108 protein-coding genes and 7 pseudogenes (1 of these 115 cut by a window edge) are annotated in these 112,531 nt (G+C 52.0%); 52 read left to right on the forward strand and 63 right to left on the reverse strand.

The window, feature by feature from the left end:
- The 3 genes from ACFQW4_RS03380 to ACFQW4_RS03390 form a co-directional block, all read left to right on the forward strand.
- Positions 1 to 447: the final stretch of a sensor histidine kinase gene (locus tag ACFQW4_RS03380; protein ID WP_377723786.1), read on the forward strand. 861 nt of this gene lie to the left of the window's left edge; 447 of the gene's 1,308 nt are visible here — the last part of the coding sequence; the start codon falls outside the window, past its left edge; it ends in the stop codon at positions 445 to 447.
- A 4-nt stretch (positions 448 to 451) separates the two neighbouring features.
- Positions 452 to 1,063 (forward strand): response regulator, encoded by a 612-nt coding sequence (locus tag ACFQW4_RS03385; protein ID WP_350262235.1) that lies wholly within the window; start codon positions 452 to 454, stop codon positions 1,061 to 1,063.
- A gap of 86 nt (positions 1,064 to 1,149) precedes the next feature.
- A complete protein-coding gene (locus ACFQW4_RS03390; RefSeq protein WP_192414724.1) occupies positions 1,150 to 1,623 on the forward strand; it encodes a heme-binding protein in 474 nt (157 codons plus the stop codon).
- Positions 1,624 to 1,854: 231 nt separating this feature from the next.
- Here ACFQW4_RS03390 and ACFQW4_RS03395 read toward each other — a convergent pair whose 3' ends face one another.
- The gene (locus tag ACFQW4_RS03395) at positions 1,855 to 2,415 is read right to left on the reverse strand and encodes a thioredoxin (protein WP_217547695.1); all 561 of its coding nucleotides are present in this window, start codon (positions 2,413 to 2,415) and stop codon (positions 1,855 to 1,857) included.
- 280 nt (positions 2,416 to 2,695) lie between these two features.
- Between ACFQW4_RS03395 and ACFQW4_RS03400 the strand changes: the two genes are divergently transcribed.
- Complete coding sequence (locus ACFQW4_RS03400; RefSeq protein ID WP_101761136.1) at positions 2,696 to 2,965, forward strand: hypothetical protein; 270 nt, start codon at positions 2,696 to 2,698, stop codon at positions 2,963 to 2,965.
- Positions 2,966 to 3,087: 122 nt separating this feature from the next.
- Positions 3,088 to 4,104 (forward strand): NAD(P)-dependent alcohol dehydrogenase, encoded by a 1,017-nt coding sequence (locus ACFQW4_RS03405; protein WP_008108001.1) that lies wholly within the window; start codon positions 3,088 to 3,090, stop codon positions 4,102 to 4,104.
- 79 nt (positions 4,105 to 4,183) lie between these two features.
- Here the strand turns inward: ACFQW4_RS03405 and ACFQW4_RS03410 are convergent, their stop codons facing one another.
- Together ACFQW4_RS03410 and ACFQW4_RS03415 are read right to left on the reverse strand one after the other, a co-directional pair.
- Complete coding sequence (locus tag ACFQW4_RS03410; protein ID WP_377723789.1) at positions 4,184 to 5,920, reverse strand: DUF2534 family protein; 1,737 nt, start codon at positions 5,918 to 5,920, stop codon at positions 4,184 to 4,186.
- A gap of 72 nt (positions 5,921 to 5,992) precedes the next feature.
- The gene (locus ACFQW4_RS03415) at positions 5,993 to 6,409 is read right to left on the reverse strand and encodes a DUF2946 domain-containing protein (RefSeq protein ID WP_137387179.1); all 417 of its coding nucleotides are present in this window, start codon (positions 6,407 to 6,409) and stop codon (positions 5,993 to 5,995) included.
- A gap of 246 nt (positions 6,410 to 6,655) precedes the next feature.
- Between ACFQW4_RS03415 and ACFQW4_RS03420 the strand changes: the two genes are divergently transcribed.
- Together ACFQW4_RS03420 and ACFQW4_RS03425 are read left to right on the forward strand one after the other, a co-directional pair.
- Positions 6,656 to 6,877, forward strand: coding sequence for a type II toxin-antitoxin system Phd/YefM family antitoxin (locus tag ACFQW4_RS03420; protein WP_110867236.1), 222 nt, complete (start codon positions 6,656 to 6,658; stop codon positions 6,875 to 6,877).
- Positions 6,874 to 7,251: pseudogene (locus ACFQW4_RS03425) on the forward strand (type II toxin-antitoxin system death-on-curing family toxin). The gene ACFQW4_RS03420 and the pseudogene ACFQW4_RS03425 overlap by 4 nt, the downstream one beginning before the upstream one ends.
- A gap of 9 nt (positions 7,252 to 7,260) precedes the next feature.
- Here ACFQW4_RS03425 and glsB read toward each other — a convergent pair.
- Positions 7,261 to 8,184, reverse strand: coding sequence for a glutaminase B (gene glsB, locus ACFQW4_RS03430; RefSeq protein ID WP_210080081.1), 924 nt, complete (start codon positions 8,182 to 8,184; stop codon positions 7,261 to 7,263).
- Between the two features lie 145 nt (positions 8,185 to 8,329).
- Here glsB and ACFQW4_RS03435 point away from each other — a divergent pair, with 145 nt between their 5' ends.
- Positions 8,330 to 8,680 (forward strand): cupin domain-containing protein, encoded by a 351-nt coding sequence (locus tag ACFQW4_RS03435; protein ID WP_377723792.1) that lies wholly within the window; start codon positions 8,330 to 8,332, stop codon positions 8,678 to 8,680.
- An 82-nt stretch (positions 8,681 to 8,762) separates the two neighbouring features.
- On the forward strand, positions 8,763 to 9,227 hold the full coding sequence (locus tag ACFQW4_RS03440; protein WP_210080080.1) for a heme-degrading domain-containing protein: 465 nt from the start codon (positions 8,763 to 8,765) through the stop codon (positions 9,225 to 9,227).
- Positions 9,228 to 9,336: 109 nt separating this feature from the next.
- Here the strand turns inward: ACFQW4_RS03440 and ACFQW4_RS03445 are convergent, their stop codons facing one another.
- The 5 genes from ACFQW4_RS03445 to ACFQW4_RS03465 all read right to left on the reverse strand — a co-directional run bounded on the left by ACFQW4_RS03445 (position 9,337) and on the right by ACFQW4_RS03465 (position 15,232).
- Positions 9,337 to 10,650: a c-type cytochrome gene (locus ACFQW4_RS03445; protein ID WP_377723794.1), complete on the reverse strand. Its 1,314-nt coding sequence runs from the start codon at positions 10,648 to 10,650 to the stop codon at positions 9,337 to 9,339.
- A gap of 2 nt (positions 10,651 to 10,652) precedes the next feature.
- Positions 10,653 to 12,422: a GMC family oxidoreductase gene (locus tag ACFQW4_RS03450; RefSeq protein WP_377723796.1), complete on the reverse strand. Its 1,770-nt coding sequence runs from the start codon at positions 12,420 to 12,422 to the stop codon at positions 10,653 to 10,655.
- An 18-nt stretch (positions 12,423 to 12,440) separates the two neighbouring features.
- Positions 12,441 to 13,169 (reverse strand): gluconate 2-dehydrogenase subunit 3 family protein, encoded by a 729-nt coding sequence (locus ACFQW4_RS03455; protein WP_101761126.1) that lies wholly within the window; start codon positions 13,167 to 13,169, stop codon positions 12,441 to 12,443.
- A 207-nt stretch (positions 13,170 to 13,376) separates the two neighbouring features.
- Positions 13,377 to 14,201 carry a sugar phosphate isomerase/epimerase family protein gene (locus ACFQW4_RS03460; protein WP_377723798.1) on the reverse strand — a complete coding sequence of 275 codons (825 nt, stop codon included), beginning with the start codon at positions 14,199 to 14,201 and terminating at the stop codon, positions 13,377 to 13,379.
- 17 nt (positions 14,202 to 14,218) lie between these two features.
- Entirely contained in the window at positions 14,219 to 15,232 is a 1,014-nt protein-coding gene (locus ACFQW4_RS03465) for a LacI family DNA-binding transcriptional regulator (protein ID WP_110867234.1), read from the reverse strand.
- Positions 15,233 to 15,637: 405 nt separating this feature from the next.
- Between ACFQW4_RS03465 and ACFQW4_RS03470 the strand changes: the two genes are divergently transcribed.
- From ACFQW4_RS03470 to ACFQW4_RS03480, 3 genes are all read left to right on the forward strand, one after another.
- Entirely contained in the window at positions 15,638 to 16,816 is a 1,179-nt protein-coding gene (locus ACFQW4_RS03470; protein ID WP_354466727.1) for a Gfo/Idh/MocA family oxidoreductase, read from the forward strand.
- Positions 16,817 to 16,824: 8 nt separating this feature from the next.
- Complete coding sequence (locus tag ACFQW4_RS03475; protein ID WP_377723801.1) at positions 16,825 to 17,766, forward strand: sugar phosphate isomerase/epimerase family protein; 942 nt, start codon at positions 16,825 to 16,827, stop codon at positions 17,764 to 17,766.
- A 96-nt stretch (positions 17,767 to 17,862) separates the two neighbouring features.
- Positions 17,863 to 18,207: a helix-turn-helix transcriptional regulator gene (locus ACFQW4_RS03480; protein ID WP_101761121.1), complete on the forward strand. Its 345-nt coding sequence runs from the start codon at positions 17,863 to 17,865 to the stop codon at positions 18,205 to 18,207.
- Here ACFQW4_RS03480 and ACFQW4_RS03485 read toward each other — a convergent pair.
- From ACFQW4_RS03485 to ACFQW4_RS03495, 3 genes are all read right to left on the reverse strand, one after another.
- The gene (locus ACFQW4_RS03485; protein WP_377723803.1) at positions 18,200 to 19,390 is read right to left on the reverse strand and encodes an MFS transporter; all 1,191 of its coding nucleotides are present in this window, start codon (positions 19,388 to 19,390) and stop codon (positions 18,200 to 18,202) included. The two genes, ACFQW4_RS03480 and ACFQW4_RS03485, sit on opposite strands and share 8 nt — an antisense overlap.
- A 131-nt stretch (positions 19,391 to 19,521) precedes the next feature.
- A complete protein-coding gene (locus tag ACFQW4_RS03490; RefSeq protein ID WP_137387189.1) occupies positions 19,522 to 19,830 on the reverse strand; it encodes a CcdB family protein in 309 nt (102 codons plus the stop codon).
- Between the two features lie 2 nt (positions 19,831 to 19,832).
- A complete protein-coding gene (locus ACFQW4_RS03495; protein ID WP_137387190.1) occupies positions 19,833 to 20,072 on the reverse strand; it encodes a type II toxin-antitoxin system CcdA family antitoxin in 240 nt (79 codons plus the stop codon).
- A gap of 184 nt (positions 20,073 to 20,256) precedes the next feature.
- On the opposite strand from ACFQW4_RS03495, the gene ACFQW4_RS03500 reads away from it, so the two are divergent.
- The gene (locus ACFQW4_RS03500) at positions 20,257 to 20,790 is read left to right on the forward strand and encodes a sterol desaturase family protein (RefSeq protein ID WP_377723806.1); all 534 of its coding nucleotides are present in this window, start codon (positions 20,257 to 20,259) and stop codon (positions 20,788 to 20,790) included.
- On the opposite strand, the gene crtB is transcribed toward ACFQW4_RS03500, so the two are convergent.
- From crtB to ACFQW4_RS03525, 5 genes are read right to left on the reverse strand one after another with little or no spacing between them, the layout of a single operon-like run.
- Positions 20,729 to 21,658, reverse strand: coding sequence for a 15-cis-phytoene synthase CrtB (crtB, locus tag ACFQW4_RS03505; protein WP_377723808.1), 930 nt, complete (start codon positions 21,656 to 21,658; stop codon positions 20,729 to 20,731). The genes ACFQW4_RS03500 and crtB overlap by 62 nt on opposite strands.
- On the reverse strand, positions 21,655 to 23,136 hold the full coding sequence (locus tag ACFQW4_RS03510; RefSeq protein ID WP_192413424.1) for a phytoene desaturase: 1,482 nt from the start codon (positions 23,134 to 23,136) through the stop codon (positions 21,655 to 21,657). Before ACFQW4_RS03510 ends, crtB begins: the two co-directional genes overlap by 4 nt.
- Positions 23,133 to 24,299, reverse strand: coding sequence for a lycopene beta-cyclase CrtY (crtY, locus tag ACFQW4_RS03515; RefSeq protein ID WP_377723811.1), 1,167 nt, complete (start codon positions 24,297 to 24,299; stop codon positions 23,133 to 23,135). Before crtY ends, ACFQW4_RS03510 begins: the two co-directional genes overlap by 4 nt.
- Positions 24,299 to 25,576, reverse strand: a complete 1,278-nt coding sequence (locus ACFQW4_RS03520; RefSeq protein ID WP_377723813.1) for a glycosyltransferase — start codon at positions 25,574 to 25,576, stop codon at positions 24,299 to 24,301. Before ACFQW4_RS03520 ends, crtY begins: the two co-directional genes overlap by 1 nt.
- A gap of 14 nt (positions 25,577 to 25,590) precedes the next feature.
- Complete coding sequence (locus ACFQW4_RS03525) at positions 25,591 to 26,496, reverse strand: polyprenyl synthetase family protein (RefSeq protein WP_110867012.1); 906 nt, start codon at positions 26,494 to 26,496, stop codon at positions 25,591 to 25,593.
- Between the two features lie 256 nt (positions 26,497 to 26,752).
- On the opposite strand from ACFQW4_RS03525, the gene ACFQW4_RS03530 reads away from it, so the two are divergent.
- The 4 genes and pseudogenes from ACFQW4_RS03530 to ACFQW4_RS03545 all read left to right on the forward strand — a co-directional run bounded on the left by ACFQW4_RS03530 (position 26,753) and on the right by ACFQW4_RS03545 (position 30,172).
- On the forward strand, positions 26,753 to 27,214 hold the full coding sequence (locus ACFQW4_RS03530; protein WP_192235480.1) for a helix-turn-helix domain-containing protein: 462 nt from the start codon (positions 26,753 to 26,755) through the stop codon (positions 27,212 to 27,214).
- Between the two features lie 200 nt (positions 27,215 to 27,414).
- Positions 27,415 to 27,789 carry a hypothetical protein gene (locus ACFQW4_RS03535; protein WP_377723816.1) on the forward strand — a complete coding sequence of 125 codons (375 nt, stop codon included), beginning with the start codon at positions 27,415 to 27,417 and terminating at the stop codon, positions 27,787 to 27,789.
- A 141-nt stretch (positions 27,790 to 27,930) separates the two neighbouring features.
- Positions 27,931 to 28,872 (forward strand): 2-hydroxyacid dehydrogenase, encoded by a 942-nt coding sequence (locus ACFQW4_RS03540; protein ID WP_137387196.1) that lies wholly within the window; start codon positions 27,931 to 27,933, stop codon positions 28,870 to 28,872.
- Positions 28,873 to 28,990: 118 nt separating this feature from the next.
- Positions 28,991 to 30,172, forward strand: a pseudogene (locus ACFQW4_RS03545) (NAD(P)/FAD-dependent oxidoreductase).
- Positions 30,173 to 30,190: 18 nt separating this feature from the next.
- Here the strand turns inward: ACFQW4_RS03545 and ACFQW4_RS03550 are convergent.
- Complete coding sequence (locus ACFQW4_RS03550; protein WP_377723818.1) at positions 30,191 to 31,525, reverse strand: PLP-dependent aminotransferase family protein; 1,335 nt, start codon at positions 31,523 to 31,525, stop codon at positions 30,191 to 30,193.
- Positions 31,526 to 31,668: 143 nt separating this feature from the next.
- Here ACFQW4_RS03550 and ACFQW4_RS03555 point away from each other — a divergent pair, with 143 nt between their 5' ends.
- Positions 31,669 to 32,520 carry a DMT family transporter gene (locus ACFQW4_RS03555; protein ID WP_350262221.1) on the forward strand — a complete coding sequence of 284 codons (852 nt, stop codon included), beginning with the start codon at positions 31,669 to 31,671 and terminating at the stop codon, positions 32,518 to 32,520.
- Positions 32,521 to 32,537: 17 nt separating this feature from the next.
- Here ACFQW4_RS03555 and ACFQW4_RS03560 read toward each other — a convergent pair whose 3' ends face one another.
- Positions 32,538 to 33,965, reverse strand: a complete 1,428-nt coding sequence (locus ACFQW4_RS03560; RefSeq protein WP_377723820.1) for a trehalose-6-phosphate synthase — start codon at positions 33,963 to 33,965, stop codon at positions 32,538 to 32,540.
- Positions 33,966 to 34,407: 442 nt separating this feature from the next.
- On the opposite strand from ACFQW4_RS03560, the gene ACFQW4_RS03565 reads away from it, so the two are divergent.
- Complete coding sequence (locus ACFQW4_RS03565) at positions 34,408 to 34,899, forward strand: GNAT family N-acetyltransferase (RefSeq protein WP_377723822.1); 492 nt, start codon at positions 34,408 to 34,410, stop codon at positions 34,897 to 34,899.
- Between the two features lie 102 nt (positions 34,900 to 35,001).
- Here the strand turns inward: ACFQW4_RS03565 and ACFQW4_RS03570 are convergent, their stop codons facing one another.
- Complete coding sequence (locus tag ACFQW4_RS03570; protein WP_192235489.1) at positions 35,002 to 35,709, reverse strand: phage antirepressor KilAC domain-containing protein; 708 nt, start codon at positions 35,707 to 35,709, stop codon at positions 35,002 to 35,004.
- Positions 35,710 to 36,046: 337 nt separating this feature from the next.
- Between ACFQW4_RS03570 and ACFQW4_RS03575 the strand changes: the two genes are divergently transcribed.
- Positions 36,047 to 37,039, forward strand: coding sequence for a glycosyltransferase family 32 protein (locus tag ACFQW4_RS03575; RefSeq protein WP_377723824.1), 993 nt, complete (start codon positions 36,047 to 36,049; stop codon positions 37,037 to 37,039).
- A gap of 4 nt (positions 37,040 to 37,043) precedes the next feature.
- Here the strand turns inward: ACFQW4_RS03575 and ACFQW4_RS03580 are convergent, their stop codons facing one another.
- A complete protein-coding gene (locus ACFQW4_RS03580; RefSeq protein WP_137387201.1) occupies positions 37,044 to 37,898 on the reverse strand; it encodes a helix-turn-helix transcriptional regulator in 855 nt (284 codons plus the stop codon).
- 115 nt (positions 37,899 to 38,013) lie between these two features.
- On the opposite strand from ACFQW4_RS03580, the gene ACFQW4_RS03585 reads away from it, so the two are divergent.
- Together ACFQW4_RS03585 and bamA are read left to right on the forward strand one after the other, a co-directional pair.
- Positions 38,014 to 39,423: an MFS transporter gene (locus ACFQW4_RS03585; protein ID WP_101761105.1), complete on the forward strand. Its 1,410-nt coding sequence runs from the start codon at positions 38,014 to 38,016 to the stop codon at positions 39,421 to 39,423.
- Between the two features lie 214 nt (positions 39,424 to 39,637).
- Positions 39,638 to 42,070 (forward strand): outer membrane protein assembly factor BamA, encoded by a 2,433-nt coding sequence (gene bamA / locus ACFQW4_RS03590; RefSeq protein WP_377723827.1) that lies wholly within the window; start codon positions 39,638 to 39,640, stop codon positions 42,068 to 42,070.
- Positions 42,071 to 42,476: 406 nt separating this feature from the next.
- On the opposite strand, the gene ACFQW4_RS03595 is transcribed toward bamA, so the two are convergent.
- Genes ACFQW4_RS03595 through ACFQW4_RS03615 form a run of 5 tightly spaced genes read right to left on the reverse strand, consistent with a single transcriptional unit; the run spans position 42,477 to position 47,504 of the window.
- The gene (locus ACFQW4_RS03595) at positions 42,477 to 43,562 is read right to left on the reverse strand and encodes an ABC transporter ATP-binding protein (protein WP_377723829.1); all 1,086 of its coding nucleotides are present in this window, start codon (positions 43,560 to 43,562) and stop codon (positions 42,477 to 42,479) included.
- A 3-nt stretch (positions 43,563 to 43,565) separates the two neighbouring features.
- Positions 43,566 to 44,510 carry a carbohydrate kinase family protein gene (locus ACFQW4_RS03600; RefSeq protein ID WP_210080442.1) on the reverse strand — a complete coding sequence of 315 codons (945 nt, stop codon included), beginning with the start codon at positions 44,508 to 44,510 and terminating at the stop codon, positions 43,566 to 43,568.
- Entirely contained in the window at positions 44,510 to 45,349 is an 840-nt protein-coding gene (locus tag ACFQW4_RS03605) for a carbohydrate ABC transporter permease (RefSeq protein ID WP_377723831.1), read from the reverse strand. The genes ACFQW4_RS03600 and ACFQW4_RS03605 overlap by 1 nt, the downstream gene beginning before the upstream one ends.
- Entirely contained in the window at positions 45,339 to 46,247 is a 909-nt protein-coding gene (locus ACFQW4_RS03610) for a carbohydrate ABC transporter permease (protein ID WP_377723833.1), read from the reverse strand. The genes ACFQW4_RS03605 and ACFQW4_RS03610 overlap by 11 nt, the downstream gene beginning before the upstream one ends.
- Positions 46,248 to 46,256: 9 nt before the next feature.
- Positions 46,257 to 47,504 (reverse strand): extracellular solute-binding protein, encoded by a 1,248-nt coding sequence (locus tag ACFQW4_RS03615; protein WP_377723835.1) that lies wholly within the window; start codon positions 47,502 to 47,504, stop codon positions 46,257 to 46,259.
- A 799-nt stretch (positions 47,505 to 48,303) separates the two neighbouring features.
- Here ACFQW4_RS03615 and ACFQW4_RS03620 point away from each other — a divergent pair.
- Entirely contained in the window at positions 48,304 to 48,741 is a 438-nt protein-coding gene (locus tag ACFQW4_RS03620; protein ID WP_101761763.1) for a VOC family protein, read from the forward strand.
- Between the two features lie 181 nt (positions 48,742 to 48,922).
- Here the strand turns inward: ACFQW4_RS03620 and ACFQW4_RS03625 are convergent, their stop codons facing one another.
- Positions 48,923 to 49,291, reverse strand: a complete 369-nt coding sequence (locus ACFQW4_RS03625) for a hypothetical protein (protein WP_377723837.1) — start codon at positions 49,289 to 49,291, stop codon at positions 48,923 to 48,925.
- 5 nt (positions 49,292 to 49,296) lie between these two features.
- The gene (locus ACFQW4_RS03630; protein ID WP_377724011.1) at positions 49,297 to 49,956 is read right to left on the reverse strand and encodes an SLC13 family permease; all 660 of its coding nucleotides are present in this window, start codon (positions 49,954 to 49,956) and stop codon (positions 49,297 to 49,299) included.
- A gap of 586 nt (positions 49,957 to 50,542) precedes the next feature.
- On the opposite strand from ACFQW4_RS03630, the gene ACFQW4_RS03635 reads away from it, so the two are divergent.
- The 5 genes from ACFQW4_RS03635 to ACFQW4_RS03655 are packed head-to-tail and all read left to right on the forward strand — an operon-like array spanning position 50,543 to position 55,334.
- Positions 50,543 to 51,784 carry an MFS transporter gene (locus ACFQW4_RS03635; RefSeq protein WP_199559708.1) on the forward strand — a complete coding sequence of 414 codons (1,242 nt, stop codon included), beginning with the start codon at positions 50,543 to 50,545 and terminating at the stop codon, positions 51,782 to 51,784.
- 17 nt (positions 51,785 to 51,801) lie between these two features.
- The gene (locus ACFQW4_RS03640) at positions 51,802 to 52,965 is read left to right on the forward strand and encodes a mandelate racemase/muconate lactonizing enzyme family protein (protein ID WP_217547648.1); all 1,164 of its coding nucleotides are present in this window, start codon (positions 51,802 to 51,804) and stop codon (positions 52,963 to 52,965) included.
- The gene (locus ACFQW4_RS03645) at positions 52,959 to 53,855 is read left to right on the forward strand and encodes a dihydrodipicolinate synthase family protein (RefSeq protein ID WP_350262212.1); all 897 of its coding nucleotides are present in this window, start codon (positions 52,959 to 52,961) and stop codon (positions 53,853 to 53,855) included. The genes ACFQW4_RS03640 and ACFQW4_RS03645 overlap by 7 nt, the downstream gene beginning before the upstream one ends.
- Positions 53,852 to 54,748 carry a 2-dehydro-3-deoxygalactonokinase gene (locus tag ACFQW4_RS03650; protein ID WP_377723840.1) on the forward strand — a complete coding sequence of 299 codons (897 nt, stop codon included), beginning with the start codon at positions 53,852 to 53,854 and terminating at the stop codon, positions 54,746 to 54,748. The genes ACFQW4_RS03645 and ACFQW4_RS03650 overlap by 4 nt, the downstream gene beginning before the upstream one ends.
- Entirely contained in the window at positions 54,738 to 55,334 is a 597-nt protein-coding gene (locus ACFQW4_RS03655; RefSeq protein WP_192235507.1) for a bifunctional 4-hydroxy-2-oxoglutarate aldolase/2-dehydro-3-deoxy-phosphogluconate aldolase, read from the forward strand. The genes ACFQW4_RS03650 and ACFQW4_RS03655 overlap by 11 nt, the downstream gene beginning before the upstream one ends.
- Here the strand turns inward: ACFQW4_RS03655 and ACFQW4_RS03660 are convergent.
- Positions 55,311 to 56,006, reverse strand: a complete 696-nt coding sequence (locus ACFQW4_RS03660; protein ID WP_101761095.1) for a helix-turn-helix domain-containing protein — start codon at positions 56,004 to 56,006, stop codon at positions 55,311 to 55,313. The genes ACFQW4_RS03655 and ACFQW4_RS03660 overlap by 24 nt on opposite strands.
- 522 nt (positions 56,007 to 56,528) lie before the next feature.
- Positions 56,529 to 57,185, reverse strand: a complete 657-nt coding sequence (locus ACFQW4_RS03665) for a hypothetical protein (protein WP_192235509.1) — start codon at positions 57,183 to 57,185, stop codon at positions 56,529 to 56,531.
- A gap of 298 nt (positions 57,186 to 57,483) precedes the next feature.
- Here ACFQW4_RS03665 and ACFQW4_RS03670 point away from each other — a divergent pair, with 298 nt between their 5' ends.
- Positions 57,484 to 57,924 (forward strand): GNAT family N-acetyltransferase, encoded by a 441-nt coding sequence (locus ACFQW4_RS03670; RefSeq protein ID WP_101761092.1) that lies wholly within the window; start codon positions 57,484 to 57,486, stop codon positions 57,922 to 57,924.
- Between the two features lie 263 nt (positions 57,925 to 58,187).
- Here the strand turns inward: ACFQW4_RS03670 and ACFQW4_RS03675 are convergent, their stop codons facing one another.
- The 7 genes from ACFQW4_RS03675 to ACFQW4_RS03705 all read right to left on the reverse strand — a co-directional run bounded on the left by ACFQW4_RS03675 (position 58,188) and on the right by ACFQW4_RS03705 (position 63,905).
- Positions 58,188 to 58,607: a GNAT family N-acetyltransferase gene (locus ACFQW4_RS03675; protein WP_377723843.1), complete on the reverse strand. Its 420-nt coding sequence runs from the start codon at positions 58,605 to 58,607 to the stop codon at positions 58,188 to 58,190.
- Between the two features lie 169 nt (positions 58,608 to 58,776).
- On the reverse strand, positions 58,777 to 59,178 hold the full coding sequence (locus ACFQW4_RS03680; protein WP_271460565.1) for a VOC family protein: 402 nt from the start codon (positions 59,176 to 59,178) through the stop codon (positions 58,777 to 58,779).
- A 415-nt stretch (positions 59,179 to 59,593) separates the two neighbouring features.
- Positions 59,594 to 60,442, reverse strand: coding sequence for a helix-turn-helix domain-containing protein (locus ACFQW4_RS03685; protein ID WP_377723845.1), 849 nt, complete (start codon positions 60,440 to 60,442; stop codon positions 59,594 to 59,596).
- Between the two features lie 275 nt (positions 60,443 to 60,717).
- A complete protein-coding gene (locus ACFQW4_RS03690; protein WP_192235522.1) occupies positions 60,718 to 61,626 on the reverse strand; it encodes an NmrA family NAD(P)-binding protein in 909 nt (302 codons plus the stop codon).
- 112 nt (positions 61,627 to 61,738) lie between these two features.
- Positions 61,739 to 62,485 (reverse strand): NADPH-dependent F420 reductase, encoded by a 747-nt coding sequence (locus ACFQW4_RS03695; protein ID WP_377723848.1) that lies wholly within the window; start codon positions 62,483 to 62,485, stop codon positions 61,739 to 61,741.
- Between the two features lie 84 nt (positions 62,486 to 62,569).
- The gene (locus tag ACFQW4_RS03700) at positions 62,570 to 63,286 is read right to left on the reverse strand and encodes a nitroreductase (RefSeq protein WP_377723850.1); all 717 of its coding nucleotides are present in this window, start codon (positions 63,284 to 63,286) and stop codon (positions 62,570 to 62,572) included.
- Between the two features lie 196 nt (positions 63,287 to 63,482).
- Entirely contained in the window at positions 63,483 to 63,905 is a 423-nt protein-coding gene (locus ACFQW4_RS03705; RefSeq protein WP_225608267.1) for a MarR family winged helix-turn-helix transcriptional regulator, read from the reverse strand.
- Between the two features lie 391 nt (positions 63,906 to 64,296).
- Here ACFQW4_RS03705 and ACFQW4_RS03710 point away from each other — a divergent pair, with 391 nt between their 5' ends.
- From ACFQW4_RS03710 to ACFQW4_RS03720, 3 genes and pseudogenes are all read left to right on the forward strand, one after another.
- Positions 64,297 to 65,907 carry a methyl-accepting chemotaxis protein gene (locus ACFQW4_RS03710; RefSeq protein WP_377723852.1) on the forward strand — a complete coding sequence of 537 codons (1,611 nt, stop codon included), beginning with the start codon at positions 64,297 to 64,299 and terminating at the stop codon, positions 65,905 to 65,907.
- Positions 65,908 to 66,215: 308 nt separating this feature from the next.
- Positions 66,216 to 67,372: pseudogene (locus ACFQW4_RS03715) on the forward strand (IS30 family transposase).
- A 163-nt stretch (positions 67,373 to 67,535) separates the two neighbouring features.
- Positions 67,536 to 68,891 (forward strand): amidohydrolase family protein, encoded by a 1,356-nt coding sequence (locus tag ACFQW4_RS03720; protein WP_377723854.1) that lies wholly within the window; start codon positions 67,536 to 67,538, stop codon positions 68,889 to 68,891.
- A 156-nt stretch (positions 68,892 to 69,047) separates the two neighbouring features.
- Here ACFQW4_RS03720 and ACFQW4_RS03725 read toward each other — a convergent pair whose 3' ends face one another.
- Positions 69,048 to 69,764 (reverse strand): YafY family protein, encoded by a 717-nt coding sequence (locus ACFQW4_RS03725; protein WP_271460558.1) that lies wholly within the window; start codon positions 69,762 to 69,764, stop codon positions 69,048 to 69,050.
- Positions 69,765 to 69,821: 57 nt separating this feature from the next.
- Here ACFQW4_RS03725 and ACFQW4_RS03730 point away from each other — a divergent pair, with 57 nt between their 5' ends.
- Complete coding sequence (locus ACFQW4_RS03730) at positions 69,822 to 70,187, forward strand: VOC family protein (protein ID WP_271460557.1); 366 nt, start codon at positions 69,822 to 69,824, stop codon at positions 70,185 to 70,187.
- Positions 70,188 to 70,265: 78 nt separating this feature from the next.
- On the opposite strand, the pseudogene ACFQW4_RS03735 reads toward ACFQW4_RS03730, so the two are convergent.
- From ACFQW4_RS03735 to ACFQW4_RS03745, 3 genes and pseudogenes are all read right to left on the reverse strand, one after another.
- Positions 70,266 to 70,868, reverse strand: a pseudogene (locus ACFQW4_RS03735) (site-specific integrase).
- An 84-nt stretch (positions 70,869 to 70,952) separates the two neighbouring features.
- On the reverse strand, positions 70,953 to 71,204 hold the full coding sequence (locus tag ACFQW4_RS03740) for a hypothetical protein (protein ID WP_350262206.1): 252 nt from the start codon (positions 71,202 to 71,204) through the stop codon (positions 70,953 to 70,955).
- 235 nt (positions 71,205 to 71,439) lie between these two features.
- Positions 71,440 to 71,841 carry a helix-turn-helix domain-containing protein gene (locus ACFQW4_RS03745; protein WP_101761091.1) on the reverse strand — a complete coding sequence of 134 codons (402 nt, stop codon included), beginning with the start codon at positions 71,839 to 71,841 and terminating at the stop codon, positions 71,440 to 71,442.
- An 85-nt stretch (positions 71,842 to 71,926) separates the two neighbouring features.
- Between ACFQW4_RS03745 and ACFQW4_RS03750 the strand changes: the two genes are divergently transcribed.
- Positions 71,927 to 72,862 (forward strand): aromatic alcohol reductase, encoded by a 936-nt coding sequence (locus ACFQW4_RS03750; protein ID WP_271460687.1) that lies wholly within the window; start codon positions 71,927 to 71,929, stop codon positions 72,860 to 72,862.
- A gap of 456 nt (positions 72,863 to 73,318) precedes the next feature.
- Here ACFQW4_RS03750 and ACFQW4_RS03755 read toward each other — a convergent pair whose 3' ends face one another.
- From ACFQW4_RS03755 to budA, 3 genes are read right to left on the reverse strand one after another with little or no spacing between them, the layout of a single operon-like run.
- Positions 73,319 to 74,092 (reverse strand): (S)-acetoin forming diacetyl reductase, encoded by a 774-nt coding sequence (locus tag ACFQW4_RS03755; protein ID WP_377723858.1) that lies wholly within the window; start codon positions 74,090 to 74,092, stop codon positions 73,319 to 73,321.
- A 16-nt stretch (positions 74,093 to 74,108) separates the two neighbouring features.
- On the reverse strand, positions 74,109 to 75,788 hold the full coding sequence (gene alsS / locus ACFQW4_RS03760; protein ID WP_377723860.1) for an acetolactate synthase AlsS: 1,680 nt from the start codon (positions 75,786 to 75,788) through the stop codon (positions 74,109 to 74,111).
- A 14-nt stretch (positions 75,789 to 75,802) separates the two neighbouring features.
- On the reverse strand, positions 75,803 to 76,585 hold the full coding sequence (gene budA / locus ACFQW4_RS03765; RefSeq protein WP_137387213.1) for an acetolactate decarboxylase: 783 nt from the start codon (positions 76,583 to 76,585) through the stop codon (positions 75,803 to 75,805).
- A gap of 104 nt (positions 76,586 to 76,689) precedes the next feature.
- On the opposite strand from budA, the gene ACFQW4_RS03770 reads away from it, so the two are divergent.
- The gene (locus ACFQW4_RS03770; RefSeq protein WP_192235537.1) at positions 76,690 to 77,568 is read left to right on the forward strand and encodes a LysR family transcriptional regulator; all 879 of its coding nucleotides are present in this window, start codon (positions 76,690 to 76,692) and stop codon (positions 77,566 to 77,568) included.
- A gap of 88 nt (positions 77,569 to 77,656) precedes the next feature.
- Here ACFQW4_RS03770 and ACFQW4_RS03775 read toward each other — a convergent pair whose 3' ends face one another.
- A complete protein-coding gene (locus tag ACFQW4_RS03775; protein WP_110868383.1) occupies positions 77,657 to 77,896 on the reverse strand; it encodes a transcriptional regulator in 240 nt (79 codons plus the stop codon).
- 347 nt (positions 77,897 to 78,243) lie between these two features.
- Between ACFQW4_RS03775 and ACFQW4_RS03780 the strand changes: the two genes are divergently transcribed.
- The 6 genes from ACFQW4_RS03780 (at position 78,244) to ACFQW4_RS03805 (ending at position 85,805) form a co-directional block, all read left to right on the forward strand.
- Positions 78,244 to 78,450, forward strand: a complete 207-nt coding sequence (locus ACFQW4_RS03780; RefSeq protein ID WP_101761078.1) for a DUF3606 domain-containing protein — start codon at positions 78,244 to 78,246, stop codon at positions 78,448 to 78,450.
- 644 nt (positions 78,451 to 79,094) lie between these two features.
- On the forward strand, positions 79,095 to 81,404 hold the full coding sequence (locus tag ACFQW4_RS03785; protein WP_377723863.1) for an FdhF/YdeP family oxidoreductase: 2,310 nt from the start codon (positions 79,095 to 79,097) through the stop codon (positions 81,402 to 81,404).
- Between the two features lie 352 nt (positions 81,405 to 81,756).
- Positions 81,757 to 82,800: a catalase family peroxidase gene (locus tag ACFQW4_RS03790; RefSeq protein WP_350262464.1), complete on the forward strand. Its 1,044-nt coding sequence runs from the start codon at positions 81,757 to 81,759 to the stop codon at positions 82,798 to 82,800.
- A complete protein-coding gene (locus ACFQW4_RS03795) occupies positions 82,800 to 83,381 on the forward strand; it encodes a cytochrome b (RefSeq protein WP_350262199.1) in 582 nt (193 codons plus the stop codon). The genes ACFQW4_RS03790 and ACFQW4_RS03795 overlap by 1 nt, the downstream gene beginning before the upstream one ends.
- A 54-nt stretch (positions 83,382 to 83,435) precedes the next feature.
- Complete coding sequence (locus ACFQW4_RS03800; RefSeq protein ID WP_350262198.1) at positions 83,436 to 84,026, forward strand: TetR/AcrR family transcriptional regulator; 591 nt, start codon at positions 83,436 to 83,438, stop codon at positions 84,024 to 84,026.
- 1,200 nt (positions 84,027 to 85,226) lie between these two features.
- The gene (locus ACFQW4_RS03805) at positions 85,227 to 85,805 is read left to right on the forward strand and encodes a DUF308 domain-containing protein (RefSeq protein ID WP_377723866.1); all 579 of its coding nucleotides are present in this window, start codon (positions 85,227 to 85,229) and stop codon (positions 85,803 to 85,805) included.
- Positions 85,806 to 86,028: 223 nt separating this feature from the next.
- Here the strand turns inward: ACFQW4_RS03805 and ACFQW4_RS03810 are convergent, their stop codons facing one another.
- Positions 86,029 to 86,889, reverse strand: a complete 861-nt coding sequence (locus tag ACFQW4_RS03810) for a LysR family transcriptional regulator (protein ID WP_271460547.1) — start codon at positions 86,887 to 86,889, stop codon at positions 86,029 to 86,031.
- Between the two features lie 129 nt (positions 86,890 to 87,018).
- Between ACFQW4_RS03810 and ACFQW4_RS03815 the strand changes: the two genes are divergently transcribed.
- The 3 genes from ACFQW4_RS03815 (at position 87,019) to ACFQW4_RS03825 (ending at position 90,093) form a co-directional block, all read left to right on the forward strand.
- On the forward strand, positions 87,019 to 87,765 hold the full coding sequence (locus tag ACFQW4_RS03815) for an SDR family NAD(P)-dependent oxidoreductase (protein WP_377723868.1): 747 nt from the start codon (positions 87,019 to 87,021) through the stop codon (positions 87,763 to 87,765).
- 117 nt (positions 87,766 to 87,882) lie between these two features.
- Entirely contained in the window at positions 87,883 to 89,340 is a 1,458-nt protein-coding gene (locus ACFQW4_RS03820) for an MFS transporter (RefSeq protein ID WP_377723870.1), read from the forward strand.
- 369 nt (positions 89,341 to 89,709) lie between these two features.
- A complete protein-coding gene (locus tag ACFQW4_RS03825) occupies positions 89,710 to 90,093 on the forward strand; it encodes a Rid family hydrolase (RefSeq protein WP_101761070.1) in 384 nt (127 codons plus the stop codon).
- Positions 90,094 to 90,295: 202 nt separating this feature from the next.
- On the opposite strand, the gene ACFQW4_RS03830 is transcribed toward ACFQW4_RS03825, so the two are convergent.
- From ACFQW4_RS03830 to ACFQW4_RS03845, 4 genes and pseudogenes are all read right to left on the reverse strand, one after another.
- Positions 90,296 to 91,180: a GGDEF domain-containing protein gene (locus ACFQW4_RS03830; RefSeq protein WP_350262194.1), complete on the reverse strand. Its 885-nt coding sequence runs from the start codon at positions 91,178 to 91,180 to the stop codon at positions 90,296 to 90,298.
- Between the two features lie 308 nt (positions 91,181 to 91,488).
- A pseudogene (locus tag ACFQW4_RS03835) lies at positions 91,489 to 91,623 on the reverse strand (hypothetical protein); the annotation flags it as partial.
- A gap of 177 nt (positions 91,624 to 91,800) precedes the next feature.
- Complete coding sequence (locus ACFQW4_RS03840; protein ID WP_350262192.1) at positions 91,801 to 92,205, reverse strand: VOC family protein; 405 nt, start codon at positions 92,203 to 92,205, stop codon at positions 91,801 to 91,803.
- Between the two features lie 17 nt (positions 92,206 to 92,222).
- Positions 92,223 to 92,964, reverse strand: a pseudogene (locus tag ACFQW4_RS03845) (SDR family NAD(P)-dependent oxidoreductase).
- 96 nt (positions 92,965 to 93,060) lie between these two features.
- On the opposite strand from ACFQW4_RS03845, the gene ACFQW4_RS03850 reads away from it, so the two are divergent.
- A complete protein-coding gene (locus ACFQW4_RS03850; protein ID WP_377723873.1) occupies positions 93,061 to 94,011 on the forward strand; it encodes an AraC family transcriptional regulator N-terminal domain-containing protein in 951 nt (316 codons plus the stop codon).
- A 140-nt stretch (positions 94,012 to 94,151) separates the two neighbouring features.
- On the opposite strand, the gene ACFQW4_RS03855 is transcribed toward ACFQW4_RS03850, so the two are convergent.
- The gene (locus tag ACFQW4_RS03855) at positions 94,152 to 94,454 is read right to left on the reverse strand and encodes a VOC family protein (RefSeq protein ID WP_377724015.1); all 303 of its coding nucleotides are present in this window, start codon (positions 94,452 to 94,454) and stop codon (positions 94,152 to 94,154) included.
- A 78-nt stretch (positions 94,455 to 94,532) separates the two neighbouring features.
- A complete protein-coding gene (locus ACFQW4_RS03860; RefSeq protein ID WP_377723875.1) occupies positions 94,533 to 95,495 on the reverse strand; it encodes a LysR substrate-binding domain-containing protein in 963 nt (320 codons plus the stop codon).
- A 202-nt stretch (positions 95,496 to 95,697) separates the two neighbouring features.
- Here ACFQW4_RS03860 and ACFQW4_RS03865 point away from each other — a divergent pair, with 202 nt between their 5' ends.
- From ACFQW4_RS03865 to ACFQW4_RS03875, 3 genes are all read left to right on the forward strand, one after another.
- Complete coding sequence (locus tag ACFQW4_RS03865; RefSeq protein ID WP_110868397.1) at positions 95,698 to 96,534, forward strand: transketolase; 837 nt, start codon at positions 95,698 to 95,700, stop codon at positions 96,532 to 96,534.
- Positions 96,535 to 96,561: 27 nt separating this feature from the next.
- Positions 96,562 to 97,554: a transketolase family protein gene (locus tag ACFQW4_RS03870; RefSeq protein WP_377723877.1), complete on the forward strand. Its 993-nt coding sequence runs from the start codon at positions 96,562 to 96,564 to the stop codon at positions 97,552 to 97,554.
- 96 nt (positions 97,555 to 97,650) lie between these two features.
- Entirely contained in the window at positions 97,651 to 98,985 is a 1,335-nt protein-coding gene (locus ACFQW4_RS03875; protein WP_377723879.1) for an MFS transporter, read from the forward strand.
- Between the two features lie 42 nt (positions 98,986 to 99,027).
- Here ACFQW4_RS03875 and ACFQW4_RS03880 read toward each other — a convergent pair whose 3' ends face one another.
- From ACFQW4_RS03880 to ACFQW4_RS03895, 4 genes and pseudogenes are all read right to left on the reverse strand, one after another.
- Positions 99,028 to 99,726 carry a FadR/GntR family transcriptional regulator gene (locus tag ACFQW4_RS03880; protein ID WP_377723881.1) on the reverse strand — a complete coding sequence of 233 codons (699 nt, stop codon included), beginning with the start codon at positions 99,724 to 99,726 and terminating at the stop codon, positions 99,028 to 99,030.
- A gap of 178 nt (positions 99,727 to 99,904) precedes the next feature.
- The gene (locus ACFQW4_RS03885) at positions 99,905 to 100,204 is read right to left on the reverse strand and encodes a putative quinol monooxygenase (protein ID WP_192413349.1); all 300 of its coding nucleotides are present in this window, start codon (positions 100,202 to 100,204) and stop codon (positions 99,905 to 99,907) included.
- A gap of 27 nt (positions 100,205 to 100,231) precedes the next feature.
- A complete protein-coding gene (locus ACFQW4_RS03890; RefSeq protein ID WP_377724017.1) occupies positions 100,232 to 100,396 on the reverse strand; it encodes a hypothetical protein in 165 nt (54 codons plus the stop codon).
- Positions 100,397 to 100,422: 26 nt separating this feature from the next.
- Positions 100,423 to 100,671, reverse strand: a pseudogene (locus ACFQW4_RS03895) (glutathione S-transferase N-terminal domain-containing protein); the annotation flags it as partial.
- A gap of 169 nt (positions 100,672 to 100,840) precedes the next feature.
- On the opposite strand from ACFQW4_RS03895, the gene ACFQW4_RS03900 reads away from it, so the two are divergent.
- The gene (locus ACFQW4_RS03900; RefSeq protein WP_192413345.1) at positions 100,841 to 101,440 is read left to right on the forward strand and encodes a TetR/AcrR family transcriptional regulator; all 600 of its coding nucleotides are present in this window, start codon (positions 100,841 to 100,843) and stop codon (positions 101,438 to 101,440) included.
- A 519-nt stretch (positions 101,441 to 101,959) separates the two neighbouring features.
- Here ACFQW4_RS03900 and ACFQW4_RS03905 read toward each other — a convergent pair.
- Entirely contained in the window at positions 101,960 to 104,422 is a 2,463-nt protein-coding gene (locus ACFQW4_RS03905) for a membrane-bound PQQ-dependent dehydrogenase, glucose/quinate/shikimate family (protein ID WP_377723885.1), read from the reverse strand.
- Between the two features lie 304 nt (positions 104,423 to 104,726).
- Between ACFQW4_RS03905 and ACFQW4_RS03910 the strand changes: the two genes are divergently transcribed.
- The gene (locus tag ACFQW4_RS03910) at positions 104,727 to 105,155 is read left to right on the forward strand and encodes a cupin domain-containing protein (RefSeq protein ID WP_110868404.1); all 429 of its coding nucleotides are present in this window, start codon (positions 104,727 to 104,729) and stop codon (positions 105,153 to 105,155) included.
- Positions 105,156 to 105,612: 457 nt separating this feature from the next.
- Here ACFQW4_RS03910 and ACFQW4_RS03915 read toward each other — a convergent pair whose 3' ends face one another.
- From ACFQW4_RS03915 to ACFQW4_RS03930, 4 genes are all read right to left on the reverse strand, one after another.
- Positions 105,613 to 106,635 carry an NADP-dependent oxidoreductase gene (locus ACFQW4_RS03915; protein WP_377723887.1) on the reverse strand — a complete coding sequence of 341 codons (1,023 nt, stop codon included), beginning with the start codon at positions 106,633 to 106,635 and terminating at the stop codon, positions 105,613 to 105,615.
- The gene (locus ACFQW4_RS03920; protein ID WP_192235629.1) at positions 106,636 to 107,454 is read right to left on the reverse strand and encodes an oxidoreductase; all 819 of its coding nucleotides are present in this window, start codon (positions 107,452 to 107,454) and stop codon (positions 106,636 to 106,638) included.
- A gap of 132 nt (positions 107,455 to 107,586) precedes the next feature.
- Positions 107,587 to 108,369 carry an SDR family NAD(P)-dependent oxidoreductase gene (locus ACFQW4_RS03925; RefSeq protein WP_377723889.1) on the reverse strand — a complete coding sequence of 261 codons (783 nt, stop codon included), beginning with the start codon at positions 108,367 to 108,369 and terminating at the stop codon, positions 107,587 to 107,589.
- Between the two features lie 74 nt (positions 108,370 to 108,443).
- Complete coding sequence (locus tag ACFQW4_RS03930; protein ID WP_377723890.1) at positions 108,444 to 109,535, reverse strand: alkene reductase; 1,092 nt, start codon at positions 109,533 to 109,535, stop codon at positions 108,444 to 108,446.
- 133 nt (positions 109,536 to 109,668) lie between these two features.
- On the opposite strand from ACFQW4_RS03930, the gene ACFQW4_RS03935 reads away from it, so the two are divergent.
- Complete coding sequence (locus ACFQW4_RS03935) at positions 109,669 to 110,217, forward strand: TetR/AcrR family transcriptional regulator (RefSeq protein WP_377723892.1); 549 nt, start codon at positions 109,669 to 109,671, stop codon at positions 110,215 to 110,217.
- Between the two features lie 98 nt (positions 110,218 to 110,315).
- Here the strand turns inward: ACFQW4_RS03935 and ACFQW4_RS03940 are convergent, their stop codons facing one another.
- Complete coding sequence (locus ACFQW4_RS03940) at positions 110,316 to 110,801, reverse strand: cupin domain-containing protein (RefSeq protein ID WP_377723894.1); 486 nt, start codon at positions 110,799 to 110,801, stop codon at positions 110,316 to 110,318.
- Positions 110,802 to 110,932: 131 nt separating this feature from the next.
- Here ACFQW4_RS03940 and ACFQW4_RS03945 point away from each other — a divergent pair, with 131 nt between their 5' ends.
- The gene (locus ACFQW4_RS03945; RefSeq protein ID WP_377723896.1) at positions 110,933 to 111,829 is read left to right on the forward strand and encodes a LysR family transcriptional regulator; all 897 of its coding nucleotides are present in this window, start codon (positions 110,933 to 110,935) and stop codon (positions 111,827 to 111,829) included.
- 257 nt (positions 111,830 to 112,086) lie between these two features.
- Here ACFQW4_RS03945 and ACFQW4_RS03950 read toward each other — a convergent pair whose 3' ends face one another.
- A complete protein-coding gene (locus tag ACFQW4_RS03950; RefSeq protein WP_377723898.1) occupies positions 112,087 to 112,323 on the reverse strand; it encodes a hypothetical protein in 237 nt (78 codons plus the stop codon).
- Positions 112,324 to 112,531: the final 208 nt, after the last annotated feature.

Consider the following 112,531-nt stretch of genomic DNA (forward strand, 5'->3'; position numbering starts at 1 on the left):
ACCGCCGTGAATCCGGAAGCCATCTGGCGGCGCGTGACGGTGCTGCTGCAACAGGAACTGGATGAGGGCGATGTCACGCTGCGTCAGCAGTGGCAGCACGGTCAGGCAAAAGTATTGAGCGATCCCCAATGGCTGGAACAGGTGTTCCATAACCTGTTGCAGAACGCCATTCACATGCAGCAAGGACGTCCCGATGCATGGGTGAACATGGCATCTGAACCTATTCCTCACGGCATCAAAATCATCATTAGCGATAACGGTCCCGGCTTCTCGGCGGAAGGATTAGCGCAGGCTTGCATGCCGTTTTACAGCTCGCGCGCCAATAGCATGGGATTAGGCATGACGCTGGTCGAGAGCTTGATGTTACGCATGAACGGCCAGCTGCGGCTGGCAAATCGCGCTGCAGGCGGCGCGGAGATTACCTTAATTTTCCAACTGGCGGAGTAACGGAATGGTCGCAAAGGTTTGGTTAGTGGATGATGATTTATCCGTGCGTGAATCGCTCGGTTTTCTGCTTAAAACGCTGGATTACGACGTGGCCGATTTTGCCGATTTGGCCACATTTGAAGCGGCTACGCAGGCGCAACAACCGCTGCGCGGCTGTTTGCTGTTGGATGTGCGCATGCCGGGCATCAGTGGCCTGAGCTGGCTGGCGGAGCAGGGCGATCGCCATCCGCTGCTTCCGGTGATCATCATGACCGGTCACGGCACCATTGATGCCTGTCGCCGCGCATTTCGTCAGGGCGCTTTTGAGTTTTACACCAAGCCGCTGGAGATAGAACCGCTATTGGAGACCATTCATCTGGCATTCAGCGAAAGTGAGCAGCGTGCCGATCGCTGGCAGTCGCAGCAGGGTTTGCAGGCGCGGTTTGCGCTGTTATCGGCGCGTGAAAGTGAAGTGATGCAGTTGATGATTGCCGGGCAAACCAGCAAAGCGATCGCGCGTGATTTATCGCTTTCGCCGCGCACCGTGGAAGCGCATCGCGCGGCGGTGTTTGCCAAGCTGGAACTCAATAATCTCGCACAGTTGATTCACGCCTGGCAGCAGTTGAACCAGGTATAACTACCTGGCCGAACGGGTAATCGCCCGAATATTTCTTTTGCCCGCCGCGCTTTACAGTGTCACTCACTATCAAACAGGAGTGACACATGAACATCCGCCTTTCTCTGATTGCCGCTGCGGCGGCCCTGGTATCCTTCGGCAGCCACGCTGCATTAACCGAATCCAACCTGTCCCTTGCTGACGCACAGAAGCTGGCGAGCGCCGCGATTCAATCGTGTGCGGCGAAAAACTACAACGTCACGGTGACCGTGGTGGATCGTGCTGGTTTGGTGAAAGCGGTGCAGCGCATGGATAACGCCGGTCCGCACACCGTTGAAGCCAGCCAGATGAAAGCCTATACCGCGCTGAGCACCAAAAACCCAAGCGGTAAAGTGATGGAAGCCGCACAGAATAATGCTGGTGCGCAGAACATGCGTGATATTCCAGGCTTCCTGCTGCTGGCGGGCGGTGTGCCGGTGAAAAGCGGCGACCAGGTGATTGGCGCAATCGGCATCGGCGGCGCACCGGGCGGCCATTTGGATGAAGCCTGCGCGGTGGATGCGTTGAAAGTCATTCAGTAATACGCACCAGGTCGTCATTGATGGCGACCTGGTTAGTTACGGCGCGACAGTGCAAAACAGATTAGCGGCATCGGCAAGTTAACAGCAGCAGTTCGACAAGCAACCGTGCCCGACCGCGTGCCTGTGACAGCATAATTAGACAGATAGCGATTGTCGGCGTTGAGGCAAGTAGTGCTAGCGAAAATCTATTGCGAAATCATACTAAAGGCCCGCCGCAACGGGCCAAAGGCGTTAAGCGAGGATGCGTTCAGCCCAGGATTCAATCTCGTCGCCGCTGCCGATATCCAGCTGCACCAAACCGTTGGTGATGAAGGTTGGTGAAACGTGGATACCGTTTTGCCGCGAGTATTTGCTGTGCCATTTGATCTCATTCTGCAGCTCGGCACGCAGAAAAGGTTCGCGCGCGTTAACGCCGCTGTATTGCTCCAGACGATCGAGAATCTGATTCGGCGTGGCATCCATATTCGGGCCGTGGCTATGATCGGTAAACTCGAACTCTTCACGATGATCCGCCACCGCCTGCAGCACCTTTTTGGCGGCTGCTTTGCCCTCCGGCAAGGTTGAGGCGGCAAGGATGTAGCGCACAATCACGCCGGAATACATATGCCACGGCTGTGATTGCAAACGAATTTTTAATGTCATCTTCTCTTCGCCTACCCGTTGCAGCAACGCGTCCAGCTTGTTGAATGCGCGCACGGAAAACGGGCAGGTGGGTTCCAGAAATACTTCGAACACTTTCGGGCCGTGGCCCCAAACCAGCGGATCGGCGTGTAATGCGGTGGATTGGCTCATGGTCATTCCCTGTTGCAGCGATAAAAGTTGTCTTACTTTGGCAAAGCGCGGCACGAACAGCCAGCGTGGGCTTGTGCTTTTTTGTTACAAAGCCATTCGATTGCTGCAAATGTGGCGAAAGAAAAATCGTTTTATAGATCCGCGAGCTATAAGAAACTCAGCCTGCAACCGCCTTGCACAGAAAATAAGCGGCTATAGTTAATCCTGTTTCAATCTTCTGACTTGTAGCATTTTTGATTCATTTGCCTGGAGCCAAACGTCAAGAGCATCGAGGTTCAATGTGTTTGCCAATCTCTCCTGGAAAATCATTCATCAGGTTCTCAATGAAACCATTGCCGAGTTAATGGATGAACACCAAACGCTGGACGTTCCCACTTTGCGCGAGCGGCTGCTGGAGATGGCGGAAAGCGAATCCGATGAACTTATGGTGTTGTGTTACTGGCAAGCGAGCAAAGTGCTGACGCGCTTGCCGCCCACGGTGACCGCCAGCCAACTGATTGAAGAGGCGCGCGTAGCGTACCGCACGCCGCTTAATCACGATCCGCTTTAACCCTTGATGCTTTTCAGCGTTTTAATCGCGTTAAAGCGGCTAAGTGACGGATTAATGGTCAAGAGCGGGAAACACGCTCTGCTAGACTTGCCCTGTCAAAAACGTGGATACAGAGGACAGTAATGAAAATCAAAAGTTATGCCGCCTTGAACGCGGGTGAAGCGCTGGTGCCTCATGAGTATGAAGCCGGTGAACTGGCTGCTGAAGAGGTGCAGGTTGAGGTCGATTACTGCGGTGTTTGTCACTCAGATTTGTCGATGATTGATAACGAGTGGGGCATCTCCTCGTTCCCGGTGATTGCCGGCCACGAAGTGATTGGTCGCATCAGCGCGTTAGGGGATGCGGCGCAGAATAAAGGCTTGAAAGTGGGCCAGCGCGTGGGCATCGGCTGGACGGCGAAAAGCTGCCAGCACTGTAATGCCTGTATCAATGGCGAGCACGTTAACTGTGAGAACGGTTCAGTGCCAACCATCATGAACAAAGGCGGTTTTGCCAGCCATCTGCGCGCCGACTGGCAATGGGTGATCCCGCTGCCAGAAGCGATGGATTACACCTCGGCGGGTCCGCTGCTATGTGGCGGCATCACCGTGTTTAAACCGCTGTTGATGCATCATGTCACCGCCACCAGCCGCGTCGGCGTGATCGGCATCGGCGGCCTGGGCCACATGGCGATTAAATTGCTGCGTGCGATGGGTGCAGAAGTGACGGCATTCAGCTCCAATGCCAGCAAAACCGAATCAATCAAAGCGATGGGTGCGGACCGCGTGGTAAATAGCCGCGACCCGCAGGCGCTGAATGCGCTGGCCGGTCAGTTTGATTTGATCATCAGCACGGTAGCGGTGGATCTCGACTGGGCGCCGTACTTCCAGGCGCTGGCCCCGCACGGTAAATTCCACACCGTCGGCGCAGTGATGAAGCCGTTCGAAGTGCCAGCGTTCAGCCTTATTATGGGCGATCGCGCGGTGACCGGTTCCTCTACCGGTTCGCCAGGCCAGCTGCGTTCACTGATGAAACTGGCGTCGCGTGCGGATATCGCACCGCAGGTGGAAGAGTTCCCGATGTCTAAAATCAATGAAGCGCTGGATCACGTACGCGCGGGTAAAGCCAATTACCGCGTAGTGTTGAAAGCCGATTTTTAAATCTCAATGACAGGTCGCCATGAATGGCGATCTCAGGCCGTACGGTGCGCATTCCTGCGCACCATTAAACTCCACGCACTTATCCCCGATCATCCTTTTCGCCGAGGAAGAAATACCACAGTGGAATCGACGTCAGCGCGGTAAATACCGTGGTGTACAACGCAATCATAAAGCCCTGCGTGATGTACATGGTCAGCGACCAATGGCTGAACGGAATGCCATATTGATCGATAACGCCGCCGATAATCGCATTGCTCATCACCGTGCCGACAATCAGCGCCAGGATAAACAAACCGCGCAGGAAGTAGCGCATCTCTTTACGCTTCACGGCAAATCGCGCGCGAATAATGCCCAGCGGAGATTGCTGTGAAGCCAAGAGCGCGGCTTCATCGAGCGGTGCGCGTTGCTGTTTGCGCCAGCGCAGAATGTCCAGCAGCAGGAACGCCAGCAAACTCGCGCCCATCACCGGCAGCGCATAACCCAGCGCCAGCGCCACCATTAACCAGGCGACTTTGGCGTAGTGCTGTAACGCCATCCAGGTTTCGGTTAGGGTCTGTGCCGGATTCGCTTCGACATCTTTTGGCCGACGAATCCACCACATACGATAGCCGAACACGATCATGCTGCATAAACCGAGGCCAAAGAACGCCAGCAGCAGCTGATTGGGTAAACCAAACAGCACGCCCATATGCGCATCAACGCCCCAGCGCGTCAGCTTCGCCACCAGCGGGAAACGGGCAAAGTAGACGTGATCCACCACGCTAAAATCCTGCGGATTCACCGACACCGCATCAACTCGCGTAGGCCAGCTGCGATCGATCTCCGTCACCGCCCACGCGTTATCTGCGCTTTTCGGCTGACGCAGTTCGAGCTTCGCCGCGCTCAGTCCATCCTGACGCGCCGCATTCAGCACGCGATCCCAGTCGGCATCAGCGGCGTTATTGCGCGCCGGTTTGGCGGGCGCTGCCGTTGGTTTGGTCATCGACGACATCGGCATACTCATGCCCGGCATATCCCTATCCGGCATGTGATCGGCGTGCGCATCGGCCGGTGCAGCAGGCGCATCGCTGTTGAGCGAAGTATTCACCTGTGGCGTCAGCCAGTTCAGTTCGGTACGCATGCGATCGATATTACCGCCCGCCCACTGCGACCACGTCAGGCCGGTCACCGAGAAGAACACCAAACCGATCGCCAGCGTCAGACCGAGCGTAATGTGCCAGTGGCGGCTGAAGGCGAAACCGCTGCGCGGTTGCTTCAGCTTACGTTTCGGACGCGTTCCCAGCCACAGCACCACGCCGCCGAGAGCGGCCACCCACAGCCAGGACGCCGCCAGTTCGCTGTAGTTACGACCGAAATCGCCTAGCAGCAGGCTGCTGTGCAGTAAGTCGATGGTGGTGCGCAGCGGCAACACACCGCTGGTGCCGTAAACCGGCATATCGCCTTTCACTTTCAGGCTGTAGGGATCGATAAACACCGCGCGAGACAGTGATGCACCGAGCGTGGCGTCGCTGAACTGCACGCGCGTGGTATCCGTTGTGCCCGGCGCAGGACGCACCGCGTAGATGTGCTGGTTTCCGCCCGCATAGGCACGGGCCGCGCTGATTTGTGCAGACAGCGGCTGCGCGTTGCCTTGAGGTTCAGCGGTTAGCGCATCGGCATAAATCAGGTTTTCCAGCTGGGGCGTCAACACATAAAGCGTGCCGCTGAGCGCCGCAACAAAGATGAACGGGGCGACAAACAGACCAATATAAAAATGTAAGCGACGTAGCAAATTAAGCACCGCGCCGCGCGGTGCTGCAGAGTGAGCAGCAGACAAAGCCGTCTTCCTTCCAAAAAGAAATTGTCTTAGCACATCGCTCAGGCTGAGCGTGCGCTGCAATAAATGAGGTCAGCAGGAAAGCGGTGCAGGCGGGGCGCGCGGACGATGAATGCTGCTAACGCGACGCACAATCGGCGCAACCACGTGGGGCAGCGGCGGGGCGCGCGAGATCACCATGATCAGCCAGATAAACGGAATAAACACCCACATCAGGAGCGGGACATGCACCAGCAGATCACAATAGCCGCAGGCAAACTCGCCGTCGTCCATCATGTGATGGCTCATGCCGGGCATCGGCATATCCGCCATCATCATTTCATGATGGCTCATTGAGCTATCCATCATGCTGTGCTGCGGCATCGCCAGCAGCTGGCTTTGACGCTCCATCAACGTTTTCGACACAATCGGCGCGACGAACAGCAGCAGCACCGCCACAATGGCGACGCAGGCAGTCAAACGCTGGCGGAAGTGATGTGTAAACGTCATGGTTGCTAGTGGATGATTCCGTAAATGAGGCGGAAGTGTAACGCGATTGACGCTGATGGGTTAAAAAAATAGAGGCTATTTAAGAAAAAATTCGCACCTTTTGAAAATAGTCACTTAAAGAGATGCGGCTGTTAACGTTAATGCAACCTGATAAAAACAGAGCGGAAACATAACATCGCGTCAGGAAATACCATTGATGACAAAGGTCAAGAGATGTACCATTCACCTGTACATGTTGGAGGTATTATGAACAAGTTTACTTATACCAGCGCCAGAGAGAATTTATCTCAGGTTTTGGACCAGGCGATTGCAGGCGAGGCCGTTGAAATTACTCGACGCAGCGGTGACTCAGCGGTTGTCATCAGCAAAGCCAGTTTCGAGGCGTATCGAAAAGCCGTACTGGATGCTGAATTCGCAGAGTTAATGGGTGAGTTTGATGCATCTAATAAAGCGTTAACAGATAGATGATTCACGTTTCTGCCGAGGAGGTTATCGCACTTCACGATTACCTTTTAAAGCGTTATGCCGGTGTTGCAGGAATGTCCGATCCCGGAAGAGCAGAAGCTATTGTTGCCCGCGTTATTAATCGTGAATATTACGAAGGGATTTAGGATATTTTTGAGCTTGCAGCAACCTATTGGGTGGCAATCTCACGCGGGCATATTTTTGCCGATGCAAATAAGAGAACCTCGCTTAACGTAACCATGTTGTTTTTAAAGCGTAATGGAATACGCGTACATGACCGGCCTGAATTAGTCGAATTGACGGTCATGGCAGCAACTGGCGAAGCCGGAGTGCCTTATCTGGCAAACCAATTGCGCGCATTCTTCGGATCGCACTAACCACATTGTCTAAAAAATCGATCTTCCCAATCGCTCGGTAAGTTTCTCCAGCAGCGCGGTGCCCGCTAAAGAGTTGCCCGAATGATCCAGCGCCGGCGACCAGACGGCGATACTCATGTCACCGGGTATCACCGCGACAATGCCGCCGCCGACGCCCGACTTCGCCGGCATGCCCACGCGCCAGGCGAATTCCCCGGCACCATCGTACATGCCGCTGGTCATCATCAGCGCGTTCACCTGACGTGCCTGGCGCGGTGAGATCACCGCCGATTCATCATCCTGCGTGCGGCCATGATTGGCGAGATAGAGAAAGGTGCGCGCCAGTTCTTCGCAACTCATCGCCAGCGAGCAGTAGTGAAAATAGGTTTCCATCACTTTGCTGACATCGTTATGGAAGTTGCCGAAGGATTTCATCAGCCAGGCGATGGCAGCGTTGCGCGCCGAATGTTCGTATTCGGAGCGCGCGACGACGCGGTCGTAATGGATGTCATTTTGCTGCGCCAGACGGCGCACAATTTCCAACATGCGCTGGCGTGGTGCTGTCAGGCGGCTTTCCAGCAGATCGCACATCACCAACGCACCGGCATTGATAAACGGATTACGCGGTTTGCCCTGTTCCAGCTCCAGCTGCACCAGCGAGTTAAATGCCTGTCCCGACGGCTCTTTGCCGACGCGTTGCCAGATTTCACCCTCTTCATACAAGGTAAGCGCCACGCTGAGCGACAGCACTTTGGAGATCGACTGAATGGAGAAGCGCGTCGCGGCATCGCCCGCCTGAAAACAGCGTCCGTCGGGCGTGCAAATGGCGATGCCGAGCTGATCGGCATCCACGTCGGCCAGCGCCGGAATGTAATCCGCCACCTTTCCCTGCTGGGTGAGCGGACGAACTTCGCTGACAATCTCTTCTAGCAATGCATTACTGAGTTCCGACACCTTCACACTCCGTGTAACCACTATTGGCCAGGATGATGGTGATTTGCGCGCAGCGCGTCAATCGGCGGCGCAAAATTCTGTGAGCCTTCTGGGTGAAGCCTGCGTTACAGTGCGGGCTGATTTCATTAAATGTCGAGCCCGCGCGATGATAACTAACTTGTTTCGCGATTTCCCCGCCGCCGCACAGAACGGCAACGCAGAGACGTTTGAAGCGCTGCTGACGCAGCCCAATCTGCATATTGAACGCATCGTTTCTACCGGAAAAGCCAGTCCGCCCGATTTCTGGTACTGCCAGACGCAAGGGGAATGGGTGCTGGTGTTACAAGGATCGGCAGGATTGCAGCTGGAAGGGGAAACGCAGGAGCGTCACTTGCAGGTCGGTGATTTTGTCGAGATCCCAGCTGGCTGCCGCCATCGCGTCAACTGGACCGACAGCAAGGGCCCAACGGTGTGGCTCGCGGTGCATTACGGTGCGATTCCGGTTAGCACAATCTGAAGTGAGAACCTCATCACATGCGAAAAATTCATTCCATGATATAAAATATGGAAAATTTATTTCAAATTGAGAGGATTCTATCATGTCATCGCTGCCGTCCTTAGAAACCTTGCAGCAGCAGGAAGCCGAGCATCGTTTACCGCAGTTTGATTTCGATTTAGCGTGGCAAATCGGCCAAAGCATCCAGCAGCGCGCGCGTGAAGACAATGCGCCTGTGGCTATCGAAGTCTATGCGTTTGGTCAGGTGCTGTTTCTGGCGGCGTTGCCAGGATCCGCCCCAGAAAATCTGGAATGGATGCGTCGTAAGCGTAATACCGTGCTGTTGACCGGCCACTCTTCGATGTATGTGGGGCTTATGAATGAACAGAAGGGCGAGCGTATGGCGCAGCAGCGCAATATCCGCCAGGAAGATTACACCGATCACGGTGGTTCTTTCCCGCTGCTCACTGCTCAGGGCGCGATTATTGGTGCAGTCACCATCAGCGGTTTACCGTCTGCAGACGATCATGCGTTAGCGCTGTGGGGGATTACTCAGCTGCTGCGCTGATGCATCGATAAAAGGTCGCCATAACTGGCAACCCTTGTATCCTGAAAGTGTTGCTGGTTAGCGACCAGCAACGACTCTGAACGGTAACCAGAAGCTCGGTGGAGAAACGCTATTTCATTACCGGTACTTTCAGCTTAGCGCTTGCGCCGGTGGCTTTGCGCAGATCGGCGACCTGGCTGGCTTTCACCTCGGCAGCCTGATTACCCCACGAATTCCTCACGTAGTTCAGCACATCGGCCATTTCCTGATCGTTAAGCTTCCAGGAGAATGCCGGCATGCCTGCGGACGTTGGTCGGCCTGCGGTGTGCGGCGCGCGGGCACCGTCCAGCAATGCGTGGATCATGTTGGTGGGATCGTTCTGCATCGCGCCATTGCCGGCAAAAGCGGGCACCATGCCGGTGATACCTTCACCCGACAACCCGTGACACGCCGAGCAATCCACTTCATAGCGCAGTGCGGCCCGATCGTGACGCGTTTTATCCATCACGAATCCGGCGGCTTGCGGCGTGGAAGAAGCCGGTAAGCTGCGCAGATAAGTGGCGATAGCGTGCAAATCACGATCGTTAAAATACTGCGTCGAGTGCTCGACCGCTTCGGCCATTGGACCCGCCGCCACGCTTGCACCGTTCGAACCGGTTTTCAGGTAGTCAGCGATCTGCGCGTCGCTCCATTTGCCAATGCCAGCATGAGGATTCGGCGTGATATCCGGCGCGTACCAGCTTCCCAGATTGCCACCTTGCAGATATTGGCTACTGATTTCGCCGCCCAGCGCGTTGCGCGCGGTGTGACAGACGCTGCAGTGCGCCGGACCATCAACAATATACTTGCCGCGATTCCACTCATCATTCTGCGCGGTTTGCGGCTTGAACGCGCTGTTATCGAAGAACAACAGGTTCCAGCCAGCCATCGCCAGGCGAATGTTGTAGGGGAAATTCATGCCCGCATTTTCATCGATGGCGTTGTGCACCGGTTTTTGTGCCGAAAAGTAGGCCCAAAGATCGTGCATATCATCATCGCTCATCTGTGTATAAGCGGTGTACGGCATCGCCGGATAGAGGAAGCCGTGTTCGCCGCGTCCCTGACGCACCGCGTTAAAGAAATCGCGCTCGGTCATGTTGCCGATGCCGGTTTCACGATCCGGCGAAATGTTCGAGGTCTGCAGCGCGCCAAAAGGCGTATCGATTGTGTAGCCGCCGGAGAAGTCCGCATTGTGACAGGCGGCGCAGTCGGCGAGGCGCATCACGTATTCACCGCGTTTAATAGCGGCATCGTCATTGCTGTGGAAATCGGCCAACTGCACGTTGTCGTCGGCAACGTTTGAGCGCGCGCTGTCTAACACCACCCACAAACGGCCCGACGCCGCGATGCCCGCAATCACCGCCAATGCGGCGAGCGTGTAGGTAATTTTCTTTGCTTTCGCCATGATTACGCCCCCACCAGCGGTGCCGGATTATGGATGTACTTCTGGTGGATCGCCTGCGCAGCACGCACCGCCAGCGCACCAATGGTGATGGTCGGGTTATAACCACCGTTGTTCGGGAAGGCGGATGCGCCGACCACAAACAGGTTGTGCGCATCCCAGCTTTGCAGATAGGGATTGAGTGCGGAGGTGCTGGGATCGCTGCCCATCACCGCGCCACCAATGGTGTGCGAGCTGTGCTGCTGGTACGGATTCCAGCTCTTCTCCGCCTGGTTATCCACCACGATATGCTGGCCGCCGGTCTCTTTCATGATGTCGATGGCGCGATCGGTAACGAATTTCGCCATGCGCACATCGTTCTGGTTCCAGTCGAATGTGGTGCGGATCAGCGGCTGGCCGTGACGATCTTTGTAGTTGGGATCGAGATCGAGATAGGCTTCGCGCATCGGCATCGAGGTGCCCTGACAGAAGATGGTACCGGCGGTTTGGTAATCGCGCTTGTAGCCCGCTTTCCACTCGCTGCCCCAGCGTTTGGTGCCGGGACGCAGGCCGTTCATGTTCTGAATTGGACGACCGTTGGTGGAGAAGCCCATGATGCCCGCGCCGCCGATGAAATCGAGATCGCTGTGGTCGAAGTTATCGCCGTTGAAGTCATCAATCTGCACCGCCAATGCGCCGCCGCCGATGAACGGGTTCATAAATTCGTTATCGAAGAAGCCGTTGACGCTGGAGCAGGTTTGATAGTTGTAGTTACGGCCAATGGTGCCGCGACCGGTCAGCGGATCGTATTGTTCGCCCACGCCGGAGAGCAGCATCAGACGCACGTTATCCATCTGATAAGCGGTGATGCAGACGATATCCGCCGGCTGGAAGCCCTCCACGCCATCCTGGGTGATAAATTTCACACCTTTCACCGTTTTACCGTCGTCATGCTTTACGGCGTGCAACACTTCCGTTTCGGTCAGCAGCGTGAAATTTGGACGTCGCATCAGTACCGGCAGAATGCACGCTTGCGGCGATGACTTGGAGAAGTTGCCGCAGCCGTGGAAGTCGCAGAAGCCGCAATAGGTGCACGGACCCATGCTGACGCCGAGCGGATTGACATAAGCTTGCGACAGATTACCGGCCGGCACCGTGAACGGGTGATACCCCATGCTTTCGGTGGTTTTGCGATACTTGCTCATCCAGTGCGTATCTTTCAGCGGCGGGGTTGGATAGTCGCGTGAACGCGGGCCTTCGAAGATATTGCCGCCTTTTTGTGGCTGGCCGTTGAGATTGCCCGCGATACCGGAAGTGCCCGCAATACGCTCGAAGCGATCGTAGAACGGCGCCATTTCGTCGTAGGTCACGCCCCAATCCTGCAGCTGCAAACCCTGCATCTTTTTCGCGCCGTAACGTTCGCGGGTTTGCTTCGCCACTTCAAAATCCCACGGCGTAAAGCGCCATGACATGCCGGCCCAGTGCGTGCCTGCACCGCCAACGTTCCAGCCAAACTGAAACGCTGACCAGTTACGTACCGGCGCTGCCAGCTGATCGCTGCGGTTGCGGAAGGTGGTGGTTTCCACGCTCATCGGCTGCAGGATTTTGCGGCGCGTGTGGAAACGCAGTTCATCGGCATCAATGGCGACCGGGAAATCGGTCGAGGTATCGCGCCAGGCACCGCGTTCAATGGCGACCACGTTAAGTCCCGCGCGGGTGAGCTCTTCCGCCATCACCGAACCGGCCCAACCTAAGCCGACGATGACCACGTCAGCTTTATTTCTTACTAATGACATTGACTCAGCTCCGGCTATTTAATCGTTAGGAATGAGGCTGACGGGAATAAGCGCCAGATTTTCGTTGCGGCGTTCGATATAAGGGCGATAGTCATAGCGTGCGCCGGGAAAACCGATCATCTTCCAACCCACCATATTTTTATTTCCGCCATAAATCGGATCCGCTAAATAGCTTTCACGCGCGTTTTGCAGCATTAATTCAAACAGCGCCTGGCTATTCACGTCTTTTCCTAAATCGATCTTGCCGTCTTCCATTGCTGTCAGGAATGTATCGATCTGTTCAGCTGATAAGGTATGTAATGAAGCCTGATGCTGTTGCTGCGCCCACTTTTCCAGCGCGGCTAAACCGGTTAAGTAGCGCGCTTTTGGCGGGGTAAGAAATTGCGGGCTGCCCATCAATGCCGCTTCATTTTCCGGATGCAGCGGCGCCTGCAAATAGAGCGCCGCGCCAGAGCCATAATCACCGGCTAACTGGTTATCGAGGAATTCAATCGCGCCCGCTTCACTGGCGGAAGGGCCAAGGTCATCGGCGGGGATTAGGCGGTCAAAAATGGCTGCCAGATTCAGGCGATCCAGCGGATTGGTGAGCACCTGATAACCGTCTTGCCATGCCGGTTGCGGCAGGTGATCGGTGCTGAGTTGGGTTTCCAGCGGGACATTGTGCAGCTCTTTCGCCCGCAGCTGCGGCGCGACGGCGAGGGATGCCACAATTCCACTGAGCGAAAAGAGCGCTTCTCTTCGGTTCATACTTTTTATCCCTTAAACTTCAATAGATGAATATTGACAGAGCACGACGTTCAGATATTTCAGACGCAATGACCGTGCGCAAATAGCGCGCAGGCGCTAGCGACGAATCTGCGTTCGTTATTGTTTTTTCAGAGGTAGGGTAAATATACGGTCGCCATTTATGGTGACCGTATTTACGGGAAACCCGTTTATCGGGCTCCCTTTATGTTAATGAATATATTTATTCATATCTTCATAGCAGTGACGGGAAATATCCCATAAATCGTCTTCCCAGTTTTGCGGGCTTAATAATTCCGGTGACCAAACGCCGTCGTAGCCGGTAGCTTTTACCGCCGCCACCCAGGCGGCAATATCCACATCGCCCTGGTCTGGTGCGTAGTCGCGCTGTACCCACTCATCCCAGGCTTCACCCGGCTTGGCCGCGCGGCCATCGCAGAAATGCACGCCGTAAATCAGATCTTTATCCATGCGCGCCACTTCAGCAGGCGTGGTGCCGCCGCCGGCATGCAGGTGCCAGAAATCCACCACCACGCCAAGATTGTCTTTGCCGCTCTGTTTAATCAGATCCAGCGCGTGTTGCAGCGAATTGAACGCGGTGAAGGCGACGACTTCAATCTGGAATTTAATGCCGTGTGGTGCGCCGATATCGGCGATGGCGGAGATATTCTCCAGCAGGATGGCATCACGCTCGGCGGCGGAAAGATGATCGAGTTCGGTCAGCGCCATGATTTGCACCACCGGACAACGCAGTTCCACCGCGGCCTGGCAGATTTTTTCCGCTTCGCGCAGCAGCTCAGCTCGCGCTTCCGGCTCATGGCGGCCAATACGTTTCAGCGCATTGATGCAGGTAATATCGACGCTGTATTTCGCCATCAGATCGCGGTAGGCAGCATAGCTGCCACCGTTATCCAGATAGCGATACAGATGTTCTGGCAGGATCTCCAGCCCGCTAAAGCCAGTCTCATGGGCGATGCGTAACTGAGTGACGGCATTGCTGTACCAAACAGACACGCCATGCAACGACAACTTCATCTCTCCTCCTTGTTACCTTACGGCTTCAGGTGAGAGCGTCGAATACGCAATTCTCCCTGAGACCAAACGCCACCCGGAGTGGCACGTTCATCAATCAGCCGGTTCAGGGCTTCAGTGATGATCAAATCAATACGCTGGCTGAAGGTGGTGAGCTGCCAGCTGGGCAAGCTGGCTTCATCGATGTCATCGAAACCCACCACCGCCATGAATTTGTTGCCTGCACCTTCGCGTAAGGCCGCCAGCGCGCCGAGCGCCAGCACATCGTTTTCGCAAAACAGCGCTTCAACCCGCTGATCGGGCGCGTGCGCGTTGAGATATTCAGTCAACGCTGCGTAGCTGCGTTCGCGGGCGTATTCACCGGCGGTGAGCAGCACTTCCAGCGCCAGGCCAGCTTGGTTCAGCGCAAGTTGCAGACCTTCCAAACGCAGCGTGTGATGGCTGCTGGTGGCCGGGCCCATCATGTACCCGATGCGCGTATAACCTTGCGCCAGCAGCAGTTCGCCCAGCTGTTTGCCCGCCTGCAAGCCGTCGATATTGACCACTTCAATATCCGGCTCGTCATTGTTACGGCACACCTGCACCAGCGGAATGTGGTGCATTTCACGCGCCACGGCGACCAGCTCATCACTCAGCACCGTGCCGAGAAACAGCATGCCATCGACCTGCAGCTGATCGGCCAGCGACAGCACCGCGCGGTAGTTTTCACCGCTACCAATATTCAGCAGCAGCGCCATGTAGCCGCGCTGCTGTAGCTGGCGGGTGACGGTGTCGAGCATCAGCATCGAGTGCGGATTTTTCAGCTCGTCGATCACCACGCCAATAATCTGTGTCTTCTTCTGCGACAGGCTGCGGGCCAGCAGGTTAGGGCGATAACCCAGCTCGGTGGCAATCGCGATTACGCGTTCGCGCGCTTTCTCGGAAATTGACGCGCCGGGCGTAAAGGCACGCGATACCGTCCATTTCGAGACGCCAGCCAGTCTTGCCACATCGCTGGCGGTGGCTTTGTGGGATTTTGCGGTTGGTTTACTCATAGCACCTGCATAGGGGAAAAAGCGGAGACCCACAGCATTGAACGTGAAACCCAACGGAAAATAAACACCTAAGCGCACGCAATTGGCGTAAAGCGCGACAAATAACCCTGTTTTTAGGATGTTGCGATTATGTTTGATCTTTGCACCCGATTGCAACGTTTTTTGCAATCGGGTGCATTTCATTAACTTTTTGTGATCGATTTCGCTGATTTGCACTTTGCCAGATTGACTAAAAAGTCGTCTTAGCTGACATTTTGCTCACCACTACCAAGCAAATCTCGTTTTTACCTGTCGTGTGCAGCTTATTTTGCACCCGGTAGCAAAACAGTAAAACGCTAAAAATTAATCTCTGATCTCTTACCTCAAACCATTTTGCACCCGAGTGCAAAATAAACAGGAGTTGTTATGCTCATCGGTGAAAAGAGTATTCCACGCCCACTGCGCTGGGCCATGATCGGTGGCGGCCGTCTCAGCCAGGTGGGTTATAAACACCGTTGCGGTGCGCTGCGTGATAACACGGCGTATCAGATGGTGGCCAGCGCCTTTGATATCGATGCCGAGCGTGGCCGCGATTTCGGTGTCAACTTAGGGCTCGATGCGGATCGCTGCTACGCCACTTATCAGCAGCTGCTGGCCGAAGAGGCGAAGCGTGCGGATGGCGTTGAAGTGGTGTCTATCGCCACGCCAAACGGCACTCATTTTGAGATCACCAAAGCGGCATTGAATGCCGGTATTCACGTCATTTGTGAAAAGCCGCTGTTCTTCACTACCGCCGAAGCGCTGGAAATTAAAGCATTAGCGGCGGAAAAAGGGCTGATCGTTGGCGTGACCTACGGTTTCTCCGGCCATCCGCTGCTGATGCAGATGCGGGCGATGATCGCCAACGGCGAAATTGGTGATGTGCGCATGGTGGAGCTGCAATACACCCACGGCTTCAGCGCCAATGACAGCGCCGACAAATTTAGCGAAGCGCAAAAATGGCGCGTCGATCCAAAGATTGCCGGTCCGTCTTTTGTGCTCGGCGATATCTCGACGCACACTTTCTACATCTCCCAGCTGGTGTTGCCAGAACTGAAAGTGAAATCGCTGCTGTGCGATCGCCAAAGCTTCATTCCCTCGCGCGCGCCGTTGGAAGATAACGCCATGGTGCTGATGCATTACGACAACGGCGCGGTAGGGCGCATGTGGGCCTCATCGATTAATGCCGGTTCGATGGACAGCCAAAGTATTCGTGTGATTGGTTCGCGCGCCAGCCTGGAGTGGAGCGACTACAACCCAGGCGAGCTGAAATATGAAGTGCAGGGCCAGCCGAATCAGATTATGCATCACGGCATGCCGTACCTGCATGAAAGCGCCCTGGCCGATGAACGCCTGGGCGCGCTGCACACTGAAGGCCTGGCGGAATCCTGGGCCAATATCTATCTGAAATTTGCTATCGCCATCCACGCCACCCAACAGGGCGACCAAACCACGCTTGATAACCTGATCTATCCCGATATTAACGCCGGAATTGAAGGTGTGCGCTGGATTGAAAACTGCGTGCGTTCTGCGGACAACGGCGCGAGCTGGGTTAATTACGAATAAGGATTGCCATGAAACTTTCGTTTTGTACCGATAGCCTGGGTCATCTGCCGTTTGAACAGATGCTGGATAAGTTGCTGGAGCTAGGTGTTTACGGCGTTGAGATGACGACCGGCGGCTGGTCACCAGCGCCGCATCTGCGTACCGAAGCGTTGCTTGGCAGCGCCACGCAGCGTCAACAGTTGTTGCAGGCGCTGGAGAGCCGCGGCATGTCGATTGCGGCGCTGAATGTGTCGGGTAATCCGCTCGATCCAGGCGAATTAGGCAACAAACATAAGCGCGATACGGAAAACGCGCTGGCGCTGGCCGGAGAACTGGGGGTGAAGAAAATCGTCATGATGAGCGGCTTGCCGCCCGCCAGCCCGCACGACACCATTCCAAACTGGATCACGTACACCGTAAGCTGGCCGCCAACGCTGAAAAACTGCCTCGATTATCAGTGGAATGAAGTGGCGATCCCCTACTGGCAAGGGCTGGTGCAGCGCGCTAAAGAGAGCGGCGTGGAGAAATTCGCGCTGGAGAACTTCAGTTCGATGTTGGTGTGGAATCCGGAAACCTTGTTCCGTCTGCGCGGCGCGGTGGGTGAGATGGTGGGACTTAACCTCGATCCCAGCCATCTGCTGTGGATGGGCGCGGACCCGATTGCGGCAGCGCGCGCACTCGGCCCGGCAATTCATCACTGTCACGGCAAAGATGTGCGTCTGGAGCGTGGGCTGGTGGATATCAATGGTCTGTTGGAAACCAAACCGGTAGAAGATGTCGCCAATCGCGCCTGGAACTATGTTGCCGTTGGTTGCGGCCAGGATCTGCAGTGGTGGAAAGAGTTCTTCTCGGTGGTACGCATGATGGGCTACAACGACTGGGTATCGCTGGAAATGGAAGATCTCACCATGTCGGTGGAAGCGGGCGTAACCTCCTCAATTGCGGCACTCAAGCAAACCCTTAGCCAGTAATGTCAAATTCACGGCGGGCAACCGCTCGCCGTGTTCTGTACATCGAGCCTTGCCTGCCTGATAATTCGTGGTTCACCCACTATTAAGAGGCACGCCATGCTGGAAAACCATCCACAGCGCGACGAAATCAGGCTGGAGAATGTGCTGGCGGCGTTGGGCAACCCGATGCGCATGACGGTAATCAGCATTCTGGCGGACGGCGGCGAACATACTTGCGGATCGCTGCTGAAAGGCGTCTCCAAATCCACGTTGACCCATCACTGGCGCGTGCTGCGCGAGGGCGGCATTATCTGGCAGAAACCCTCTGGACGTGAAAACCTGCTGTCGTTGCGACGCGACGATCTCGATGCCCGTTTTCCGGGTCTGCTCGATTCGCTGTTAAGCGCCACCCAGCAAGATCCCCTGACCCGCACCACGCTGGATGATTTCCAGATTAAATAACCCGCGCACGCCCAGCCAGCGTAGCCACAATCATCTGCAACCCCGCAATCACCAACAGCAGCATCAGCGGCCACTGCCAGTTGCCGCTGACATCATGCAGCAGGCCAAAACAGAGCGGGCCCAGCGCCGCTAATCCGTAACCGACGCACTGTGCCATGCCCGACAATTTCGAAGCCTGCAAATGATCATGGGTGCGCAGATTAAACAGCGACAGGCAAATCACCATTGATGCACCGGCGCCCAGTCCCGCCAGAATCAGCCACAGCAGCGCGTATTGCGGTGCCATTAACAGTCCCGCGACGGCGATAAAAATCGATAGCGATGCGAGAAAACCAATCATCCGCTGGTCGTGCATTTTTTTCAGTGCGCTCATGCAGGCCAGGTTCGAAACGATGGCCACAATCTGATAGACAAACAGCATGCCACCCGCTTCCAGCTGGCTAATGCCGCTGTCTTGCGCAAAAGGCGTAAACCAGCCGATCAAGGTGTAGAACACCAGCGACTGGCAGGCCATAAACAGCGAAACCTGCCAGCCTAAGGCCGCGCGCCACGGTGAGCGTGTTGATGTGCTATTGGCGCTGTTATTTTTCTGAGATGCAGGCTTTTTCAGATAAGGCAGCCAGGCTAACAGTGCGATAATCGCCGGAATCAGCCACACCGCCAATGAAAGTCGCCAACCCGCGCGACTCAGCTCTGCCAGCGGCACCGCCACGCCCGATGCAATGCTGGCGGTGATCGCCATGGTCATCGCGTACAAGCCAACATATCGCGCGGTGTGTTCGGTGAAATCACGCTTAATCAGCGGCGGCAGCAGCACGTTGGCCGCCGCAATCCCCGAGCTCAGGATGATCGTTCCCACCCACAACGCATTTTCACTGCCGCTGATACGCAGAATCGATCCCAGCGTGATGAGCAGCAATGCGCCCCATAAACTGCGCTCAAGACCAAAACGGTTGCCGAACCATGCTGCGGGTGGCGCTAAGGTAGCGAACATCAATAGCGGCAAGAAGTTGATCACGCCCGCCGCACTGGCGCTCAAGCCAAACGTCAGACGGATGTTTTCCAGCACCGGGCCAACCGCGGTAATAGGCGTGCGCAAGTTGGCCGCTGTCAGCAGCAGTAAGAACAGGAAAAAACCAGAACGACGCAGAGCAGGATTCGCAGATAAAACGGTATGGGTCATATTTTCGCACCATAGCAATGAGGCAGAGCGAGTCTGCTTATGGTGCGTTGGTTGACGTTAACGCTTACGCAGCGGCGATTAACTGCTGAAAGGAGGGCAATACTAACGAGGGGCTTTTAGGATGTAAAGTATCAAAACCCATCAAAGACAAAATCAACCGAGTCTTTAATCCGCTGGCGATACACACGTGCATCCATCACCTGATCGCCTAGAAGCGACACGCGCACACTGGCCATTTCGTGAGTCATGACCAGAAATTCCTCGCCTTCAACCTTGATTACCGGATTAAGTCGTTCAACTTGCTTTTTTTTAAACTGGTTTAGAGGGTAGAGCGGGATAACGATTCGTGACGCCAGTTCGCCGATAATCTCACTTTGAACGTCTACCAGATAAGGGTACTCGCTGTTCCTATTGGTATTGCGATAAATAAAATATTGCATGTCTAAAACGTCCTGTATTCATCCGACAATAAACCGTGTTCTTCGGTTATGCGATTGAGTTCCTGCAAACCTTCACTGTTTTCACGCTTCCATCTTTCCGCTTCGGTTGTGCGAATTTCATAATGTAAAGCTTTAGATAGGATGGCGGATAAATTGAGCCCTGCTTCTCTAGCCTGCTCGAGTAATGCAGGTTCAAGTGTCACGCTGACAGTTTTTTTTTGTCTTACGGCTGTAGAAGGCATAAATCCCCCGTGTAGTTAACACGTGTATAAATCAGTGTGGTGAGTATGGGTGAAATCTGCGCTTTCTGCAATGCAGCTTTCTAACGTGTTGTGGACTTTTAAAATTTCTAAACATGGTAAACCTTGCGCCATCGCTCATCCGCGTCCACCTTTAGTATTTCCCTTTTCCACAAATGGACGAACAATGATCTGGTTATGGAACGTGCTTATCTTGCTGGCAACCGTGGTGGTGATGGAAATCGTCGCGGCGCTGTCGCATAAATACATCATGCACGGTTGGGGTTGGGGCTGGCATTTGTCGCACCACGAACCGCACAGCGGCAAGTTTGAACTTAACGATCTGTATGCGGTGGTGTTTGCGGTGCTGGCGATCGTGCTGGTCTATGTCGGCGTGCAAGGCATGTGGCCGCTGCAGTGGATTGGTGCCGGGATGACGACCTACGGCGCGCTTTACTTCATGGTGCACGATGGCCTGGTGCATCAACGCTGGCCGTTTCGCTATATCCCGCGCAAAGGCTATCTCAAGCGCTTATACATGGCGCACCGCATGCATCATGCAGTGCGCGGGCGTGAAGGCTGCGTGTCGTTTGGTTTCCTCTACGCGCCACCGCTCAATAAGCTGCAAGCCACGCTGCGTCAGCGCCACGGGAGAAAAATCAACGAGGACGCTGCCACAGACCAGCCGGACGTGGCGTCGGACGAGCCACACGCGAAGTGATCGCCAGGCCGGCCCCTTTCACCAGCAGCGCCAGTTTTTCGCCGCGGCTGGTGCGCTGTCGTGAATCCCAGGCGTGAACACCGGCGTGCTGAACTTTCACCCCGATTTCGCGATAAACACCGCGTGCCGTCGCGATGGCCCACGCCGAGCGCAGCGGCAAACCCGGCAAGCCGAACCGCGCCGAGTGATAATAGGGTTCCGCTTCCGACACTAAACGCGCAGCCAGCGTGGCCAGCGCCGCACGATGTTGCGGTGCTGTCAGCGTATCGGCGCGTAATCCCGCCTGATCGAGCCAGGCTTGCGGCAGATAGCAGCGACCATTTTCGGCATCTTCGACGATATCGCGCGCAATGTTAGTAAGCTGGAACGCCAGCCCTAAATCGCAGGCGTGATCGAGCACCGCTTCGTCGCGCACGCCCATTACGCGCGCCATCATCAAACCGACTACGCCCGCGACGTGATAGCAGTAACGCAGCGTGTCGTCGAAACTCGTATAGTGTTCGTCGCGCGCATCCATGGCGAAGCCTTCCAGATGGTCAAACGCCAGCTGTTGCGGCAGTTGATGAATAAGCGCCACTTCCTGAAACGCCTTAAACGCCGGTTCATCCATGTGCGCGCCGCTGTAGGCGCGGCGGGTTTCAATCTGCAGATGCTGCATGCGTGCCTGCGCATCTTCGACGGCATGCTGCGTGCCGCTTTCGCCCAGCGTTTGCCCATCAATCACATCGTCACAATGACGACACCATGCATACAGCATCAGCGTGCTGCGGCGTGTCGGTGCATCAAACAGCTTGGCGGCGGTGGCGAAACTCTTAGAGCCCACCGCCATGGTTTGTGTCACTTGCTCGAGTAAAGGCTGTCGATTCATTCAGCGCGATCCTCCAGCATCAGCTGAGCGGTGGCCTTGGCGGAACCAATTACGCCGGGCACGCCCGCGCCTGGATGCGTACCCGCACCCACCAGATAGAGATTGCTGATATCGGCATCGCGGTTATGCGGTCGGAACCAGGCGCTTTGCGTCAAAATTGGCTCCAGCGAAAACGCCGAGCCGTGATGGGCATGCAGCGTGTCGCGAAAATCAAACGGCGTAAACATTCTGTGTGTCACTAATTGCTGACGTAATCCCGGCATGTAGTGCTGCTCCAGATAAGCAAAAATTCGATCGCGCAAGCGCGGTCCTTCCTGTTGCCAGTCGATGTCAGCGGTGCCGAGATGCGGCACCGGCGCTAACACATAAAAGCTGCCGCAGCCGGGTGGTGCCAGCGACGGATCGCTGCTGCAGGGCGCGTGCAGGTAGAGTGAAAAATCCTCTGCCAGTTGGCTGCTATTAAAAATCTCATCAATCAATTCGCGATAGCGCGGACCAAAACAGACGGTGTGATGCGCGAGCTGTTCATGCGGCTGATTGAGGCCAAAATAGAGCACAAACAGAGAGTTGCTCATGCGCTTACGCTTCAGCGATGTCGCACGTTTCATTGCTAGCGGATGATGGCGTAGCAGCTTGTCGTAGGTATGCACCACGTCGGCATTGGAGGCTACGGCTGCGGCATCGAAGCGTCGTCCATCCTTTAACTGGACGCCGCTAATACGATTTTCATTGGTTTCCAGCTGGCTCACTTCGGCATTCAGTAACAGCTCGCCACCCAGATCCTCAAACAGTCGCGCCATGCCCTTCACCAGCGCGCCGGTGCCACCGCGCGGAAACCACACGCCCCATTCACGTTCCAGTGCATGAATTAAGGTATAGATTGATGACGTTGCAAAAGGATTACCGCCCACCAGCAATGAGTGGAAGGAAAACGCCTGCCGCAGGTGATCGTCCTGAATAAATTTCGCCACCATGCTGTAGACGCTGCGCCACGCCTGCAAACGTCCCAGCTGCGGTGCAACACGCAGCATGTCACGCACCTGCAGAAACGGCACCGTGCCGAGTTTCAGATAACCCTCTTTGAATACCTCGCGCGAATAGGCGAGGAACTGACGATAACCGGCGACATCCTGTGGATTGAAGGTAGCGATCTGCTGCTCCAGCAACGGCTGATTGTTGTCATAGTCGAGCTGTTTGCCATCTTCCCAACACAGGCGATAGAAGGGCGTGACCGGCATCAGCTCGACGTAATCGCTTAGCGATTTTCCCGCCAGCGTGAACAACTCTTCGATAGCGCTGGGATCGGTGATCACCGTGGGCCCGGCATCAAAGGTAAAGCCGCTATCTTCAAACACATAGGCGCGTCCGCCCGGTTTGTCGCGCTGCTCAAGTAAGGTGGTTGGTATGCCCGCCGCTTGCAGGCGAATCGCCAGCGCCAGGCCGCCAAAGCCTGCGCCAATCACATAAGTGCGTTTCATTTTTTCTTCCCTGGTTCGACAGAATTCAACAGCGCGTGCAGCGCTTCACCGATGGGCACCGGCGGCTTGCCGCACAGAATCCGCGCTTTATCATGTAGACGAAGTTGTCCGGCGTAAAAACGGCTAATTAACCCGGCATTGAGCCGGTAAAAACGTTGCATTACACGCCAGCGCTGCTGCGGCTTACCGGCCAAAAACAGCATGCGGTTCAGCAGGCGGAAAAATCGCTGCTCGCGCCACTGCTGACGGGCAAAGCGTTCGATATGTTGACTGAGCGTGCTGGCATCGGTGGGCAACAGCGTGGCTACCAACTCCGCCAGCGCCACGGCGGACGGCAAAGAATAACCGGTTGTCGCGTGAAACAGTCCGGCGCGCAGGCCGCTGCATGGCTGGCCGCGCTGCTGTTGCCAGAATCGATCAATATTGCCGCTCAGGGTAATCGGTAATATGCCGTGCTCTTCACGCAGCAGTGTGCCAGGCCGCCAACCTTGCTGTTTGGCGTAGTCAGCGATGTGCTGACGAGCGGAGTTCTCCGCCAGCGTAGGTTGATTAACGTAATGCGTATCTTCAATCAGTAACCGATCGGCGCTGAGCGGCAGCGTGTAAACAAAACGATAGCCCGCTTGCTGATCGACGGTGGCATCCATCAGGATCGGCTGCTGCAGGCCGTGCGGCCGCGCCAGCTGCCACTCTTGTCCAAGAAACACCTGATAACCCAGCTGCAGATGCGGCGTTGGCTGCAGGCCGCGGCCATCAATCACCACCTGCGCATCAAGTTCACGGCCATCCGCCAGCGTCACCTGTGTGGGTTTTACCTGTTTAACGGCAGCATTTGTCCACAGATCGTCACCCATCGCCGCGAGTAGATGCCGGGCAAAATCGCCTGACGCGATGGAACAATAATCCCCGTCCAGGTTGCGGCGCAACGCGGGAAAACGCACCTGATAGCCAGGCCAACGCGCCGTGATCAGCGGCTGCAGCCAGCGCAGCTGATCGGCGCTAAGATCGCTCTGATGAAATGACCAGGTATGATTGCCTGCCGGATGTGCGTCGCTCTCCAGCAACAGGCATTTGAGCTGCGGCTGCAGTTGGCGCAGACGCAGCGCAATCAAACCGTTTGCCAGTCCGGCACCGACCAGAATCACATCGTAGTGCGCACGCATCAGGTGGCCTCCGCCAGCACAACTTGCTGCTGGCACAGCGCTTGTTCGACGATGTCGGCCGCACGCTGGCAACCGCCTGCGCGCTGCAACTGTGCCTGTATCGCTGACATCCGTAACGCGTAGCGATTGTCGGTAAGTAATTGTTGCAGATGCTGCTCCAGTTGATGAACGCGGTTAAAGCGCGATGCGCGCCGTCCAACGCCATGCCACTCAATGCGCGCGGCCACGCCGGGTTGATCAAAGGCAATGGGCAGCGCCAGCATCGGCGTACCGCATTCCAGCGCTTCCAGCGCGCTGTTTAATCCGGCATGAGTAATAAAAAGCTGCGCGTGTTGCAGGGCGGCACGTTGATCGACAAAATCCGTCACCCACGCTGCACCAGCCAGTTGCAACTTGTGCACCTGATCGGCGTTCAATCCCCCACAATGAGCGATCACCAGCGAAAGTTGCTGGCGGCGGCACGCCTGTGCCAGATGCAAAAACAGGCGGAAGCGATGGCCTTGCAGCGTACCCAGCGAGGCGTAAACCACCGGCTGGCGCAGCGCCGGCCAGGGCGCATTGAGCGGCGCTGCCGCAACCGGCGCGCGCAGTTGTCCGACGGCGTGATAGCAGGCCGGCAGTTGCTGACGCGGAAAATCAAAGGCTGGCACCATCTGGCTGATTTGTGCCAGCGGCGAAAGGCACTGATGCAATCCGCGCCGCGCCGTCAAATTGAACGCCCGCGCGTGTTTGAGGATGACGTCGCCGTGACGACGCATGATGCGATCATAGATATCGCTGCTGGCCTGAAAACGTTTCAGCGCTTTTTCATCCTGAGCATAACGGAAGGGCATCACCGCCAGCGGAATGCCGGCTTCACGGTTGACCGGTAGGGCGCAGGCCACCGAAACAAACGGCAGATGCAGCGCTTCTGCGACCAATCCGCCTGCTGCTTCCATTTCATCAGCGATCACACCATCAATGTTCAACGATTTCAGTACCGCTGGCAGTTCGCGGCACAGCATATCGGTGCAGGAGGCGAGATCGTTGATTACGCGAAACAGCGACAGGCCGCCCGGCGAAGCCAGCCGATGCAGCACGGGCGCCAGCGAACCGGCCGGATGCGTTTGCTGGCCTACTGCAACGAAATTAATGCGTTCGTCGCTGAGTAAAGTGCGGGCGTCGGCTTGCTGGATGAAGGTGATGCGATGGCCACGCGCCAGCAGCGTTTGTGCTAACGCCTGCAACGCGTGAAAGTGGCTATAAAGCGGCGGCGCGATCACCGCAAAGTGGCCCAACGGCTTAGCCGCGCTCAGTTGAACATCGCTAGCTGTTGATTAAACAGCGCGTGCATGTATTGGCGAGTGGCGATGCCGCGATGGCAGGCGCAGGCAAGGTGTGCATCGGCACTGCGCAGATGATCGCGCAGACGACGTTCTGCGCCGTCAGCCCCGAGCATCTGTACCAGCGTGGATTTACCCTGATCCTGATGCACATCTTTGCCGGTGTGTTTGCAGCCGTCGGCGAGGTCGTCGAGCAGCTGAAACGCCTGGCCCAGATCCTGAGCAAAGAAGCTAAGACGTTGCCGCACCTGCGGTGAAGCGTCAGCGGCAATCGCCGCCATTTGCAGCGTGGCGCGAAACAGCACGCTGGTTTTCAGTTCATTGGTCAAGGCGATCGCTTCCGGACTGCGGCTCTGCGTGCCGTCGTGCAGATCCTGAAACTGCCCTTGCACTAATCCCTGCAGGCCCACGGCGGCGGAGAGTTCGGCAATCGCTTCAGATTTGTGCACCGCAGGCAAATCGGGTGCGATGGCAATCACTTCAAATGCGCGGCTCAGCAGCGCGACGGCTGCGAGAATCGCCACGGTTTCACCAAACTCGCGATGCACGGTTGGGCGACCACGGCGCATCTGCGCGTTATCCATTGACGGGATGTCATCCAAAATCAGCGATGCCGCGTGCACCATTTCCACGGCACAGGCGAGATCGAGAATGCCATTTTGCGTCAGCTCGCAACCCATATCGCGCGCTGCCAGCATCAGTAATAAAGGACGGATGCGCTTGCCCTGCGCCAGCGTACCGGCACGCATCGCGGCACGCACGCGATCGCTTTGCTGTCCTGCAGGCAGTAAATGTTCGAGATGCGCCTGTAAAATTTGCTGCAGCTGAAGCAGTTCGCTTGTCTGATGCGCTGTGCTATCGACATGGGTGGTCATAATGGCTATCCATGGTTGATGAAATTATTATGCTTTTTGATTAACCGTAGACTGCGTAAGGTAAGTTTGCCAGCGAGGGCAGCGTGGTTAAACCATTCCAAACCCGATAATGGATGAGAATTACGTAGAGAAGTAATGCTCAAGCGTCGGCTAAAGAGAGATCATTTCGTTTATTTCGAATATTGATTGTTTCGTTTATTGCGATTATCATTCGGTGACTGCAATTTGAAACCACAAACTATCAATTGGAAAACGCATGAAACACTCAATTCTGGATAGCTTGAGCCTTCCGGCTCCGAAGGAGATTGAGGCCGCTTCGCGCGGGCAGAGGGAGCTCGCAACTTATCTATCCACCAAGCAGGAAACGCAAAAAATATCGATTCAGGATGCGCACAACGAAACGCATCAGATTGAGCTGCCAACGTCTGCCCTGACACTACTCATGGCTGTTTTGGGCGAGTTGGCGGTGGGAAATGCGGTTCAGGTTGTGCCTGTACACGCTGAATTAACTACGCAGGAAGCGGCAAATATTTTAAACGTTTCACGCCCACATTTGGTGAAACTGTTAGAGCAAGGTCAGCTTCCGTACCATAAAACAGGTCGCCATCGTCGCGTGCTTTTTGCGGATCTTATGCAGTTTAAAGACAAGCGTGCGCAAGAGAGCAATGATGCAATGCAGGAATTGGCAGACCAGGGACAGGATCTCAATTTCTACTGATGAACCATTCACCCTATGCCGTGGTACTGGTTGCATGTGTGTTGTATCCATCCATACTGCGCGATGTACTGCTCCGCCTCGGTCTGACGGGGCTCTACCAGCCAAAATAGACGGCCACCATTCAGGATGAATGGAAGCGTAATTTACGCACTAACAGACCAGATATTGCTGAAGATCAGTTGGCGCGCACGCAGACATTGATGAATAAAGCGCTTCCAGATGCAATGGTATCGGGATTTGAACCGCTTATTTCTGGCATTACATTACCTGATTCCAATGACTGCCATGTTGTCGCTGCCGCTATACGGTGTAAAGCTGAAGTGATTGTCACAATGAATCTGAAGGATTTCCCGAGAAACCTCATGGCTGAATTCGAAATTGAAGCTCTTCATCCTGACGAATTCATTATGGATCTGTTCGACTTAAATCAGGCGCTGGTTTTGAAGGCAGTGAATGCGCAACGCGCGAGTTTTAGACAACCAGCAATGGGCGTTACGGTTTATCTGGATTCGTTATTACGCCAGGGTTTACCGATGACAGTAAGCGCATTAGATAAGTTTCGTTTTCTCATTTAGCAACGATTAAATCATTACGCTGCTGCACGGCATGCCATCTATTTCCGCGTGATCTTATCAGCGAAAAAAGTAACAGCAACGCCGTAACATAAATTACTCCGTTAGGCTGGTGGTCAATAAATACCGCTAATGGAACATAAAATGACGAATACCAAACCTGCCGTGCTGATTATTCAGCCGCTAATGCCGCAGTTAGATGAAAAGCTCACGCAACATTTCCATTGCCATCGTTTATATGAGCAGCATGACGCAATGCTATTTATCCAGCAGCATGGCAAAGCGATCAATGCCATCGTTACGCGCGGCGATGTCGGGGTGGAAACGGCACTGCTGGAGCAACTGCCGGAGTGTAAAGTCATTACTGTATTCGGTGTCGGCACCGATCGTATTGACCTGAAATACACTGCCGAAAACGATATTCAGGTCAGCATTACCCGCGACATTCTGACTGACGATGTTGCCGATTTGGCAATGACAATGACGCTGGCGTTCTCGCGTAATTTGGTGGCTTACCATCAGTTTGCGAAATCCGGGGCATGGGAAAATAACGGCGTCGAACTCTCCAGCCGCGCCAGCGGAAAAAGAATTGGCATCGCCGGGTTGGGCGCGATTGGCTTAGCCATCGCGCGCCGTGCCGAAGCCTTTGGTATGGAAGTGGCATATACCGCGCGTTCGGCGAAAGACGTCAGCTATAAGCGCTGCGATACGATCGAACAACTCGCCACCTTTAGCGATTTTCTGGTGCTGGCACTGCCGGGCAGCAAAGAGAATGTGCAACTGGTCAACGCGAAGGTGCTGGCGGCGCTCGGCCAAGAGGGCGTAGTGATCAATATTGCGCGTGGCACAGTAATCAATGAACCCGACTTGATCGCTGCACTGCAGCAGGGAATCATTAAAGGGGCTGCGCTGGATGTGTATCCGGATGAGCCAAAAATTAATCCCGCGCTGCGTGAACTAAATAATGTGCTGTTAACGCCGCATATTGCCAGCGCAACTCACGAAACGCGTGCGCAAATGACCAATAATGTGCTGGAGAATTTACGGGCCTATTTTGCCGATGGGAAGATTCTGACATCGGTATAATTTAAGCATCCGGATTAAGACGAAATTCTTATATCCTGCGTAATAATCCCTATTTAGCGATAGCAATTTTCGTTCAGCCAGGCTGTTATGATATCGGCACTTAATTCAGGAGCCCATTATGACAGCACAGAAAATTGCAATTATTGGCGGCGGCGTTATCGGATTGGCGGTGGCGCGCGCCTTAGCGTTGCAGGGCGTTGAAGTCACCGTTTTCGAACAACAGCACATTGGCGCGGGCACCAGCAGCACGACGTTTGCCTAGGTAAACTCCAATGGCAAACAGCCGCGCAGTTATCACCTGCTTAATGCGCTCTCGATGGAAGAGCACCTCAAACTGCAGCAAGCGCAGCCGAACGGATTGCGCTGGCTGGAAGCTGGCGGTACATGGGAGTGGGCCGCCGTGGGCGATGCGCAGCAACGTTTGCTGCAGCGTGCCACGTCGCTGCAATCAGCAGGTTATGCGGCGCGTGAAGTGTCGCCAGCAGATGTGCTGCGCGATATTCCGGAGCTGCGGGTGCAGGCCATCAGCGGCAGTGTGTGGCATTTCCCGACAGAATCGGTGCTGCATCCGGCGCTCTATCTGGCGCGCTTATGGTCAGAAGCCAAAGCGCGCGGTGCGGTGCTGTACCAGCATCAGCGCATCAATAGCATCAGTGAAAGTGCCGATCGGGTTACGCTGCAGCTGGAAAATGGCGAGCAGTGGCAGGGCGATCGTATTGTGTTAGCCACCGGACGCTGGGCCAATCAGCTGCTAAATTCACTGGGACTTAATCTGGCGTTGCTGGATACCAGCAAACCGAACGCGGTGGCTTGTAGTTTCCTGGTGCGCACCGCGCCGCAGCCGTTATCGCTCAATGCCAATCTCATCTCTCCGCAACTTAACGTACGCCCGGACGGCGGCGGACGTTTGCTGCTGCAAGCCTTAGAGTTGGATCACCTGGCCGATTCTGCTGCGCCACCCTCAATCACCAGCGATATCGCCGCGCAGTTCCGCGAGCGTTATCACGCGCTGTTTGCGGATGCGGGCGAGTTGCAGATTGAACAGATTGTGGTGGGGCAACGCGCACGACCTGCCGATGGTTTACCGGCGCTGGGCTATGTCACCGCGCATCATCGCGTCTATGTGGCGGTGACACACAGCGGTATCACCCTTTCGCCATTGATTGGCAAGCTGGTGGCTGAAGAGCTGATCGGTGATGTGGCAAGTGAGCTGCTGAGCGATTTCCATCCGCAGCGTCTGCTGGGCAAAAGCGTGGAAGCGTTTGCGCCCATCAAGCGTAATTTCCCGGCGGCGCAATAACGCGATGAGACTGTGTTTTTATAGGTCTCTTTCATAATCGATGGTCTCTTTCACCGCCGCCATGGCAAGCCGCAGTTTATCCTTACTGACCGATCCCAACGCAAGACGAATGGCATGCGGCACATTGATTGAGGTACTGAACGGTTCAGCCGAAGATACCGAGATCTGCTGGTGGATTAAACGCTGTACCACCCGTTCAGCCCTGACTTCGAATGGCAACGGTAGCCAGAGAAAATAAGAGTTGGGATGGCTGATAAAATCCTCGGGCGCAAGAATCTGGCGGGCGATCGACTGGCGTTCACGAGCATCCCGTCTTTTCAGTGTTTCCAGACGTCTGATCGTCCCATCCTTAATCCAGCCACACACTAACGAGACCATCAGAGAAGGGGTATTCCACGTAGTGGCACGAATAGCGCGCTCAAGCGCTGCACGCATGCCAGCAGGGCAGACGACGGCGCCGACGCGCAACCCGGTAGCGATATTTTTCGCAAAGCCGGTTACATAAAGGGTCCTTTCAGGGGCATAAAAAGCCATTGGCGGCGGCGGACGAGGCACCAGATAAGCATAGGCGGCATCCTCAATTACCAGAAGATCAAATGTTCGGGCAATCAGGGCAATCTCTCTGCGCTGAGCAGCACTCAGAACCCAGCCAAGCGGGTTGTGCAACGTAGGCATGGTATAAATCGCACGGACGCGTCTGCGCTGACAAATCTGTTTTAATGCATTGAAATCAGGACCGTCTGGCCCAGCAGGTATGGCGGCAAGTTCAAGATGATAAAGCGCCGCCAGCGCCTTAAAGCCGGGATAAATCAACGCGTCTACTGCCACAACATCCCCTGGTTTCAGCAATCCCATCACCGCTATGGTAAGGCCGTGCTGTGCGCCATTGACAATCAAAATGTCATCAGCCGAAGGCGTGATCCCGGTTGAGCTAAGCCATGATGCAATGGTATGACGGTCGCTCTCTTTCCCGGCATGCGGCTGATAGCGTAGCAGCGATTCAATATCGCCAGCATTGGAGAGATTGCGCAGGGCATTGCGCAGGCGATCGGCCTGATCGGGTAATGCGGGATAATTGAAATTGAGGTCCACCACATCGGTTGCGACCACATGTTGATCGACACCAAGGCCATGAGGCAAAGAAATTTCCCTGACAAAAGTCCCGCGTCCGGTTTCACCGCTGACCAGACCGATTGCTTCAAGTTCAGCGTAGACGCGTGTAGCGGTTGCTAATGAGATCCGTCTTTCCGTAGCCAACGCGCGATGCGTAGGCAGGCGCGTGCCTGCAGACAATCCTCCACTGCGTATAGCCGCAGCATATTCGTCAACCACATCCTTATAACGTGCTTTCATCTATTGTATCCATGACAATATTTTGATTGTTCTGGATCATGGCGTTTATCCTCCGCAGCGTCAATTCATGAAGGAAATAGTCACCTTCACTCAGCTACTGAAAGAGGTTTAACGTGGTGATACAAAAGACGCGTCCTGAGTCGATGTCAGGCTGGCTGAACGGCCTGGCGGGCGTGATTATTTTCAGCGGATCGCTGCCGGCAACGCGCATTGCCGTTCAGGACATCGACCCGTTTTTCCTGACTTTCATCCGTGCATCGATAGCGGGTGTGCTGGCGCTCATGTTGATCTGCTTGTTTAAGGTCAAAAGACCTGATCCCACCCAACTATACTCGCTCTTCATCGTCGCTATGGGCGTAGTGATAGGTTTTCCATTGCTGACCGCCATGGCTTTGCAGCACGTAACTTCGTCACATTCAATCGTTTTCCTCGGGTTGCTTCCGCTAGCAACCGCCATCTTTGGCGTCATTCGTGGTGGTGAACGTCCGCGGCGCGCTTTCTGGCTCTTTTCCCTCTGCGGCAGCTTGCTGGTTATGGGCTTTGCGCTTTCTCATCTCGCTGTTATATCACTCAAAGGTGATCTGCTTATGCTCGCGTCAGTGATCGTCTGCGGCCTAGGCTATGCCGAGGGGGCAAAACTTTCGCGTGAGCTGGGAGGCTGGCAAGTGATTTGTTGGGCGCTGATTATTTCACTGCCTTTCATGTTGATCGCGTCATATTTGACCTTGCCTGAATCCCTAAACCACATCAGCACTTCAGCCTGGCTTGCGCTGGGCTATGTCTCGCTTTTTAGCATGCTGATAGGTTTTATCTTTTGGTACAAAGGGCTCGCTATCGGTGGAATTGCAGCTGTCGGGCAACTGCAGTTGCTTCAGCCATTTTTTGGGCTGGGCCTGTCGGCTTCGTTGCTGCACGAGAGCGTCAACCCGCTGATGATAGCTGTCACGCTTGGCGTCATTCTCTGCGTCATTGGTTCGCGAAAATTTGCGTGTTAATGTTCATGCATATTGGATTAATAACGCAGTCGCCCACTGAAACCATTCGAAATTATCGCACCTGATTTCAGGGTTAAATCGCATTCCTGTTCTCGCGGCTGCAGCGCGTTAATGAAGCTATCGGCCCATTTGTGGCAATCATGCAGATGCAGGTTTTTTAGCAGGCTGGCGTGACGTTCGCGACGCACCGAAAGCGGCATGATAAGCGCGGTATGAATGGCATCGGCGATGGCATCGGGATCGTAGGGGTTGACCAACAGTGCGCCCTGCATCTGTTCGGCGGCGCCGGCAAACTGCGACAGAATCAGCACGCCGGGATTAGCGTGATCCTGCACCGCCACATAGGTTTTCGCCATCAAACTCATCCCGGCTATCAGCGGTGTGACCAACGCCACACGCGCTGCACGGTAAAATCCGCACAGTTCTTCATGTGAATAATGGTTGCTCAAATAACGCACCGGATACCAGTTCAGCTCGCCATGCACGCCGTTCATTTCGCCGCAGCGGCTTTCCAAATCGCGCGATAACTCTTTAATGCGATGGCTGTAACCTGACGCCGCTGAAGCCAGTTGCACCATGGAAAACTTGTGGTGATACTCCTCGTGTTGACGCAGTAAAACTTCTATGGCGCTGATGCGGTAGGGCGTGCCGGTGCTGTCGTCAAAATGGCCACCGCTGAGGATCAGATTCTCCGGTAAGGTTGCGCGACATTGCTGCTCCATATACTGGCAGCTGTTGCTTTCAGCTAGCGCGCTGGTTTCCACGGTATCAATGCCTACCGGGAATACGCCTACGCGAATCTGACGGCCGTGGATACGCAGCGTGTAAGGCGTTAGACGCTCGCAACGGAAGCGGGATTCAATCCAGGCGGTGAAATTGTTCATGTCTTGGGTGGTCTGAAAGCCAATTAAGTCGGCGCACAATAATGCATCGGCCAGATAGCGCCAGTTCGGCACCGATTCAAAAGATTGTCCTGCTGGGAAAGGCTGATGGAAAAAGAAGCCGATACGATTTATCAGGCCGGCATCGCGCAGCATTTTAATGCTGGGAATCAGGTGATAATCCTGCAACCAAATATCATCATCGGGCATGGCATATTCACTGATGGCGCGCGTATAGGTTTCATTCAGTTTCATATAACCGATTTGGCTGCTGGTGGAAAAACGCGCCATGTCGGGGCGCTGATGAAATACCGGCCACAATCCCTGATGAATATATTGATGATAACCTTCTTCATATTCTGCTTTGGTTAAGCGAAATATCAGCGTGTCGAATGCTTTGCCGCTAGTAAAATTCAGCTCACGATGAGGTTCAGTGGTAAATGATTCAAACTCGCCACTCCATTTCACCCACATGCCACCGCGACGCGTCAATATGCTTTCATAAATGTTAGAAAGCGTTGAGTGATTATTTTGATTGTGTGATACCAAAATCAAGCCTGACATAGTTTTGACCCGTTGCTTAATCTGCCCATGAATCATTGGCAGAGAATTTAAAAAAGGTTGGCGCAGTAAAAATTGCAGCATGCCGCTCATGATTTACGCTCACAGGCGTTAATGGACCGGTGCGTGTTGACCGCTGACGTTATGCGGATGAACCGCTATTAGTGAGTTCGATACTTTTCATCTCGCGCTACCTCTCCGAATCCTTCAGGGCTGTCGATGAAATTAATCTAACCGACCAACCCGTAAAAATGTCGTAAAAAAGACGCTGAGAGTTATAAAAATTTAATAGATTTTATTTAGAACCCAGATAAATGTTTTCGTTAATTTTTTTTGATCACTTTACATGGCGACTTTAATCGTTTGAGGGGGGCACTTATGCGCAAAGACACATTCGGCCTGTTAGAATGACCGCCGTTCATAGAGGAATCTAAGAGGTTTAATCGTGTCAACGTTAGTATTTAGAGAAGCCAGGCTGGCAGATGTGGATCGCTGTTACGCGATTGAAATTGAGGCTTACGAAGGTGATGAAGCCGCCACGCGTGAAAAAATTGCTACCCGCATTGCGCAGTATCCACAGGGATTTTTATGTCTGGAAACCGATGGCAAGGTGATTGGTTTTATCAACGCCGGTTGTGCGTGGGAGGTGGTGATGTCGGATGAAGCGTTCAAAGAGTTAATCGGCCACGATCCGGCAGCACCCAACGCCGTGATTATGTCGGTGGTGCTTGATCCCGCTTATCAGGGCAAAGGTTATGCATCGCTGCTGATGCGCCAGTTTATTGCGCTGATGAAGAAAATGGATAAGCGCACCATTCATCTGATGTGCAAAACCCAGCACCTTGAGCTGTATAAAAAATGGGGCTATCAGTACGTCAAACCGTCTGAGTCAGACCACGGTGGCATGGCGTGGCATGAGATGCTGATGAAACTGTAATTCAACAGGTAAATATAACGCTAAGCATTCAATGATCGCACATTCCCTGGCGGCGCGATTTATCGCGCAATAAATTACGCCGCTACGACACCTGCGCACACTTTATGCAGCCACACCTTTCGGCTGAGCCGACAGATGTCCCGCCCATAAACTGGCCACCCATTTCACGCCTTTGGCGGTGAAACGCGCTTGGGAGAAAGCATGCTGATTCTCGCCACGTCCGGAGCGCAGGGTGAAATATCCCGCCTGTATATGGTGCTGCTGCGGTGCCAGCGTGCCTTTTTCGCGATACATGATGTTGCGTTCTAATAGAAACTCACGAAACTCAGTTTCCTTTACCTTCAACATCTTGCACAGCTGACGAAAGCCGAGCGAATCTTCGATCTCGACAAAGCGATCAAAAAATTCAGCCTTAGGGGCCGACAACGCAAGTTGCTGCTCAGCCGCACGGCGCTGCTCAAATTGCTCCGCCCAGGCGCGGGCCGCTTCCGCCGGATTGGTGAAATCCGGCAGATGGGTAAACTGTTCTCGCTGCTGCCAGAGATCGAGTAATTCCGCAGTGAAGCCAGGCGAAAGCCGGGCAACGGCAAGTAATGAATCGCGCTTGTTAAGATGAAACTCCTGACGCACTTCACCCTGATGCTCATAGAGATTCACCGTCAAAGGCTGGGAAAGACGCTGTGCGGTTTCCAGGCTTTTCACCAGGCGCTTCACTTCGCCGTGCGTAATGCCCGTGACATGGGCAATTTCGCGGCTGCTCATCATCATTGATGCATTCAAAGCAGACAGACTTTCCGTTGAGATCATCATCATTATCACCTCTTGCAGACTTACTCAGCCTCGTGGCTGTTGAATAAGTATACGCAACACTGTTTATATATCCAGTATTATTTTTAACCGTTCACCTAAGATGTTCGGCTTTGCGTAACGTTTCACAAAGCCAGATCCCGCACACCCGGCGTTCTACGTATTCTCTTAAAGTGAGGTTTTAGCGGTTTATTAAATTGTCGCGCTGAGTGCTGTTTGATAATTTTGAGCCAATTTTCCGGGCTTTTGTCGGCTTTCTGCAGCATTAGGTGCAGGGCTGATGTGTGCCTTTTTTAACAGCAATAAGTAGTTAACTGGCGGCTGTGCTGCTGGAGAAACAATGAAAAAGAATAAATTTAAAACCCATTTGGTTTCATTAGGTTTACTGGCGGAAAAAAAGCTGACCAAACGCAGAACGCTGCCCGATTACGATCCTGCCGCAGAGCAGGATATCAATTTAGTTGCACTCCAGACCGCGCCCGCGGCCATTCCGCGTCAGATTTGGATGTACTGGGAAAGTGAAACGCTACCGGAAGAGGTGCAGATTTTTGTCGATAAAATCGTGCGCGAAAACCCCGGCTATCAGGTAACCGTCATCAATAACCTGAATATTCAGCACTATCTGCCCGATCTGCACTTCGTGCATCAGGATATGCGCCCTTCACATAAAAGTGACGTAATTCGGCTGGAACTGCTGTATCGCTATGGCGGAATCTGGATGGATGCCACCATCATTCTCAACCGCACGATGGACGAATTGTTAGCGGTGAATGTTAACGATGGTTATGACTTGATCGCCTTTTATCGCGACAGTTCGACGCTGGATAAAGACTATCCGGTGATTGAATCCTGGTTCCTGGCCGCGCCGAGAAATAACGCCTTTATTGCGCGCTGGCTGCACTTTTTCCGCCCGATTGTTGAAGTGGGCGCCGACGAGTTTTTCCGTCGTTTGCTCGCGCTGCCCAATTACGAAACCATTGTTCAGGGCATCACGCCACCGGATTATTTGGTGGTGTATATCGCGCAGCAGCAGGCGCTGCGTGAGAACAATCAGTACAACTTCTATCTACGTAAATGCGAAGCCAGCGCGTTGCTGTATCAAAGCCTGGTGGAGTGGCGTCCGGTGAAGCTGAGCCGCATGCTGATGGTCGATCGTCTGCCGGCCGTCTTGCCGCCGCTGACCAAACTGACGGGATTTGATCGTAAATATCTCGACACCAACCTGAAATATGGCGTGGTGAACAAAGACAGCTTGTTGGGTCAGATTCTGTTAAACAGCCAGAAGGGCGCCCGCCCGCAGACACCGGTTCCGGCACTGACGGGCAAGGCATAACGCATCACGGATTGATCAACTGCTGGAGTGCCGCGGCGCTGATTTCATCGTCCGGCACATACACCAGCAGGCGATCGCCGTTGCGTGACGCGGACCACCAGTTATTTTGCCGCAGCGTCATTTCACCCACTTCGTCGCGGTAAAAACGTTTTACGCGATTTTCCACCTGGCCCAATTCATAACGCTGCCAGGTGTGCGCAAACTCATCTGAACTGTTTAGCAAGCGGGCAAGAAAGCTTTCCCAGTGTGGATCGCCAAGGTGCTCGCCCATCTGCCCGCGAAACATCGCCACCATCTGCGGCATCACTTCATCCCAGTCATTCAGCGCTTTGCGCCAGGTTGGGTGGTTGAAGGCCAGCCAGATGCAGTTGCGATCTTCAGGCGCGATCTCGGCTAGATCCACGCCCATCAAGGCACACCACGCAGCGTTGTAACCGAGAATATCAAAGCGCGGCGTCTCAATAATCGCCGGTAACTGGATCGCATCGAGCATCTGCTGATTGTGCGCGGCAATTTTGCAGCAGGCGGCTACCACGCGCACCGAGGGCAATGCGTGCCCGGCGAGCGAAAACAGGTGCTGCGTTTCCACATCGTTGCACTGCAACGCGCTAGCGATCGCCGTCAGGGTTTTCGGCGAGGCTTTGATATCGCGTCCCTGTTCCAGCCACGTATACCATGTCACGCCAACATCCGCTAACTGCGCGACTTCTTCACGGCGTAAACCCGGCGTGCGACGATGGCGCATGCGGGGTAAACCGAGTCGATTGGGATCGAGATTTTCCCGGCGCGTGCGCAGAAAGGTGCCGAGTAATTTACGGTTGTTTTGTTCGGTGGTAACAGGCGCGGATGCCAGGCTCATAAGCAGATCCTTCGACAAGACGGGTAGTGTTTATACCATGATAATCAAGAACTGGTACCCGTTTAACGGTTAGGTGATGCTATGCCGTACTGACAGCAAAAACAAGGTAAAACCGATGCAGACATCGCAACTTCAACGCACAGGATTGATGGTCCTGCTTGCCGGGCAACTGCTGCCCATGATTGATTTTTCTATCGTTAACGTAGCGTTAGACGCGATGGCCCACACGCTGCAGGCCACGGCGATTGAGCTGGCGCTGATCGTCGCGGTCTACGGCATCGCCTTTGCCATCTGCCTGGCGATGGGCGGACGGCTCGGCGATAACTACGGTCGCCGTCGCGTGTTCCTTGCCGGAGTAGGGATCTTCGGTATTGCATCTTTATTATGCGGCATCGCCAACAGCGTTGGCCTGTTGATGTTTGCCCGCGCGCTGCAAGGCGTGGGCGCGGCCTTTATCGTGCCGCAAATCCTCGCCACGCTGCACATCACGCTGAAGGGCAGAGCGCATGCGCGCGCCATCGGTTTGTACGGCGGCATTGGCGGGCTGGCCTTTATCATCGGTCAGGTGTTGGGCGGATTTCTCATCAAAGCGGATATCGGCGGCTACGGCTGGCGCAGCGTGTTCCTGATCAACCTGCCAATTTGCCTGTTTGTGCTGATCACCGCGCGCCGCTTTGTGCCGGAGACGCAGAACACGCAGCGCGTACCGGTGGATGTTAGCGGAACCTTGCTGTTGGCGGGCGCGATTGGTTGCCTGATGCTGGCACTGGCACTCGGTCCGCTGCTGCATTGGTCGTGGCCGTGCATCTTGCTGCTGGTGCTGTTCCCGCTGTTTCTGCATCGTCTGCGCCAGAGTTCGCTGCGTCTGGAAGCGGCCAACGGCGCGCCGCTGCTGCCGCCTTCACTACTGCGTCTGCCGAGCGTGCGTTTTGGCCTGACGCTGGCGGTGCTGTTCTTCTCCTGCTGGAGCGGCTTTATGTTCTCTGTGGCACTGACGCTGCAGGCCGGTTTAGGGCTGACGGCGTTTCAATCCGGGAATGCGTTTATCGCGCTGGGCGTGGCCTATTTTATCGGGGCGATGCAATCCACGCGCATCGTCGAGCGTTTAGGTAAGCGCGGCGCCTTATTAATGGGCTGCGGTATTCAGATGGTTGGATTAGTGGCCCTTATCGCCACGCTGCAACTCGCCTGGCCGCAGGTCGGTATTTTCACCCTAATTCCTGCAACGGTGCTGATTGGCTTTGGTCAATCGTTTATCGTCAGCACCTTCTACCGCATTGGCATGAGCGGCGTGCCGCATCATCAGGCGGGCGCGGGCAGCGCGGTGCTGTCGACGGTGCAGCAATCAGCGTTAGGTTTAGGCCCGATGCTGCTGGGCGGTGTATTCACGCAGATCTATACGCACGGCAATCATCTGGCGGCGATCACCGGTACGCTCGGCGTTGAGCTGGTAATGATGGCATTACTAGTGATCTTCACCAGCCTCAATCGCCGTACGTTTCAGCCGGTAACGGCAGAAGGGTAATTCTTATGCGGAGATTTTGGCAGGAGCGATGCAGCTTATTGTAAAACAACCGAAAATCCGCGAGTCGCGCTGAATTTACCTTTGGCTCAGCGGTCTTTTTTCCGGAACATATCGCCGCAGTTAACGGGCTGAACCGCGTGTTCAGCCCGTTTTTATGTGGTGCGGAAGCAAGGCGCTTGAATCAGGCACAGGAAAAACGGCAGGCTCACAACAGATGAAGAAGATGTTAACCGGGTTACTTTTAATGGTAACCACCACTGCCTTTGGTGCAGATGATTTCACCCTAAAGGATATTCACTTTGCTGGGCTTCAGCGCGTCGCACCCGGCGCGGCGTTGCTGCATATGCCGCTGCGTGTTGGCGATCGCGTCAATGATGATGATATTCGCCACAGCATCCGCGCGCTGTTCGCCACCGGCAATTTTGACGATGTGCAGGTGCTGCGTGACGGGGATGCGCTGCTGATCAAAGTCAAAGAGCGCCCGGCGATTGCCAGCATCTCATTCTCTGGTAACAAAGTGATTAAAGAGGATCAGCTCAAGCAAAACCTTGATGCCTCGGGCGTGCGCGTGGGTGAAGCGCTGGACCGCACCACGCTATCGGATATGGAAAAAGGGCTGGAAGATTTCTATTACAGCGCCGGGAAATATACTGCCAGCGTCAAAGCGGTCGTCACGCCGTTGCCGCGCAACCGTGTCGATCTGAAGTTCATTTTCACCGAAGGCGTGTCGGCGAAAATTCAGCAGATCAACATTGTCGGCAACCACGCTTTTTCCGCTGATGAACTGATCTCGCATTTCCAGCTGCGCGACGATGTGCCGTGGTGGAATTTGATCGCCGATCAGAAATACCAGAAACAGAAACTCTCGGGCGATTTAGAGACGCTACGCAGTTATTATCTCGATCGCGGTTACGCACGCTTTAACCTCGATTCCACACAAGTCAGTTTAACGCCGGATAAAAAGCATATTTACGTCACGATAAATATTCATGAAGGCGATGTTTATCATGTTAGCGGCGTAACGCTGAGCGGAAATATGGCCGGCTATTCCGCCGAAATTGAAAAACTGGCGCACATGCCGGCGGGCAGCTTATACAGCGGGGCAAAAATCAGCCAAAACGAAGAGGCAATTAAAAGCCTGCTCGGTCGTTACGGCTATGCGTTCCCGCAGGTGAATACGCAATCGGAAATAGACGACAGCGACAAAACCGTGCAGCTACACGTGAATGTCGATGCCGGGCGGCGCTTCTCGGTGCGACAGGTGCGTTTCTCGGGCAATGACACCTCGAAAGATGCGGTGCTGCGTCGTGAAATGCGTCAGATGGAAGGCGCATGGCTGGCGAGCAATCAGGTGGAGCAGGGCAAGGCGCGCCTTAATCGTACCGGTTATTTCGAAAGCGTAGATGTTGATACGCAGCGCGTGCCGGGCAGCCCGGATCAGGTGGACGTGGTGTACAAAGTGAAGGAGCGCAATACCGGCACCTTCAACGTTGGACTGGGTTACGGCACCGACAGCGGCATCAGTTATCAGCTTGGTGTTAGCCAGGATAACTGGATGGGCACCGGCAATACTTTGAGTTTCAGCGGCACGAAAAACAGCTATCAAACCTATGTCGAAATCGCCGCTACCGATCCCTATTTCACCGTGGATGGCGTGAGTCTTGGCGGCAAACTGTTCTACAACGATTACAGCGCGGAAGATAACGATCTTTCCGAATACACACTGAAGAGCTTCGGCGCGAGTAGCACGTTAAGCTTCCCAATCGGCGAAAACAGCAGCGTGAACAGCGGGCTGGATTACGTCTATAACCGCGTAAGCAATATGGCGCCGCAGGTAGCAATGTGGCGCTATCTGGGTTCGCAGGGCATTCATCCAAAAGTCATCACCAGCGATGACGACGATGACGATGCCACCGTGGCGGACAAATTTACCGCCAACGATTTCTTCTGGAACATTGGCTGGAGCTACAATTCGCTGGATCGCGGCTTCTTTCCCACCTCGGGCGTGAGCGCCGGTTTCAACACCAAAGTGACTATTCCAGGTTCCACCAACAGTTATTACAAAAGCACGCTGACCGCCAACGGCTATTTGCCGCTGAGCAGCGATCATCGCTGGGTGCTAATGGGCCGCAGTAAAGCCGGTTACGCCGACGGTTTAGGCGGCAAAGAAGTGCCGTTCTACGATAACTTCTATGCCGGCGGCTCCAGTTCGGTGCGCGGATTCTCCTCCAACACCATCGGGCCAAAAGCCGCCTATTACCGCTGCAGCGGCAGCGAAAGCAGTTACGGTGCTTGCCCGGTGGAGAAATCGGATGATGCGGTGGGCGGTAATGCGATGGCGGTGGTGAGCGCGGAGCTGATTGTCCCTACGCCGTTTATCAGCGAGCGCTATGCCGATGCGCTGCGCACTTCATTGTTTGTTGATGCCGGCACCGTGTGGGATACCGGCTGGCAGAATACCGCAGCCACCAAAGCGGCGGGAATTCCTGATTACGGCGATCCCAGCCAGATTCGCGTGTCGAGCGGCGTGGCCTTGCAATGGCAGTCGCCGCTGGGTCCGCTGGTGTTTTCGTATGCGTTGCCGATTAAAAAATATGAGGGCGATAAGTCGGAGCAGTTCCAGTTTAATATTGGTAAAACCTGGTAGATGTATTTAATTCGTTAAAGGTTGAGAGGGGTTTTACATTATCTTTAAACGGTGAAGACGGAATAAAATAGCCAGCAGAGTACAATAGCCGTTGTGAAATGCTTAAGGAATGAGTGTTCGCCAATATCGTTGTTATGCATGTGATAAATTGTATTTCGCCACCCAGGTTTGGGTGGCTTTTTTTTTGTTAGGTAAAAACGTGCGTTTCAGTCGGAAAAGGCGGGCGTTGCGTAAAGACGGCGTGAATACATCCCTGTAGCCTCGGCCGCCGCATCCTTGCGGCGGACGCTTTACTCCACTGTCCACCTTTTCCTCCTTGATGGCGATTCATTGCGGTTTTCCAAATCGCACCATCAACAGCGATGTTCATCTCAACGGGTTGGCCTTTTCTGGCCTGAGCACCAACCTAGAGCGACTCAGCCAACCTCAGCCCCGTCTCGGCATCAAACAGATGAATTTTCTCGGGGTTGAAGCCCAGCATAATGCTCTCGCCGCTGACAGCCGCATGACGGCCTGCGATCTGCATATGCAACGGCTGACCGTGCCATTCCAGATGCAACAAGGTGGATTCGCCGGTGATCTCCACTACTTTCACCAAGGCTGCGGCGTTGCTGTTGGCTTCCAGCAGATCGTGCGGGCGCACCCCGAGCGTCACGACTGCGCCAGCACGTTCGCGCGCCGCCGCTTGCCAACGCGCGGGCAACGGCTGCCACAGATCCTGGCACTGCACGCCGGGCACGCCATCGCGGGCAATCAGCTGTGCCGGTAACAGGTTCATCGGCGGTGAGCCGATAAAGCGTGCGACAAAGGTATCCGCCGGACGGTCGTAAATCGCCAGCGGCGCGCCTTGCTGCACGATGCGGCCATCCTTCATCACCACAATTTGATCGGCCAGCGTCATCGCCTCAATCTGATCGTGCGTCACATAAACCATGGTGGTTTTGAAACGCTGATGCAGCGATTTGATCTCGGCGCGTAGCTCCATACGCAGCTGCGCATCGAGGTTCGACAGCGGCTCATCGAACAGGAAAACTTTGGGATTTCGCACCATCGCGCGGCCCATCGCCACGCGTTGACGCTGTCCGCCTGACAGTGCACGCGGATAGCGTTGCAGCAGCTTATCGATGCCAAGAATTCCGGCGATGCGCGCAATTTTAGTGTGCTGCTCCTCGCGCTTCACCTTCTTCACCTGCATGTGGAACGCCAGATTCTCCGCCACGGTTAAGTGCGGATAGAGCGCATAGCTCTGAAACACCATGGCGATATCGCGATCGGCTGGATCGCGGTCGTTGATTTGCACTTTATCCATCAGGATCGCGCCATCCGACAAGCTCTCCAACCCGGCCAGCAAGCGCAACAGCGTCGATTTTCCGCAGCCGGATGGGCCAACCAGCACGGTAAAACTGCCGTCAGGAATGGTGAGATCGAGCGGATGCAGCACCGACTGTTTTGCGTAGCGTTTGGCCACTTTTACGAGTTCAACACTGGCCATAATTTAAAACTCCTGGGAAAGTTGCAGTTGATGCCAGTCGGGGTAACGACGCGGCAAGGTGCTGATAGCCAGTGACGCCACCGAAATCCCCCATTGCAAAGCCGTGGTGAGATCTTGCTGATGCAGCAGGGCGGTGAGAAATCCGGCGTTGAAACTGTCGCCCGCGCCGATGGTATCCACCACCGTGACCGGACGTGCAGGCTGACTTACTGAGTTATCTGCCTGCCAGCAGCGCGCGCCCTGCGGGCCGCATTTCACCACGCAGCCGCCGCGTCCGCTTAGCTGTTGCGCCAGCATTTGCGCGCTGGCGGGCAAGTCGTCTGACGCCGCCAATCCCAGCGTTTCCACTTCATTGAGCAACAGCCAGTCGCACAGCGGCAGCCAATGCGTGACCTGCTGACGCACTTCGTTTGTCCAGCCCTGCGGCGGCCAGCCGGTATCGACGGCGGTGACAAAGCCGCGCTGCTGTAACTCGGCGAGCAGCGCCGGATAATCGTCATACAGATGCAGACACAAAAAGGTGCCGCACAGCAGCACGATATCGCCGTCAGACGCGGTAGCCGGCAGTTGATCCAGCACATCCTGCGCGGTGAGTTGCACGATATGGCCGAGATTACTCAGGAAAGAGCGTTCGTGATCCGAATGCGTCACGCCAACGGTAAGCGAGGTTTCGCAGCTGTAGCGCGTCCAGTGCGCAGCGCTGTGCGGAAAATGACTCGCCAGCCAGGCGCTCAGGCCATCATTGCCCTGATTGGCGACCGCGCGATGGCGCACCTGCATCGCTTCCAGCGCCAGCGCGCAGTTGCCCGCCGAGCCGCCAGGACGCAATTCGCTGTGATTCAGCATCACTTCAGTACCGCGCTGCGGCCAGTTATCCAGAGTTCCCATGATCAAATCGACATTAATGTTGCCTACCACATACAGCGTGGCGGTGAGTTTCTGCTCCATCATCCTTTGCTCCCGCCACTGGCAAGGCCGCTAACCAGCGTCTTCTGCAGCCAGATGGCAATAAACAGCGGTGGCACCGACGCCAGAATGCCAACGGCAGCAATCAAGCCATCATCGGTGGCGCGTCCGGCGGTAAATCCGGCAATGGTGACCGGTAAGGTTTGTGCGGCGATATTGCTGGTAAACAGCAGCGCATAGAAAAATTCGTCCCACGCCAGCAGCCAGCCAAACAGCGCGGCGGCCCCCAACACCGGCTTCGCCAGCGGCAGCGTAATGCGTAACAGCACTTGCCAGACGCGCAGGCCGTCGAGCCGCGCCGCCTGCTCAATATCCTGCGGCAGCGTATCGAACTGGTTTTTCAGCATCCAGGTAAGGAACGGCAGAATCAGCGAGCAGTAAACGATGATCAATCCGGGCCGCGTGTTGAGCAGATCGAACTGCTGCAACAGGAAGTAGAGCGGCAACACGAATGCCACCGGCGGCACCATATAGATGGCAAGTGAGGCGAATAGCCAGCCGTCGCGCCCGCGGTAGCGCGAGAAGCTGAACGCTGCCGGAATGGCCAGCAGTAAGCAGATGATTGTCGCGCCGGTGGCGACTAAAAGGCTGTTGCCGAGTGCATGCAGAAACAGTACGCCCGGCTGGCCCGGCTCCAGCGACAGCAGCTTGCCATAGCGGGTGAAATCCCACTGGCGCGGCAGCCACTCCAGCGGTACGCGGGTGAGATCGCTGGCGGCGCTGACGCTCATCAAAAACAGCCAGCCCATCGGCGCTAACACTGATAACGCCACCAGCAGCGCGGCGGCGTATTTACCGACATGGCGCAATTTAACCTTCATAAGCGCTTCCTTTGCGGCGCTGCCGCCACAGTAACAACATGTAAAGCGTGATCAGCACCGCGCACAGTAAGGTCATCAACATCGCGTAGGCCGCGCCACTGCCGGCACGCAGGTAGCTAAACGACTCCTGATACACGTAAAAACTCAGGGTTTTGGTGCTATCGACCGGACCGCCGCGCGTCATTACGTAGATGATGTCGAAAATTTTGAAGGCGTCGATGGTGCGCAGTACCAGCGCCACGCTGAGCGGGCCAACAATCGCCGGGATGGTGATAGCACGAAAACGCCGCCACGCCGATGCGCCATCCAATCGTGCGGCTTCAAACAGATCGTCGGGGATCGATTGCAGCGCCGCCAGCACCAGTAAGGTCACCAGCGGATAGTTTTTCCAGATATCGGCGAACATCACCGCGTTGAGCGCCGAATCCGGCGAACCCAGCCAGCTGCGATAGCCATCAATGATCCCTAACTGCGTCAGCAGGGCGTTGATGCTGCCGTAATCCGGGTTGAAATTCAGACGCCACATCATGGCGTTAACGATGGTCGGCAGCGCCCACGGCAAAATCACCAGCACGCGCAGCACGTTGCGACCGGCGAATTTCTGGTTCAGCAACAGCGCCACCAGCACGCCGATCACGCCTTCAATCGCCACCGACACCACGGTGAAATAGAGCGTGCGCCACAGCGAACTGCGGAAATCCGCATCGGTGATGGCGAACAGATAATTTTCAAAGCCAATCCAGCCCGGCGCTTCACCGCTGCCGATCAGGGCGGCATCGGTGAAACTCAGCCAGATGGTGCGTAACAGCGGCCATGCGGTGAGCAACAGCATCACCAACAACATGGGTGCCAGCAGCACCCATGCCTGCCGTTGTTCGCGTTGACGCAAACTCAGCATTGTTGCCCCTTAGCGCAGACGCGCCGCACCCTTATCCACCGCTTGCAGCGCGGCATCTGGCGTTGCGCTGCCCACCAGCACCTGCTGCAACTGCTGCTGCAGCGTGTTGGAGAGACGCGAATAGTCAGCCGTTTCCGGACGCGACAGCATCACGTTAAGCGATTTATCCGCCGCCGCGATGAGGCTTTCCTGGTTTTTCAGCACCGCCGGATCCTGATACGAGCTTTTCCAGATCGGCAGACTCAGCGTGGCGTATTGGTTCTGTACCGGCTGTGAAGTCATGTAGCGGATGTATTGCCATGCCTGATCCGCATGCGTGCTGCCTTTAGTGATGCCAAGGCCCATCGAACCGTTTACCGCACCGAATTTGCCCGGCGCATCGCCTGGCGCGGGAACGATGCCCACCTGGCCGGCGACCTTACTTTGTTTAGGATCGTTGGCCATGTTGTACATGTAGGTCCAGTTGAGCGCGAAAGCCGCATCGCCATTGGAGAAGGCTTTACGCACATCCTCTTCCAGATATTCGCGTGACGCCGGATTGCTCAAGCCTTCATCCAGCGAGCTTTTCATCAGCTTCACCGCTTGCAACGAGGCCGGGGAGGAGAAATCGAGTTTGTCGTTGTTATAGAACTTGCCACCGAAACCTGATACCAGCGTGGTGTAATCGCACACCAGCGCTTCCGCCTGCGACCAGCTCCACACCAGCGGATATTTCACGATGTTTTTCTGCTTGATGATGCGCGCGTCATCCATCACCTGCTGCCAGGTTTGCGGCGGCGTGGTGATACCGGCTTTTTCCAGCATCGCTTTGTTGTAATAGAGATATTTGGTATCGAGGATCCACGGCATGCCGAGGGTTTTGCCTTTGAACTCAACGGTGTTCATTGCGCCGGGGAAAATCTGTCCTTTTTCATCAGCGCTGATGCGGCTGCTGACGTCCTGCAACAGATCGAACTTAGTGAATTCTGCCGGCCAGATGGCATCGAACAGCACCACATCGTAGCCGTTACCGCCCGCGCCACGCGCCGCAACAATTTTGTCATGCAGCGCTTCGTACGGCACAAACTCAAGATTAACCTGCACCTCTGGGTGCGTTTTCTGAAACGCCTGCGTCATGGCGCGGATATCATTTTCGCTATACGCCGCCTGCGTCATAAACAATGCATTCAACGTGGTTGCCGCTGCCGCGCTGCCTACGCTGGCTAAAAGAACCGCTGCAAAACATCCTTTTATGACTGGGTTGAATCGGATTTTCATGGTGTTTTCCGCCTTGATGCAAAAAGAGGGTGTTTTATTAAATCAATTTGATGGATTTAATAACGCGCACAGGTTGTCAGGTTGCTGCGGCTGACATTGGTTAGCTAAAGCAATTGACGTGCCAGGGCATAAATCTCGTTTGCCGCTGGACACTACTTTGCACAGATTTTCGCCGCTGTCAGGTAAACAGATTGTAAAATGTGTGGCCGATCATAGATATTCATGTGGTTTTAAAAAGGAGGACATTTGTGAAAAGTGCCGATTAGCTTTTTGCCGAATGCATTGTTTAGGTGCAGTTGCGTTGGGGCTTGCTGCATGAAAGCGCATCTCTTAACGGCGAAATGCCGTTATCAGTAGCTGGTTAGGATGAGATTTTCGGCTGATAATACAGCCAAAAGCGGACGTCAAAATGATGACGGCTTAGGTAGTTCTGTCACATCAAACATAACACCGCATCTTGAACCTAAGCACCATGTGCTGCTGGCGTTCCCTGGTGAAAAATCAGAGTTCACTGTCCTTCCTCCAAACTTAAAGCAACCTGAGCTTTTCCAGAAGCATTCTGCTTATCCTCAAGTGATCCTACCGTATGCTCTCTTCTAACATAAAAGTGCTTCACTGAATCGCTGCAGCCCCTTTGCGCGATTGGAAATTAGAGACCGCTTTGAGCGAAAAGAGGATATTCGCAATTTATCGATAAAGGATGCAGGCTTGTAAAACGTTCGCGCATTTATGGTGTAGAAATAAAGCATTCTTTTTATATAGTTGGCTGATGGACTTTCAAAACTCAGTAGGTAATCACATGATCTTAAGTGTCAATCACGTTGGTTTTTCAGTTAAAAATATTGAAGACTCATTATTATTCTGGACTCAGATTCTTGGCGGTAAATTATTACGTGAAGGAAAAATGTCTGGGCCTATAATCGATGAGGTTACAGGTGCAAGGGGAGCTGATGTACGGATGGCTTTGCTTGAACTGGCTGATATCCAAATTGAATTACTCCAATACAATAACATTGAGCAGCCAGAAGAACCTTCAGCGCCCTATATCCCAGGCTACGCTCACCTTGCTTTTATGGTTGAGGATCTTGATACGCTCTTAGGCAAAGTATCGGACTACGGTTGGAAGACGCCGGGTAAACCTCAAACAGTGTCGTCAGGACCCATGCAGGGTACCAGAGTAATATATTTACAAAGTCCTGATGGTCAGACGCTTGAATTGATGGAACGCAGCCAATGAGACCCACATATTATTAGCTGTTATCCTTTAATTAAACCGTGATGTTTGCAAAGCCCGCTTAGGGAAAAGAGTGGACGACGCCAGGCCAATTTCTGTTTTTAGCGAAAAGCGTACATTAACGCTGCCCTTATAAATAATAAGGGCAGCGTTAAATCACAGCGAATTAATTAACGTGTATAGATCAGTTGTGTAGCGGTAATGTGCCAAGCACGATGGCGCCTGACAGCATGCACAATACTGTTCCCACCGCCCATTTAAGGCTTGCGCGCTGATTCAGCCCGTAATCCAGATTAAGAATGCCGACAAGAAGGTAAGTTGACGCAACAAGCGGGCTGAGCAGATGAACAGGTTGTCCAATCAGTGAAGCAACGGCCATCTGCATAGGCGAGATTCCGTAGCTTGTCGCTGTCTGCGCAAGAATGGGTAAAACGCCAAAATAGAACGCATCGTTTGTCATGAAGAAGGTGAACGGCATGCTGATCAGCGCCGTGAGGATGCCAAGCCAGGGGCCGGCTGAGGCTGGCAGTGAATTTACAAGACTGTTAGACATGGCATCTACCATACCTGTTCCGGACAGGATGCCGGTAAAATACCTGCTGCAAAAATGAGAGAAACAATGGCAAGCACGTTCTCTGCATGTTTGGCAAGGAGCTCCTTCTGATGCTTCAGGTTAGGGAAATTCACTAGCATCGCCACTGCAAAGGCGATCATAAACAGTGTTGCCATAGGAAGTATGCCCAGAATTAACATAACCAGTAGGGCAATGGTCAGCGCTGAATTAAAGAGATAACGATAATTAGTTACAGATGTAAGCTGCCCGGTCTCTTCACTCAGATCGATTTTAATCACCCCAAGCCGGCGATGTTCGCGCAGTCCAAAAATAACGGCAACCAGCACTACCCAGGCAAGGCCACAGATCATAATGGGCAGAAGCAGCATAAAGAGCTCTCCAACGTCTACCTTCATGGCGCTGGCAGCGCGCGCTGTTGGTCCTCCCCACGGGAGCATGTTCATTACGCCGATCGAAAGCAGCAGTACGGTGGCCATGTACTGAAGCTTTATTCCCAGCCGACGATACAGTGGAAGAAGTGCTGCCGTACAGATGAGATAGGTGGTGGCACCATCGCCGTCGAGCGCCACGCTGATACCAAGGATAGCAGTGCCGATCATCACTTTAAGCGGATCGCCTTTTACAATACGAACAATGAGACGGATAAAAGGATCAAAAAGCCCGGCCTCCCGATAGGTTCAGGATCATGGATGTAGTCACCATCAGCTACACTAAGGGCATCAAAATAGGTATCTCTGTTCTGGAACTGTGTGAATCTTCCGCACATAGGTTGTTCCTCCTTATGGAAGGATAGCTCGTTTAGCGCTGTTTCAATGACGAGGAGATATGTGCTGACACCATATGTTTCGATTCGGTTTTTTGGTGGACTGACATGAAATATACGCATTGAATAAAACCACCGGCAGCATAGGCAAAGCTTTGGGATTATACGTAATGGCTTGGTCTGATAACTATAAACCCGGCTTACATTAGGCGCTTTGTAAGGGATCTCTTCTCTGCTTCACTATGTGAAGCAATTGCCGGATTTGTTCTTTGATTGGCTTCACGCTATCTCTCATCGCCGGCGCAATATCTCATCAAAATTCATACGCTAACTTCCAAGACATGACGCGCCTTCCTATGGCGCGACATTTACCCTCTGGAGGTCGTATGGAGAATTCAACCCGTCAGTATGGCGGTGAGTACGTGGCGACAAAAACCAATAATCCGCCAAAGCGTACTGCCAAAATCATGATGGCAGCCGGGATTGGTCATTTTATCGAGTGGTTCGATTTTGGCTTATATGGGACCCTGGCGGCGATTATTGCCAGTAACTTCTTTGTCAGTTCTGACCCTGCTACCGCACTTCTGAAATCTTTTGCTGTATTTGGATCCGGCTTTTTAATGCGCCCGCTGGGTGGCTTCTTTTTCGGTTCCATGGGCGATCGTCTGGGACGACGCAAAGTGTTGGTGACGGTAATTGTCATCACCTCAATATCTACATTTGTGATGGGCATTCTGCCGACCTGGCATCAGGTGGGAATTGTCGCACCGGTGCTGTTGGTGATGACTCGATTAGTACAAGGATTCGCCGCAGGTGGTGAGAGTTCCGGCGTAATCACCTATCTGGCAGAAAGCGCTGAGCCGCATCGTCGCGCCACGCTTACCTGCTGGAGTGAGAACTTCAGTTTCATGGCGTTTGTTTGCGGCTCTGGACTGGTGCTGCTGTTGACCTATTGGTTGGGTGAGACGGCAATGAATGACTGGGGATGGCGCATTCCTTTCCTGCTCGCAGCACCGCTCGGATTGGGTGGGTTATATATGCGCCGCAACATGGAAGATTCGGCTGAATTTCACAAGTTAAAAGCCACCGGCAAAATCGAAAAATCGCCACTGCGCACAGCCTTGAAAACCTCATTGTCGGCGTTGCTGTTTTGTACCGGTTTCGTCGTGATCAAAGCGGTCAGCAGCTGGGTGCTGCAATCCTTTATGCCCGGCTATTTGTCTACGCATCTGCACTACAGCCGTACTGATTCTTATCTCATCACCACGCTGGGCTTACTGAGCGTCGCTATTTGCATGCCAATCACGGGCTACTTGTCTGATAGATGGGGACGACGGCCGCTGATGCTGGTGGCATGCGCTGGTTTCATCCTGTTGACCTATCCCGCCATGCTGCTAATGACACAGGGATCGGTGGGCAGCTCTATCGCGGCAATGAGTGTATTGGGTGTGTGTGTTGCGTTGTTTAACGGTGGCTGTGGCGCAGCAATGGTCGAACTGTTCCCGACGGCGATTCGCTATGGCGGCATCGCGATGTCCTACAACCTGACTGTGGCGGTGTTTGGCGGTGTAACACCCCTGGCATCGGCCAGCCTGATCTCCTTAACGGGAGATCCGCTGTCACCCGCCTGGTACGTGATGATCACCGCGCTAATTTCATTCATTGCAGTGTGGTTTGCAAAAGAAACTGCCGGAAAAGTGTTGAATTAACGGAAACTGGAGCCTTTATGCACATAACGAAAGTGGAGTGTTTCCCACTCAAAATCACCCCGGAGCATGCCTACCTCGGCGGTAAGCCGGACGGAACCGGTCCGGATTATTACTATCGTTCAGAATACCGCTGCGTCTACTCACGCAAGATGGAAACCTGCCTGGTGAAAATTACCAGTAGCGAAGGGCATATAGGGTGGGGAGAAGCCCTGGCGCCGGTGGTGCCTCAGGTGATCGCAGAACTGATTAAGCAGCTATTCGCGCCATTGTTGATAGGGGAATCACCATTCTCAAGCAGCGTGCTCAACTCAAAAATGTATGACTCCATGCGCGATCGTGGACATACCGGTGGTTATCATATCGACGCTATTGCAGGTGTGGATATCGCATTGTGGGATCTCAAGGGCAAAATTCTTGGTCTCCCGGTCCATCAACTACTCGGCGGTGCCTTTCGCGATGTGATCCCTTGCTATGTCTCGGGTTTACCTGAGCCTGATATTGAAAGCCGCAGCCGCCTCGCCAGGCAATGGAAGGAGAAAGGCTTTAATGCCGTTAAGTTAGCTCTGGGCTACGGCGTGCGAGAAGACATTAAAAATATTCGAGCCATTCGTGAAACGCTCGGCGATGAGGCGCAAGTCTTCATTGATGCGCACTGGAATTACGGTGTGGCAGACGCTACTGATTTAGCAGCGCAACTGCACGCGCTGGGCGTCGGGTTTCTCGAAGCACCACTGCTGCCAGAAGATATCGCTGGCCATCGCGAATTACGTGCCAAAAGTGCGGTCAGCATTGCGTTAGGTGAAACCGAGCGTACGCGTTATCAATTCAAAGCAGTGATTGAACAGCGCGCTGCAGATATCCTTCAGCCCGATGTCGGCAGAACCGGCATTAGCGAGCTAATGCATATCGCGTCGCTGGCCGAAACATGGAATTTACGTGTGGCACCGCATTTAAGCGTGGGTCTAGGTCCTTGCATCGCCGCGTCGATCCATGTTGCTGCCGCCATACCCAACCTGTTTATGCTCGAATATCAGCCGCCAGTTTTTGCCATCGCTAATCAACTGCTCAAGCAGCCACTGATTTGCGAACGCGGTGAGTATCACCTGCCGCAGGGCGCAGGGTTAGGCATTGAAATTGATGAAGATCGCGTGCGCGACGTGATGATGGAGGCTGCATGTTAAAAGGTAACATACCCATTCTCGCCACGGCATTTGATGAGCAGGGCCAGCTGGATTTGGCATCCATTGAACGTCTGGTGAAATTTCTGCTGCAACAAGGCATTGATGGTCTTGCATTGTTTGGCAATGCTTCCGAAGGCTACGCCTTAACGCAGGATGAAAAGCAGATCCTGTTCTTTTGCGTCAAAAAGCTGGTGGGGGATTTACCGCTGGTGGCTGCTGCTGGCGGTGCTTCATCCGCTGTTGCCATTGAAGACATCAACCGGGTGCATCGCTGGGGAGCTCAGGTGGCGATGGTCAATCCGCCTTCGGTGGTTAAGCCCGGTCCGGAGGAGATCTATCACTTCTGGCGAGACATATGTCAGGCCAGCGAAATCGATATCATGATCCAGGACGCGCCTCTGATGACGGGCGTTAACATTCCCGTTTCGACGCTGGTGCGTTTGTGTCAGGACTTTCCCGCCATCAGGTATATCAAAGTGGAACAACCGCCGACGACGTTGAAAATCACTGCGTTAAAACAGGCGCTTGGAGATAGCGTAGGCCTGTTTGGCGGCTTGAACGCAGGTTTCCTCTTTGAGGAGTTATGCCGTGGTGTAACGGGCACCATGCCTGCTTGCGAATTCCCGGACGTGATTAACGCCATCCTGGCGGCATGGCAGCAAGATCGTCAGGAAGCGCAAGCGCTGTTTTATCGCTATCTACCTTTCCTGCGCTATGGAGTGCAACCGGGGATCGGGGTAGCCATACATAAAACAGTGCTGCATCAGGCAGGGATTTTTGCCAGCGATTATGTACGTGAGCCGGCGAAAAGTCTGGATGACGCCACGCGTCGGGAATTGAAAGAGATCACGGATTTCCTGCCTCTCGCCGTGTTAGGAGGACGTCCATGAACTATATCGCGGTGGATTGGGGTACCAGCAACTTTCGCGCCCTCAGCGTGCGCGATGGCGTAGTGATTAAATCTGTGCAAGACAGCTGCGGCGTCGGCAAGTGCCAGCGCTCAGCGTTGCCTGAGATTTTAAAGCAGCAGCTGCATCGGCTAGAGGATGCTTACGATGAACAAATACCCGTGCTGCTCTGCGGCATGATTGGCAGCAATATCGGTATTGCTGACGCCGGTTACCTCAATATGCCACTTAGTTTTTCGCAACTGCTGGGTAAAGGCCTGGAACTGCCGGGTATCCTGCCAAATCCGCTGACCATACGGCCCGGTATTTGCGATAAACGAGTGAATGAGATCTGCCGTGGTGAAGAGATGCAACTGGCGGGTGCGCTCACGCTTTCTGATGCCTCCACATTCGCCGCCGTCGGCACCCACAGCAAATGGCTGTGGGTTGAACGCTCGCAGCAGCAGGTCACTGAGATGCAGACCTTGATGACTGGCGAACTTTATCATTTGTTACTCAATCAATCCGTGGTGGGTAAAGGGCTGCCGGAGCAAGTTCAATCACCGGCCGCTTTTCAGGCGGGAGTCGAAACCGCGCTATCAGTGGTGCATGAAAAAGTTGAACTGGTGACGGAACTGTTTCGCTGCCGAGGCCGTTATATTCTTGGTGCTTTGGCACAGGAACAGGCCGCTTCCTGGCTTTCCGGATTGCTCATTGGATACGAAGTTGCATGCGGACATCCCAGCGGCGATAAAACGGTATGCTTTATTGGTAGTGAAATGCTTTTGCCACGTTATCGATTGGCATGTGAGGTTTTGCATCGTCGTTATGAACTCTTAGCCGCCGAAGACGCAATCATAGCCGGATTAAATGGGGTATTTAGTTATGGTGGATAATAAGCAAATCATCGCTATCCTCCGCGGGATAACGCCAGAAGACGCAGTGCCGCATATTGCCTGCCTGGTTGAGCAGGGCATTCATCGTATAGAAATCACTACCAATTCACCTAACTGGGAAATCAGCCTGCGACAAGTCCGCCATCGCTTTGGGAATGATATCCAGCTTGGCGTGGGAACTGTCACCACGGAAGATCAGGTGCAGCGCAGTTTTGCAGCCGCTGCGGATTTTATTCTGACTCCTAATTTAAACCCGGCTGTGATTGCGCAGGCTAAACTATACGGACTTGTAGTGTACGCGGGGGTGTTTTCGCCGAGTGAAATATTCACTGCTATCGATCTGGGAGTGGATGTGATGAAAGTTTTTCCGGCCTATTCGCTACCGAAAAATTATCCTCAACTGGTGAAAGGTCCACTCTCTCAGCCCGTAAGCTTTTCAGCCGTGGGCGGGGTAGGGGTGGAAAATGCAACTGAGTTCCTGCGTTATTACGACAGTGTGGGACTGGGTTCTACGCTATATAAAACCGGGCAGCTCGTGTCTGAGACAGCTGCTCGTTGCGAGTTACTGCTGCAGCATCGGCAGTGATTCTCCGCTAATTTTCTTCGCTGCCGACGTAAGGTACAAACGTAAGCTCTCAATATCCATTTTTTCACTGCTGATATTCGATAGTGCGATCGCTGCCTGCATGCCGGGAATATTACATGCCAGACGGTAATCTCCCGCACCAAAATTTTTGGCAAACACCTGATGCCGACGCGACTCGTCAATATCATTTCTCAGCAGTTGATAATCGTGGATACCAATCTGGCTGATAATCTCTTCGTCGCTCATCGCTGATAGAAGCTTAATGCCGATCACCGAATCATGGACCGGATAGGACTCATAATTGCCTATGGCACGCGCAATACTCTTTCCGCCGCGGGTATGAATCAAATAGACCACCTTATTTCCACTTAGAACACCGATCACGATGGAGATGGCGTGATTCCCGCTCTCTTCAAGTAAGTCCATTACCGCATTGTAAAATGCTGAATTGTGAATCGCGTGAGCCGACAAGCGGTGGATACCGATACCTAAACTGTATTTGCGGTTGGCATCGCGCTGTACCATATCCAATGTCAGCAAGGTCTGTATCAATCGCGTAACCTTAGCTGAATCCAGTCCAAGCTCCCGTCCCATTTCACGAATTCCATGCGGACGAGTCGCTGTCGCAAGTAAGTTCAGGCAGCGGAAAGCATCGTATACTGTGCTGTTCATAGATGGCCTCATTGATAACTATGGTTTGAAAATGATAAATCCTATTGTTTCAGCGTGATATGAATTCAGAAAGAGATTGTGATGCACGTAAGAAGAAAGCATTAAGAGGGATAACCAGGTTAACAACCCCGGCTCATCAATATTAGTTAGAACCGCATAGCAAATGGTGAATAATGCTCCATTCGAAAGCCCGCTACATGCCATAAAATGACACTGATCAAAAATAATAATTTAACTGGCATGTGACGTATTAATCCTCTTGTTATTTTTTGAGCTATGCCATAAAACCGGATAGGAGGGCAGCCCCTCTTAAATTAGAAGGATAAATATCATGGGTCTTAAACCTGGTCCAAAACCAATAGCTAAATCGACAGGAAAGCCTGATCAGCGTCGGCGTGACAACAAAGATACTCTCGGAAATACTCCAGGATTAAAACCTAGTAAATCCACTGGGAAATAATAATATGGGAGGGTGATAAAGGTTAACTCCCTCCTATTCCCTAATTAATGGACACTCGCATCTTAAATCCTCCCACTTATAAATCGCTGTCCCCTAGGCACGTCACTCACTCTTTTCAAAAAATCTCCAATCGAAGCCTCAATAACTGGCACACTCAGCGCCTCAGCATCAACAACCATCCGTAGCCCATGCCCATAAGCGAACCCCGGCAGAAATTGATAACTACAACATACATCCTGCTGTTCATCTTGTCCTATTTCCTGCTCACGCTTCTCAACAAACTGCCAAAATGTCAGCCCACCAAAAATCGCATAAGCCTGTTTTTCTCGGTGTAGAAAGGTACGGCTAACGATTTTGCCTTTGCTATTCACATTGGGAGTTGTTTCATATCGCGCCTCTTCTTCTTGTTCCTGCTGACTGAGCATCGCCCAGGTTTCATTGAATGCGCGATCATGTACCGCATCTTGAAAGGCCAACTTAGCCGTGATGATTTCAGCATTCCAGAGATCGGCGGGATCGCGGCCGACAAAATAGATATCACTCCATGCCCAAATATGGTCAGGGTTATCTTTGTAGTATTGGATATCGCAATCATCATAGAACAACCCGCCACAACGCTGACGTCCACGATAGATACGGTTTTTAAGTTCGATGACTTTTTTACGACGCTGACGACGAGAAAGGGAAATGAAGGGGCGGTGTTTATTGAAAGGCGACATGGAAACTCCTTAACCGGCAACGCTAATGCGGCTGGAAGCAGTCCAGCCGCATAGGCTAGCAAAAGGCGAGGTTGAGGAACAGTCGTCACGGAAAGAAAATTTAACTGTACACCACCACTGTAATCCCTTCATCCGCATGCAATTAGACAACGTAACGGCTGCGCATAGGTCGCTGCAACCTCGGGAAATCCGCTATGAGCGAACAGCGGACATAATTAGCTACCTTAAACTTTATATTCCGTTGATTTTATTTTGACATTATTATGAAAATTATTTTGTCATACATGGAGTTAGACTAATGAGTATCTACGTAAGAACAGCTCAACTCTCTGATATCGAGGGTATGTTCGACGTCAGAACATCGGTAATGGAGAATCACCTGAGTCGTGAAGAGATGCGGCAGATGGGTATTACCGAAGGCGTCGTAGGCGATATGATTGAAAAAAGTCTTTGCGCATGGGTTGCGACTGAAAATAACAAAATTATTGGCTTCTCCATGATTTTGCCGGATGAAGGCTGTCTGTTTGCAGCCTTTGTTCTGCCTGAATATGAAGGCAAAGGAATAGGTCGCAGGCTTGTTAGGCTAGCTGAGCAGGAGTTATTCCAACATCATGAGATTGCCTGGTTGGAAACCGATAAAAATAGTCGAGCGGCGAAATTTTATATGCAGCTCGGTTGGGGTAATGAAACAGATCTCAATGGCACTGACATCAAATTAGAGAAATCTCGTGGCGTTTAATTCACAGCAATTTTAATCGATGTCCGCTTCTGGCACTAAGCGGACCTAAGACCGGGAACGGTCCGCTATGAGCGAGGTGCGGATGTTCGCAATGGTTGTTACCGCGAAGGATGTATTACTAACGTTGCGATGTGTTATCGAACAGGGAGCGCGCCAATCCCTGCTGCGCATCATGGTCTGGTGATGCCGTTTTCCCAGCAGACATCCTGCCTGACCACATCCGATATCGTCTAGGCCAAGCGCTTGAGCATGTGGATAGCGACTCAGCCGTTGCGTTCTTCACTGCGCTCAAATTCATAGCCTAATGATGCGTACAGGTGAAGATTCACTTCAAATAGCGAGTTCGTATAAAGCCGGACGATATCTAAACCGGCCTGAATTGCCAAATGCTCTGCATGAGCCACCATTTTTCTTCCATAACCACGTTTCTGAAAACGCGGGCTAACTGCTACGTTTTCAATGAGGATATCTTCCTTGCGCTGAATTGTTTCAACGAGCGCGGCCAGATCTTTGCCACAGAACAAAAGGTCAACTCTGTGTTCTTTGATGAATGCAGCATGATCTGACGTCATCGGAAGAGGTTCTCGACCAATCACAGGCACCCACTTGGCGTAAGCCATTCTGGTAAGTGCCGTAACAGCCTCTGCATCACTAATCGCTGCGATTCGAATCGTCTCGGTCATGGTGTTATTTCTCTCTTTATGACTTGGAGTGGCGCTGAAAATTTAACGCCTGAGTTCTTCACAGAACCGCCGCCGCTCCTCAGCGCGGTTGGAAATTAGAGGCAATTTTAAACGAACAGCGGACCGGGCATTGAAACCAGTTATGCGTGGTAACCTGATCCCTAAAGCTTTAATTTTGCTTATTCTGGTAGAGATCCCAGCGATTGCCGTAGACGTCCTCAAACACAACAACCATCCCGTACTCTTCCTCACGTGGCTCCTGACAGAAGTGAACGCCCTTAGCCTTCATAGCGTTATAGTCGCGCCAGAAGTTGTCTGTCTGTAAGAACATGAATACACGCCCGCCGCACTGGTTACCGATAAAGCTTTCCTGCTGTTCATTTGAAGCACGGGCCAGGAGAAGATTACAGTCGCTTTCGGGATTTGGCGTCACAACGACCCAGCGCTTACCCGGTTGCGGCGTGTCTTCTACCAGCGTAAATCCCAGCTTGTCGGTGTAGTACTCAATTGCTCGGTCATAGTCATCGACCACGATGGCCACATATCCCATGCATCGTTTTTGCGTTCTCATTTTTGCTCCATCAAGTTTAGAAACAGCGCCCTTGAAATTTGAAACAACTTTCTAACACAAATTAAGGCTATTACCCGCATTGATCAGTGCAAATACTAACGTTCGCTTTTGGCACTGAGCGGACATGCTCGCGTGGCAAGGTCTGCTTTGAGCGAACAGCGGACGTTTACCAACTTTAACTTGCATATATTCAATTTTTACACTGTATATAGGCAGCTACCGGCACGTTTATAAGAAACAATCGACATGCAATCTGCGTATCTACTGGAACAAAATGCGTGCCCCGTGCAATATTCCCACCAGGTATTTTGCCGGAAATAAATTTTTCAAGGCTTATTAGTATTTCATCTGAAAGATTAATTCATAGCTGCGTTAAATATCCTTTAGGAAGTCAGGAAACCGGCCCACAACGCGTTTAGATTGCTGTCACCGGTATGTAATAATCCCCCTGAAAGTGAGATGACATAAGGTTTGCCTCATGGCCCGGCCCCATAATGAATAAGTCGTGCTCGTCCCGCCGGGCTTCAGCACGGCGCGGCAGAATGTGCCGGTAAACATTCATCTGCATTTCAGTCAGTTCTGCCGCACTACCTTCAAACGGGAAGCGCAGGAACATGCATGGACTGGACGTCTTCTTCCCGCCACGCTCATCTTTATCCTCGCGACAGCCAAAGGTCAGTGTCAATCGAATATTGCCGGAGGAGCTGTCAGGCTCAAAACGTTCTGCGAACCAGGTGGGGGATTGTCCGCGAAGGAGGCGCGCCGCCTTTTTAAGGCCCTGCTCACGCTGCTCCGTGTGGAAATCAATACTGTAAAGGTCGGCGCTTTCACACTGGTAGCTGAAGGTCACATCAGAAAGCGCGGGCGCGCTAAGCCATGTGGTTTCCGGTTCCGTCATGGTGCCAGCGTTTGATAAAAGACTGGGCTGCAGGCCGCGAAAATGCCACTCCCTGGTCTGCCTGTAACGCGCCGGGGGAAGACAAAAATATTTTGTAAAGGTCCGGGTGAAAGCCTGCTGATTGGTAAAGCCAAACTTTTCAGCGGCATGGATAACAGGTGCGCTGGTCATTTTCAACAGGATGGCCGATTCGGACAGTCTGCGTTCGCGAATGTAGGTGGCCAGCTTCATGCCCGTTTCCTGGCGAAACAATCGCTGGAGATGCCACTTACTGTAACCGGACTTCTCTGCCACTTCGTCGAGGATGATTTTTTTATCAAGATTCTCTTCAATCCAGATAATGAGATCGCGGGTAAAACTTTTCATTTGGATTGGTCCCGGTGCATCATTAAATTACGCATCGCTTGTTACCCATGTTCATGAGCAAAAACAGATGCGTTGTTGAATGCCTGAGAAAATAAAGCCGCTGGTTATTGTCCAGTGAGACGCTTTCAATGAGGCCTGAGAGGCCTTTACATGCGCTAAGTCACTCGTGTCTGCGTCCGGGCAGGGAACCTGCCGCAAAAAATCATAACTCAACAAGGCTGGCAAAAACGTGCTCGTGAATAAAATGCCAGCATCTCACGAGCACCGGTTCTTTCTTATTGGAGGTTCTTTGCTGAAGCAATTAGCGCACTTTTATTTTCAGTCAAATATTCCCGCACCGTTTTCGCTGGCCTGCCGAGAATATAAGGAAGATCGTTTTGCACCATCGACATATAGGACATCCTGCCATCAAGCATCTGGGTAACGAAATCAATGTTTGCGTTTGCGTACCAGCTGTCAGCCCCTTGAGAGATAAGTGAATCAATCAACTGACGGAATCCTTCCAGTCCTTTGTCTTCGCACCTGATTTCAAGCCCGGTCACCTCACTCATAAGCGCGGCAATTTCTTCACCGTTCAAACTTTCCACGCTCAGCCAGTAATGCTGACCGGCATGACGCGCAGGCCCATCGAAGAGCACTTTTGCGGCTACGGCGGCAATGTCCTCGGGCGCGATATAGCCGACTCTCCGATCGCCCCAGTAAGTCGTGTAGGTGAAATTTTTGGGGATATAAAGACCGGTGAATACATTCATAAACATATTTGGATGGAGATGCGTCCAGGCAATACCACTCGCCTCGATATATTTTTCAATCATCTGATGCCATACAAAGTGGGCATCCGTGGTATCCCATTCAGCGAACACACCCACATGCACGATATGGCTCACACCTGCCTTTTTGGCTGCATCCACCAGGGTTTTACTCTGCGTGAGCATGGCAACGCTGTAGCCGGTTAAGAGGAAAACGCGATCTACGCCCGCGAGCGCGAGCGCGAAGGTCTCCGGTTTATCAAGATCGAGATAAACGCCATCTTTTCCATCCCTGCGCAGCTGGTCTACCGTGTCTTGCTTGCGCGAAGCGATACGAAGATGAACCTCTTTGTCGTCGAGTTCTTTGACGATATGGCTACCGATAGTTCCGGTAGCGCCCAGAATCAGTACGACGGGCTTCTGATGCATTGCCATGAGTTCAATACCTTATTCAGTTTGTTGATAGAGCGTCAGAGCGTCGACACGTTTCAGGAAAGGGCATGTCTGAACCGGCCACAACGGCTGCATACCCGGGTCGCTGCGTGAGCTACATAAAGAGCGCGCGCGTCAGACGCACGGCATAGTCCGAGTCGGGATTAGTGGTGCTGTCGCCAACCCGTTCCATAATCGCCTCGATGGCGAGGTCACGACGTTTCGGCAGGCGGGCCCGCTCGGTCGCGGTCAGAGCATCCGGCACCTCATCGCGCGTCAGATCCGTGCAGTAAACTGGCGCTCCGGGCTGCTGGCGCCATGATTCGCTGAGCGGTCCCGCATAAACAGCGTCGAGCCCGGTCTCGTCGACCAGCCTTATCGCCACATCCCGTTCACGCTCGCCGCTGGCAGCAACGGGAATGGCGATCCGCCCGGCTGTCCCTGCAGGGAGGCCTTTCTGTGCAAAGGAAGCGGAAGTAATGGCGTTCCACGCTTTGGCGATGGGGCGGCCAAGCTGCTCTGCAACCCACTCGCTTTCGGTTTGGCCGGCTTCGATGTCAGCGATTTCACCGTCACGTTTTGGATAGTAGTTGGAGGTGTCGATTATAACGGTGCTGGCAGGCACGCTGGCGAACAGCGGGGCGATCTTCGGAATGGCGCTGAGTGGTGTCGACAGGATCACTACGTCGACGCCCGTCAGGGCTTCAGTGGCCGTGACGGCACGGGCGCCATGAGTCAGGATTTCGCCTTCGATCGTGTTAGGACCGCGTGAATTGGCGACCTTGACGTCATGACCAGCAGCGCTGAGTTTCATAACCAGCGTTTTACCGATATTGCCGGTGCCCAGTATGCCAATATTCATGATCTCATCCTCGTTACGATTAATCGCTGTGTAATTGATGCGGTGGAGGGCGGGGCGGATAAAACAATGACGCCCCATCTTCTGTCAGTCGTGTAAGGTGACACTGGTGTCGACCGGTACACGATCCATGCGGAACCGGTTACCGGGCGCCGCCTCATCCGGGTAGCCGAAAGATATGCCAAAGAGCAGTTTCAATTCGTCAGGCACGCCGAGGAATTCACGGATTGTCTGGGCAAAAAAACCAAGCGAAGTTTGGGGAATACCACCGAGACCACGCGCCGCGAGCGACAACAGGAAGGTCTGTCCATACATACCGATGTCTCCTGCAACGCGCACATTGTCACCAAATGAGGGCATGAACAGGAACGCGACCTGTGGAGCATTAAAGAACGAGTAGTTCATCGCGCCCACGCGATGCCGCCCCTCCTTGTCCTCGCGCATCACGTTCATGGCTTCATAATAGGCCTTGCCTAGCGCGTCGTTACGCTTACGATATTCGCCGTAATAGTCGTTCTGGTCGAAAGTAAAGTCCGGTGTGAATTCTCCAGCATCGTTTTTGACGTGCAGAATTCTGGAGAGCTGCCTGAGCTTCTCGCCGCGGACGATGTGCGTATTCCAGGGCTGCGTATTGCAGTTAGAAGGTGCGTACTGAGCATCTTCCAGCACCTCCCGGATAATGCTTGAAGGCACGGGATTATCGAGAAAGCCACGGACAGAGCGACGCGTGCGGATAGTTTCTCTGAACGACAGCGTTTCATCTGGTGAGGTTTCGGCGCTGGAATGAATGAGATTCATAGTCATAACTGCTTCCTTTGTTAGGGTGAGTGTCTGTCAGGTAGCCATAACCATAACGTCATGGACACGACGGCCCTGGGCGACAATTTCTTTCGATCATCAGATGACCTTAATGGCGGGTCATATTCCGCCCAAACATCTCTAGTCAGCAAGACTCTAGCGTACTAGATAAATTAGCGAAAACAGACCTTAGTCGGCCTCTTTAATCGTTTCGAGGTCTACAGAGGTCCTGCAAAGTCTCGCGAAGCAAAATAAGTCCAGCTTCGTCCAGCTTACAGGCACTCTTGATCTTCTTAGTAACGCCCAAGATTTCTTCCCGGATATTCTCGGCACGTGGGGTCAGATTGACCAGCACACGTCGTTCATCGTTCGGGTCTCGGGTACGAGTAACAAAGCCGGCTGTCTCAAGACGCTTGACAAGCGGCGTGATAGTGCCCGTGTCCATATCGAGAGAGGTGCCAAGCGTGCCAACTGATAATGGCGATCCGTTCAGGAGTTCGAGTATTACCAGGTACTGCGGAAACGTCAGCCCTAACGGCTCCAGGAACGGCTTGTGCATCCGGGCCATACGGTTAGCTGCCCCATAGAGAGCAAAAGAGAGCTGCATACCAACGCTGCGGGACATAGTCATCATTATCTCGAACGATATCTTCTAGTGCACTAGAGTAAGCCATTACACAACTTTTTCAAGAACCATGACCACCTTCCTGGCCAAAAAATCGTCGGCTGTGCTGCGCTCCTTAAGCCTGAAAAGGCTATCTGGATTAAGTAGTGAAAGGCGGTTGGCCTGTTCTTCAACGTAAGCTTACAGGCATTGGCCCGATTATTTCCCGGTGATAAATTAACATAATGGTTGCTAAATCCGCTTCTGGCACATTGCTGATGGCCTCTTCTGAAAGCAACAATCAGCTAACACATCTGCATACACTTGTAACTAAAGCCCGCATTATTTCGCCCGAAACTGTTGATGAAAGTAAGCAATAACTTACCAAACACAGCAAACATCGGAGCACGTAATGACCATTTCACAGCGGCTTTTCCTGACCTTCTCGCTACTGGCGATATCACTGATCGCACTCGTTACCACATCCGTTAATGTGGTGACCGGATTTCAGGCACGTTTTAAGTACGTGCAAGAAAACACTATCCCTTCCATTACAGATATTGACGACCTGATTGACACGAGCAACAAAATTATCATTAGTCTTTACCGGCATCAGAGTTCAAAAATCCTCAGCCAGCAGGCAAAGTTTGAAAAAGAGATTAATGAAAATATCGACCAGCTGACGGAAGGTACCCGGCACTATCTTGAGGTGAACGTTTCTAACGACGAAGATCGACAGATGACTGAGCGTGAACTTGCCATTATTCAGCAAATGCGTGTCAGGTTACCGGCTTTTTTTGCTGGTTCCAGAGCGCACAATGATGATGTGGCGATGCCCGACCTGCAGGGAAATGACGGTGTAGGCGCTACCACCCGTAGCCTGATTTATGACTATCTGAAGCAGCGTCAGCTTAACGTCGGCATCGGCAACGCATTCGACGCGCATAACACCCGTACTTATCATAAGACTTTATGGACACTCATCGCGGGTTCTGCCGCGGGTATCGCGATACTGGGTTATTTCACGGTAAGAACCATTCTGTCTATTCGCCGCCATATGAATGGCATGCGTACCGTAATGGAGAGCGCAAGTGAAAATCTTGATTTAACCCTTAGGGCAGATGAGTCTCGTCGCGATGAGATAGGGCTTACCGCGAAAGCGTTTAATCAACTTGTAAGCAAGGTTGACACTTCACTTAAGACCGTCGGGCAGGCGGCATACTCCGTCAGCGTTTCTTCAGGCGAAATAGCCGCGGGCAATGATGATTTATCCTCGCGGACCGAAGAGCAGGCTGCCTCCCTGGAGGAAACCGCAGCCAGCATGTATCAGCTCAGCGAGACGGTCCGGCAGACGGCCGAAAACACCCGGCTGGCCAGTAAGCTGGCGAAAAATGCCCGTGAGATTTCTGATGACAGTTCCGTCAAAGTCAGCACCATGATTGGTACTATGTCAGACATCCGGAGCAGCTCGGCCAAAATCACAGACATCATAGCCCTGATTGAGGGCGTGGCATTCCAGACCAATATCCTCGCACTTAACGCAGCGGTCGAGGCCGCCCGCGCCGGTGAGCAGGGTCGTGGTTTTGCGGTTGTGGCTGGCGAAGTCAGAAACCTGGCACAGCGCTCTTCCGCCTCTGCCCGTGAAATCAAGGCGCTGATTGAATCCTCGATTGCTTTTGTTGAGGCGGGTACGTTACAGGCCAGCGAAGTTGGTGAGAACATGACGCGGATGGATGACGCTGTTCGTCAGGTCAATGAGCTGATAGACGGAATTTCGGTTGCCGCGCAGGAACAGTCTCTGGGAATAAGCCAGGTGCATCAGGCGATCAATCAGATGGATGACGTGACGCAACAGAATGCCTCGCTGGTCGAAGAAGCATCTGCAGCTGCCCATTCACTGACCGAACAGGCTGAAGCCCTGAATGGCATGGTCTCAGCGTTTACTATTAGTGAAGGCGTTTCTATCCTTAAACCAGAAGTTAAGCTACACAGCAGCAAACTTGTTATGCAGCCGGTAACGTAAAAGCCGTTGTCTGAAACATTCCACAGTAGCGACGACAACTGGGCTAAGTGCTGACAAAATCAGACAGCCGGCGATATATGCGGCTGCCTGAGCTCACCCGGCTCACACAAGGAAATCCGAATGCACAGTAAGATAAAGAGTGGCGCTGCCGAAACTAATTGGTCAACTTATTGGTATGGGTACTCGAGCCCCCTATCCCCACAGGCAGGGAACACTTATCCATTATCAGGCTGTAGTACAATGAAGCCAGGCAATGTTCGCTTCGGGTTGTGAGTTCAACGCTATCCTTAACCATGGGGGACGTTGCCATGAAACAAAGAGCGCTCACTTTTTACACGACAGAACAGAAAGCGATTGTCTGGGACAGATAATCGCGAGGTGATTTCCTGCATGATATCGCCAGAATGTTCGACAGATATCATTTTTCTATTATGCACACTATTCAGCAGGCTGGTGGGTATCGCCCCTGGTGAGAAAACGGTATCGGTAATCTTTTTCACTTGCTGAAAGAGAGGAAATATCCAGAGGGCTGGTAGCAAAAATCACCATCAGGGCGATCGCAAACAACTTATCAAGAGCCCCCTCAGCGATCAGCCGCTTGATCAGGAGGTACAGAGGTGCAAAACAATACCGGGCAGCAAAAGCCAATGCTGCCTCGTGGGAAAGTGCTCTGAGACCAAAACTCTGCAAGCTAATGAAAGCACCACATTGTGTAAAATTATTGCTGAGAAGATGCATCAGGACTGGTCGCCGGAATAAATCGCCGGTTGGCTGAAACCCTGTTATCCAGATAATCAGGAAATGCATGTGTCACACAAAATGGTTTAAAAAACGCATTTTATACAAATCCGTGGAGCATTAAAAAACAACTGCATCAATGACTCAGAAGCGGAAGAACGGTACGTTGATCCCCAAAGTCTTCACTTAAAGGGAAAGGATTGGGATCAATCCCGAATGCTATATCTGTCACCCAAAAGGCCAGCTGAAGCCGCAGACAGAACCATACCTGGCCACTGGGGAGGTGATCTGATCCAGGGCTCTAAAAACTCCTCTTTCGTCACTCTCGTTGAACGCCATTCCCGCTTTGTTATGCTCACCATAATCACGGACAACAAAAACAAAATTGTTATATCTGCACTTATCAAAAAAGCGCGGAGATTACCTGATGAGCTTTATATAGCACTAACATGGGATCGAGGCGCTGAAATGACCAGCCCCGCTCGATTTACTGTAGCGACAGACATTCAGATTTACTTATGTGATCCTCAATCTCCCTGGCAGCGTGACTCAAATGAAAATACTAACAGGCTGCTCAGACAATATTTTCCGAATGAACTGACCTGACTGTTAACAGCCAGCAAAGACCTAACAGTGTTGCCACTAAGCTAATTTAAAGGCCGAGAAAAACGCCAGACTATGAATCACCCGCAGAACGGTTCAATAGTGTATTGCATCCATCGGTTGAACTTATAGTGAGAAGCGGACGTTCGGAATTTTTCTCACAGCCCGATAGAAGCATCACAAATATTGCACTGAGTTAAAAAGGCATCAAATCAACAGATGTCTCATCAGCGCAATGACAATGCCTATACTCTGAGTTAACCCTATTGATTTACGAAGGAGTAGGTATGTCCTGTAAACTTCAGGCAGTAGTATTTATCGCCTGTTTTTTCTCTGCTTCAGTTAGCGCCGCCCCTCAGAATACTTTACTTATCCGCCAGGGTTACCTGTTACCCATGACAGCCAACGGACAGGATCAGCCCTCGACCGACATCCTGATCCGCAATAACCAGATAGTACAGATCGGAAAAAATCTTGTCGCCGCCGACGCAAAGATAATTGACGCCCGAGGTAAATATGTAATGCCGGGGTTCGTCGATGCGCATAATCATTTATGGGTCACCACCATGCGTGGCCAGTTCAGAAATAAACAGGGAAAGTTTTTCCCTGTCAGTAACAAGTTAGCAAAGAAGATGCAGCCGGATGATATTTGGCTGGCAATGTATTCTGGTTCGCTTGAACTGTTACAGTCTGGAATCACGACTACTGGCGACTTCTTTGATAACATTCATGGCCCTGCATGGGGTGATGCTGGCTTCAGAGCGCTCGAAAAAAGCGGCATTCGCGCCATCATGTATTACGGTGGTCCCGATAAAACCACAAAAAGAATGATTGATTTGACGCACCTGGCTGAACTCAAAAAGCAGTCAACGGATCGTGTTCAACTCGGGCTGGGCTGGCGGATCCCCAGGGACTTATCCAGCCAGCAGAACTGGGCCATGCGGGATAAAGAATACAGGTTTGCTGTTCAACACAATTTGCCTATTCAGGTGCATGTCAGCGGCGATGCCCGCGCAATGTTCGATGCACTTATAGACCGTCAGTATTTATCGCCATCGCTGACAGTGATACACGCAAGCGATGCGCTCCCGCAGCAGTTAAATGCTCTGCAAAAATCGGGGGGTGGGCTGGTATTAACACCGGTCAGCGAGCAACGAGTTGGTTATGGGCTGACCCTGCTTAATCACTTTGAGGACGTTGAAAGGCAGGGGCTGGGCATAGATGGTAATGCATTGTCTGGCGGGGCTAACATGTTTGAAACGCTCCGCACAGCCGCGCTTACTGAAAGTGGTAAAGCAAAAGATGAAACGCTTCCAGACGCGCGCCAGCTTCTGGCGTTAGCAACGCGTCGCTCTGCTGAATCGATAGGGCTGGGGGAATTAACCGGCACCCTTGAAGAGGGTAAGCGGGCAGACATTCAGATAATTAATCCCAACACGCTGAATATGGCAGGATTTGGCGGTGGCGACCCGGCAGCCCTCATCGTCTACTCAGCTCAACCGGAAAATGTAGAGACGGTCATTGTCGACGGCCGCATTATCAAAGCAGATGGAAAACTACAGGGTATTAATCTGGAAGAGCAGCTAAGAGCGACTAATGCTTCTGCAAAAAAACTATTGGAACATAGTGAATCGCAGATGTAATGAGGCCTGCTAATGTGCCAGCCATGAGGACAAGGCAACGTCCGCTTTTGGTACAAAGCGGACAGGCTGATTGAGCTGGAGATCCACTATGAGCGAAGAGCGGATATATTTTATAGATAAGACAGACTTGGATTTTCTGGAGCAATCATATCCATTTCAGCTACGCGTGGGAACAATGTTATCCAGACCTGCATTACGCCATATACGGAGTAAACTATGCCGGGAATGAGGATATCCTTCCTGCAGGTGCTGAAGAGATTTTAATCGCGTTACGTCGAAATGACGGAAGTCGTTACGTTCTTCACACCATGCAGCAAGCACAATAGCGCCGGAGAAGTAACCCAGCGCGAAAGGCCATATCGTTCTTTCACTCATATTACCGAGTGTGTCTGTATAACCTGCACGGATTTTACGTCTCCACCTGATGGCGCTTCGAACAACGCTCAGGTTTTCAAAGTTGTGATGAGCTTCCTGTCTCTTTCCCACCAATAATGTCGAGTCATCAAACAGTGTCTGTAACTGTGGCGGAAGACCGTGGCGGACTTTCCCCGTTACTTCTGAAGCTGCTTTAGCAATCCCCTTATCACCATATGTGGCTACCCAGCGTAAACCGAGCGCCAGTGCATCAAGCTGTTCGGGGGTAAACATCACCGGCGGTAAATGATGGCTCCGGGAAAGGATATATCCTGTGCCAGCCTCTCCCTGAATGTCGGCACCCTGAGCGCGTAGTGCGCCAATATCACGGTAAAGTGTACGAAGACTGATTGAAAGTTCTTCAGCCAGCCTGTGGCCACTTATCGGATAGCGATGCTGATAAAAAATCTGCAGAAGATTGAGAAGGCGTTCTGCTCGTTTCGGTCCTGATGCTGACATGTTCTGTCAATGCTCCCTGCAATAGTGAAGTCTCATTCTTTTTGGCGTGAGAGACTCATGATACCTAACCTGATCATTCTTTATGTTGATAACCCGATTGTGAGCAGTGGATTTTACCAGAAGCTATTCAATACAGAACCAGACGTGATGCTTCCGACGTGGGTGGCTTTTTCCTTTAATAACGGCCTGAACCTTGGACTATGGTCAACGACAGCGAGTGACTTTGTATCCTGCGGTGAAGGTAGCCGAACTGAATTGAGTTTTATGGTGAAAGATATTCAGGAGGTTGATGTGCTTTATCAGCAATGGTCAGAGAGCGGTGTGCAGATAGAACAGGAGCCCAAACATGCTGTTTTTGGCAAGACGTTCGTTGCGCTTGATCCTGACGGGCACCGTATCCGGGTATGTATCCCGGACGAATAAGTTAAAACGCTTACCTACCCATTTTTGAACCTGACGTATTCGCTTCTGGCACAGGGCTGCTGTTGCAGCCCTCACAGGCTAGACTTCAATTGACTCCGATATTTCCAGAGCATCATCTACTTCAATGCCAAGGTAACGTACTGTGCTTTCGAGTTTTTTGTGCCCCAAAAGTAACTGGATTACCCGAAGGTTCTTCGTTTTTTTATAGATAAGATATGGTTTGGTTCTGCGCATTGAGTGCGTACTGTAGAGCGTCTCATCGAGACCAAGCTTCCCAATCCATCCATGAAAAATACGGTTATATTGTCTGGTTGAGATGTGTCTTGAAGAACCAACGCGGGACTGGAAGAGATAGTCGCTATTACTTAGTAGAGCCATTTTGATCCACGTGGCTACAGCCTCTCTGGTTCACTTAGTCAGTTCAAACTGAACAGGGCTGCCCGTTTTCTGCTGCAGCACTGTCGCTCTGCCCGAAACAGAGTGCCCATAGGCTATATCAGAAACTTTTAGCTTAACCAAATCACAGCCCCGAAGTTTACTATCCAGAGCCATGTTAAAAAGAGCCAGATCACGAACTTTTCCTTCCAGCTCAAGACGGATACGAATTCCCCAGATATGAGAGATCTGAAGAGGCCGTTTCTGGCCGATAATGCGGCTTTTGTTCCAGGGGGATGTTGTCATGTTCAATCTCCATTGGGTTAGGAGATGTGATTATGAGTGTCCCGTATGAGCGATCTGCGGACCTTGCAATAATTAATGATCTCCTTACTTGATGCCATAATTAGCAGGTATAGACCTGACGTAGTCTGCAACTTCTCCATTATAAAGAGCCGAGATACTTTCAAAGACATCCGCTATATCTTTTCGGCTAACTTCATCAAGGGACTGAAGAGTTCCTGCAATACTCTCTTGCATCTCAATGGCCACATCAGGATTAATTAAAGTTTCCTCGGTAAATTCGAGTGCGATAGCTATATCAGCTATGACTTTCACTAATTGTATAGATTGTGATGACATATGAGCCTCTTCTTAGCTTTTGACTAGATTCCTGCGCATCAACTTAACATGAAGTTAGCAACGTCCGCTTCTGGCACAAAGCGGACATGCTCGCGTGGCAAGGTCTACTATGAGCGAGAAGCAGACCTATCGGCTCTCAATGTAGGCTGCAATATCACGTTGCAGCTTTCTTGAAGAGAGTTTTAACATGCAAAAATTCCTCAAGTCTCTTTTTGCCATGTTGTCACCAAAAGATTCAATCATCGTCATACTGTGCTCTTGTTTCCCGGAAATAGCTTGCGGATGTAATAATCCAAGACCATAAAGGTAGCATCCGCAGAAGCATTTCTTTTCCCATATCTGTAATTGCATAAACCACCCGGGGCAACTTTTCCTCATAATCATAGCGAGATATAAGGCCGTCCCGCTCCAGATGTCGCAGTGTTCGCGTCAGCATTCTTTGAGTGACACTCGTAAGGTAGCGGCGTAACTCTCCGTAACGAAGAGGTCCGTTAGTACCAAGAATATGCAGCACGCCCAGCGACCAGCGATTACCTGCATGAGCCAGGATCTCACGTTTTAGGCCCTCATCATCGTTGCTTAATTCCTCACAAAATTCCCTGGAAAATTGCAACAGTGCTTCCCGCTCAGACTCCATATCACCTCCGGTATCATGCGTGTGCCTAATTGAACCAGGTCATGTCAGCTGTCAGGATGACGTTTTAATACAACAGGAAGCAACAATGAATACTGAAAAGAAACCTAAAGATACTGTTTTAGTACTCGGTGCAGGCGAGCTTGGTATTCAGGTATTGAGAGCGATGAGCAATAAAGTGCAGGAACATACCGATGTAAAAATTAGCGTGTTACTCAGAAGCGAAGCCGCTTATGCCATTTCTGGCTCGCGCAAGGCACGGCTGGATGAACTGACGAAACTTGGAATCGCTGTAGTAGAGGGCGATCTGCAGGAAAACAGTATTGATGAACTGAGTGAACTATTTGCTGCTTTCGACGCCGTCATCAACTGCAGTGGTTTTGTCGGCGGGCCAGGAACACAGATAAAAATTACGCAGGCGGTATTCAAAGCGGCTGTAGCCCGCTACTTCCCATGGCAATTTGGCGTTGATTATGACGTAGTGGGTAAAGGCAGCGGTCAGCAAGTTTGGGATGAACAGCTCGAAGTTCGCCACCTTTTACGCCAGCAAAACGCAACATCGTGGGTCATCGTATCCACAGGCATTTTTACCAGCTATTTGTTTGAGCCCGGTTTTGGTGTGATTGACGCGCAAAGTAAAACCGTCTGTGCCCTAGGAGACTGGAAGCACGCGGTAACGCTAACCACACCAGAAGACATTGGCAAGCTGACTGCGGACATTTTCTTCCATCAGCCCACTTTCAAAAACGAGATTGTCTATATTGCAGGTGATACGCTGACTTACAGCGAGCTTGCGGATTTAATGAGTGCTTACTGGGGCATCAAAGTAAACAGAAAATTACTGGACAGGCAACAGCTTCAGGGTGATGCGCAGCACAATCCGCAAGATATTGGTGCAAATTACCGAATTGCTTTCGCACGGCCAGACGGCGTAGCCTGGAGTAAGCGCAATACTTACAATCACCGTCAGAGAATTTCAACTACAACGGCCAGTCAATGGCTGGCAAAACAGCACGGCATGTAGCACTCCGGTACTGTTAAGCTCTATTTTAAGCGGTGCAGAACAAAATCAGATGCCGACGTTGTGAATATCTATTGCTCTTGTCTTCAGAGAAAAAAAGCCACTGCAATTTTGCTGAAATTGCGGTTTACCCACCTATCCATAGAGCCAGAGCTTAAAATGAAAGCCCTAATATATTTAGGGCCCGCCTTCGCCCTAAATCAATTCTTCAACGTCCGCTTTTGGCACAAAGCTGCCTTTGGAGAATCCATGTCCACTATGGGCGAAACCCGATATATGTGAATTGCTATTTGACCAACCTTGTTTAGGTGGCTACTTTCGGACTGCACCAATCACGGTATCCGGCTGCATCAGTCCTGAAAAATCCCAGGAAGGTAGGCGCTGGGCGGAGACAGGCGGGCAAAAGTGCATGATTAATAGCTTACCCACACGGCAGTATGGGTAAGCACGATCCGCGAATCAGTTGAATACCATTCCGCCGTCGATCAGTAGCGATTGGCCGGTCATGTAGTCGGAATCCGGTCCCGCCAGAAATGCGACGCATGCGGCCACATCTTCCGGTTCAGATAGCCGGCCCAAAGTAATACGTTTTGCAAATTCCTGCGTCCCAAAGCCAACCGGTTTACCCGCCGCTTGTGAAATTTGCCTGTCGATCGATTCCCACATGGGGGTTTTGACAATACCCGGACAGAAGGCATTGACCGTAAGGCCTTTCGACGCAAGATCTTTAGCCGCTGTCTGCGTCAGCCCGCGAACGGCAAATTTGCTGGAGCTATAAACTGCCAGCTCCGGATTGCCAACATGTCCTGCCTGAGAGCAGGCATTAATGATTTTGCCACCGTGTTTCTCCGCGGAAAAAGCGCTGATCGCCGCCTGCATCCCCCAAATCACACCCTTAACGTTGACGTTATAAACCTTATCAACGATCTCCTCGGTGATATCGGTAATCGGTGTTGATGGCGCAATGCCGGCGTTGTTCACGATGACGTTGAAATCACCCAGCGCATGGCGCGCTTCTTCAACGGCGTGAAAAACGTTATCGCGTTGGGTGACATCAACCTGCAGCGCGATAGCCTTTCCTCCTGATGTGACAATCTCATCAGCGACATGCTGCGCCGTTTCAAGATTGAAATCCGCGATGGCTACGGAAAAGCCGTCTTTTGCCAGGCGTAAGGCAATGGCTGCGCCAATGCCCTGTCCGGCGCCGGTTACAAATGCGACCCTGTTTTTCATAATCATATCCTTTCAATTAGAGAATTTGACTCAGGTGTAACTGACTCATCAGTAGCGGGTTATCGCTGTAGTCGACCGGAATGGCGACCACAGCGGGGCCGCTGACATCCATTGCTTTGCGCAATGTTGGCTCAAGTTCTGCCGCACTGTTAACGGAGAATCCGGCTGCGCCAAAAGCATCGGCATAGGCTTTAAAATCCACCGGACCGAAACTGACGCCTGAAATGCGCTGATATTTTTTTTCTTCCTGCATGGCGACCATGTTGTAGGCGTTATCAACCCATATGATGTGCAGGATATTGGCCTTCAGCCTGACGGCAGTTTCCAGTTCCATGCTTGATTGCAAAAATCCGCCGTCCCCGGACACCGATACCACCTTGCGTGAAGGATCAACCAGCCAGGCACCAATAGCCCAGGGTAGGGCGACACCCATGGTCTGTTGACCATTAGAGATCATGATTTGGCGCGCACGGAAGCTATACAGATAGCGCGCTATCCAGATATGAAAGCTTCCCATATCAACGGTAAGGCTGATGTCAGAGTTAATGATGTCTTGCATCGCATGCACGATGCGCAGGGGATGCAGCGCAAATTGATTTAAGCTGGCACCTTGCATTGCCAGTAATTGGCGTTGCTGCTGGCGGTCTTCCAGTACAGTGGCGGCAGCGTGGCTTAGCGTTAATGGTGAGAGGATACGGGCGGCAATCTTGCATACGGTCTGCGCAATGTCGCCTACCAGTTCTGCATCGGGCTGGTAGCGGTTATCCGTATCAGCCGGTAGCACATCAATATGTACCAGGATGGCTTTGCCGCTGTTCCACATTGCCGGCTCATACTCAACCGGGCTATAACCGATAGTGATGATCAGGTCCGCCTGCTGTAATAACCGGTCTCCAGCCTGGTTGTTAAATAATCCAACCCGTCCAGCAAACCTTGAGAAGTGCTCCTGTCTGACTGCGCCTGCAGCCTGGTAAGTACTGGTAACGGGGATCTGGCTTTTTGACAGCAGTTCATGGACTGCGGCGCTGTTTTCTGGTTGGCTGGCCATCAGGCCCAGCAGGATAACCGGATTTTTTGCCCGGCTGATTTCCTGGCTGACAGCCTCAATTAGGGCTTCGGGGGCCGCGCCCAACTTAACGTGTCCACTATTTTGCAAAGGGCTGCCGGAAACCGGCTGATCAACAATATCCTGCGGCAGGCTGATAAAGGCACCTCCACCGCGTCCGTTTTCTGCATAACGAAATGCGTTAGAGACACATTCGGTCAGCGCGGAGGGGGCGGTGACCTCAACAGCATATTTCGTTACCGGACGAAACATCGACACGGTATCCAGGCTCTGGTGAACCTGTTTGGCGCTATCCGATCGTTTCACCGCTCCGCCAATGGCCACCACCGGATCGCCTTCGCTGGTGGCGGTTGCCATGCCGGTAACCAGATTCGAGCAGCCTGGTCCGGAGGTCACAAGTGCAACACCGGCATGTCCCGTAAGTCGGCCTACCGCTGCGGCCATAAAGGCAGCATTTGCCTCATGCCTGACAGGGATGAGTTGAATGGGAGAATCCACTAATGAATCAAACACTTTGTCGATTTTGGCTCCGGGGATGCCAAACACGTGGTTTACGCCTTGTGCTTCAAGCTGCGCGACCACGAGATCGGCGCCGCTGTTCCAGTGAGTGTGGGTTTTTAACGTTTTCATATTGCCCCCTATTGTTAGCTTTCGACGGCGCGAATGGCTTCATCAAGATTGTGCGGCGTGAGCTCTGCCTGAAGAAATTCGGTATCCCGGGGTAGATCAATGACAAGCTTGTTGATGGAGCCAAAGGTTAGCGTTCCCTCCTTCAGCACATAATCGAGGATGTGCCCACCGCCTTGCCGGTCATCCGTAATAAAGTGCTCGTGATAACCCGCCACGTTGATTCCCTGCATGTACTGCGGCGTACGGAAGCCAATCAGTTCACCCTGCGTCTCTTTAAATGCGAAGGTTGGCTGATCGCCCAGCACTTCCGGCATCGAGCGATAAGGGCGACATTGGCAGGGAACGGTTCGAGTCCGTACGGCATGAAAGCGACCACTGATACGCATGGCACAGAATTGGTTATCTGAAGTGATTTTGCTGTCGATAACCTGATGAACCTCTTCTCGCGTGGCGGTTTCGGTAAAGCGGTAGCGATTTTCAGGTTTGAAAAAAGTCATCACAGCAAACGGCGTTTGTTGCTCGGGCTGAGCAGGATTGGCGCTGCCATCGGAGCGTAACTGATAGACCTTGCTGTCGAAGGCAATGAGTTCTCCATCCAGCTGGTTGAACGTACCCAGGCCAAAATCGCCTTTCTTTAACAGATCGGACACCGTGGTGGATCCGTCATAAACACCGCTCAGCAGCGCGCTCATCAGTGAAGTCTGATAGATAACCTTTTCTGGTGAATCATCATGGAGTTTAAAGACGGTTTCTCTCAGCTGTTCCTCGCATGAACAGGCAGATACAAAATTACACATTTGCCACCTCGCAAACCAATAGTTAAGCCGTGTTAATATCATGGTGGGCTTTTTGGCTTACCGAATCCAATAGCGAAACCTGTAAACTTTGAGACGTTTTTGATATGGAACTTCGCCATCTGCGTTATTTTGTTGCTGTCGCCGAGACGCTACATTTCACTCGTGCTGCAGAAATGCTTGGCATTTCTCAGCCACCGCTGAGCCAGCAAATACAGCGACTGGAACATGAGATTGGGACACCATTACTGAAACGCCTGACGCGCGGCGTTGAACTCACCGATGCGGGAAGGGCATTCCTAAATGACGCCACTGAGATTGTGCAGCTGGCCGACCATGCGCTTGAGAAAGCCCGTGGTATGGCGCGGGGCATAAGCGGAAAGATGTCGCTCGGGTTTGCCAGTTCTGTCGCTTTCGGGGCTCCCGTGTTTGACCTTCTTCAGCGTTTTAGAACGCGTTATCCGGCAATGGAACTCATTGCCAGGGAAGAGAATATGGCTTTGCTGATGCAGGATCTGCGGGATGGGTTGCTTGATGCGGCGTTTATTCGTTTGCCGTGTGAAAGCAGCAAGGCGTTTAATTTGAAAGTCATCGCTACCGAAAGAATGATGATTGCGTTACCTGCGGGCCATGCATGTAGCTCCTCTGGCACCATTGCATTAGCGCAGTTGGTGGACGAAACATTGATTATGTTTCCGCGTGAAGTCGCTCCCAGCCTGTATGAGCTCATCGTCAGCACCTGTCTGCGCGCGGGGTTCACCACAACACGATTTATTCAGGCTCCCCAAATCACCTCGTCTCTCGGCATGGTCGGAGCAGGTTGTGGCATCGCGTTGGTACCAGAGTCCATGTGCTGTGTGAACAACCCGCATGTTACATTTTGCGAAATAGAGAATAACACCCTGTTTACCGATATCGCCTTTGCCTGGCGGCGCAACAACCCCTCAAGGACGGTGATGCATCTACTCAGTTTGATTAGCCAGTGATACGGCTAACTCTGTGACATTGATGCAGTGCTTGCTCTTTATCGAATGATACGGACAAGGCAGCATCGAATGATACGGACAAGGCAGCTTACTTTTTTTGTTGCGACACCAGTGCAAAATATGGATGTTGCCCAGCCAGCAACAATAACAATTCATATTCGCCCTGGCTGAGCTGTCCTGGATTCTTCGCAGACTCTTTCGACTGCCAAACACGCAGGCTAAGATCGAAACGCTCAGCGGCACTCTGTTGTGAAAGGCCAGCGGCAAGCCTGAGATCACGGATATTATGCTGTACGGCCACGGGCCGCTCTAAAAGTTGATTTCTCAAAGAAAACTCCTTAAATACGGGATGGAGTGAATTTGGGTATATCGCTCTCCCGCCTCTAAACATCACGTTAACTTGACCAGGATGCAGTGTTTTAATTTTCTCATTTATCAGAGGCTTAATAAGAAGAAATGAAAATAATTATTTTTTAGTTTAATGAAATAGATATTGTTAACACACGTCAGAATAAATCGCTGGCCTCGCCAGGATTACTCTCCTTTTTTATCCCCACCTCAACAGCAGGAATATTCCTCTATTCTATCCAGGGTGATTGTTCAATATAGGGAATGTATTGCGCTGGCAAGCCTCATGCCGGGCGTTCCTGCATAAAACAGAAAAGGATAAAAATAATGAAAAACCGTCAATACATTCAGCGGCGTATTCCAGCAGACCTCAGTCAGGTAGAGATACGCGAGCAGTGGCAAATCACGTTCTGGACTCTGAAGTTAAGCACCACACAAGACCGACTGAGTCAGGCCCTGCGCGAAGTCGGGCCGGACCTGGAGAACGTGCGCGCGTGGCTTGAGACAACCCCCACTTCTCGCCCAAAACGTTAGTGCCGGTCAACCGTTAACCACCCCCGTGAGGGTGGCGAACGGACCTTGTGGTAGCGAAGTGCTGCTTATACATGCCCGCGATAACTTGCGGCGCGTCGTAAACCTGCCCAACAAAAGCGTGTGTGCATAAGGTTTTCCCCGGTGTTGTCACTATAAATAAGAATTTTTATCATTTATATATATCGTGCGCTTTATAATAGTGCGCTATTTATGTAGCTTTTTTATTGTGACAGTTAGCTGGAAAAAGTAAAACGTTTGCACGATGAAATAAATGTATTGTCATTAGATAATTATTTCGTTAAAGAAAGTACAAATGACGGCTTTCCCGACGGGATACTCTTTACGTTCCAGAATAATCATTCAGGTACGCCTTCCTTAAGCGGCAATACACTTCCAATGAGTGGATAGATCGAAATTCCGGTCGTTACTCTTTGCTAGCCAGATAAAGGAATGAATTTAAAAAGTAACTAATTGATAACCAGCGTGGGAGATCTGTTTTTTTTTGCTACCTTCAAACTATCCATAACACCAGTGGATGAAGGGATATTCAGGCTCAGGTAACACCTGCACATATCGCTGTTACGTTAAGCAACCTCCACAGGGGCTGCAGCATCATAAATTACATTCACGTGAGCCGAATTTGTATGAGCAAAAAAAATCATCGCACAGTACCAGGCGTACACCCCTATGATGGCCCGGCAGGCGGCTGGGGAGCACTTAAGGCAACCGCAATAGCCGTTAAAAACCAAATGGATACCTTAAAAGCGCCGCCTACGCTGATGCGCACTAATCAGCCCGATGGGTTTGATTGCCCCGGATGTGCCTGGCCGGATAAGGATCATGGTTCAACCTTCCAGTTCTGTGAAAATGGCGCTAAGGCGGTCACATGGGAAGCGACCACCAAGCGCGTTACGCCGGCATTTCTTGCCGAAAACACTATTACGTCGCTGCTACAGCGTTCCGATTATGAGCTGGAGGGATACGGCAGGTTAACCACGCCGCTGCGCTATGATGCAGCAAGCGACACCTTCATCGAAGTGAGCTGGGAAGAGGCTTTTACGCGTATTGCCAATAAGTTAGCTGCACTGCCGCCAGATGAGGTTGAGTTCTATACCTCCGGTCGCGCATCAAACGAGGCGGCCTATTTGTTCCAGCTTTTTGCCCGGGAGTATGGCACTAACAATTTTCCTGATTGTTCAAATATGTGCCACGAGGCAACCAGCGTAGGTTTGCCTCAGTCGATTGGGATCGGTAAGGGCACCGTATCACTGGACGATTTCGATAGCGCAGAGCTTATTCTCTCAATGGGTCATAATCCAGGAACCAATCATCCGCGCATGATGGGAACGCTGCACGAGCTGGCGCGCCGTAACGTACCGATTATCGTGTTTAATCCGCTGCGCGAACGCGCGCTTGAGCGTTTTGCCGACCCGCAGAATGTCATGGAGATGGCAACCAACAGCTCAACCGATATCGCGTCAACGTATTATTTGGTCCGTGCCGGTGGCGATTCGGCTGCGCTTAAAGGTATCGCCAAAGCGGTGCTGGCGATTGAGGCTGAAACCGGTACGGCACTGGATCATGCCTTTATCCGCGAGCACACAGAAGGGTTTGAGCGCTTCGCGGCGGACATCGAAGCCACATCCTGGGCATTAATCGAGCAAGACTCTGGCCTGAAGCAGGCAGATCTCAGGCGCGTCGCTGAAGCTTACGTCAAATCGAATGCCACTATCCTGACGTATGGTATGGGCATTACACAGCACAACCGCGGTACGGATAATGTGCGCCTGTTGGTCAATCTGCTGCTAATGCGAGGCAATATCGGTAAACCCGGCGCAGGCGTTTGTCCGTTACGAGGCCACTCCAACGTTCAGGGTAACCGTACCGTGGGGATCACTGAGAAACCGTCGTCCGATTTTCTCAATAAGCTGGAAAACGTGTTTGGATTTACACCACCGTCGCATCACGGTCATGATGCGGTGCAGGCGATGAAAGCGATAGTCGATAAGCAGTCGAAGGCGCTCATTTGCCTCGGAGGAAATTTTGCCGTGGCGCTGCCCGATTCAGACGTGACCTTTCCGGCGATGCGTGAACTTGAACTCAGTGTTCACATCGCGACCAAGTTGAACCGTACTCATCTTCTGACCGGGAAAGAGACACTACTGTTGCCGTGCCTCGGCCGTACCGAACTGGATGAGCAGTCTGGCAATCGCCAGTCGATCACTGTCGAAGATTCCATGTCGATGGTGCACGCCTCTTCCGGAAAGTTGAAGCCAGCGTCGCCGCTGCTGCGTTCTGAACCGGCCATTGTTGCCGGGATGGCCAGCGCGGCTCTGCCGAGAACGCGGGTTAACTGGAATGAGTTGATAGCCGATTACGATCTCATCCGCGACCTGATCGAAAAAACCATACCCGGATTCGATGATTACAATGCCCGCATTCGCCAACCCGGTGGTTTTCAGATGCCACTGCCGCCGCGGGATCGCATCTGGCCGACCCCGAGCGGTAAAGCGATGTTTTCGCTTTATCAAGGCACGCATGAAGACTTGACGGTGCCGGGCGACGACGTGCTACGTCTGATTACGCTTCGCAGTCACGATCAATACAACACGACGATTTACGCCATGGATGATCGCTACCGCGGAGTATTTGGCCGCCGTGACGTCCTGTTTATGTGTGACTTTGATCTGGAACGTCTGGGGCTTGAGCACGGGGATGTTGTGGATCTGGAGTCAGCAGTGCCGGGATACCGTATGCGTCTGGAATCCATGACGGTGATTCGCTATGCCATCTCACAAGGATCGATTGGAGCCTATTATCCGGAGGCTAACGTCCTGATCCCGCTGGATTACATCGACAAGGAGAGCGGTACGCCATCGTATAAATCTGCGCCGGTACGTATCACGCTGCGGTCACGCGACGTTGTCACTCCGCAGGCTGTTGAATCCCATTAAAGTGAAAATAAGGCAGGCTTGCCTGCCTTCTGATTGCCACAACCGTGGCAAAAGAGGCGCCAGTTTGCAATGCCTTGAGGTCTGCTATGAGCGAGGAGCTGAGCCCTCATCGTAAGGACTGCAATTGTTTGCGGGAACGGGGCCACTCCAGAATGTGAACAAGCCGGTATGACATGGAGGGGACAGCAACTTATAAAAGGAGAAATAATTGTTTGACAGTGCAGCCTACCTACTAGTAGATTTATCGAGCGTCTTACATGACTTCTGAATGTCATCCAGTTATTAAAAGCAAAATCTTAATGATTACGCCCGGATGAACAGTGAACTAAATTCTGCAATGTTGAGTGTTTTCATGAATAAACCTTTTCTTTCTGTCGGTCATAAAATAGTGCGCTTGGCGATAATAATTGTGATCCCATTACTGCTGATCGCCTTGTTCGTGTGGGCGGGCGGGTGGCTGGATACTGGCAGGCTGACATCGGATAAGCTGATTACTGCCTTAGAAAAATCTAACGGCAATCACCCGGGTTATCGCCGTAATCATGCAAAGGGCGTCTGTATCCTGGGGGATTTTTCTGCCAACGGTACCGCCAGCGCCTTGTCACGTGCGGCACTGTTTGCCTCAGGCGTTACGCCTGTGGTGGGCCGTTTAGCTATCGCAGGCGGAAATCCGAATGCGCCTGATTATGCAGTGCCTATACGCAGTATGGCGCTGGCTTTCTATCAGAAAAATGGTGAACAGTGGCGCACAGGCATGAATGCAATGCCTTTTTTTCCGGTACAAAGCGTGCAGGGCTTCTATGACCTGCAAACCGCCACGCTACCTGATGCAAAAACCGGTAAACCTGATCCAGCCAGAATGCAGGCTTTTGTACGACAGCATCCAGAAATCAAACCTTTCTTTGCCTGGGCAAAGCAATATGTTCCCTCTTCCAGCTGGGTCCGCGATCAATTTAACAGTTTGAACGCCTTTAATTTCATTGATAAAGAGGGCCATTCCCACCTGGTGCGCTGGAGTATGGTGCCGCACGCTGACTATCAGGCGATGGATGAAAATGAGAAAAACGACGCCAATTTCTTGCAGCGTGATTTACAGCAGCGGCTAGCGAACGGGCCGCAGAAATGGGATCTGATGGTTACAGTGGCGGGCTCTGGTGATAAAGGCCATGACGCATCGATTGGATGGCCTGCCGATCGTCAGGTGATCAATGCCGGAACGCTGACAATTAATAAGACAACGGCACAACAGCAGGGCGTTTGTAACGACATTAATTATGACCCGCTGATTTTACCTGATGGTATTACGGCTTCGGATGACCCGCTTCTTAATGCCCGCTCATCCGCTTACGCTAAATCCTATAATGCACGCACTCATGAACAGGCCGGAGCCCACTGATGAAACAGAACAACACTTTTCACCCGGCACTGCGCGTACTTCACTGGGTGATGGCTGCGGCTATTATGGCCATGTTATTTATTGGTGTCGCAATGGTATCCACGGTTTCATCATTGCACGGCCTGCTGGTTGCGATTCATAAGCCGCTGGGTTTGATGATTTTAATGCTGGTCATTGTGCGGCTTTGGCTGAGATTCAGCACTGCTAAGCCAGCACTTCCAGCCACGCTGCCTGCCTGGCAGAAATTCTTAGCGCATCTGTCTCATTGGGCACTGTATGCCATGATGCTGGCTCAGCCCCTGATCGGTTGGGCGATGCTGTCGGCGGCGGGGTATCCTGTCACACTGGGTCATGTTGTGCTGCCGCCCATTGTTCCGATCAGCAACAACGCTTATGCCATTTTACGTCCGCTCCACAGCCTGGTAGCCATGGCGCTTTTCATCACTGTTATGTTGCATCTTGCCGCAGCTTTGTACCACGCTTTAATTCTGCGCGATGGCGTATTTAGCAGTATGGCGGGTGCATATAAACGCAAACGCTTGACGCGCGGTGCGCTTGACAATCCGGCTGACGCTGAGTAGGTTCGTGGCCGTTTATCGATTCGCAGTTATTTTACCGTCGCTGCTGGAGCAAGCATGAGTACAGAACGTTCACAGAAAGCCGAAGAGATTATGCACCACACCAGAATTCTGCTGACAGCAGGCGGTTATAACAGCTTCAGTTATGCTGATTTAGCCGAGCGGGTGCAGATTCGTAAGTCGAGTATTCACCACCATTTCCCTGGCAAAGCGGATCTGGTTCAGGCAGTCGTGAGTGATTATCGACAGCAGGCACAGGCAGGAATGGCGGCAACCAGCCAGCATTTCTCTGGTGATGCATTAGGTGAAATTAACAGCTACGTGAATTTCTGGGCGACCTGCATCCGTGAGAACAATTCTCCTTTCTGCATTTGCGTGATGCTGGCTGTTGAATTAACGATTTTACCTAAAGAAGTGGCTAAGGAAGTCAGTGGGCATTTCAACGATCTCACTAACTGGCTCACTGATGTACTGAGCAGGGGTGAAAAAAATGGCGTTTTTATTCTGCGGGAAAGTGCAGCTACAGAGGCCAAATCGCTAATGGCTACGGTGCATGGTGCAATTATATCTTCGCGTGCCTTTAATAACGCTGATTTATTTCAGCAAATTGTCGAGCCAGTGATTAGAAGATTAACGAAAACCAGCTGAGGTAACTCAGACAATAAAACGTTACTAGCCGAACTCTTCAAGTGTTCGGCTACTCGGGCTGAAATAGTTGATGGGCAGTCTTTGTACCGGTTAGATATTTAAACATTAGAGCGATTTAGTTGACTGGATTTCGTGATGTTGAATGAAATATCCGGATCATAGAAAGAATAACTGCAAGTGGCATTGTAGTAACTCAGCCTATCTTCTAGTAGGTATGTAATGCAGTGTTTGTCCGTACTAATGTAAGCATGATTTGGAGGAAGTGATATAGCCAGCGAAGACTTTGATTGAGGCTATTTCAATGTGACTTTACTTTGATGGAGAAATTATTAATGAACACTATCCGCGCTTTGCATTCAATGCCGGACCTGGCAGCATTAAACATAGAAAGAATGAATTCCCGATCTTCTGTTACCACTGCGTCAGGTTTTCAGCCCTTTTTACAGACTCAGCTCAAACTCTCCGGAAATTCTGGATTGAATGAGTCAGCCGTATTAAAGCAATCGATCAGTATGCCACCTCACCTGGCAGACATCGACTCGCTGGTTGCTCAACTACTCGCTAGCAGGAAGATGTTATTACAGCCATTCAGGTCAGTTTCTTTTTCAGGAAAACAGTATTGTGAACACCTTAGACAACGTAGCGTAACTGGCGGTTTTTGCAGGGAGATAGCTGACGTCAGTAAGGCGGAATATGTTCCTGAATCCTTTTCTGATTCGTGTGTGATAATGAACAAAAAACATCCTGAAGTACGCAGAGATCCCTGCAGTTATTCACTTAATACCGATTTCAAATATGAATGTCAGCAAACGATTCCGGTTGCTGTGATGGCGCCTTTAACCTACTTTTTTATCGGGATTTTTCCTGACTTAGTCCGGAGCTCTGTGTCAGGTTACATAAGGCAGCCCTTGCGTTTACGCAGACTACGTAGGTTAGACAGAACAGGTTACCGCCAGAATGCTTGCGACCTAAACCTATATCGTTAATCCAAGACTGTATAAAAAATTAAGATTAATTTTTTGACACAGTGTCGTTTTTTTATCGAGCAACATTTTTATACGCTCTGTTTTTCCTTAAAAAGCGTGTTTTTATAAGCTTTACACATTTTGTTAATCCTACGACTGATTAATTGCCGACTCTAATTCGGCCATCAATCGTCTGGAATATTCTGTGAAGTCCAACCTATTTCGGAGAATCATAATGAAATCCAATTTCGCTACATCTACCTACATTCAAAATCAATGGCTTCAAGCTTATTATTATATCCGTGCTGCAGGTTCAATTGTCTGGATTGCACTTGCGCTATTCATTGGCAAACACAATCCCATAGTTGGTGCCATTCTGCTTGTTTTGTATCCTACATGGGACGCATTCGCCAATTATCTTGATGCAAGACAGTCAGGGGGCTTAGCACTAAACCCACCCCAAAAATTTAACTTTATCGTTAGCCTGGTGGTCGCAGCGGCTATTATCTGGGCTCTTTCTATCAGCATGAATACAACCATTAAAGTCTTTGGAATATGGGCGATTTTTTCTGGTGTATTGCAGCTTTCTGCTTCCATCCGTCGCTGGAAAAATTCAAATGGACAATGGGCTATGGTCTTGAGTGGAGCACAATCTGCATTGGCGGGTGTATTTATGTTTAAACAGGCGAGTAGTAATGCTGCTTTGGATGTCACCACGATTGCACCCTACGCCGCTTTTGGTGTTCTCTATTTCCTGATTTCAGCTATCACGCTGACCATTAAGAACGGGCGTAAAGACAAAGCTGCCTGCTGAGTGTTCAGAAAAATGGTGTGACTGTCAGTATTTAACGGGCGGCTTAGGGCGAACTTGATAACCCGGCATGTAGGGTTATCCATCTGGTCGACATATTGATTATTATCATTTCGTCATAAGTTAGCCCATGTCTTTGCTCAGATGAGTCTTCGTGAGGAAACGCACAAACATACCTGAAGCGCTTTTGCCCGCTGGTTTCACCTGGGTGCCCCGGCACGTCAGCCTATTCCTGTTGTGAAGCCAGCATACTATCTGCGATATCCAGCAGTGCACGCAGGCGATCCATATGACGAAGATCCTGATGGTAGCCGACCCAGATGTCTCTTGAAGGCGGAATGTCAGGCATTTCAATACGCTGCAGCCCGGTGGTGGCATCACCCAAAGGCCGTGGCAGCACGGCTACGCCCATCCCCCGCAGACACATCTGCGCCTGAACCGCGCGGCTTGTGCTTTTAAAGGCAGGTTTTGACTGCGGGAAATGATCAAGAAGCCATGAGACGTCAGGAAAATGTGACTGCCCAGTATTCATCAGGATCAGCCCCACCGAAGAGGGGGCTGTGAGCAGTGCCTGTGCATTCTGTGGCGTGCCATAAAGTGCGTAGGGCACACGCATCAAACGGCGCTGAACAATATTCGGATCGGTAAAAGGTACGATGCGAAACGCGATGTCGGCATCACGGCGCGACAGATCGAGCAGGCGGTAACCTGCAATAATTTCCGGCACAATCGCCGGATGACGACGTGTCAATTCACTCAGCACGGGGGCCAGCACATAGTTAGTAAACCATTCTGCTGATGATATTCTCAGTATTCCTTCAAGGCGATCGTGATTGCCTGCCAGACGACGTTCCATGGCAAGCGCGGAATTTTCCATCGCTTCTGCCAGCTTCATGATCCCGTCTCCGGCATCTGTCAGCACCAATCCCTCCGTTGTCCGGCGAAACAGCGCCTGCTGCGCTTCATCCTCAAGCGCCTTGATACGGCGTCCTACTGTAGGATGACTTACGCCCAGACTCAGGGCTGCTTTCCCGAAAGAGCCGTTACGCATGACCGCAAGCAATACCTGAACATCCCCCCAATCCATGCTTCGATTCCACCGTTCAAAAATGAACATCCAATATACAAAAGTGTCAGTTCTCAAACAACTTTGCAGGCATCACCATGGCTTCTTTAAATTCGTCGCCTCAGGCGACACGAACAGGAAGCTGAGATTATGCATAAATTAAAAGACAAAGTTGCTCTGGTTACCGGAGGTTCAAAAGGTATCGGAGCAGGTATAGCCCGTCAGCTGGCAGCTGATGGCGCCAAGGTTATCGTCAATTACGCCTCAGATAGAGACGCTGCTGAAAAGGTTGTTGTCGATATTAAAGCCACCAAGGGTGAGGCTGTGGCAGTCGCAGCGGATGTCACCAGTCAGACTGAGGTCGAGGCACTAATTAATACCAGCATTGCTCTTTTCGGGCGGCTCGACATCGTGGTGAACAACGCCGGTGTTTACCAGTTCGCCAAAATTGAAGAGAGCACTGAAGCGCTGTACCGCAGGCAATTTGATATCAATGTGCTTGGACCCTTGTTAGTAAGCGCCGCGGCAGCACCGCACCTGGGTCACGGCAGCAGCATCATCAATATCAGTTCATTCGTCACCCGAGTCTTTATTGCTGAAAGTGCCATCTACAGCGGTGCTAAGGGGGCGATTGATGCCATTACCGGTGTGCTTTCACTTGAGCTCGGTCCCAGGGGAATTCGCGTGAATGCGGTCAACCCGGGCCTGATCGAAACGGAAGGAAGCCATAGCGCAGGCGCAATAGGCTCGGACTTCCAAACCTGGAATGAAGAGCAAACGCCGCTTGGCCGTATAGGTCAGGTGGAGGACGTCGCCCCAATCGTCTCATTTCTCGCCTCCGATGAGGCCAGATGGATTACTGGGGAGATTATTCTGGCTTCCGGCGGCATGCGCTGATCGGATCGGTGTTGCGCTTCCCCGAGGCGGCGTCACCTGCACTGATTGGTCAACTGCGCATTCTGCGATGACCACACATCCCTAACAGGGACCGTACCGTTCCATAAGGAGTGATCTATGTCGGCACATAGCATCCTGCAAGCCGAGCCACGCCGTTGGGCTATGTTTGTCATTTTATTGGTAGGTGCATTTTTGCCACCGCTCGATTTTTTTATCGTTAATGTGGCACTGCCTGCTATTCATAATGAATTGAGCACATCTTCCTCAGCAGAACAGCTGGTCATTTCATCGTACGCCGCTGTGTATGCCGTGACATTAATCACCGGAGGTCGCCTGGGCGATATTTATGGTCGGGGAAAAATGTTCTTTCTTGGGCTGATAGGTTTTACCGCGGCATCATTGCTGTGTGGTTTTGCCTGGTCATCCTGGATACTGATTGCTGGACGCATATTACAGGGCGCCACGGCCGCCATTATGGCTCCTCAGGCGCTCGCCGCCGTGCAGGCCATTTTCCCCGAAGCGGAGCGACCCTTAGCGCTCAGCATATATGGAGCCGTGTTTGGTCTGGCCTCCGTTATTGGACAGGTTCTGGGCGGCATTCTGATATCAGCCGATCTCTTCCACCTTGGATGGCGGACAATTTTTCTCGTTAATCTGCCTGTGACGCTACTGGTGATTCTCTTTGGCCTGCCGCTGCTGAAAGAAACACGGGCGCGAGCTGCTCAGCGACTTGATCCCGTTGGCACACTGCTGGCCACATTAACGCTGAGTACACTGATTGTGCCGCTAATAGAAGGGCGTGAGGCGGGGTGGCCCTGGTGGACGTGGCTGTTATTTTTTGCTTTCCCGCTGCTGGCCTCACTGTTATGGCGATATGAGCACCACCTCAGTCGCAAAGGGGGATCGCCACTGCTCAACCCGAGCGTATTACGTGCGCCAGGGCTGGGACAGGGACTTATGATTGTTTTATTGTTTTATTCAATCGGCGCGTTCTTTCTTCTGTTTTCTGTCTACCTGCAGAGTGCCTTACATTTAAATGCCTTGGTTTCAGGCACGCTTTTTCTACCCTTTGGTGTCGGCTTTCTCATTGGTCCGTTACTGACACCGTATCTGAGGCAATATGCCGGGAATTACCTTAGCGCCATCGGAATGGGATGTGAAACCGCAGGTTTGGCAGGTATGGCAGGATTGATCGCTACGACGATGCCCGGTCACTCTCCCGCGATGCTGCCGCTCGCCATGCTGCTTTTCCTGACTGGGCTGGGGCAGGGGCTGGCGATGCCAACTCTGGTGCGGATGGTGACAGGCCGGGTCGCGCCACAGTTTTCAGGTATGATTGCTGGCGTAACCAGCTCGACATTACAAATTAGCACTGCGTTAAGTGTCGCGGTTATCGGCGGCATTTTTTACAGCATGCTGGGGAACGGTAACAGCGTCGCAATAATTACCCATGCTTTTATCGTCGCGCTTCTGACGATGGCTATCTGCCTGGCTGTAGGGGCAGGGTTAAGTATCAGGCTAATTCGGTGCTCCTTTGATCGCTCCATGACTCCGGATGGCTTATCTCAAAGGTAACGCGACAGTTCTCAGCTGACGGTAAGCGCCATATAATTAGGCAGCAAGCTGAGAACTTTTTTTATTTTTAGTTTCCTGACAGGCTGTTCAGTTTCTGCAGTTAATATGCACAACGATAATTCTTCGTTTTGCACGTACTTCAGGCAGATTATTTGTTTTATCGTATCAGGGGTTTATTCGGTATTCATGAATAAATCGTGACATCAGAGTCGTCCGCTACTGGCACAATAAGGATATGCGCGCATGGCAATATCTTCTATGAGCAATCAACAATGAGCAATGGGTGGATGGGTTGAACATCCTGAGCGCCGAGGGCATTTAATGTTGAAAATGCTGACATTTATCAACTCATCAACTGGTGATGAAATTATGAAAAAATCTATCGTCCCTGAAGAATTTCAACACTATTTCGATGATTGGCACTTTTCCCCCGTTATCGAAGCAGATGGCACAGTATATCTTTCCGGTGTTACCGCAGCACGAAGAGATAAACCTATAAGTAAGCATCCTGAAGAACAATTTCATGATGCCTTTTATAAGCTTGGCGTTTATTTAAATGCCGCTGGTTTAAACTATGAACACATACTTGAGATGACCACTTTCCACATTGACCTCAAAAAACATATCGACGTTTTTTCCAGAGTAAAAGATGAGTATGTAAAGGCGCCATATCCAGCTTGGTCAGCTATAGGCGTGTCAGAGTTCATTCCTGAGAATGCCCTTGTGGAAATGCGGATTGTGGCCAAAAGATAGTTTTAGGCGTGGGCACTAAAATAATAGTTGTGTCGGTTTCTGGCATTAAGCGGACCGGTATGTCAGGTCCGCTATGAGCGAGAAGCGGACATCCGACTTTTCCATAAAAACCGTTAGCTTTCAATTAATCAAACAAAAGAGGGCGGAAATTCTCCTAAACTTTCTTCCTCCCTTTTATGGAAAATTAATTATTTTTAAACGACTAGTCGTAGATAATGCAATCTCTACCTGCTCTCTTAGCTCTGTACAGGGCATCATCAGCTGCATTGATAGCAGAAGAAGATGAGTCATGTTTAAGCTTGGTTGCCACACCAATACTTAGCGTGATACCGAAACTTCCGTTGCATGCATCTGAAACCGAAGTTTTAATTTTTCTGATGATATCTTCTGCATTGATATTATCAAAGATAACGATGGCAAATTCTTCACCACCCGATCTTGCAATAAAAACATTCTCGCTTACAAGGTTACTTAGCCTCAGCCCGGTATCTCTCAGCACCCTGTCTCCAGCCTCATGACCATATGTGTCATTAATTTTTTTGAAGTGGTCAATATCAGCAATGCAGATAGTTCCTGACCGGTTCTCCAATCCTCTCAATATAACATTCAAATGTCTTCTGTTAGGCAACCCTGTTAATTCGTCTGTAAGTGAAAGATTAACCGCTGATTTATAATTATGGTTCACGTAGGATATAAACTTTTCAAATAAAAAAATAATCATTAATATGGCTGGAATATAAATAATTGAAGCAATTAATGATGCTGTATCTCTTTCTATTAAACCAAGTCCGCCTGCCATTGAAGCCAGGGATGAGTTCAAAAGCAGAAACAAACTCACTCTAAAAACAAGCAAGTTCACCTCAGTAGATTGGATATTAAAAGATTTCCTGATAAACCATGCCATTACTGCTACAGTGCAAGAATTAATGAAGAAATAAAAGTTGATTTTTGAAGTGTCACCAATAGCAAAAGAGAGAACAATAATCAAGGTTGCCATAAAGCAAGTATAAGTGATCACCATCCTATAAAGAAGTCCTTTAGGAGATTCAACTTCATGTATGAGTTTGTCGTGTATCTTGAAATTCATCACGCTATCCTGTTTTGGTCAGGTATAAATAGTACCACATAATTATTTATTGAGGTGATGGTTTGTGTGGCTGAGGTGACTAACCAGGTGTGCTAATTTATTGTTTCACGTGAAGAAAAAAAAGGCTTCCAACTCAATCCTGCTGATTTGTTTTCTATTTATGATTAGATGCTTATGGTTTCAATAATGTTCAGGATATACCTGACCTGCTCTGAGACTATTAATGCAATGCAGGACTACCAGCGCCCATTTCTGGCACAAAGGGGACATGTTTAGAAATGATGTCTGCAATGAGTGAAGAGGGGAAAATAACGCTTCAGGCTCCGTTCATACAGTCTAACCTTACTGCCATATGCAGCATAAAAACTTGGCGGCTTTATCCTCAGCGCCATAAGTCGGTGGATCTTCCCGTCAGCCCCGGTAACTTCCGCAACTGCGCGTGCGCGATTTCAGCAGCGTCCTCCAGGCCGAATACCCGCATACTGACGTCAAGTTCACCGGCAAATACTCCCAGCCGCGGCCTGTTTCTGCAGCAATGATAATATTCAGGCTGGCACTTTTAGCCTGGGCGGCGGTCATGTGTCCCGTGTATCCGGTGGCGCCATAAATCAGTAGTGTTTTCATGATTGAGGGTGCTGCCATTCTTTAAAGACAAATTCAAGGCTGTAGCCATCGGGGTCGAAAACGCCGGCGGCGTAGTAGCGGGGATCGTAGTGAAGCCGGGCGCCAGGTGCGCCATTGTCAGACGCGCCGGCACGCATGGCTGAAGCATAGGCTTCATTCACCATTGTTTGATTTCGCGCGACAAACCCGACATGTACAGCAGCTGGCGCAACAGTTCCTTCGCGTAGCCAGAAAAAGATCCGGCCTTGAACACCGAACCCTTTCAAATCCGGATGGCCTGGCGGCCCCTCTTTTCCGTCATAATCATGACGAACCGTGATGCCGAGAGGAGCAAGCGCTTCCGTATAAAAACGGACAGAACGGTCTGTATCGCTGACCGTTAAAAATAGATGATCGAGCATAAAACCTCCGGAAGAATTCAGATTTGGTAGCCGCCGGCGACCTCGATGGATTGTGCGTTGATCCAGACGCTGTCATCAGAGACCAGGCCTGCGATTACGGCCGACATCATCCGGCTCCCCCACGCGTTCCAGCGCGGTCTGTGAGGCGAGCAGTTTCTCAAATTCTTCGTTCAGTCCTCCGCCCAGCGACGTACGGATTGCACCCGGAGAGACTGCGTTTGCCCGGATGCGCCGCGGCCCGAACTCTTTGGCCATATAACGGGTCAGTACTTCAAGGCCGCCTTTAAAGGCAGCGTAGGGCGCAACACCTGCCGTCGCCACACGCGTGGTGGCGCTGGTAACGTTGATGATGTGTCCTCCATCGCAAATCAGAGGCAGCAGCTTTTGGGTCAGGAAAAAAGGGCCCTTCAGGTGCACGGCAAAAAGAGTGTCGAACTCACTCTCCGTCACCGTTTCAATCGGGTTGAAGAGCCCAAACCCGGCGTTGTTTACCAGCACGTCAATGTGCTCACGTTCCCAGGTGATACTGACTATCTCAAGTAAGGCATCGCGGAAAGTGCCGAAGGTTTCGGTGCGAGCCACATCCAGATGCAGCGTAACGGCATGTCTGCCTGACGCTTCAATCTCCTTCACAACCCTCAGGGCAGATTCAGGATGGCTGTTATAAGTCACAATCACCCCCATCCCTTTAGCCGCGCACTGCTGCGCCACACTGGCGCCAATTCCGCCACTGCCGCCGGTAATCAGTACAATTTTCAAGGTTTCATCCTTTCTGTCTGCGAGAGGAAAAAGGATAAAACCTCCGGGACAGCTCTGCCTCTGCGTTCCTGCTCGATTCTTGCCTTTTTCTGCTTTATGCTCGCTTTAATCATCATACGGAGGAGGCTGACCTTGACACTGGAACCCCTGCTTGACGAACTGCGCCTTATGGCCGCTCATGCCCGAAACTGGCGAACCGAAACCGGTATACCGCGTGTGGCAATGGTGCAGGGGGACGTTCCCGCGCATGCGCTGGCTGCGGTCTATGAGCCGATGGTTAATCTCATACTGCGGGGAAGTAAATCCATGACGGTAGGTGACCGGATATTCCACTACAACCCTGCTTCTTACTTTGTCATGTCAGTAGATTTGCCAGCCGTAGGCGAAGTCCTTCCCGAGGCCACCGGTGCTCCTTATCTCGCGATCAGTCTGACCCTGAAACCTGAGCGGATAGCGACGTTGTTGGCTGATTTACCTCCCGTGAAGGCTGATCCACAGTCGGGTGCTTTTTCCGTTGCTGCCGTCACGCCCGAGCTGCTGGATGCCTGGGTAAGAATGCTTCGCCTGATGAAGAGCCCTGAAGATATCCCGGCTCTTGCACCGGTTTATGAACGTGAAATCCTATATTATGTTTTGAAAGGCCCACATGGCTGGATGCTGAGGGATATCGCTTCACCGGGAACCATGCTGGCGCGGATAGGTAATGCGATTCGCTGGATTAGACATAATTTTGCTGATGAATTTGTGGTTGAATCACTGGCCGCACAGGAAGCCATGAGCGTATCGGCTTTTTATCGTCATTTTAAGTCCGTGACAAACATGAGTCCGGTCCAGTATCAGAAGCGCGTCCGTCTTCTCCATGCCAGAACCAAATTACTGGCGCGCCAGCAGAGCGTTACGTCTGTTGCCATGGAGGTGGGTTATCGCAGCGTGCCTCAGTTTAATCGCGAGTACGCCCGTTTCTTTGGCCGCTCTCCTTTGAAAGACGTTGCAAGTCTAAGGTACCACGCTGATGGTGCAGAAAGCCCGCTGAATCACCACGTTTGATGCGGCAGTAAATTTTGCTGCCGTAACAAAGCAATAACTCACCACACGATATTTCACTTCGCGGGTAGCAGACAGGCGAAACTAGCAGGCCGTAATTCAGATGGGGTTCAATTTCGCAAAGTGTCGTCCGGCCATCTTACTCATCCTTTCTGACAGACGACTTCGATGTTATTACCGTCAGGGTCTAAGATATAAGCGGCGTAATAGTGAGAGTGGTAATGATGGCGAATTCCCGGTTCGCCATTGTCTCTACCGCCTACCTGTAGAGCGGCACGCCAGAATTCGTCGACTATGGCCCGTTCACTGGCAGCAAAAGCCAGATGTGTTGAAGCGCCTGTTATGTCTTTATCATGAAGCCAGACCCTCGATGCAGGGAGCGTATACCCGCTATGAGTGAGAAGCGTCAGTTCATGATGCTGACTTTTGCTATCAGCCCTCTGGATATTTCCTCTCTTTCATCAAGTGAAAAGGAAATCTTCAGCCTAAAGCTGTAGGGCTAGAGAGCATCTTATGCACCCGGATTATGATGGAGATACGGACGTTGTCTGACTGTCAGACGGGCCGGTAAGGGCAGGTGTATTTACAGTCCCGGCAGAGGCTAAATTTTCTTCAAACCATCCCAGAAAATTCTGCAGCTTTGGCCTGCTCCGGTAGCCCAGCGGCATGACGAGATGATGTGCGCTGATGGTATGGCTAAACTGCTCAGGAAGGATCCTGACCAACGTACCCTGACGCAGGAATTTCTCTGCCAGAAGCTCGCTTTCAAGCACTACACCGTGCCCCATCGCGGCGGCTTCCAGGCTCATGTATGAACGATCAAACCTGAAAAGCCAGGGCTGGGCGGGCTGGGCGATGTTATGTGCCCGGAACCACTCAGGCCAGCGTAGTAATGTATTTTCCGAATAGATAAGCCTGCGTGAGATCAAATCCTCTGGCGCACTAACGGGTGCGTGCGCAAGGTACTCCGGTGATGCCATGGGCAGAATGCGTTCATTTCTCACGGACCTTATATCGAAACCTTCCCATGACGGAAAGCCATGTCGGATAGCGATATCCACTTCGCCGCGTCCGAAATCCACGTCCTCATACGAGCAGGCCAGCGTGACTTCGGTGCCGGGATACTGCTGCTGAAATGACTGAATGCGCGGTAAAAGCCACAGGTAGCCGAAGGTGGGGGAGCTGTGAATATGGATTTTGTTCACGCGGCCTGCGGCCTTCATCTCCGCGGTTGCCTGAATCAGCCCCTGTAGATGCACACCAATGATCTCCAGGTAAGCTTCTCCCCTGGCGGTCAGTTTCACGCCGGCAGCGTGACGTTCGAACAGATGGCACTCCAGGCTCTTTTCCAGCGTGGCTAGCTGATGGCTCGCGGCTGACGCGGAAATACCCAACGCTTCAGCCGCACGAACCACGTTTCCCGCCCGGGCAATATGCTCAAAAACCTGGAGACACTTCAGTGAAGGGATCTCCGCATAATTTCTCATTTTCAGACCTCTGTAACACCAGACTGACCCTATTTTATCAGCTTCAAAAAGGCGGTCACAGTCAATTCTCATTGAATGGTTAACCATTTATCGAGATCGCTCTCACAGTTATTTATTTATACAGCAAGCTTAAATGGACATAAGAACGAGGTTTGTTGTTAAGTGGTAAACCATTAAGACATATCACTCAAGGGGACTTCTGATGTCAGAACTGAATCACAACCTTCACGGCCTTTCTGAACACGCTTATTCGATTCGCCGGCATGCCCTGCGTATGGGCGCCGTGCAGGGGCAGGGTTATATAGGGCAGGCACTGGGCATTGCCGATGCGCTCACGGTGGCCTATTTCCATGCCATGTCCTTCCGGGCGGAAGATCCTGAATGGGAAGGTCGTGACCGCTTTCTGCTTTCAATCGGTCATTACGCAATTGGCCTGTACGCCGCTCTCATCGAGGCAAAAATCATTCCTGAGCATGAGATAGAGAATTACGGTAGCGACAACAGCATTCTGCCGATGTCCGGCATGGCGGCCTATACCCCGGGGATGGAAATTACCGGCGGCTCGCTAGGGCATGGTTTGGGTATTGCTGTTGGCATGGCGCTGGGCCTTAAGAGAAAAGGGAACAATGCGGCGGTGTATAACCTGCTGTCGGACGGTGAGCTGAATGAAGGGTCGACGTGGGAGGCCGCGCTTTCCGCCAGCCACTGGAAGCTCAACAACCTGATCGCGCTGGTAGATGTTAACCGCCAACAGGCGGACGGAGACAGTCAGGAAGTTCTGGCCACTGAGCCGGTCGATAAAAAGTTTGAGGCGTTTGGCTGGTTTGCTCAGCGCGTGAACGGGCACGATTTGCAGGCACTTGTCAGTGCATTCGATGCGGCCCGGCATCACGCGGGCGATCAGCCACGCGTGATCATTCTCGATACGCTGATGGGGAAGGGAGTGCCTTTCCTGGAAGAGAGAGACAAAAATCATTTCATTCGCGTAGCTGATGCCGAGTGGCAGCAGGCACTTGATGTCCTGAAACGCCATATCTGAAATCACTTCCGACTCAATGAGGCCACTATGACCACTAAAAAACTGACTACATCTGCCATGATTGCTTCAATTGCTGAAGAGGGGCAGGCAACCATTCCGGCTCCCTTTGGCCATGCCCTGGTCGAGCTCGCAAAAAAACACAATGATATCGTCGGCATGTCGGCAGACCTGGCGGCTTATACCGATCTGCATATTTTCTCGCGCGAGTTCCCGGAACGATTTTATCAGATGGGTATGGCTGAGCAGCTGCTGATGAGCGCCGCTGCAGGGCTGGCCCGCGAGGGGGCTACGCCTTTTGTCACCACCTATGCCGTGTTCGCCGCACGACGAGCCTATGATTTCATCTGTATGGCTATCGCAGAGGAAAAGCTTAACGTCAAAATCGTCTGTGCATTGCCGGGGCTCACAACGGGATATGGCCCCAGCCATCAGGCAACAGAGGACATTGCTATTTTTCGCGGCATGCCGAATATGACCATCATCGATCCATGCGATGCCATTGATATTCAGCAGGCTATTCCGGCCATATATGAACATGAAGGTCCTGTCTATATGCGCCTGCTGCGAGGAAAAGTGCCGGTCATTCTGGATCGGTTCCCTGACTACAGGTTCGAGGTCGGAAAAGCGAAGCTGCTGGCAGACGGCCATCAGGCGCTGATTATTTCGACTGGCCTAATGACCATGCGCGCCATTCAGGCCCGTGACCTGCTGGAAAAAGAGGGTATCAGCGTCGCGATACTGCACTCGCCAACCATCAAACCCCTGGATGAAGCAACCATTTGCCGTGAGGCGGAAAAACGTCACTGTCTGGTGATCACCGCAGAAAACCACACGGTGATTGGCGGACTGGGCGAAGCCGTAGCCTCCGCGCTGATGCGAAACGGAATATTCCGGCCATTCAGGCAGGTCGGGCTGCCGGATAGATTCCTGGATGCTGGCGCGCTGCCAACGCTTCATGACCGCTATGAGATATCCGCACGTTCACTTGCCTCCAACATTGCATCCTGGATTAAACAATAAAGCATGTCATCCACACGCCTCTGCGTGTGCAGGGGTGTGTGCAACTCTGTTTTAAAGCCTTGCCATTGAAAATATCCGAAAGATAAAGGGCTTATCATGATTGATAAATTAAAAAGGAAGAGTCAGTACAGATGGTTTGTGATAGCACTCATTTTTATACTCTTTATGGTTGCACAGGCAGACCGGGCAAACATCGGCTTCGCTATTCCTTTTATCCAGAAAGAATATGACCTGACCAATTCAGAGATAGGTCTCATCATCAGCCTGTTTTTTGCCGGTTACGGACTGTGCCAGATCCCGGCGGGCTTTTTTGTTAAACGTAAAGGGATCCGGTTTTCCTATGCCGCCGGTATGCTGTTGACATCCGTCTTCACGTTTATGATGGGCAAAGTTGATTCTGTCTGGCACCTTAAAATTCTGCGCGCGCTGGTGGGCGTCAGCGAAGCTCCCGTCGTGATCAGCTCAACAGCCACCATCAACAACTGGTTTCCAACGAAAGAGAAGGGGACGGCCACGGGCATTTTTCTGGCCGGTTCAAAATTCGGCCCGTTGCTGGTTCCTCCCATCTGTGCCTGGATTCTGATTCATTATGACTGGCGCCATATCTTTCTGTTCTTTTCAATACCGGGAGTCATTCTGGCTTTGGTGTGGTATGTCCTGGTCAGGAATACCCCGGCAGAAAGCCGCTTTGTGAATCAACAGGAGGCGGATTACATCGCGGAAGTCAGCCGTGATGAAGAAGGGAGCAGGCGACGTTTCAAAAGCCGGGCGTTCCGCTATGGCTTCATTGACCACATGATCAGAACGACAAAGCTCACCCCACTCGACTCATCCCGGTCTATTTTCCGGTCATGGGATATTTACGGTGCAGCAATCGGTTACATGTGCATGGTGGGGATTGTTGACGGCGTGATTATGTCCTGGCTGCCAAAATATCTTCTGCAGGAACATAAGCTGTCCATCGTGGCTTCCGCGGCGCTGGCTGCCACGCCGTTCGCTGGAAACGTGATAGGGAATCTTTGCGGCGGTTGGATTTCGGATAATCTGCTGGCCAAGCGCCGCAAGCCGCTAATGATGTTCAGTGCAGTCTGCACGATTGTGATGACAGGGTTGATGACTATAGCGCCACAGAACCCCTACCTGCTGGGCCTGCTGCTGTTCTGCCTGGGCTTTCTGATAGCGCTGGGGTACTCAGCTTACTCAGTGTATGCCATGGCCCGGGCGTCCAGAGAGACTTATCCGGTCGCTTACGCGATTATTAACATGGGCGGGCAGCTGGGAGCGGTGTGTATGCCCCTGATCGTCGGAGTATTGCTGGATAACTACAGCTGGAATGCGGTGTTCATCACGCTGGGTATCGCCGCGGCACTGTGTCTGGTGGTGGTCTTTACCATTCGTGAACCTCTGCCTGCAGGTGCTGAACTGGAGTGACAAACAGCCAACGTAACCGGCTGCACGCAGCCGGTTGCACGATCACTGCATAAGCAGATTCATCAGCATATTTTCCCGCTCCCAGTGGGCGAAATGTGCCTCCATGGCCGCTCTGGCCGCATCAGGATTGCGGGCCGCAATGGCCTTAACAATATCTTTGTGATTACTGTTAATGCGGGTTTCCGATTCGTTCAGACCTTTCATGATGCTGCGTCGTTTTCTCAGCAAATCGGCGATGAAAGAAGCGATGCTCTGATAAAAAAGCATGATGACAGGATTATGGGTCATACCAGCCAGCACCAGGTGAAACTGATAGTCTGCCTCAACCTTTTCTTCAAAACCTTCAACCGTCACCATCAGATCGCTCAGGCGTTCGAGTTCGGCAATTTCTTCATCAGATGCATGCGTGGCCGCTTCTTCGGCCAGCATTTTCTCGAACATTTCCCGGGCGTCTTCGATGGTATCGAGCGAGATGTAGCCTAACTGTGAGGCAATATCAAAATAGAGGTTGGCAAATGACAGGCGAGGCATTCTGAGAAACGTTCCGCTTCCCTGATTACGCTCAATAAAACCAAAAAATTCCAGAGAGGAAAGGGCATTTCGGATAATGGATCGCTGAACCCCCATTTTTTCCGCCAGGACCCGTTCAGAAGGCAGTCTGTATATGCCATTTTTATCAATCGCAGCAGTCGCGAGTATCCGTTTGATCAGGGACTGACTTTCTTCGGGGATTCCGGTCATGTTTATCACATAAGATGATTACAGAGGGCGGGTGGGTTACCGAATATCCTAACGCCTGCATCAGGGGATGACAACATAAGAGGCGTGCCGGGCGGAGACAGAACAGCATTCTGAGCAAAAGTTTCTTGTTCTCCCCGCAGGTAATGAAATCAGACCATTACCTGCCGGTCAGATGGTTTCAGGCGTTTCCGCCCGCTATTTTTTTCAGTGCCACGACTTCTGAATGCTCAATATACGGCGGGAGTTCGCTGAAGAGTTTAACGATATGGTCAGCATTCAGATGCTTTTGCAGTAGGTCAAGAGAAGACCATTCTTCGGTCCAGACAAAACGACGGGGATTCTTTGCGTCCTGGTTAAGCTGATAAGTAATGCAGCCTTCTTCACTCAGAGTTCTCGCAATGACGCTGCAAAACATTTCATGAACCTTATCTTCAAAGCCTTCCTTAACGGTAAATAATGCGACGACTGGTACAGTCATAGTGCCTCCTGAATAGTAACAATTGGCTTATTGAGCCTGATCAAACAAGTTATTCACGCCGCTCAGGGCAGACATGAAATCAAGATAGTTGCGCGTCTTTGCACCGAATCGGATGTCATTGACAATCGTGAGCGAGCGCAATAAGGGATAAAGCCTGAAGTCCGATTCATTGATCTCTTCCCAGTACTCCAGGAGAGTCTCGAGTTCACCGAGCTGGCATTCCCTGTGCCTTTCAGGAACCTCCCGCCATACTGCCCATCAACGTAGTGAACGATATCCCTACTCCCAGCCATGAAAGTGCCGTCGTCCTTCTCAAGAATGGGAGCAATCTTTTTACCGACCATGCTGGTGGGCGTTTCAGCATCAGCTTCAGACATAACGCGCAGTTCAAAAGGAATTTTCTTTATCCCGAAAATCATGCGGGCCCGGACGCAGAATGGACAATGCTCGTAAATATATAACTTCATCAAGCAGCCTCCCTGTAGATTCTAGATTACTCACAAGTAACATTACTCAAAAGTAATGTTACTTGTGAGTAATCTTGGTGTCCACACATAATCCTTTATTTTACTTAGCTGTTAGAGAGTGATTACACTAGATGCGTTGCTGATCCAGTTTACTTATCGGAGCCCTGCTTTGTCACATCGCGTTACCCAGCCTCAGAACAGTCCGCAGCCTACCAGAGGCGAAGTAACCCGCCAGCGCCTGCTGGAGCATGCCTGCCGCGAATTCGCCAGACTGGGATTTCACAGCACTAAAGTGAGCAATATCGTCAAAGCCAGCGGGCTAAGCCAACCCACGTTTTACATCTATTTTGACAGCAAAGAAGCCGCATATGAGGAGCTCGTTCATGAGTTTCGCCGCAGACTCAGGATCATCACGAAAGATTTGCTGATCCAAAAGCCCATCGGCGGAGAAGCCTTGGTCAAAAGTCTCCAGTTCAGCTTTATCAGTTTCCTGAGTTTTCTCGCAGAAGATCCGGATCTGACAGAAATTGGTCTGTTCCAGCCGCCGGGCTGCACAGAAACTAAAGCCTCGCTCGCCGTATGGATCGCGGACAACATTGCACAGGAGCAGGAGCTGGGGGTATTCAGCAAGGACGTCGATGCGCTGACGGTCGCGCGATGCTTCGTCGGGATGATCGATCAGGCTGCCAGGGTTCCCCGGGATGAAATGACTTTGGAAGATCTGGCAATGGGCTGTGCGCGTGTGCTGTGTAAGGGCATAGGGCATTGAGTCGGGTTTTACACCCTTAATCGAAAAAGTGGCGGCAAAAAAACTAAAACTCAGACATCTGTCCTTGTAATGACACTGATTGAGCCTGCACCTCCACGTCTGCAAAAAATTTAACCATTTCTACCGCATCATCGAGGGTAAATCCCCGTTGCGTGCTGTCTGTGGTCTCGTTAAGCGTCTCACTCGCATAAAGTGTATAGCATTATCCCGTCTCTTTTTACTGCATGGTTAACTTGCCTGACAGCACTTAGGCTGCATCGGCATGGGTGGGTATGCCGGGGTAATTCCGTGTGGGGTGGGAGGGTCATACGCATGACGGAAAGCTGTGGCCTGCCCGAAGGATAGTGCTAATAAGGCTGCCCGCTCCATGCTTTGTCGCTCTGAAGTAGGAGTTCGTGCTGCAGGTAAACCTGCAGCGGTTTTTTTTAGCGTGTTCATCCTTCATACACTCTCCTTAAATTTAATTATCGCTGAGTGTAGCAGCCGCAAAAACGGCACCCGCAGGTGCCGTGATGGCTATCAGATTGTGTCCGGTAACGCGTAGGCGATGACGTAATCGCCTTTACCTGTTCTCATGAAATGATGTCCGGTTGCTTCGATCACCACATACTCTTTACCGTTCTGTTCATAAACCATTGGGTTTGCCTGGCCACCTGCCGGCAGCGGCGCTGACCAGACCGTTTTCCCGGTTCTAATATCAATGGCACGGATAAGGTCATCCGTCGCTGCTGCAATGAAGACCAGCCCGCCTTTGGTGACGGCAGAACCCCCATTGTTAGGCGTTCCGATGTTGATCGGCATACCGGTTGGAATGCCAAATGGACCATTTTTCCTGGCCGTCCCCAGCGGGCGATCCCAGACGGTGTGCCCGGTACGCAAATCAATTGCACGAATGCCACCGTACGCGGGCTCGTTGCAGAGCATGCCGGTAAAGCCATTCTGCCAGCCCGGATTGATGTTCAGCGCAAACGGCGCGCCGCTCTGAGGTGTCAGCGGACTGGCATGGGTGTCAAGGTTATAGCCAATTTTATCCGAAGGATGGACGTGAAGCTTATCCGCAACGCTCCTTGCCACAAACTCGGTATAGTTAACGGTGTTGTTATAGTTGGCAATGACTAGACCATTCACAGGGTCAACTGAAACGCCACCCCAGTCACTTCCGCCGTTGTAGCCCGGATAGGAAATAAACGGTCTTCCGATTGAGCCCGGCGTATAGGCGCCTCTGTAGTCAGCCTGCTGGAATTTAATCCGGCAGTACAGCTGGTCCAATGGCGTCAGTCCCCAGGTGCTGGCAGGCGTCAGATCCGGTTTGCGCATGCTGTTGAAAGTGGAATATGGCTGGGTCGGCGAACGCTTATCCGGGTCGGTTCCTCCCTGTGGCGCTGGCTTTTCAATCACATCAAACAGCGGCTTGCCATTTTCACGATTAAGAACGTAAAGCTCAGCGTTTTTGGTCGGCAGAATGATAGCGGGAATTTTACTGCCATCGGCCTGAGGATAGTCAACGAGGGTAGGAGGTGAGCCCAGATCGAAATCCCAGATGTCATGATGGGTCGTCTGGAAGTTCCAGCGCGGGAGCCCGGTGTTGATATCAAGTGCTACCAGCGAATCGCCGTACTTCAGCTCAGCAGGGGTACGCGGCGCGCTCCAGTAGTCACCGGAAGGGTTAGCGACAGGAAGATACACCAGCCCCAGTTTTTCATCACCGGTAAACGAGGTCCAAACGTTAGGACTTCCGCGCTTGTAAGCGTCATTGCCGTGCTTAGGCGTGGCGTCCTCAGGATTAGCAGCATCCCATGCCCACTTTAGCTTGCCGGTTCGAACGTCGTAGGCTTTAGTAACGCCTGGCGGGCCAAAGACACGCTGGCCGTCAATGACCTGATGACCAACAACAATCGTATCCCTGATCACTACCGCTCCGGAGGTAATCGAAACGTAGCCGGTGTAGGTTTCACCCATATCCTTAAGGATCGATACCTCGCCGTTATTGCCGAAATCAGTGCAACGGGTTCCGTCCTGCGCATCCACCTCGAATACACGGGCATCGAGCGTGCCCAGAATGATCCTGCGATCACAGTGTTGATAAACAGCAGCGATAGCAGGAGCCGAAGCCGGCTGAGAAGGTTGTTGAGAGGGTTTCTGAGTACCGTCAAAATAGGCCAGAGAGCGGCATGCGGGGGTATATGGCAGCGCATCCCGGTTAATTTTAGGGTCAAAGCGCCATTTTTGTTTTCCCGTAGTAGGGTCTAAGGCGACTATATTGTTTGCAGCTGTACAAACATAAAGGAAATCACCCACTTTGATTGGCGTGTTCTCCGTTCCCCAGCGAGCGCCTGGTGGCAAATCTCCCGCATGAGTCTGCCAGGCAACCTTCAATTTACTGACGTTTGCAGGCGTAATCTGTGACGTTGAAGAATAACGTGCTGCAGACAAATTTCCACCATAGGCAGGCCAGTCATTTTTGACCTCCTGTGAAGTGGTTCCGGTACCGGTGTCAGCGGAAAAGTTTTTACCGTCAGGTGCCGGAAAACCATTGGCTTCGGTCGTGTTATGAGGAAGAAATGCCAGACCGCCCGCGCCAATAAAGGTGAGAACCAGTACTCCCGTCACAGCCCCGCTGTGCTTACGCTGCAGGCGTGGAAGCAGCGTTGACAGGTGGAAGGAGAACGCGATCGCCAGCAGCAGTATCAGTGCGAAACGAGGCACCCAGCGCCAGTAATCCGTACCGGATTCAGATATCGTCCAGAACAGCGTGCCGAAGAACAGCAGGCTGAACCAGAGAACCGCAATAGCTTTCCCCCTGAAAAGGGCCACCCCAGACAGAATGCTGAGGACGCCTGCAATGGCGTAATACCAGTTACCTCCCAGCGAAATAAGCCAGACACCGCCGGCAAGCATGTAGATTCCCAACAGCAACAGTATTGCTGCAAGCAGTTTACCGACCCATCCTGGACGGTTCTTGAGGTTTGAAGGTTGATTCACGATTATGACCTTGCCTGTATGAATAATTAAACTAAATAAAGCGCGCAAATTGTTATCACGATGTAAGTATTTTGTCACACCAGTTATTTATATTAAGCACTAATTATCCAATGGGCTTTTAATTCATGGGTGCATGAGAAAAAACTCAGTATATTAAGAATGAAAATGTATGCCTATAGTCTTAAGGGGCAGGTGCGCTTGAGTAGTGAGGTATTAATCAGATGGTTGGGTTCATAAAATATCTGCTTTATTTATCTCATAAAGTACGCATCTGAAATTTCGTTAACTTTAAAAGGGATTAAATATGGGAACTAAAAGCCAAAAGAAATCCGAGCGATTCATTCCTGCTGAAATAGCCAAGAAACTCCCTGAGACCTCTGAAAGCATGCTGGCGGATGAATATCTGACGGACAGGCCTGAAGCCAGTTGTAGGGTCTTCCGAGCCTACAAAGGTGTTCCCCCGCATTTCCATCAGCAGTGTGATGAGTATTTATATGTTGTATCCGGCAGAGGGACGTTCTGGATGGAAGATGAAAGCACCGAGGCCGAGTTTGCTCCGGGTCACCTGTTATTTTTTGAGCGTAACGTGGTTCATGCGCTGCCAACGCTCATTGAAGAGCCTGTCGTTTTCCTGTCCATCGACAGTCCCCGTCGGGAACCTGATGATATCATTTTTGTGAACCCTGAGGACGGCTCTGCGTCTGATTTTATGCTACGTAACGGGCAGGGATAGCGCGCAATTGCCCGATGTTCTGCCGTGAGTGTTCTGGCGACAGAGGTCGGGCAGGCCACATATCAAAGCCGTACCTGTCATGCGTGGCATGGTCTTCTGATGCAGAGTTCAGTTAGTGTGATTTCATTCAAAAGCAATAAGTCAGCTAAAGCCGGTTTAGAAATCAGTATTTGTTTCAACCGATTTGACATTCGTGTACAAGATACTAAGCCGATGATCTTTTCGCTCATTTTTAAAATCACCGTCAGCCAGAGATCTTATACCTTCAACTATTAATTTCTCATTCAGAGCCGTCGCATCCGCTTATGGCAGGAAACGGACGCGCGCGTCAGGCTCGCTATGAGCGAATAGCGGACATTCACGGCCATCAATTTAGCTGACAACATGGCCTTGATATATCGTCAAATTAGTGGCGTTTTTCTTTCGATATTCTTTAAACAGATTCAAATTTCATTTGTTATGACTCCTGCATCTTAACGACTACTTTGCCCTTCGCGTGTCCCTGACCCAAATAGGCAAGAGCTTCCTTTGCTTCTATAAAAGGGAATACCTTGTCGATCACCGGCCTGATTTGTTCCGCCTCAATGAGTTTGCCGATTTGGGCGAGCTGATCGCCATCAGGACGGACAAAAAGAAATGAATAAGTGAGGCCTCGATTTTTTGTAAGACGTATGATCTTGCGGCTCATCAGCCCGAAAACTAAACGCAGCAGGACATTTAGTCTCCGCGACCGGGCGAACGCAGCATCTAATGGACCGATGAGAGAAACAATCTTTCCACCCGGCTTGAGAATTTGAGTGGATTTTTCAATTGAATCGCCTCTGATAGTGCCGAGAACCACATCGTAGCCGCTCAGCTCGTTTTCAAATTCCTGCTTTTTATAATCAATCACTTCGTCTGCGCCAAGATGACTCACCCACCCGGCGTTGTCTGTGCTGGTTGTCGTGGCCACCTGTGCGCCAAGGTACTTCGCCAGTTGGATGGCAAAACTGCCAATCCCCCCGGAACCTGCAGGGATGAAGACCTTCTGACCAGGCTGCAACCCGGCTCGCTCTGTCAGCGCCTGCCAGCATGTGAGGCTCACCATCGGGAGCGAAGCCGCCTGCACGAAATCCAGGTTCGTGGGTTTTATGGCTGCAGCGCTCTCTGGTACCACTGCAAACTCCGCAAGAGAACCTATTCCCGTGTCGAAAGTGCTGGCGAAAATTTCGTCACCTGGCTTGAACCGCATCACTCGACTCCCCACGGCGATGACAACCCCGGCTAAATCGCTTCCCAAAGTAGCGGGGAGTTTAAAATGCAAAACCGGTTTGAATATTCCGGTTGGGATCATGTTATCAATCGGGTTCAGACCCACAGCGAAAACTTTTACCAGAATTTCATTATCATCGGGGGAAGGGCAATCGATGTTATCGAATCCCAGCTCAGGGGATTTACCATAGCGTTTAAACGTAAGTGCTTTCATCGTCTTATTCTTCATTTATTTTTTCGCATCAAGCTGAAGACTTTTGCGCACCACATTATCCAGGAATGACGCAGGGGCGAATCTGAGAATAAAATTCAATTGACCTGCCAGCCTTCCCGCCGTATAGCGCACCTTCGGGCGTAAAGTCTGAGCAGCTTTAACCACCACGTCAGCCACCACCTCCGGACTTTCCGCCTCAGCCATTGCTTTGCTCACCACTTTCGTCAGCTTAGCCCGGATCTGGTCATACTCCTGAAGCTTTGCATCCGCCTCGATATTATTGGCTTCAAACTGTGTTTTCATGTAGGCAGGTTCGATGACAGACACTCTGATGCCCTGTGTGCGCAGTTCATGATCCAGTGCTCCGGTATACCCTTCGACCGCATGCTTACTGGCAGCATAAAGTGCCACATACGGCAACGGAACGATGCCGAGTATCGAACCGATATTGATGATGCGTCCGCTGCCCTGACGGCGCATATGAGGGATCACTGCGCGGCTCAACCTGACGATGCCCAAAAAGTTGGTGTCGAAAATGTGTTTGGCCTGTTCGACAGAACTCTCTTCCGCCGCCGCTGGAGCAACCCCAAAGCCCGCATTATTAATCAGAACATCGATTCGCCCCTCCAGACGCAGCAACTCCTCAATGGCGGCCTCGACAGAAGCGTCGTCCGTCACATCCAGCGCCAGTAAAGGAAATGGATGCTTTCCCGCCTGAGCGCCACGCCGGCTCGTACCATATACCGTAAATCCTGCGGCTAAAAGTTTATGACCAGACGCTTCGCCGATACCCGAGGACGCGCCGGTAACCAGTGCAACACGTTTTTTTGCCATGCTGAATAAGGCCTTCATGAGATGTTTCAGGTTTCTCATCGCTGATGAGACGACAGGCTGTAATGGATTTATGTCGGATTTACCGCTGTGCAGAACAGCCGGAAGACCGTTCTGCACAGGACACCTCATTGATTACAGTGCTTTATATCGTTCTGCGGATTCATCTTGTTTGATGTCTGAAAGCAGAGCCTGACGCGAAGCATCGAGGGTGTCCCAGCGGGCAGCATTATGTAAAGGCGGAATGGTGACCCGTTCACGGCGGTCAAAACCTACCAGTGCGGCATCCACTAATTCGCCCACTTCCATGAGTTTTGCCGAGTTAGTGATGTCGATACCCGCACGGTCCCAGATTTCCGTGTAAGTGCCAGCAGGGAGCACCGCCTGGATATAAATGCCTTTAGATGACAGCTCGACATTCATTCCCTGAGACAGGAAAAGCACGAAGGCTTTGGTGGCGCCGTAAACCGTCATGGCAAATTCTGGGGCGAGGCCGACGATGGAACTGATGTTGACGATCGATCCCTCGCCCGCTTGCACAAAGCGTGGTGCCACGGCACTGGCAAGTCTCGTCAGCGCAGTAACATTAAGCGCGATAAGGCTTTCTATTGAATCAGGTGTCTGCTCTGTAAAACTGCCGGACTGTGCAATACCCGCGTTATTGATAAGAATGCCAATCTGCGCGTCTTCACGCAGGCGAGCTTCGACCACAGCTAAATCGCTCGTTTGCGTAAGGTCAGCAGGCAAAACATCGACAGAAATGCCATTTTCCTGTCGCAGGCGATCGGCCAGTATTTCTAACTTCTTTTTGTCGCGCGCAACCAAAACCAGGTCGTGGCCCCGGCGGGCGAACCGTTCAGCGTAAACCGCACCAATACCCGTGGATGCGCCTGTAATGAGAACTGAAGCTTTAGTCATAATTTGATCTTCTTTGTTAAAGTGTAAACAGAATTCGCCATGTGCGATGTATGAAGAACCGTCACACCGGTGCTTTACTTACTGGTTTCAGTCAGCGACGGGTAATCGGTATATCCCGCTGCGCCACCGCCATAAAGTGTTTCAGGATTGATTGAGGCCAGAGGTGCGCCCGTCTTCAGCCTTTCGACCAGATCGGGGTTGGAGATGAATGGGCGACCAAACGCGAACAGATCGGCTTTACCCTGCGCAAGCTGAGCGGACGCCAGTTCCAGGTCATAGCCATTGTTGCCAATGTAGGTGTTTTTAAAACGCTGGCGCAGGGAGTCGTAATTGAACGGGGATACATCACGCGGGCCGCCCGTCGCACCTTCAACTACATGGAGGTACACGATGCCTAATGCGCTGAGTTGGTCAGCGACGTAATCATATTGCTGCTGCGGATCACTGCACGAAATCGCATTAGCAGGAGAAACCGGTGAAACACGTACGCCGGTGCGGTCAGCACCAATCTCATCTTTTACGGCCGCCGTGACTTCCAGCAGCAGGCGCGCACGATTCTCAACAGAGCCGCCGTATTCATCAGTACGCTGATTTGCGCCATCTTTGAGGAACTGTTCCAGTAGATAACCATTCGCGCCGTGAATCTCTACGCCGTCAAAGCCGGCGGCAATGGCATTGGCCGATGCCGTTCTGAAATCGTCAATAATCCCCGGTATTTCCTGCAACTCCAGCGCACGTGGCTCAGAAACATCAGCAAAGCCATTGTTCACAAAGGTTTTCGTCTCGGCGCGAATGGCTGACGGCGCGACCGGTGCAGCGCCACCCGGCTGTAAATCGACATGCGAAATTCGTCCTACGTGCCATAACTGTACAAATATGCGCCCACCTTTGGCATGCACCGCGTCAGTCACTTTACGCCAGCCATCGATCTGAGCCTGCGTGTAGATCCCCGGCGTATCCTGATAGCCCTGCGCCTGTGCGGAGATCTGCGTGGCTTCAGTGATCAGCAATCCTGCTGTGGCACGCTGGGCGTAGTAGGTCGCCGCCAGTTCGCCCGGTACCAGCCCCGTTCCGGCCCGGTTACGTGTCAGCGGTGCCATCACGATGTGGTTGGCCAGTGTTAGTGAGCCAAGTTCATAGGGTTGAAATAATGTCTGATTCGTCATGCTTATTCGCCCGTTAATGGTGGGTTGAGGTGTCAATATAATGATGATGATCATAATCTATAATGTCAACTCGTTTGATTACGGTCATCATCAATGTATACTTAAACTCAATTTTTAAGAGGGGCAGGAAAGCATGAAAGTGTCGAAAGAGCAGGTTCGGGAAAACCGGAGACGCATTGTTGAAACGGCCTCAGAACTCTTTCGCGAACGCGGTTACGATGGCGTGGGCGTGGCGGAACTGATGTCAGCGGCAGGCTTAACCCATGGCGGGTTTTACAAGCACTTTGGTTCAAAGGCAGACCTGATGGCGGAAGCGATGAGCTGCGGATTTACGCGTACTGCAGAAAGCACGGCAGGTGTGGACCGGGAAAAATTTATTGCATACTACCTCTCCCGACAACATCGCGATGATATGGGAAAAGGGTGCGTGATGTCAGCACTGGGCACCGATACATCCCGTCAGTCTGAATCAATCAAGGCGACATTTGCCGCCGGACTTGAACGCCAACTCGCCGTTTTAGGAACTGAAAATGGCACGCGCGCTGACCTGATAGATACCATCGCCCATCTTGTGGGTGCACTGGTGTTGTCTCGTGCCTGCCCAGATAATTCCGCTCTGGCTGATGAAATTCTGGATGTCTGCCGTGCGCGTCTTGTTAATCATGAAGCCAGTGAGGATTGAATGTGTTGGGCTTAGGGGACTTTTTTTCAGCAGTGCATATAAATAAATCACCAACGTCCGCTTCTGGCACAGAGCGGACGTTGTGCAGGCCCATGGTCTTATGATTTTTTGGCGGACGCGTACTGTTCGTCAGTGACCTTTTCCATCCAGTCGACAACTTTGCCGTCCTTCGCCTCAGCGATGGCTATGTGTGACATTGCGGTTTCGGCGGCCGCCCCATGCCAGTGCTTTATGCCAGCAGGGATCCAGACCGTATCTCCAGGTCGAATTTCGCGCACCGGGCCGTCCCATTCCTGCACCACTCCCAGACCGGCGGTCACAATCAGCGTCTGACCGAGCGGATGCGTATGCCAGGCCGTGCGTGACGAGGGTTCAAAGGTAACGGTCGCACCACCTACACGCGCAGGTTCCGTTCCCTGGAAAGGCGCATCAATACGTACTGTTCCGGTAAAATACTCCGACGGACCTTTAACGGATGGCTTAGCGCCGCTTTGTATTACGGTAATCATGGGGGAATTCTCCTCTGAATGAGCAAATGAAACAGAAAGTGCAAGGGATACAGCAATAACAGCAAGTCTCTTCATACGGGCTCCGTTTACTGGTGCAGGTAAGAATTAATGCTGATTTAGCATCCGTAACATTATTCAGTGTAATCTTCACGCCATTGGTTGATAAGATAGACAAATATGAATAGGTATGTGCATGGCATGCAACAATGACACCTGAAAACCTGAATGATCTGCGCGCATTTGAGTCGGTGGCGCGGGAAAAAAACTTTACTCGTGCAGCTGCAATGCTGGGTATGTCTCGGTCCGGATTAAGCCATGCGATTACGGCGCTTGAAGCACGCCTGGGTGTAAGGCTGCTGATGCGCACCACGCGGAGTGTTTCACTCACAGAAGCCGGGCTGCGGCTGTATAAGACCTTACAACCGATGTTAACTGAACTGGATAATGAGCTAGCTTCACTGCGTTCTTTGAGCGACAAACCTGCAGGCATTGTGCGCATTACCGCTCACGATCACGCGATCGTATCGGTGCTCTGGCCGAGGCTACAGGCTTTGCTGAAACACTATCCGGATATTCAGATTGAACTAAGCGTTGACTATGCGCTGACCGATATTGTGGCACAGCAATTCGATGCCGGGGTCAGAGTGGGCAACATCGTTGATAAAGATATGATTGCCGTCCGGATTGGTCCTGACTTTTATATGGCGGTGGTGTGTTCACCTGATTACCTGTGCAATAAAAGCATCCCTGCCAGACCCGGTGAGTTAACTACTCATCAGTGCATCAACCTCAGGCTACCCACGCACGGCGGGCTATATGCATGGGATTTTGAGAAAGAAGGTAAGTCGTTAACGGTACGCGTGCAGGGACAAACCGTATTTAACAATACCTATCTGATGCTACAGGCCGCTCTGGACGGGCTGGGATTTGCCTATATTCCGCTGGATCTGGCTCAGTCTTACATTGAATCGGGAAAACTTACTCCGGTACTTGAGGAGTGGTGGCCGTATTTCCCCGGATATCATCTGTACTATGCCAGCCGGCGTCAGATGCCGCCGGCACTTGCAGAGGTCATTGCAGCGTTACGATATCGCGAGGGGTAATGTGCCCATCGTTTGGGTGAGGTCAGGACCATGCCGCATGCCCGTCAATCCTGGCAGTGGAAGGGGACGTATTTAACCGCCCTCACACTTTTTCATTAACAGAAGCGTCGCTCAGGATTGGTTCAGCTCAGTAAGATTCAATCGAAAGTGTTGCTCTGGAGTAATAATTATCGATTTACCCCCATTCACATCTGATTAATTGAATAAAAATTTTTTAACCAATGTCCGCTATTCGCAAAAAGCAGACTTCAGGCCCATTATGGTTTCTGCTTTGCTGACGGAAGCAATTTTTTAGCTTCGTGAATGAGCTTTTCAATCTCTTCCAAAGGGATGCATCCTTCGTAGCAAGAAAAAGAGAATTCATGAGTTACGTCGGAATAGAAGACTTCAGCAATTTGCCGGAGCGGGGATGTTCCAGCCTCAGAAAGTTCGAGGTACATACCATCACGGATGACATCGCTTCCACAGGTTAGGTTGTATTGGATGTTAGCCATAAATATAATTTCCCATTTTCCTGTTAATGACGCCTCTGTTCGAGCGTAATAAAACATTTCCCTAAAGATACCTTTTATAGGTCCGCAAAGAGCGAAAAGCGGATTTTATGCCTTACATATTGTCCCTTTAGTTTGGAGAAGACTTAAAGGAATAAGGTAAAATTTACATGGCCGTACCCAGTTAATTCCGAAATCCGGCCATGTAAGA

It is taken from the genome of Pantoea sp. GCM10028869, assembly GCF_042666835.1.
Taxonomy (GTDB): Bacteria; Pseudomonadota; Gammaproteobacteria; order Enterobacterales; family Enterobacteriaceae; genus Pantoea; species Pantoea leporis.

What these genes read in the sequence shown, in the direction of transcription:
- ACFQW4_RS03530 (WP_192235480.1), top strand. Translation starts at nt 26,753, where the DNA reads ATGAAACACTCAATTCTGGATAGCTTGAGCCTTCCGGCTCCGAAGGAG.
- ACFQW4_RS03800 (WP_350262198.1), top strand. Translation starts at nt 83,436, where the DNA reads ATGAGTACAGAACGTTCACAGAAAGCCGAAGAGATTATGCACCACACC.
- ACFQW4_RS03720 (WP_377723854.1), top strand. Translation starts at nt 67,536, where the DNA reads ATGTCCTGTAAACTTCAGGCAGTAGTATTTATCGCCTGTTTTTTCTCT.
- ACFQW4_RS03750 (WP_271460687.1), top strand. Translation starts at nt 71,927, where the DNA reads ATGAATACTGAAAAGAAACCTAAAGATACTGTTTTAGTACTCGGTGCA.
- ACFQW4_RS03815 (WP_377723868.1), top strand. Translation starts at nt 87,019, where the DNA reads ATGCATAAATTAAAAGACAAAGTTGCTCTGGTTACCGGAGGTTCAAAA.
- ACFQW4_RS03570 (WP_192235489.1), bottom strand. Translation starts at nt 35,709, where the DNA reads ATGATGATCTCAACGGAAAGTCTGTCTGCTTTGAATGCATCAATGATG.
- ACFQW4_RS03535 (WP_377723816.1), top strand. Translation starts at nt 27,415, where the DNA reads ATGAATAAAGCGCTTCCAGATGCAATGGTATCGGGATTTGAACCGCTT.
- ACFQW4_RS03880 (WP_377723881.1), bottom strand. Translation starts at nt 99,726, where the DNA reads ATGACCGGAATCCCCGAAGAAAGTCAGTCCCTGATCAAACGGATACTC.
- ACFQW4_RS03685 (WP_377723845.1), bottom strand. Translation starts at nt 60,442, where the DNA reads ATGAAAAGTTTTACCCGCGATCTCATTATCTGGATTGAAGAGAATCTT.
- ACFQW4_RS03945 (WP_377723896.1), top strand. Translation starts at nt 110,933, where the DNA reads ATGACACCTGAAAACCTGAATGATCTGCGCGCATTTGAGTCGGTGGCG.
- budA (WP_137387213.1), bottom strand. Translation starts at nt 76,585, where the DNA reads ATGTGTAATTTTGTATCTGCCTGTTCATGCGAGGAACAGCTGAGAGAA.
- ACFQW4_RS03840 (WP_350262192.1), bottom strand. Translation starts at nt 92,205, where the DNA reads ATGCTCGATCATCTATTTTTAACGGTCAGCGATACAGACCGTTCTGTC.
- ACFQW4_RS03705 (WP_225608267.1), bottom strand. Translation starts at nt 63,905, where the DNA reads ATGTCCCGCAGCGTTGGTATGCAGCTCTCTTTTGCTCTCTATGGGGCA.
- ACFQW4_RS03795 (WP_350262199.1), top strand. Translation starts at nt 82,800, where the DNA reads ATGAAACAGAACAACACTTTTCACCCGGCACTGCGCGTACTTCACTGG.
- ACFQW4_RS03390 (WP_192414724.1), top strand. Translation starts at nt 1,150, where the DNA reads ATGAACATCCGCCTTTCTCTGATTGCCGCTGCGGCGGCCCTGGTATCC.
- ACFQW4_RS03555 (WP_350262221.1), top strand. Translation starts at nt 31,669, where the DNA reads ATGTCAGGCTGGCTGAACGGCCTGGCGGGCGTGATTATTTTCAGCGGA.
- ACFQW4_RS03670 (WP_101761092.1), top strand. Translation starts at nt 57,484, where the DNA reads ATGAGTATCTACGTAAGAACAGCTCAACTCTCTGATATCGAGGGTATG.
- ACFQW4_RS03580 (WP_137387201.1), bottom strand. Translation starts at nt 37,898, where the DNA reads ATGAGCCTGGCATCCGCGCCTGTTACCACCGAACAAAACAACCGTAAA.
- ACFQW4_RS03870 (WP_377723877.1), top strand. Translation starts at nt 96,562, where the DNA reads ATGACCACTAAAAAACTGACTACATCTGCCATGATTGCTTCAATTGCT.
- ACFQW4_RS03640 (WP_217547648.1), top strand. Translation starts at nt 51,802, where the DNA reads ATGCACATAACGAAAGTGGAGTGTTTCCCACTCAAAATCACCCCGGAG.
- ACFQW4_RS03645 (WP_350262212.1), top strand. Translation starts at nt 52,959, where the DNA reads ATGTTAAAAGGTAACATACCCATTCTCGCCACGGCATTTGATGAGCAG.
- ACFQW4_RS03865 (WP_110868397.1), top strand. Translation starts at nt 95,698, where the DNA reads ATGTCAGAACTGAATCACAACCTTCACGGCCTTTCTGAACACGCTTAT.
- ACFQW4_RS03540 (WP_137387196.1), top strand. Translation starts at nt 27,931, where the DNA reads ATGACGAATACCAAACCTGCCGTGCTGATTATTCAGCCGCTAATGCCG.
- ACFQW4_RS03695 (WP_377723848.1), bottom strand. Translation starts at nt 62,485, where the DNA reads ATGAATATTGGCATACTGGGCACCGGCAATATCGGTAAAACGCTGGTT.
- ACFQW4_RS03805 (WP_377723866.1), top strand. Translation starts at nt 85,227, where the DNA reads ATGAAATCCAATTTCGCTACATCTACCTACATTCAAAATCAATGGCTT.
- ACFQW4_RS03595 (WP_377723829.1), bottom strand. Translation starts at nt 43,562, where the DNA reads ATGGCCAGTGTTGAACTCGTAAAAGTGGCCAAACGCTACGCAAAACAG.
- ACFQW4_RS03770 (WP_192235537.1), top strand. Translation starts at nt 76,690, where the DNA reads ATGGAACTTCGCCATCTGCGTTATTTTGTTGCTGTCGCCGAGACGCTA.
- ACFQW4_RS03925 (WP_377723889.1), bottom strand. Translation starts at nt 108,369, where the DNA reads ATGACTAAAGCTTCAGTTCTCATTACAGGCGCATCCACGGGTATTGGT.
- ACFQW4_RS03810 (WP_271460547.1), bottom strand. Translation starts at nt 86,889, where the DNA reads ATGGATTGGGGGGATGTTCAGGTATTGCTTGCGGTCATGCGTAACGGC.
- ACFQW4_RS03480 (WP_101761121.1), top strand. Translation starts at nt 17,863, where the DNA reads ATGCTGGAAAACCATCCACAGCGCGACGAAATCAGGCTGGAGAATGTG.
- alsS (WP_377723860.1), bottom strand. Translation starts at nt 75,788, where the DNA reads ATGAAAACGTTAAAAACCCACACTCACTGGAACAGCGGCGCCGATCTC.
- ACFQW4_RS03780 (WP_101761078.1), top strand. Translation starts at nt 78,244, where the DNA reads ATGAAAAACCGTCAATACATTCAGCGGCGTATTCCAGCAGACCTCAGT.
- ACFQW4_RS03740 (WP_350262206.1), bottom strand. Translation starts at nt 71,204, where the DNA reads ATGTCATCACAATCTATACAATTAGTGAAAGTCATAGCTGATATAGCT.
- ACFQW4_RS03525 (WP_110867012.1), bottom strand. Translation starts at nt 26,496, where the DNA reads ATGACCACCCATGTCGATAGCACAGCGCATCAGACAAGCGAACTGCTT.
- ACFQW4_RS03385 (WP_350262235.1), top strand. Translation starts at nt 452, where the DNA reads ATGGTCGCAAAGGTTTGGTTAGTGGATGATGATTTATCCGTGCGTGAA.
- ACFQW4_RS03680 (WP_271460565.1), bottom strand. Translation starts at nt 59,178, where the DNA reads ATGAGAACGCAAAAACGATGCATGGGATATGTGGCCATCGTGGTCGAT.
- ACFQW4_RS03710 (WP_377723852.1), top strand. Translation starts at nt 64,297, where the DNA reads ATGACCATTTCACAGCGGCTTTTCCTGACCTTCTCGCTACTGGCGATA.
- ACFQW4_RS03950 (WP_377723898.1), bottom strand. Translation starts at nt 112,323, where the DNA reads ATGGCTAACATCCAATACAACCTAACCTGTGGAAGCGATGTCATCCGT.
- ACFQW4_RS03415 (WP_137387179.1), bottom strand. Translation starts at nt 6,409, where the DNA reads ATGACGTTTACACATCACTTCCGCCAGCGTTTGACTGCCTGCGTCGCC.
- ACFQW4_RS03785 (WP_377723863.1), top strand. Translation starts at nt 79,095, where the DNA reads ATGAGCAAAAAAAATCATCGCACAGTACCAGGCGTACACCCCTATGAT.
- ACFQW4_RS03465 (WP_110867234.1), bottom strand. Translation starts at nt 15,232, where the DNA reads ATGAGTAAACCAACCGCAAAATCCCACAAAGCCACCGCCAGCGATGTG.
- crtY (WP_377723811.1), bottom strand. Translation starts at nt 24,299, where the DNA reads ATGCGTGCGCACTACGATGTGATTCTGGTCGGTGCCGGACTGGCAAAC.
- ACFQW4_RS03730 (WP_271460557.1), top strand. Translation starts at nt 69,822, where the DNA reads ATGATACCTAACCTGATCATTCTTTATGTTGATAACCCGATTGTGAGC.
- ACFQW4_RS03620 (WP_101761763.1), top strand. Translation starts at nt 48,304, where the DNA reads ATGATCTTAAGTGTCAATCACGTTGGTTTTTCAGTTAAAAATATTGAA.
- ACFQW4_RS03755 (WP_377723858.1), bottom strand. Translation starts at nt 74,092, where the DNA reads ATGAAAAACAGGGTCGCATTTGTAACCGGCGCCGGACAGGGCATTGGC.
- ACFQW4_RS03725 (WP_271460558.1), bottom strand. Translation starts at nt 69,764, where the DNA reads ATGTCAGCATCAGGACCGAAACGAGCAGAACGCCTTCTCAATCTTCTG.
- ACFQW4_RS03665 (WP_192235509.1), bottom strand. Translation starts at nt 57,185, where the DNA reads ATGTCGCCTTTCAATAAACACCGCCCCTTCATTTCCCTTTCTCGTCGT.
- ACFQW4_RS03790 (WP_350262464.1), top strand. Translation starts at nt 81,757, where the DNA reads ATGAATAAACCTTTTCTTTCTGTCGGTCATAAAATAGTGCGCTTGGCG.
- ACFQW4_RS03690 (WP_192235522.1), bottom strand. Translation starts at nt 61,626, where the DNA reads ATGGCAATGCATCAGAAGCCCGTCGTACTGATTCTGGGCGCTACCGGA.
- ACFQW4_RS03605 (WP_377723831.1), bottom strand. Translation starts at nt 45,349, where the DNA reads ATGAAGGTTAAATTGCGCCATGTCGGTAAATACGCCGCCGCGCTGCTG.
- ACFQW4_RS03655 (WP_192235507.1), top strand. Translation starts at nt 54,738, where the DNA reads ATGGTGGATAATAAGCAAATCATCGCTATCCTCCGCGGGATAACGCCA.
- bamA (WP_377723827.1), top strand. Translation starts at nt 39,638, where the DNA reads ATGAAGAAGATGTTAACCGGGTTACTTTTAATGGTAACCACCACTGCC.
- ACFQW4_RS03575 (WP_377723824.1), top strand. Translation starts at nt 36,047, where the DNA reads ATGAAAAAGAATAAATTTAAAACCCATTTGGTTTCATTAGGTTTACTG.
- ACFQW4_RS03450 (WP_377723796.1), bottom strand. Translation starts at nt 12,422, where the DNA reads ATGTCATTAGTAAGAAATAAAGCTGACGTGGTCATCGTCGGCTTAGGT.
- ACFQW4_RS03625 (WP_377723837.1), bottom strand. Translation starts at nt 49,291, where the DNA reads ATGTCTAACAGTCTTGTAAATTCACTGCCAGCCTCAGCCGGCCCCTGG.
- ACFQW4_RS03475 (WP_377723801.1), top strand. Translation starts at nt 16,825, where the DNA reads ATGAAACTTTCGTTTTGTACCGATAGCCTGGGTCATCTGCCGTTTGAA.
- ACFQW4_RS03550 (WP_377723818.1), bottom strand. Translation starts at nt 31,525, where the DNA reads ATGAAAGCACGTTATAAGGATGTGGTTGACGAATATGCTGCGGCTATA.
- ACFQW4_RS03635 (WP_199559708.1), top strand. Translation starts at nt 50,543, where the DNA reads ATGATGGCAGCCGGGATTGGTCATTTTATCGAGTGGTTCGATTTTGGC.
- ACFQW4_RS03935 (WP_377723892.1), top strand. Translation starts at nt 109,669, where the DNA reads ATGAAAGTGTCGAAAGAGCAGGTTCGGGAAAACCGGAGACGCATTGTT.
- ACFQW4_RS03615 (WP_377723835.1), bottom strand. Translation starts at nt 47,504, where the DNA reads ATGAAAATCCGATTCAACCCAGTCATAAAAGGATGTTTTGCAGCGGTT.
- crtB (WP_377723808.1), bottom strand. Translation starts at nt 21,658, where the DNA reads ATGAATCGACAGCCTTTACTCGAGCAAGTGACACAAACCATGGCGGTG.
- ACFQW4_RS03920 (WP_192235629.1), bottom strand. Translation starts at nt 107,454, where the DNA reads ATGGCAAAAAAACGTGTTGCACTGGTTACCGGCGCGTCCTCGGGTATC.
- ACFQW4_RS03910 (WP_110868404.1), top strand. Translation starts at nt 104,727, where the DNA reads ATGGGAACTAAAAGCCAAAAGAAATCCGAGCGATTCATTCCTGCTGAA.
- ACFQW4_RS03490 (WP_137387189.1), bottom strand. Translation starts at nt 19,830, where the DNA reads ATGCAATATTTTATTTATCGCAATACCAATAGGAACAGCGAGTACCCT.
- ACFQW4_RS03440 (WP_210080080.1), top strand. Translation starts at nt 8,763, where the DNA reads ATGTCATCGCTGCCGTCCTTAGAAACCTTGCAGCAGCAGGAAGCCGAG.
- ACFQW4_RS03585 (WP_101761105.1), top strand. Translation starts at nt 38,014, where the DNA reads ATGCAGACATCGCAACTTCAACGCACAGGATTGATGGTCCTGCTTGCC.
- ACFQW4_RS03930 (WP_377723890.1), bottom strand. Translation starts at nt 109,535, where the DNA reads ATGACGAATCAGACATTATTTCAACCCTATGAACTTGGCTCACTAACA.
- ACFQW4_RS03875 (WP_377723879.1), top strand. Translation starts at nt 97,651, where the DNA reads ATGATTGATAAATTAAAAAGGAAGAGTCAGTACAGATGGTTTGTGATA.
- ACFQW4_RS03650 (WP_377723840.1), top strand. Translation starts at nt 53,852, where the DNA reads ATGAACTATATCGCGGTGGATTGGGGTACCAGCAACTTTCGCGCCCTC.
- ACFQW4_RS03860 (WP_377723875.1), bottom strand. Translation starts at nt 95,495, where the DNA reads ATGAGAAATTATGCGGAGATCCCTTCACTGAAGTGTCTCCAGGTTTTT.
- ACFQW4_RS03850 (WP_377723873.1), top strand. Translation starts at nt 93,061, where the DNA reads ATGCTCGCTTTAATCATCATACGGAGGAGGCTGACCTTGACACTGGAA.
- ACFQW4_RS03420 (WP_110867236.1), top strand. Translation starts at nt 6,656, where the DNA reads ATGAACAAGTTTACTTATACCAGCGCCAGAGAGAATTTATCTCAGGTT.
- ACFQW4_RS03485 (WP_377723803.1), bottom strand. Translation starts at nt 19,390, where the DNA reads ATGACCCATACCGTTTTATCTGCGAATCCTGCTCTGCGTCGTTCTGGT.
- ACFQW4_RS03395 (WP_217547695.1), bottom strand. Translation starts at nt 2,415, where the DNA reads ATGAGCCAATCCACCGCATTACACGCCGATCCGCTGGTTTGGGGCCAC.
- ACFQW4_RS03700 (WP_377723850.1), bottom strand. Translation starts at nt 63,286, where the DNA reads ATGACTATGAATCTCATTCATTCCAGCGCCGAAACCTCACCAGATGAA.
- ACFQW4_RS03885 (WP_192413349.1), bottom strand. Translation starts at nt 100,204, where the DNA reads ATGACTGTACCAGTCGTCGCATTATTTACCGTTAAGGAAGGCTTTGAA.
- ACFQW4_RS03675 (WP_377723843.1), bottom strand. Translation starts at nt 58,607, where the DNA reads ATGACCGAGACGATTCGAATCGCAGCGATTAGTGATGCAGAGGCTGTT.
- ACFQW4_RS03445 (WP_377723794.1), bottom strand. Translation starts at nt 10,650, where the DNA reads ATGGCGAAAGCAAAGAAAATTACCTACACGCTCGCCGCATTGGCGGTG.
- ACFQW4_RS03600 (WP_210080442.1), bottom strand. Translation starts at nt 44,510, where the DNA reads ATGGAGCAGAAACTCACCGCCACGCTGTATGTGGTAGGCAACATTAAT.
- ACFQW4_RS03915 (WP_377723887.1), bottom strand. Translation starts at nt 106,635, where the DNA reads ATGAAGAATAAGACGATGAAAGCACTTACGTTTAAACGCTATGGTAAA.
- ACFQW4_RS03610 (WP_377723833.1), bottom strand. Translation starts at nt 46,247, where the DNA reads ATGCTGAGTTTGCGTCAACGCGAACAACGGCAGGCATGGGTGCTGCTG.
- ACFQW4_RS03435 (WP_377723792.1), top strand. Translation starts at nt 8,330, where the DNA reads ATGATAACTAACTTGTTTCGCGATTTCCCCGCCGCCGCACAGAACGGC.
- ACFQW4_RS03660 (WP_101761095.1), bottom strand. Translation starts at nt 56,006, where the DNA reads ATGAACAGCACAGTATACGATGCTTTCCGCTGCCTGAACTTACTTGCG.
- ACFQW4_RS03455 (WP_101761126.1), bottom strand. Translation starts at nt 13,169, where the DNA reads ATGAACCGAAGAGAAGCGCTCTTTTCGCTCAGTGGAATTGTGGCATCC.
- ACFQW4_RS03825 (WP_101761070.1), top strand. Translation starts at nt 89,710, where the DNA reads ATGAAAAAATCTATCGTCCCTGAAGAATTTCAACACTATTTCGATGAT.
- ACFQW4_RS03405 (WP_008108001.1), top strand. Translation starts at nt 3,088, where the DNA reads ATGAAAATCAAAAGTTATGCCGCCTTGAACGCGGGTGAAGCGCTGGTG.
- ACFQW4_RS03510 (WP_192413424.1), bottom strand. Translation starts at nt 23,136, where the DNA reads ATGAAACGCACTTATGTGATTGGCGCAGGCTTTGGCGGCCTGGCGCTG.
- ACFQW4_RS03460 (WP_377723798.1), bottom strand. Translation starts at nt 14,201, where the DNA reads ATGAAGTTGTCGTTGCATGGCGTGTCTGTTTGGTACAGCAATGCCGTC.
- ACFQW4_RS03745 (WP_101761091.1), bottom strand. Translation starts at nt 71,841, where the DNA reads ATGGAGTCTGAGCGGGAAGCACTGTTGCAATTTTCCAGGGAATTTTGT.
- ACFQW4_RS03830 (WP_350262194.1), bottom strand. Translation starts at nt 91,180, where the DNA reads ATGAATTTCAAGATACACGACAAACTCATACATGAAGTTGAATCTCCT.
- ACFQW4_RS03560 (WP_377723820.1), bottom strand. Translation starts at nt 33,965, where the DNA reads ATGTCAGGCTTGATTTTGGTATCACACAATCAAAATAATCACTCAACG.
- ACFQW4_RS03495 (WP_137387190.1), bottom strand. Translation starts at nt 20,072, where the DNA reads ATGCCTTCTACAGCCGTAAGACAAAAAAAAACTGTCAGCGTGACACTT.
- ACFQW4_RS03470 (WP_354466727.1), top strand. Translation starts at nt 15,638, where the DNA reads ATGCTCATCGGTGAAAAGAGTATTCCACGCCCACTGCGCTGGGCCATG.
- ACFQW4_RS03500 (WP_377723806.1), top strand. Translation starts at nt 20,257, where the DNA reads ATGATCTGGTTATGGAACGTGCTTATCTTGCTGGCAACCGTGGTGGTG.
- ACFQW4_RS03940 (WP_377723894.1), bottom strand. Translation starts at nt 110,801, where the DNA reads ATGAAGAGACTTGCTGTTATTGCTGTATCCCTTGCACTTTCTGTTTCA.
- ACFQW4_RS03820 (WP_377723870.1), top strand. Translation starts at nt 87,883, where the DNA reads ATGTCGGCACATAGCATCCTGCAAGCCGAGCCACGCCGTTGGGCTATG.